Source organism: Priestia sp. USM5 (genome assembly GCF_058323215.1).
Genome location: NZ_JBSGKN010000001.1, coordinates 4,235,001 through 4,350,343 on the forward strand (window position 1 = coordinate 4,235,001; position 115,343 = coordinate 4,350,343).

Consider the following 115,343-nt stretch of genomic DNA (forward strand, 5'->3'; position numbering starts at 1 on the left):
GATGATGAACAAGTTCATTAAACGTCCATTCCTGCTTTTCACTTTTCATAATATGAACAAGATGCTTCGCACCCAATTCAGTTTTTTTATTGACTAGAAATTCACTTGCTAAGAAAAGCAGCTCCAAACGCTTGCTAACCTCTTCTTGGCTAATAATTAGCTCTTCGTAAAGACGATGAATTTCAGGTTCTATTTTTTTCACTTGGTTCCACACTGTCACTTCTGGGTGAAATCCATTTTCCAACACAGACAGTCGTGCTAAATGATGAAGAGCATGAATGACATGATTGAATGCATCTAAATAATGATTAGACGCATAAAAGTCTTTTCCTTCTTTAAATCGGCGAATCAACTTAGCAAACTCGACACCTATTCTCTTTGTCCGATCTTCTCTAGGGAAATCAATTAAGCGTTTCTTTAAGTTTTCCATATATTCGTTTCGATCAAATAGCACTTTACCATTTAAGATCCAATCAATAATACGGCGGTTCGTCCCATTCATAATCCATTCACTCATTTGCTGTTCAGAAGCCATATAAAGTGCAGCACGCTCATTTTCATATTCGTATTGTTTAATAAAAAGAGAAGTTTCTGTGGTTTTGGTCACAATAAATAAGATAGCATCCAAATTATCCGTCACTGGAGATTCTGATTTCTTTTTTTCAATCAGTAAAATACCGAGTGTGTCTTTATTGCTAGCTCTTTCTTGATATATTGGCCGTAAAACATCTTCCATTTTGAGCTCTCCTAACTGTAATAGACAAATATTTTTCAAAATTTTAAAGGCTATGGACTAAGATTTCTTTTTTTATTATATACGATGTATAACGGATATCCCACTCAGAATTATGGAAATCATTCAGAAAGCTCAAAAACTACGGATAATTTTCCGAAGATTCAATTTTTATTACTATTCACTGTCTCACTCTATGATATATTGGTAATAGGGGGGATACTGATGGGGATAAAGTATTCAAATAAAATTAACAAGATTCGCACGTTTGCACTCAGCCTGATCTTTGTTGGTTTCATTGTTATGTATGGGGGAATTTTCTTTCGGTCTTCAGTCTGGCTAATGACTATTTTTATGCTTTTAGGTTTACTGTGCATCGTAGCTAGTACCGGCGTTTATTTCTGGATTGGCATGCTTTCTACAAAAGCAGTTCAAGTAACCTGCCCTACATGTCAAAAGCAAACCAAAATGCTAGGGCGCGTAGATATGTGTATGTATTGCAACGAGCCGCTTACGCTTGACCGGTCTCTTGAAGGAAAACAATTCGATGAAAAGTATAATAGAAAAAAACAAAAAGAAAGCTGATAGTATCACTACTATCAGCTTATTAATGCGCTTTTTTAGCCGTACAATCAGGACACGTTCCGTAAATTTCCATTCGGTGGTGACTAATATCAAAGTCAGTAATATGAGCAGCCAGCTTTTCTACTTCGTCTAAACCAGGATAATGAAAATCCACAATTTTTCCGCAGCTTTCGCAAATCACATGGTAATGCTCTGTTGTAACATAATCAAACCGGCTTGATGCATCACCGTATGTTAGTTCCTTTACAATACCTACTTCGCGAAATACTCTTAAATTATTGTAAACGGTTGCTACACTCATATTTGGAAACTTACCTTCCAGCGCTTTATAAATATCATCTGCTGTTGGGTGTGTCATAGAATTGATTAAATACTCTAAAATAGCATGACGTTGTGGTGTAATACGAACGCCAGTACCTTTTAACGTTTCAAGGGCTTCTTGTAAATAATTTGACACGTCATGCACCCCTCTTCTATAAGTATTATTACTTTATAATTCTTATAATTAGTCTACATGTTTTACCCACGTTTTGTCAACTTGATGCCTATTCCTATTTTATGTAATAAGTAGAAATTATTCATATATGTTATGCAAAAAAAGAAGTGTGGAAATCAATCCACACTTTTAAATATATTAACATCTGAGGAGGTATGCCCTACACTGATATTGTATGTTCAAAGACTAAAACTGCTCTAGTTATCTGCCTGTTTTTATGCCATTTTTTCTTTAATAAATGATAAAGCTTCTTCCACATGCCCTTTTACTCGAACCTTGCGATACTCTTTTACGAGCGTTCCTTCTTTATCAATGATAAAAGTGGAGCGTTCAATGCCCATATATTCTTTTCCAAAGTTTTTTTTCAGTTTCCATACTCCATACTCTTCAGCTACGCTGTGACCTTCGTCAGCTAAAAGCAAGAATGGAAGACCGTGCTTATCAATAAACTTATGGTGTTTGTCGATTGGATCGGGGCTCACTCCTAGAATCACCGCATCTAGCTCTTCAAAATTTTCATGCTGATCTCTGAAATCACAAGCTTCCGTTGTACAGCCTGGCGTCATATCTTTCGGATAAAAATACAGCACAACGTTTTTTCCTTTCATCGAAGCGAGTGATACTTGCTCTCCATTTGTAGACATTAATACAAAATCGGGTGCTTTTTCTCCAACTACAGCTGTCATATTTATCTGCTCCTTTACGCTTTTCATTTTCTTTGAATAGCGTACCCAATATTAGATAAGATGACAAGTTTAAGTGCGGGTAACAGTTCGCATCACAAAGATTGCAGGCATAATGTAGCCGATAAACGCTTCAAAAGTTGCAAATAATTTCCCAATTCCAACCGGATACATATCTCCGTATCCTACTGAAAATAACGTCGCTGCGCTGAAATACATGCTGTTAAACAGCGTATAAAAGTAATGACCTTCATGTTCAAACCCTCCGCTTAACACTGGAATACTTCCCATCTCACACACTGTATAAATAAGGCTAAACCCCAATAAAACTGTGATATATGAATAAAACAAGACAAAGAAATGACCAATTGAGAAAAAATGAAATTCTCCAAGTTCTTTTTCAAAAAGAAACTTCATACTACCGATTACAAAAACAATGATAACGAGGATTAGAAAAATAACCATCATTCTACTCCTTTAATTTATACTCTACTACCACTATACGCGCATCCTTGTCCATTCATTACTACTCAGAAGCCACGAAAAAGAGCAGGCATTTAATTGCCTGCTCCTCTGTATTTTTTGACACCTGTATTCCATAAGAAAATAGAGATTACAAAAAAGACGATTCCCATCACCGGAGTTAAAAATGCATATCCGTACCATTCTGACCTTCCTAAGAAATAAGCAGCTGGATATACGCCTACAAATGCAAAAGGAAGAATCCACGTTAAAACATATCGGATGACATTGTTATAAATATCTACAGGATACCTTCCGTAGTTTCCAATATTATAAATAGTAGGCATAATAGAGGTTCTGGCATCCGACCAGAAGCCTATGCTTGCTAAGGCGATGAAAATTCCTGCGTATACAAGCGCTCCTCCTAAAATAAACAATAGAAAAATAAAAACATCATACCACTGGAAATGAAGGTGTAAAGAAGACGCAGCGTAAGCCATTACGGCAATCCCTGTGATACCACCAAACAATGATTCCAGTTCCATCCGCTCTAAAATAACTTGAAACAAACTGTGAATCGGCCGCGTTAAAATTCGGTCCATTTCACCTTTGACAATGTAGCGCTCGTTGAAATCCCAAATGTTAAAGAAAGACGAAAAAATAGCAAAAGGGACCAAAAAGAAACCATAAATAAAGATAATTTCCTCTCGTGACCATCCGTGCAGCGACTGAGTATGTCCAAATACAACTAAAATAAAAATCAAATTAACTGTTTGAAACAATAAGTCTGAAATGATTTCAACTACCATATCGGTGCGATACTGAAGCCTTGTTTTCATATATTGACTAATGTACTGAAAGAAAATCGAAAAATAAAACATTTTCATAGACTACCCTCCTTGAATAACCATTTTTTTCTTCGCTATGTTCCACAAACACGCAATAGGAATAAATAGAAGCCCTGACCAAACTGCTTGTGTAATAAGAGCATTTATTACTTCCTGCCCTTTAAATCCATTTGTGAAAATCATGCTCGGAATATAACTAATGGCCTGAAAAGGGAAATAGCTCATAATATGTTGCGCCCATAAAGGATAGAAACTGATGGGCAGAAGAAGTCCTGAAAACAAATCAATAACAACGCGCTTCGCTCGAATGAGTCCGTCATTGTTAAAGAGAAAGAAAGTAGTAATACCCGTTAATAAATTAATTTGTGTATTAATAATGAAACTAAAAATTAAAGACAGTCCAAAATAAAGCCATGTTGCGGCATTGGCTGAGAACTGTACTGGAAATAAAAACGCGACAATAATCATACCGGGCACTGAGAAAAACAGCAGCCGAAAAATCCCTTCTCCCAGTCCTTGCATTGTTTTCATACCAAGGTAGCTATAAGGCTTAATTAACTCTACTGCCACCTTGCCATCTTTAATTTCCATTGCCATTTCACGGTCAATGTTATTAAAATAAAAGGCTCTTGCCATCCATGAAACGGCTACATACGTTGTCATTTGGGTAATAGATAACCCTTGAATATTCTCTTTTCCTCCATAAATAGCGGACCATAAAAAGTAGTAAGCACCAATATTAATCGCATAAATCAATATTCCGCTGTAATAATTCGTCCGATACGCCAGCATCATTAAAAAGCGAATGCGTATCATCTCTATATATTTATCCATTCACAACACCTTCTTCATAAATGTTGCGGATGATTTCTTCCGTTGAAATTTCTTCAATGTTAATATCACTGATTTCGTGCTTTGCCACCACTTTAGCAATCAGCTGTGACAGTAAGTCTCCTTTATTTTGAAGCTGCGCTGTCCACAAATATTTTTGATCACCTTCAATCCAGTTAACAGGCATCCCTTGCGTCAATAGCTTCAACTGTTCTTGATTTGGAGCTGTTCCAAATTCAAACGTAACTTGTTTAAGGTCTCCCCAATTCGAACGCAGCTTTTGCAGTGATCCGTCATAAATAATACTGCCTTCATCCAGCATTACAACGCGTTCACATAAAGCTTCAATATCTGCTAAATCATGTGTCGTAAGCAAAATTGTCGTATTATACTTTTCATTAATTTCTTTTAAAAATTGGCGGATTTTTAATTTAACTAGTACATCTAAACCGATCGTCGGTTCATCTAGAAATAGAAGCGGCGGATTATGAATAAGAGCAGCAGCCAGCTCACAGCGCATTCTTTGACCTAGAGAAAGCTTTCGCACCGGCTTATCTAGAAGCGGTCCAATATCTAAAGTTTGAATAACGTGCTCCATATGAGCGTTATAATCTTCATCTGACACTTTGTATACTTTTTTTAACAAGCGGAAAGATTCTTGTACGGCAATATCCCACCACAGCTGAGAGCGTTGACCAAAAACAACTCCAATCGTTTGGGCAAACTTCTCCCTTTCTTTATGAGGGTTCATTCCATTTACGGTAATCTCGCCTGAAGTAGGAGTTAAGATTCCTGTCAGCATTTTGATTGTTGTCGATTTCCCCGCTCCGTTTTCTCCTATATAACCTACCATTTCCCCTTGTTTTACGGTAAACGAAATATCGTTCACAGCTTTCATGACTCTATAATTACGGGTAAATAAATCCCGGAATGCCCCTTTAAGGCCAGAGCGGCTAGAATAAGCTTTAAATTCTTTCCGAAGTTGATTCACCTCAATAGCATTTTTCATCGTATTCCCTCCGTTACGTCGACGTATTAGTGGTTTCTTTTATTGTTTCCGGCGCCCTTGCTAGCAACTCCTCCAAGAAACGAGGAACTATTTTCTAGCAGTTAGCTCACAAATTTCTATCATACACGTTCTCGAATGTTTTTCAAGAAACAAATAAGTTTGATAGAATAAAGAAGTTGAACTTTTCATTAGGAGGCATAACATGCAATTTACAAAATCAGAACAATTACACGCTGAAGCGCTCGAACATATTGTAGGCGGCGTTAACAGCCCTTCACGTTCATATAAAGCCGTAGGAGGCGGAGCACCTGTTGCAATGGAAAAGGCAAGCGGAGCTTATTTCTGGGACGTCGATGGAAATAAATATATTGACTATTTAGCAGCTTACGGCCCTATTATTACAGGACACGCTCATCCTCATATCACGAAAGCTATTACAAAAGCAGCTGAAACTGGTGTTCTTTACGGTACGCCGACTGCTCATGAAGTCACATTTGCTAAAATGCTCAAAGAAGCGATGCCCGCATTAGATAAAGTGCGCTTCGTCAACTCTGGAACAGAAGCAGTTATGACAACAATCCGTGTAGCACGCGCTTATACTGGACGCGATAAAATCATTAAATTTGCAGGTTGCTATCACGGCCATTCCGACCTTGTATTGGTAGCAGCTGGATCTGGCCCTTCTACGCTCGGAACTCCTGACTCTGCAGGTGTACCAAAAAGTATCGCTAATGAAGTCATCACAGTTCCTTTTAACGATATTGAGCCTTACAAGGAAGCATTAGAAAAATGGGGCGATCAAATTGCAGCTGTTTTAGTAGAACCAATCGTTGGAAACTTTGGAATTGTTGAGCCAGAACCTGGCTTTTTAGAACAAGTTAACGAATTAACTCACGAAGCTGGAGCACTTGTTATTTATGATGAAGTTATTACAGCATTTCGCTTTATGTACGGCGGAGCTCAAGATTTACTTGGTGTAAAACCTGATCTGACTGCATTTGGAAAAATCATCGGCGGAGGTCTTCCAATCGGAGCCTACGGCGGTAAAAAAGAAATCATGGAAAAAGTGGCGCCGCTTGGACCGGCTTATCAAGCAGGTACAATGGCAGGAAACCCAGCGTCTATTCTTTCTGGGATTGCTTGCCTGGAAGTACTAAAGCAAGAAGGTGTTTATGAACAGCTAGATAAGCTAGGGGCGATGCTCGAAGAAGGTATTTTAAAACATGCTCGTACATATAACATGCCTATTACGATCAATCGATTAAAAGGCGCTCTTACTCTCTACTTTACAACAGAAACGGTTAAAAACTATGAACAAGCAGAAAATACAGACGGCGAATTATTCGCACGCTTCTTTAAACTAATGCTCCACCAAGGCGTCAACTTAGCTCCTTCGAAATATGAAGCATGGTTCCTTACTACAGCTCATACAGAAAAAGATATTACCGACACTTTAGAAGCTGTAGAAAAAGCATTTAAACAGTTAAGTGAAGAACGCTAATTTTTACTCTAAAGCACTCGTTTGAAAATGAGTGCTTTTTTATCTTGCCTTTGGGTTTCCTTATAGAACATTCCCACCTTTCATAACCATTTCTTACGCGTCATCTCCTTTTTGTCATCCTGTCGAAAAATCCCGAGAAATACCCTTATTTTTCTGCTTGTTTTCTCTTGATATCCATTCTTAAACCTTGTATAGTATGTTATTGTTTATATTATTTCCAACAGGTTATGTAATAAAGAAGGATTGATTTTTGCAATTTATCATTTGTTTTGGGGAACATTCTTCATAACGAAAAAACTTTTTTACAGAAAGGAACTACGAACGCACATGAAACTTGGTGCCCGCATCTTAAAAACGGGAATTGCCATTACACTTTCATTGTTATTAGGTGAATTTCTAAGTTTACCATCTCCAATATTTGCGGCAATTGCGGCAGTTTTTGCAATTCAACCGTCTATTTACAGATCTTATTTAACGATATTGGAGCAAATACAGGCGAATGTGATTGGAGCTGCTTCTGCAGTTTGTTTTGGACTTATTTTTGGTACCCATCCCATCATTATTGGTTTTACCGCTGTTGTTGTCATTGCAGTCAACTTAAAATTACGTATTAATAATACAATTGGGCTTGCGCTTGTGACAGTAATTGCAATCATGGAAAATCCAGGAGATAATTTCGTTGAATATGCACTTATACGCTTTGGTACAGTGTTACTTGGGGTATTCTCAGCATTTATTGTCAATCTTATTTTTATTCCGCCAAAGTATGAAACAAGATTGTATTATAAAATTGTAAGCACAACGGAAGAAATTATTAAATGGATTCGCATGAATCTTTATCACGCATCTGAGCACACATTGTTAAAAGAAGACATTGAAAAAATGAAAGACAATGTGGCTAAAATGAATCAAATCTTTGATTTTTACAAAGAAGAACGCACTTATTCAACCAAAAAACGTTTTGTTAAGTCACGCAAGCTCGTTTTATTTCGTCAAATGATTACCGTAACAACACGAGCTCTTACAACCTTGAAACTACTTCACCGAGTGGAAAATGATCTTCAAGTCATGCCACAGCAATTTCAAGATTTAATCAAATCTGAAGTTGAGTGCCTGTTAATGTATCATGAGCAAGTATTATTAAAATTCATTGGGAAATTACGCGTACAGCCAACCACTACTGTACCAAACGAAGCCTGCGTTGGAAAACGAGCTTTAATCGATAAATTTATGCAGTACAAAATATACGATAATGATGAAGAGAATAAGGTTATTTATCATATCTTCCCTTTAATTTCTGTCATCATTGAGTATAGTGAAGAGTTAGAGCATCTTGATAAGCTGATTGATACGTTCCAAAACTATCACAAAGATGCTAACTCATTTGATATTAATCATCAGCGACAAGAAGATTAAAAACACCACCTATTGTTAGACAATAGGTGGTGTTTTTAAATTGTATCAAGCTGCTGAACGTTAAAGAGCTGATAGTAATGACCTTTTTTCTTAATTAACTCCTCATGAGAACCTCGTTCGACTACTCTTCCATTTTCTAAAAGTACAATTTCATCAACATGAGTAATTGTAGATAAACGATGGGCTACAATGAAAGTCGTACGGTCTTTTGCTAGTTCAGCTAATGCTTCTTGAATATAGTGCTCACTTTCCAAATCTAGAGCTGAAGTGGCTTCATCAAAAATAAGAATAGCTGGATTTTTTAAAAATACGCGCGAAATGGAAATACGCTGCTTTTGTCCCCCTGATAGCTTCATTCCCCGCTCTCCCACTTTTGTATCATATCCTTCGGGCAAATTCATAATAAAATCGTGGGCATTTGCGGCTTTTGCCGCAGCAATTACTTCTTCATCTGTCGCTCCTGGCTTTCCAAGCAGTATATTGTTTTTAACCGTGTCACTAAACAACACCGTATCCTGCAGGACGATTCCAATCTTATCTCGCAGGCTGCGTACTTTATAGGTTTTGATATCAATGTCATCAATGAGAATTTTCCCCTCTGTCACATCATAAAAGCGCGGAATTAAGCTGATAAGCGTGGATTTCCCTCCTCCGCTCATTCCAACAAACGCAACGGATTTTCCTTTTTCTACATCTAAATTAATATCATGAATCACAGGTTTTTCTTCTTCTTCATAAGCAAATGAAACGTGCTCAAACTGCACCTTTCCATGAAGCTCAGTACATTCTTTTGCATCTTTCTTGTCTGTAATATCGTATTCTTCATCAATGAACTCAAACACCCGGTCCATAGATGCAACAGACTGCGTGAGCGTAGTCGATGAATTGACCAAGCGGCGAAGCGGATTATACAAGCGGTCAATATAGGCCACAAATGCTACCATCTTTCCTACGCTAAGACTTTCTGTGATGACTTGATATCCAGCAAATGTAATCACGATTAAAGGTGCCAAATCGGTAATGGTGTTCACTACTGCAAATGTTTTGGCATTCCAATTCGTATGATTGATTGCTTTTTGTAGAAAATTTGAATTTTGCTTATCAAATTGTTTCTGCTCATGAGGCTCAATAGCAAAGCTGCGAATAACAGAGATTCCTTGAACCCTTTCATGCAAGTGACCCTGTACTTCCGCTAAAGCCTGCGAACGGACTCGCGTTAAATGGCGCAGACGACTGTAAAAATATTTTACAGAGAACGCATAAACGGGCAGCAAAATAATCGATACCAGTGTTAAAGGTACATTCATCGTAAACATAATCACAATGGCTATTACAATCGTCATCATATCAAGCCATACGTTCATTAAGCCTGTGATAACAAAGTTTTTTGTTTGCTCTACATCATTAATGACTCGTGAAATCACTTCACCCGCTCGCGTGTTTGCATAGTAACGCAAGCTAAGCTTTTGAATATGGCTAAACAGCTGATCCCGAATATCATATAATACTTTGCTCGATACCCACTGAGCATAATACTGCCTGTAATATTCAATGGGAGGTCTTAACACTAAAAATATAACAAACGAAATCCCCATAATCGTCACCATTTTATGAACTTTTTCAGAGGAAGACATGCCATGTCCATTTACGATATCGTCCAAAACATATTTCAAAAGCAGCGGAATTAATAAAGGAATAGCAAATTTAATAATACCAATTAAGACAGTGCCGACAATTTGCCATTTGTATGGCTGTACAAACTTCATGTAGCGTCTTATACTTCCCATAAAATCTCCCCTTTCTATCTATGAGGGCAAGCTTCCTTAGTATATGTACACGCGTCGATTTTTTAGTGCTTTTATCTCTTCTAAAAGATGGCGACCATAACGCCAAAAAGAACATTATATCAAACAGTCAGCTTTAGACGGCCTAACATAATGTTCTCTAGCTCATTCATCAAGAATGCCGATATGTTAAAAAACGTTCATACCAAATGTCAATGAAATCTGGAGCAAACGGGCCTTTTCGCTGTCGAATCCAACCTTTTAACTCCTCGACGTGATTATGTAAAATACGGTCAATCACTTCTGGATAATTCATTTCTTTTCGATGCTTCTCATATTCATCTTCATCAAGAAGGGTGTATGTCATATCTGGATAGACTTTAATATCTAAATCATAATCAATATATTTGAGCGCTTCATTGTCATCATAAATGAACGGCGAACTGATATTGCAGTAATAATAAATTCCATCTTCACGGATCATCCCAATGACGTTAAACCACTGCTGAGCATGAAAATAACAAATTGCCGGCTCTCTTGTGACCCATGTTCGTCCATCTGATTCTGTAACGACTGTACGATCATTTCCTCCAATCACTAAGTTATTGGTTGCTTTTAATACGGTTGTCCGATCCCACACGCGATGAATATGTCCATTATGCTTGTAGCTGTGTATTTGAATTGTTTCTCCTTCCACCGGAATTCCCATCTCCAATACCTACTTTCATTTTAGCACTTAAAAAAATTCATATAACGTCTCCATTTGTCTTATGTTTATTATAACGGTTTCTCTCTCATTTTAACACAAATGTGCTAACCTTCTTGAGTTCAAAAAAGTCACTCCCCCTACTTTTCCTTTGCTTAGCAGCCTTAAAAAAGAGAGGAAGTGACACATCAATGTTCATTAAGCAAGTGTAGAGCAAGCCCCTTCACTTTTATATGTACGAATAATGTCTTCGGTTTGTGCTTCAAACGTCAATTGAATCTCTTTTAATTTTAGCTTCATTTCACTAATTTCATCTTGCACAGAATGAAGTTTTGCTTCTTCATGAAGTTTTACTAGTTCACCTTCGATTTCCTGACAGCGCTCAATCTCAGACTGCAAAAACAGAAGTTGATCCATGGTCTCCAATTGTTGAGTCACTAGCTGATCAAATTTTTTCATACGATAGCTCCTCCCTATTTGCTTTAACCATACACGCGGCACTTCTGTTAACATTCTGTTTAGGTGAGACAGATTCCTTTGACGAGTTGTGTAAAGTTTCAAGAAGTTTTGTCATACTTTGTTGCTTTTTATATAAGAAAAAGCGAACTTAACATCGCCGTTTGAAAGACGTTAAGTTCGCTTTTGATATTAACCTTGGTATTTACCAGCGTTTTGGTTTTTCTTTGCTTCAGCTTGTGCGTTTTGTTGTCTCACTTCTTGAGCACTTGTTTCGCTAGCAAATTCAGTACCGAAGTTGTTTTTAGATGCTTGAGCATTTTGGCTTTTGTTTGCCGCTGCTTGTGCATTTTGTTGCTTCACTTCTTGTACATTTGTTTCGCTACCAAATTCAGTACCGAAGTTGTTTTTAGATGCTTGAGCATTTTGGTTTTTCACGTGTTGTGTGCTTGTACCAGATGCTGTTTTGTTAGTTTGTTTTGCCATTGTAATCACCTCCACGAAAATTAATATGCCCGGGAGGTAAATAGGGTATGCAAACTTTTTTCAGTATTTTAAAGCGCAAGCACAAAATACATTTACCTTACATTAAAAGTGAACGCCCTCCGTCAATAATAAGCGTTTGACCGCAAATCATATTTGCTTGATCGGAGACTAAGAACATCACTGCATCTACCATGTCTTTTGGCTCCACCATACGACCAGCTGGAGTATGTTTGCGCGCATCATCTAACAGTTCATCACGATTTGGGAAGTGCTTTAATGCTTCTGTATCCACAGCACCTCCAGATACAGCATTTACCACAATATTTTTTGGAGCAAGCTCCACTGCTAAATAGCGGGTCAATGCTTCTACAGCAGCTTTTGACACGCCTACTGTTGTATAATTTTCCAAATAGCGAATAGAACCGAGCGAACTGATGGTAACAATCTTTCCTCCGCCTACTTTTTCCATACGTTTAGCCGCTTCTTGTGCACAGAATAAATATCCTTTGCTATTGATGTCCATTGTCCAATTCCAGTGAGTTTCTTCTAATTCCATAATAGGACGTAAAACTCCTGAAGCTGCATTACTTACAAATACGTCTAAGCGACCGAATGCGTCATCAATTTGCTCAAACATTTCTTTAATTTTTTCTACTTTTCCTACGTTTGCTTTAACAACTAATGCTTCTCTGCCTAATGCTTTGATTTCTTCCGCTACTTCCTGCGCTGCACTTTTGCTTCGTGCATAGTTTAATACAATATCGTATCCTTCTTTAGCAAGACGTAAAGCAATCTCTTTACCAATACCTCTGCTGCTTCCCGTAACTAGTGCTACCTTTTGTGACATGATGTCATCTCCCTTATGTATCATATTATCTTTACATTGTACTGATTTTATCGCATAAGAAACAAGTAATATAGGGAAAATAGATAAAACTTGATAAAATGAACGAGGTGAATAGAATGTATGTAGGTAGAGACATGACGGCTCTTTCAATGATTTCTAAAAGCGAGTGGAAAGACAGCGAGCTTGCGTTTTTCCATCACTCTTTACAGCAAATGACGCCGTATTTAAATGCTGAAGGACAAAGTATTCATCAGCAAATTATTAAAGAAATTGAAGCACGAGGCGGGTTACAGCGCCACGAAGCAGATTATACACACGGCACGCACGTATCATATGATTAAATAAAAAGAAGCGCGGAGTTTATCCACGCTTCTTTTATTTAACAAGCAAATATTCTTTTAAGATTTTTTGATGGGAAACCGGAAATGCATATTGTTCTAAGTCTTTTTCAGAAACTACTTTCAAATTTTTTAATGCACTGATATCACTTGCAAGCTCTGCTTCATATACTGTGATGTTCCAGACGATATGAGAAAACACGTGCTGAATTGTGGTAAAAGGCGCATGGATTTTAATATCAGCTCCGTACTCATTTTGAATAAACGCCTGAAGCTGCTGATGATCTGGCGCTATACTAAGATCTACTTCTATATTTGGAAATTCCCATAGATTAGCTAAAAGTCCTTTGCTTGGACGCTTATGAATTAGATAATTTCCTTCACCGTCTTTAATCACCGCTGCAGCAAGCTGAAGAGCACGCGGCGCTTTTTTCTTTGATTTAACGGGAAGCTCATTCTGCACTCCTTCTTCAAAAGCGCGGCAGTGTTCGCGAACTGGACATAACAAACAGGAAGGAGAAGTTGGTGTACAGACAATGGCACCAAGTTCCATCATACCTTGATTGAAATAGGAAGGGTTATCTGTTGAAATAATTTCATGCACGATTTCTTCAAACAACTTTCTTGTTTTCGGTTTTGCAATATCATCCCAAACGGATAAAATGCGCGATAGCACACGCATGACATTTCCATCTACAGCAGGCTGCGGCACTCCGTATGCAATACTTAAAATGGCCCCTGTTGTATAAGGACCCACTCCTTTTAGTTTGGAGATTTCTGCTGGCGTATTTGGAACTTCTCCCCCGTATTGTTCGTGAACTTCTCGAACCGCAGTTTGCAAATTACGGGCACGGGAATAATAGCCTAATCCTTCCCACGCTTTTAACACATCATCTTCATTCGCATAAGCTAAGTCTTTGATAGTGGGAAATTTGCTAATAAAATTATTAAAATAAGGAATGACCGTATCTACTCTCGTTTGTTGAAGCATAATTTCAGATACCCACACCTTATAAGGGTCCTGATCTTGACGCCAAGGTAAAATGCGCTGTTCCTGCTCAAACCAAGAGATTAAGTCATTTTGAAATGCTTGAATATCAAAATTTTGTACAATATCTTTACTTTGTTTCACGTCATAGCCTCCGAGGTATTAACTATACATATACAATGTGTTGCTTTTTGAATCTTAGTAACTTTATGATAACCTTATAACAACTACAAATATGAATAGTAAAATGAATTGTTCAAATAATGAATAAAAACAGCCGATTTGCTGCGTTAATAATAAAATGAGATTTTTTGCTTTAAATCAAGCTTTCATGCTGAATTAGAATAATCTAAGATCGTCATCATCTTACAAAGGAGGAGTTCGCTCTGGATACTGGTACACACATTGCAATGGGAATCGCTCTGGGCGGCCTTGCAACATTAGACCCCACTGTATCTGCGAATACAGCCACAATGGATGCTGTGATGATTGGCGTAATGGCCGGGTCATTAGCACCTGATTTAGACACTGTTTTAAAGCTGCGAAACAATGCACAGTATATCCGCAATCACCGTGGAATTACACATTCTATCCCGGCTGTTATTTTATGGCCTTTGCTTATCGTGCTCATTCTTTCGCTTCTGCTGCCAGGAGCTAACTTGCTGCACCTATGGATGTGGACCTTTGCAGGCGTCATTATTCACGTTTTTGTTGATATCTTTAACGCTTATGGCACGCAGGCTTTACGGCCTTTCACAAATAAATGGATTGCGCTTGGCGTAATCAACACGTTTGATTACGTGATTTTCTCAGCCCACGTGCTCGCAATTTTAATCTGGTTTATTGGAGCAGAGCCAGGACCAACATTCATTACGCTATATGTGTTATTGGCGTTTTACTATGGACTGCGCTTTTATATGCGCCACCAAATCGCCAAGAAGCTTCGAAAACAGTTTCCTGATGTTATCAAGCTCAATATCTCTCCTACGCTGCGTTTCACTCACTGGCACTTAGCCGTGACGACCGAAAAGTACTTTCATGTAGGAAGAGCAATCGGAGAAGAAATTTTTATTTATGATACGTTTGATAAAGTTCCAATTCCTGAATCGGCCGTAATTGAAGTAGCGAAAAAAGATGAAAATTTATCTGCTTTTCTTTCCTTTTCACCTATTTATAGATGGGAACTGGACGAATATAACGACCACATTGAAGTGCGTTTTATTGATTTACGCTACCGCAGCAAAGACTACTATCCATTTGTAGCCGTGGTCCAGCTTGATTACGATTTAAATATTATTTGTTCGTACACTGGTTGGATTTTCAGTGAGAAAAAATTGCGTAAAAAGCTTGATTACCTCCCGCACTAATCATAACAAGAACAAATATGAAACCCAAAAACGAACCGTCTTGAGAAGACGGTTCGTTTTTATTTAATGTTTTAAATAGTCATCGTTATTTAATAAATGCTGATATTTAGGGTTTTTAACCGCGATTTCATGAAGTTTGTCACCGTAGCTGTTGATGTACATCGTAACAACCTTTTCCGTCGCTTCTTTCCCTTTATAATCATATCCTGCTTTTGCGTAAGATGACTCAAAATCTTCCCAGAAAAGTTCGACCCATGTACGGGCTTGAGCGTATGAAAGCGAACTATTTTTGCTTAATAGCTGATTCGTTAATCTTTCGAATATATCGTTCATAAGAACACCTCGATTACCAAAATTCTTTATGAGTATGTTTGCACTTTTAACTTACACTATAAATGCGGAGTTATTCACTCCCTCATGTACTATATCATAACCGCAACGCTTTCTGTTGTAAAAGGAGAGGTATCGATGCGCAATAAAGCAAAAGATTTTACAAACCAACATCATACTAAGTTTGAAGGCGAACCTCGAGCAAAAGCAGAATACGCTTCAAAACGTGCAAATGGAACGATCAATACGCATCCGCAAGAACGTATGCATGCTTCTAATGAGCGCGAAGAATAACCGCTTGCTTTGCTTATTTGTTTAAAAGTAAAGCGAATATAGATATCAAACAAGCAGCACACTTCGTGCTGCTTGTTCGTCCCTTTATTTTTTCAACATGGAAATAGGCAATGCCTCTTCGTTTTGCGGTGAGCCAAGTCTAAACCCCCATGCAAAAACTCCGTTCATATAATCAATTTTAAAATATGAACCCGGATCTCCTTGAATTTCATATACTTCCCCTGCTTGAAACGTTTCAGGATCCAATAAGTACGATCTAGCCATTGTTACTTTTCTTTCTAATACTGCATACTCATTGACCATGCCAAGCTGTTCAGCTTTTCGTGCTTTTTCTTGAAGAGACCCAATTTCTTGTTGAAGTTCATACGTCGTCATATCACTGTAACGTTTTTCAGACATGCTGCTTTCCCCCTTGTTTGCTTTCATTTTATTATAACAAAAGGTATAACTAAAGGGAGACTATGAAAAGGGAGTTTTGGGAATGAAAACAGTGCTAATCACAGGCGGTGCGACGGGTCTTGGAAAAGAACTCGCAAAACTTTACGCAAAAGACTGCAACGTCATTCTAGCTGGACGCAATCAACAGAAATTAACTGAGGCCCAGCATGAGCTAGGAGAAAACGTATATACGATGTCTGTAGATATTACACAGTATGAAGAAGTAGGAAAATCTGTAGAAAAACTGCTGATGCAGCATTCAGTAGATATCCTTATCAACAACGCAGGCATTGGACATTTTGGTCCTTTGACAGATTATACAAAACAAGCAATCGATGAAGTCATCGATACAAATGTAAAAGGAACTATTTTTTTAACACAAGCGCTTATGCCTCATCTCTTGACGAGACCTGAACCTAAAGTTATGAATATCATTTCAACTGCAGGACTTCGAGGGAAAGCCAATGAAAGCGTCTATGTGGCAAGTAAATTTGGCGTAAGGGGATTTACAGAAAGTTTAAAAGTGGAGTACCAAGATACCAACCTTCATGTGACGGCAGCTTATATGGGAGGCATGAATACTCCTTTTTGGGATCACAACAACCACATTAAAGATAAAAGCCGCTTGCGCTCAGCTTCAGAAATCGCTGAGATTATTTATAAACAGCAGAATGATTCAGAAGATATTTTGTTTTAAAAAGATTGAAGCATCACAATAAAAAAATCCGAACGAGTTGGATTCTCTATCAAGAATCTCGATTCATCGTTCGGATCTTCCTTCAACTAACATACTTTTTTCCCCGCTCTATTCCTCTTCAATAGAATCTAGAAATGATTGAATTTGTTCAATGGAGAATCCTTTTCTATAAAGAGCCTGCTTCATTTTTTGCTGATATTCCCAGCCTTCATACTTTGAAAAACGACGATGAGCTTTCATTCCTTGATATTGCAGAGCTTCCCAAACCTCATCGCTTTCTTTTTCTGTATCCGTTCGCTGAAATGCTTCTTGAATAACAGAAAACGAATAGCCCTTCACTGCCAATGCTTGTTCCATTTTTTGTTTCATCATTACTTGAGATAATTTTTTATATTTCCCTTTTAACTTTTCAATTAATTTTACAGCAGTTTGAATTTGCTGTTCTTCAGGGTATTCACATAAACTAAGGGTAATAATGGAATCAGAAATCCCCTTTTCTTTTAATTCTCTTTGAATCACATTTGGTCCTTTTGGTGTTGTGTTCATCTGAGTTAACACAAATGCTTTGGCAAACTCTTCATCATTTAAATAACGGTGGCTGACTAGTTTCTGAATAACTTGTTGAATAATAGTAGAGTTAATTTCTTTTTTCTTTAAATAATCGTGTACCTCTTTTTCAGAGCGCATTCGATAAGATAAGTAAATGATCGCTAAATTATAAGCTTTTTTCTCATCATCTGCGTACTGAATTTCCGTTAATTCAAATTCATCAAGCTCACGACCTTTTTTTAAGTCATATTTGATGAGGACATTTTCGTCAACACCAAAGCCAAACTCTTCACCTTTACCATAATCTAAATACACATTATAACGTTCACCGCTATTCTTTTGCGTTGTGATCTTTGTGACAACAGGCATTAACCTTCACCTCATATTTCTTATTAAATTGATGGCTGAAGAACCGCCAAACGTATCATACACATTTTTATTTATCTCAATAAAGGAGGAAGTTCGTATGAAAATTGTTATTGCTGGAGGAACTGGATTCGTAGGTAAAGCTTTAACAAAACATTTTTTAACACAAAAACATTATGTATATATTTTAACACGCAATGCAGATAAAGCTGCAAGAGATCCGAAACTTAAATATGTAGAGTGGATGCAAGAAAACAGCCAACCTGAAGAGCATGTAGAAGGAGCAGACGTTTTTATCAATTTAGCTGGCGTTTCACTTAACAGTGGCCGCTGGACGGACGAACGCAAAAAAGCCATCGTGGAAAGTCGCCTTTCTTCTACTCAAGAAATTCTTCGCATTATGGCTTCTTTACCCGAAAAACCGTCACTTTATGTAAATGCAAGCGCCGTTGGTTATTACGGGACATCAACGAAAGAAACGTTCACAGAAGCTTCTCCATCGATCGGGACAGACTTTTTGGCTGAAACGGTAAAAAAGTGGGAAAATGAAGCGCTAAAAGCCATGAAACTCAATATTCGTACTGTCTTAACAAGATTCGGCGTTATATTAGGGAAAGATGGCGGAGCACTTCCTTCTACGGCCCTTCCTTATAAATTATTTGCAGGAGGAACAGTCGGTTCCGGAGAACAGTGGATGTCTTGGGTGCATCTTCAAGACGTCGTGAAGATCATTGATTACTGTATTCATACCGAACAAATAGAGGGAGCTGTTAACGTCACTGCCCCAAATCCCGTTCAAATGAAAGAGTTTGGAAAGACGATTGGAAAAGTGTTGAATCGTCCTCATTGGATGCCCGTACCTAGCTTTGGCCTTCAACTGCTGATGGGAGAAATGAGTATGATTATTTTAAAGGGACAGCGCGTTTTACCTGAAAAATTGATTCAACAGAATTACATTTTTACATATACTGTATTAGAAGATGCATTGCGAGATTTACTCTAGTTATTTTCTGTTATTTCCCTAAAACAGGTGACTAAGCTGCCGATAGATAGGAGTAACTTTATGAAAACCATTCTCTTAAAAAATGCAACGCTCTATCCTATTACGTCAAAACCTATTTATAATAGTGATGTGCTCATTCAAGATGGAAAAATTGTTTTAATTGGGCCAAACTTGCAGCCACCTCTTCGAGTAGAAGTCATTGACTGCAAACAGCGTTATTTATTCCCTGGATTTATTGATGTTCATACACATCTAGGATTATATGATGAAGGAACCGGCTGGGCCGGGAATGATGCTAACGAAACCATTGAACCTATGACTCCACATATCCGAGCTTTTGACAGTGTACATCCTTTAGATCCTGGGTTTAAAGATGCCATTGAAGCGGGTATTACGTCTGTACACATTATGCCAGGAAGTGCAAATGTGATTGGAGGCACAACTTCCGTTATTAAAACAGCTGGAACAAGCATTTCTCAAATGTTAATTCAAGAGACAGCTGGACTTAAGATTGCGCTAGGAGAAAATCCAAAACGAATTCACAGCCACGGCAATAAAGAATCGATTACGCGAATGGGTATTATGGGGATGCTGCGAGAAGCCTTTTATCACGCAGCAAGCAGTGACAACAAAGATGATTTGCGCATCAAACCTCTCACTCAAGCACTGAATAGAGAAATTCCAGTTCGGATTCATGCTCATAGAGCCGATGATATTCTATCAGCTCTTCGCTTAGCAGATGAATTTCATTTAGACGTCCGTATTGAGCACTGTACAGAAGGCCATTTAATTGCTAAAGAGCTGGGTGGAAGAAATTTAAAAGTGAGCGTAGGTCCAACTTTAACACGCCGCTCAAAGGTTGAACTTAAGAATAAAACGTGGAAAACCTATCAAGCTCTTTGCAATGAAGGAGTAGAAGTTTCCATTACAACGGACCATCCTTATACGCCTATTCAGTATTTAAATATTTGCGCATCCATTGCCGTACGTGAAGGACTCGAAGAGCAAAAAGCATTAGAAGGCATCACGATTACTGCTGCTCGGAATCTCCGTATTGATCATCGAATCGGCAGTATCGAAGCAGGAAAAGACGCTGATTTAGTGCTATGGAGCCATCATCCCTTTCACTACTTAGCAAAGCCTATTTTCACCATGATAGATGGTAAAATATTATTTAAAAAAAATTAACATTTTACCTATTTTCTTTTTTTATTTTTTTTAGTATGATACGTTTAGAAGCATGTGAATTTCACAAAAGCATAAACATCACACGTTGACTTTTTATGTTTGTTGACTTGTAATGGGAAGGCAAATGGTGCGCCACCAGGTAACTGGTTCTAGTGGGTTCGATTCCCACCCCGAAATTTTTTTAATTATTAAAAAATTTCGAGGGTGGGGACTTGATTGGAGTCTGTATATACCCTCGATCAGGAGGGAAAAGTTATGTTAAAAAAACGTGACCTAAATGACTGTCAATCTCTATACGAACTCATGGTACATCCTGATGTCTTCCCTTTTGTTCGTCATAAAGCCCATTCCTATGAAGAATTTTTATTTGTGACTAAACAAACGATGGAAGCAGAAGATCATGGAGAAATTATTTCTCGCACGATTTTAGATGAATGGGGTAACCCTATCGGCACCATTAATTTATTTGATGTACAGGATCAAGCTGGTTTTTTAGGCACTTGGCTTGGCAAACCGTTTCACGGAAAAGGATATAATCAAATTGCAAAAGAAGCGTTCTTTAATGAACTGTTCTTTGAGTTAAATATAGAGCGAATTTTTATGCGAATCCGCAAAATCAACATCAGGTCTATTAAGGCTGCCGAAAAACTGCCTTATGCAGTACTTGCGAATGAAACACACAAAGCTTTATACGATGAAATTAATCAACATGAAGACGTATATGATTTATACGAAATTCCAAAAGACTTGTATACATTATACTACCTGCGTCACGAACAAGACGTTCAAGAAGATCACCAGCTTAAAGAAGCGTAAGAGTCTCTCCGTTACACGGAGAGCTTTTTTTATGATTAAAAACGAGAGATTCTGGAAAAAATAAGTAGCATGATCGAAAAACGTTAATTGGAGGTTTTTTTATGTCTGAAAAAAAACGAAAAGAAAACGCAAAAAATACGTTAAGTAGCGCTCAAGAAATCTATTACGGCCGCGAGTTTAAAAAAGCAGACCGTGCAGGCGGCTACACGAAAAAATAAGTGAGGCAAAACATCTCTATCCAACGCTTGATCATCCCAACGTCCTTTCTGTACACTGTGTATCGGAAGGACGTTTTATATTATGTAAAGATAATAACGCGAAGATTTCATGCGTATGATTTACGATTTTTTAATACTTTACTATATCCACAAAGTTTACCCACAATTATGTGGATAATGTGCATAACTTTATCAGATATGTATATTACCGCTTTCATAACTTGAAATGACAGTGGGTAATTTTTATGTAAATTTTCTGAAAAAATGTGAATAATGTGGATAAAGTTGTGAATATCCTATACAATTCAGCAGTTAACTTCTTGTTAACCTGTGGATATCTTCTTTAGCACTTTCGTTTGTTTTAGTAACATGAAAGCTTTTGATATATTATAAGTATAATAATAAAAAGTAGGGGAACTTCCCCTACTTTTTTATGATTGGAAACAATATATCCACACTTGTTCCTTGATTTAACTGACTAGAAAATGTCATCTGCGCATGATGAGCTTTAATAATCCGATAGCTGACCATCAGCCCTAAACCTGTACCTTTTTCTTTTGTACTATAAAAAGGCTCACCTATCTTCGCTAACCGTTCAGGAGGAATACCTTGCCCTTCATCAGCAAGCTGCAGCCAAAGGTGGTTTTCTTTTGCTTTAATCGTAATATGAATACCCCCTCCTTCAGGCATTGCTTCGATAGAGTTTTTAATAATATTAATAAATACTTGTTTTAACTGATTTTTATCTCCATATACCTGCGGTAATTGCTCATCCCTTTCAAATATGAAAGCTACCTTTTTTTCTACTGCTTCAGGTTCAAGAAGCGAGCACACTTCTTGAACAAGCGCTTGCATATTCAAGGGTTCAACATTCATAACCTGAGGTTTTCCTAACATCAAAAATTCTTCTACGATTCCATTCATTCGTTCTAATTCAGTTTCCATGATATCTATATACAAAGCATCTTTGGGATTTTGTTCTTTTAATAAGTGAACAAAACCTTTTAAAGAAGTCAAAGGATTTTTGATCTCGTGAGCAACTCCAGCTGCAAGTTCTCCTACAACGGCAAGCTTCTCAGAAGTTCTAAGCTTCTCTTCTGCTTTTTTACGCTCCGTAATATCTGTCGATACGCACAGCATTTGAATCACTTCCTGTTTTTCATTCATAATAGGAAGTTTTGCTGTTTCGACCCAGCGCCGGTTTCCTTTCGAATCTTTAAACTGTTCTTCTAATACCATCCCGTTTTGCGTACAGTTTGAAAACGTCCCTTTATATAAAAGATCTGATTGAAGGTTGAATTGATATTTATCAATTGGTTGTCCAATCAAGTCATCAGATTTTTCACCTAGCAGCATCGCAAAAGATTCATTAACAAGAATGAACTCCCTTTTTTGATTAATGGCATAAATATAGCTTGGATTAATGTCAATGACTTGTCTTAAAAACGTTTTTTGTTCCTGCAGCTGATTTTCTTTTTGCTGTAAATTTGCTTTAGAATGGCGTATATAGCTAATCATTTCATTAAACTGTTTAGATAAAGTACCGATTTCCCCCCGCTCAATTTCTCGTTCCGGAATTTTTTGATTAAAATTCCCGCGCGCTACTTGTCCCGCCAATTCATATAGTTTACGAATAGGATTCACAATTTGCCTTGCATATAACGCAGTAAAAAAAGAAAGCAGTAAAATTGTAATACCTGAAACGGTCCAAAGCGTTTTTTCAAACGTTTCATAAGGCCTGTAAATTTCTTCAACGGGTAATTCAGCGACAATTCCCCAATCCAAAACAGGAATATATTCAAATGACGCAAAGAAGTACTTACCTTCGGTGTTCACAACGCGCTGATATCCTGATTTATGATTCATCGTTTCCTGAACGATTTCATTTTCCCTGGCATTTTCACCGATTCTCTGTTTCTCAGGGTGTGAAATAATTCTACCATTGCGGTCTACAATAAACGTATAGCCGTTCTCTCCTATATCGAACGTTTGAAAAATGGATTGAAAGCTTTTATTTTCTTCAATGCGCAGCGCTAAATTTATAACTTTTTTTACATTTTGCTGCTCATCCAAAATAGGAATTGCCATCACCACAATGTAATGCTTTGTGTCTGCTGAAACGACATCGCTTAAATATATTTTTTTAGTTCGCAGCGCTTCTTGAAAATATTTTCTTTTACTTAAGTTCACGTGCTTCATACTCTTTAAATCATCTGGGTAATAATGCTCCACATACCCTTTTGTATTAAAAATGGTTCCGCTATCGATATACGGTGAAATATTAACTATTTTCTGCAGTTCTTTGTCTATCTCTTGTTCATCATCTGATAAAAAAATAGGATCTTGCTGTACCTCGTCGCCCAAGCTCCAAATATCTTTAATAACGATGTTAATTTGCTCTTTCATTCTCTTGACGGTTTTATCAGTTACCTGTCGATATTGATCTTGAGAAATATTAGGCAGCATCACTCTTGAAACTATAAACATTAGCGTCAGTACGGTACAAATAAGAAGCACATTAATCGTGAAGATTTTCCAAAACGTATGAGATTTAAACCATTTCATGTTTGTTCACCTTAATTCAATGAAGTCTACCTCCATTGTACTGCAAAATGAAAACTTTTCCATGTAAATGATAGAATTCCACCTTTAGACATAGAAGAAAAGCATTTGGTTCTACATTACTATCAGAAAACTATGAGCTTTTTCACTGTATTTTCTGCTAAAACTTTTTTAGGGTTCTTATATAAACTTTGCTTACTGCATTTTCTTCATACAGTAGAAATCAATTATTTATCTTCCAATAAAAAGACCCCATCACGAAATGATGAGGTCACCCATTTACTATTTCTTCTTCCTTCTAGCCCCGTAAAAACCAAATAAGAGAATAAACCAAACGGGTGTCAACAATAAGGCTGGGCGCGTCGCATCAGAAAACAGCATAATAATAAGAATCACTGCAAACAACGCTAGCACAACATAGTTTATAAATGGTGTTAACGGTGCTTTGAATGTTGATGCTGCATGCAGCTGTGGACGCGTTTTTTTATATCTTAGATGGCAAATCAAAATGATACTCCACACCCAAATGAAACAAATAGCGCTGATGGTTGTTACGATGCCAAAAGCTTGATCTGGTATCAGTTTGCTTAACAAAGCTCCCGCCGAGATAACCAGCGTAGATACAAACAATCCGTTGCTTGGTACGTGGTTTTTGTTCAGTTTTGCAAACGTAGATGGCCCTTGGTCATTTTTACTTAAGTTATATAAGATACGGCTTGTTGAAAACATTCCGCTATTACAAGCAGAAGCGGCTGAAGTTAATACAACAAAATTAATAATTCCAGCAGCAAGCGGAATTCCGACTAAACTAAAGGTTTTAACAAATGGGCTTTCTGCTGCATTCAATTCCATCCACGGGTTAATAAATAAAAGGACGATAAGCGCTCCAACATAGAAAAATAAGATTCGCAGCGGAATTTTATTAATGGCCGATGGAATATTTTTTTGGGGATTTGATGTTTCCGCTGCCGATACCCCTACCAATTCAACCCCGACGTATGCGAAAATAACCATTTGGAATGAAAGTAAGAAACCTGAAACACCGTTTGGAAACAGTCCTCCATGATTCCAAAGATTTTGAACCGTAACGGATCCTGCATCTGTTTTAAATCCGATTACCAGTAAAATAACGCCAATAACAATTAACGCAAGAATCGTAATAACCTTTATTAAAGCAAACCAAAACTCTAATTCTCCAAATAATTTTACGGTTAATAAGTTAAGTCCTAATAAAATGATTACACAAATAAGTGCAGGAATCCACTGAGGAATATTGAACCAATATTTCACATATACGCCAACGGCAATCACATCAGCCATAGCTGTCATGATCCAGCAAAACCAGTACGTCCACCCTGTGACAAATGAAGCCCATGGTCCAAGATACTCTTCAGCAATATCTGTTAACGATTGATAACCTGCTTTAGACAGCAGTAGTTCTCCTAGCGCTCTCATCACAAAGAAAAGCGCAATACCCACAATTAAATAAGCAAAGATGATAGAGGGACCTGCAAGCTGTATGGCTTTACCAGAACCTAAAAATAATCCCGTCCCAATGGTTCCTCCAATCGCGATTAGCTGAACATGACGATTGGATAAATCCCTCTTTAATTCTCGTTGTTCCAACTCTAACTCCTCCTAACAATAAAACCTTTGATGCGATCGTGCGGACTACAAAATAAAGTCCAATAAAAAAAGAGATTGGATGCGCTCCAATCTCATGGTCATAAGAATAACAAATATTATGGTACATGCTACCAATTAGTAACATACCAAATAAATATCCGGTACTCTTCTGTCCTTTTGCCTGAGATTGTGAACCCTTCGGCGTCGCGAAACTATCGCGATCTCTCCAGAAGCTGCTCCTGCTATAGTGTGATCCATAGCAATCATAGCTTTCTACGTATTAAATTTTTCGATTAAGATAATGACTGTCGAATAGTTGTTTATTCTAATACCAGTTGGATGCTTTGTCAACAAGAAAGATGACTTTCATTTATTTACCTTCTTCGAAAGAAGGTAATGAAACAGGTTCAATCGTCAACTTAGTATCCTTTTCTACATGCTACCTGAGTCCCTGCGGAAACCTAAATACGTTAAATGGATCGTACTTTTTATTTACTCTTTCTAATCTCTCTGCGTTGTCTCCAAAATACTCATACTCGTAGTTTCTAAGGTTGCTGATAGGGAAATTCACATAGGAGCCTTTCGTAATACGTTTAATATATTGAAATCGCTTATACAGCCACTCTCTGTTTGCTCGTGCAAACGCATCGTCTGTCCATACAGATTGAAAGCCCAGGATATATCTAGCGTTTCTGTAAAAGAAGGCCGTTTCTCTGTTACCAACACTGCGAATTTCTCCTCCTAGTGCATAAAAAGAAATCGCGGCGTAAACGGAACCTTCTGCTGGACGCTGTATGAGATCTGCAAGATTTTCAAGCTCGCCAACTGAATAACTTCTTTGCACAAATCTTCCCGTTGACTTAAATTTTTCAGACGGAGGATAGGTTGCTTCTATCTTTTGTACCGCTTCAAGAAAAGATAATGACTCTAGCTCGACTCGGAACCCCTCCACCTCTGCAAAAGGCTGCAAGATCTTTCGAGCTCTTTCTGGAGATCCGTAAAAGAAGCCGTTCGCAAATATGCCCAATCCTTCTCCTTCTGCATTATAAAAACTGGCAACTAGCGTCATACGTTTTTCCAATTCAGGCAGCCAGCTTTGCCATATATTCATCACTTGTACCTGTTTTTCTCTTGTAGTACCTACATAAAAGAAGCGAACAAGCGTCACAGAGCTGTTCGTCGGTTTTGGAAGCTGAAACGTCATGCTTGCCACAACGCCAAAATTACCGCCACCAGAACCTCGGCATGCCCAAAAAAGATCCGCGTTACACGATTGGTTTGCTTTAATAATCTTTCCTTCATAATTGACCAACTCTAGCTCTATCAAGCTGTCACAGCCTAATCCGTAAAGTCTGCTCGAAAGCCCCCAGCCTCCTCCGAGCGTAAAGCCAGACACCCCAACAGTCGGACACGTTCCTCCTGGAAACACATATCCGTTCGAACCGATAAAATCATACACTTCCGTATTCTTTGCTCCTCCCTCCATCTTTAAGATGTTCCGTTTCCTATCCAATTTCAACCCGTTTAACCGACTGATATCAATGACTAATACACAGTCACCCGTAGAATACCCTTCATAATGATGACCGCCAGATCGAATGCGAATGTCTACACGATGCTTGCGCGCCCATTGAATTGCATTTACAACATCCTGCTTTTTTTCACAGTACACAATCACAAGCGGAAATTTATCAATAGCACGATTCCACTCCTGACGAGCTTCCTCATAAATGGGGTCTTTCGGCGTTACCACTTTACCCGTAAGCCCTTTCAAAAACATTGAGTCCATTTGACCTCTGCCCCTCTGTATATACTTTTTATCAGTTTTATTACTATAGTATTCTTGGAGTGGTTGAGGGTGTGGGTTTTCAAGACTAGATTGGCGTTTATCATCTCTATAAAAAATGAAATTTCAGTTCATTTACTGAAATATAAGTACTAATAAAACTTCTTTTCGGTGCTCCAATGCTTTCTAAAACCTAACTTTCCAATAATTCAAATTAGATATATTAGAATATTTTTTCTTCCAACAAGAGTCCAATTCAAATAAAAAAAGAGCAGAACCAAATCTGCCCTTTACTCTTCATCTATTTATTTCTTTAACGTCAAACTCACCACATTCTCCACGTGCGCTGTATGAGGGAACATATCAACAGGCTGAATGTAATCAACGTTATAAGCCTTCGACAGCTGCTGCACATCTTTGGCTAATGTGGATGGATTACAAGATACGTAAACCACTTTCTTTGGCTTTACTTGTAAAATTGTTTTTAGAAGCTTGTCATCACAGCCTGTTCGCGGCGGGTCAACGACGATAACGTCTGGCTTCCAGCCTTCTTTTACCCACTGCGGCATCCATTTTTCAGCCGGACCTGTTACGTACGTGGCATGCTCAAATCCATGATCTTTGGCATTTTTTCGCGCGTCTACAATGGATTCTTCAATCGTGTCCATTCCGCGAATTTCTTTGGCATCTTTAGCAAGCCATAAGCCAATTGTCCCTACTCCGCAGTAAGCATCTACGATTTTTTCACTGCCTGTTAGCGCAGCTGCTTTTTTTACTTCTTCATATAGCTTCACCGTTTGGAGAGGATTCAGTTGGAAAAATGCACGCGCTGAAAGTTCGAATGAGATATCACCTAACGTTTCTTGAATCACCGACTTTCCAGCAAGTGTAAACGTTTCGTCTCCAAAAATAAGCGATGTTTTTTGACCGTTTACGTTTTGTACGAGTGATTTCACTTCCGGTAGGCGGCGCTGAATTTCTTTCATCAGCAGCTCTTTTTTCGGAATTTCTTTTTTAGCCGTAATCAAGACAATTTGAACTTCACCCGTTTCAAACCCTACTCGAGATACAATGGTACGCACAATTCCACGGCGTTTACGCTCATTGTAGATAGGAATTTGAAGGTCTTGTAAAATTCGTTTTATTTCTTTTGTCACGTGATTTGTAGCTTTATGCTGAATGGGACAGTTTTCAATATCAATCAAGCGGTGAGAATTCAGTCCATACAAACCAGCAATGACTTTTTGTTTGTCCACGCCGACTTGAAACTGAGATTTATTACGGTAGCGCCACGGATCTTCCATACCAATCGTTTGGCGAGTTTTTTCCTCTACTTTTTTTAATGAACTGTGACGTTCGAACGCTTGCAGAACAATATCCCGCTTGGATTCTAGCTGACCTTCATAAGATAAGTGCTGAAGCTGGCAGCCTCCGCACTGGTCGTAAATCGGACAGGGTGCTTCTACGCGATGAGGAGATTTTTTGCGAATTCGCTTGATTTTCCCTTCGGCAAACTTATGCTGAACATTTGTTGCTTCTACAACCACTTCTTCATTCGGTAATGCTCCCGGTACAAAGACGACTTGGCGCTTAAAATAGCCTACGCCTTCTCCATTAATACCGAGTCTTTTTATCGTCAACGGAAACGTTTGTCCTTTTTGAACTTTCATTTCAGTTTTGGGTTTATTCATGAGACCAACTCCGATTAGTTTAAATTCTTTATATAGTTATTAACGGTCTTTAGCTGCTTAAAACTTATTGGACCGTATCGCTTTAAAAAAGACATCAACGCATATTATAACACTTCAACAGCAAAAAACCGACAGAAGAAATATTCCCGTCGGTTTTTATCTTTATTTCGTTTTAGAAGGACTTTTCTTCATTTGTTTGCGTTCGTTCATTAAATCATCAATGCTTTTAAACGTATAGCCCTGCTTTTTTAAATCCACAATCGCTTGATCTAACGCATCTGCGTTATCCTTTGAAACGGTATGCAGAAGCATGATCGCACCTGGATGTATTTGAGTCATCATATTGTCGTATGAGTAGCGCCAGCCTTTTTGTTCATTCACTTTCCAGTCAACGAATGCTAGTGACCAAAATACGTTCGTATAGCCTTCTTGCTTTGAAAGAGCTAGCGTTCGTTCGCTAAATACACCTCTAGGTGAGCGGAGATACTTCATTTCATCACGACCGGTAATATTCTTGTATTCATCTTTTACTTTTTGCAGCTCTTCTTTAAAACGTGCATCATCCACTTGAGTTAAGTCAGGGTGATGCCATGAATGATTGCCGACAATATGCCCTTCTTTTACCATTCGCTTAATTAGCTTAGGCTCTTCTTTTAAATAGTGTCCTGTTACAAAAAACGTCGCAGGAACCTTTCTTTTTTTGAGCACGTCTAATACCTGCGGTGTATAGCCATTTTCATAACCGTTATCAAACGTTAAATAAATATTTTTTTTAGTTGTATCGCCGAGGTAAAACGCATCATACTTAGCAAGAATGTGTTCATAAGCTGTACCTGCGGATGCAGGCTTGTGATTTTTACTTTTTTGAAATCCCCAGCTGATCGGAGTGTTTCGATACATTTGTGCTTCAACAGATGCTATGCCTGTTGACATCACGAATAAAAAAACGAGAAAAAAGGTGAACCGGCGCATAAGAAGCTCCTTTCGGAAGTCATTTTACGCTTAGTATCCACTCAATTTTCTCGTTCATGAACGTTACTTTTTACCATACGTTCCCGACGTATGTTTATTTAAATACCGGTTCTTTAAATTGCTCAAGCTTTTCAAATGAAGACTTGTCTACATCTGCATGCAAGCTGTTTCCGTGTGAATCCATCGTCACTACAGCTGTAAAGCCTTCTACTTTTAGATGCCACATTGCTTCAGGAATACCGAACTGCATCAAATCAACGCCTTCTACGCTCTTGATACAATCAGCATAGTACTGCGCAGCTCCTCCGATAGCATTTAAGTATACGCCCCCGTGCTCTTGAAGAGCAGCAAGCGTTTTAGGACCCATACCGCCTTTACCGATAACCGCGCGGATACCAAATTTCTTCATAATATCTCCTTGGTAAGGTTCTTCACGGATACTTGTTGTTGGTCCTGCAGCGGTTACGTGCCATTTTCCATCTTCATCTTTTAACATAACCGGGCCACAGTGATAAATGATTTGTCCATTTAAATCAATTGGCGCATCGTGGTCTGTTAAATGTTTATGAATAGCGTCGCGTCCTGTGTAGATCATACCGTTGATGCGCACTACGTCACCAACTTTTAATTCACGAATTTGCTCTTCTGTAATAGGTGCTTGTAATACAACTTCTTTTGTTTCATCCGCATTTTGTTTCTCTTCTGCACCTGCATTTTTATTAAAATCTACTTCTTCGCCTTCTTGATACAGCCACTCTTGAACGCTTCCTGTATCAGCGTTGATTTTAATACCTAAGCGACGGTAAGCCCAGCAGTTATACGCAACTGACACATAGAAGCTAGCAGGAATACGATTGATTACGCCGACTTTACAGCCAAGTAATGTCGTTTCTCCGCCAAAGCCCATTGTACCGATTCCTAGCTTATTAGCATTTTCCATTACATACTCTTCTAATTCTTTCAGCTGAGCGTTTGGATTTTCGTCATCTAAGTTTCGGAACAGCTGCTCTTTTGCTAATTCATAGCCTGTTGTACGGTCGCCACCGATTCCAACACCAATGACGCCGGCGCTACAGCCTTGGCCTTGCGCTTGGTATACTGAGTGCATCACACATTTACGAATACCGTCTAAATCACGGCCAGCTCGGCCTAACCCTTCTACTTCACAAGGCAGGCTATACTGAATGTTTTTATTTTCACAGCCGCCGCCTTTTAAAATAAGACGCGCATCAATATAGTCATTTTCCCACTGTTCAAACTTAATAACCGGCGTGCCTCCGCCTAAATTATTACCGCTGTTTTCTCCCGTTAACGAATCTACAGAATTAGGGCGAAGCTTTCCGTGCTTTGTTGCTTCTTCAATTGCCCAATAAATCGCTTCTTTAATTTGAAGCTGATTCACTCCTACAGGGGTTTTAATTTTAAATGTTGGCATACCTGTATCTTGACAAATTGGCGATAAATTATCATCCGCCATCTTAATATTATTGGTAATGGTCGCTAAAGACATTGCTGCACGCGTTCCTGCATTTTCACGCGCTTTTGCCTTTGCGATAGCACGTCGAACGTCTTTTGGCAATTTTGTAGATGTTTCAACAATTAAATCGTACATGCTTTGTTTTAAAGCTTCAATCATCACTTAATTCCTCCCATATCCCGCTAATGTATGTATTTATCTATCTGTCGTACAACTTTCAAAATTTATTATACTCCTTCAAAAATTGTTTCGAAAGACCTTTATAGGAGGATTTCCACTTCAAGCAAAAAAGCGCTAGTTTTTCTAGCGCTTTTTTCTTCTTCATTCTTTATCTTTTTTAAACTGCTCACATTTTGCTTCTAAGTCATCAATCATTGTAATCAAACGGTCAATATCTTCTAGATCTGTGTTTTCAGGCTCCATAGAGTCTAATACGTGTACAAACATATTTAAACGATCTTTTAAATAACGTACTTGTGAATCTTTATCTCGAACGGCGTTTCCCATTTTAAACCCTCCTGATGTAGCTTTTCATTCTTATTTCCTTATATCCTAACGAATACTTTCATATTTGACAACTAAAAGCAATAAAATCCATAATAGTCACTGGTGTCCGTTTTGAATGGGACGTATAATTTAGTCTAGCAGGACGGACCGTGAGATGTTTTCATCATCATTTCACTTTACGGAAAAATAAAAGGAGTTTTTTTATGGCCACTTTACAACGAATTACCCCGGAGTTCGATCCGTGGGAAGCGTATTTAGATATGAAACAATATGGCAAACCGACGCTCACAAACGTTGAATTTACAACAACGACGCTTTGTAATATGCGATGTGAGCACTGCGCAGTTGGATATACGCTGCAGCCAAAAGACCCAAACGCACTGCCTCTTGATTTAATTTTAAAACGTCTCGATGAAATTCCAACACTTCGAGCGTTAAGCATCACGGGCGGAGAGCCTATGATGTCTCTATCTTCTGTGAAAAATTATGTGGTGCCTTTATTAAAGTATGCACACGAACGAGGTGTCCGTACACAGATTAATTCAAATTTAACATTAGATCTTGCTCGTTACGAACAAATCATTCCTTATTTAGATGTTTTACATATTTCTCACAACTGGGGAACGATGGACGATTTTGTGGAAGCTGGCTTTGCAATGATGGAGCGAAAGCCTACTTATGAGCAGCGCGCCAAATATTTCGATCGTATGATTGAAAACAGCCGCGCGCTTGTAAAAGCAGGTGTAACGGTATCAGCTGAAACGATGTTAAATAAACGTACGCTTCCTCATATGGAAAAAATTCATCGTCAAATTGTGGATGAAATGCTTTGTCAGCGTCACGAAGTACACCCTATGTATCCAAGTGACTTTGCCAGCACCTTAGAGACATTATCTCTTCCTGAAATGCGTCAAGCGATTCATCACCTTCTTGATATTCGAGATGAAAATGTGTGGATGCTATTCGGCACGCTGCCGTTTTATGCATGCAGTAATAACGAGGAAGACTTAACGCTTTTACAGCGCTTGTATAGCAGTAAAAATGTAACCGTTCGAAACGATCCTGACGGACGTTCTCGCCTAAATGTAAATATTTTCGACGGAGATATTATCGTAACTGATTTTGGTGATACGCCTCCTCTTGGCAACATTCAAGATACAAAGCTTACAGACGCTTTTGATACGTGGCAGCAAAGCACAATTTCTAAAGAACTTAGCTGCCATTGTTCAGCGGTCTCTTGTTTGGGACCTAATATTTTGGTAAAAAACAGCTATTATCAAGATACTGATTTTAGCAAACTCCAAGCGAACATTACAAAATAACAAAAAGAGATTCCACCACTGGAATCTCTTTTTTTGTTATCTCGGCTGATCGTAAGCCCCGAAACTTAAGGAGACATAATCTTGTACTGGAATCCATGCTCCAATTCCTTGAGACGTTACATTTCTCACCACAATTGAACGCTTGCTGCCTTTTACCGTTACATATACTTCCCCATACGTTACTTTTCCCTTTTCACTTACAGCAGGCGTGTACGCATAGAGATAACCTACTTTTTTAGGAGCTACGTTATACACCTGGTCTTTTTTCGTTCCGGCACCTACAAACGTTTGAAATGATAAAGTGAGCTTTGTTTTTTTAGCTGCTTCAATTAGCATCATTTGTTTAACATGATCAGGCTGAGGCACTTTTGCCGTTAATCCGCCTTTTACATGGCTTTGATTTTCCTGACTGTACATCATTTTGTACTGAGTTTTTCCTGCTCTGTTATCATAATGATTCGTATTGATTCGCTGGTGCTGCCAGTTAACGTTTGTTTCTGTTGATTCATAATTTAACGGCCACTGTCCTAAAAAAATGGTTGCTCTGAATCCAATTGCCCATGGAGTTTTAGAAATGTTTGATTCATTTAATATACGAATTAAATCAGGGTTTTCAATTTTTACATTTGACGTTTCAATGAGCTCTTTTGTGAACTCACTCGGCTGCAAATAAGGCGTGTCTTGACTAGCATTTGGATACGTATTTTCTTTTGAAATATTTAAAGCTGAAGAAGGCACGTTGATGGTAGGCTGAGCTGTTTTTGCAATGGCGATCTTCGTTGAACATGAAAACGAAATAATGATGGTAAACACAAATAAAAGCAATTTACGTAACATCTAGAAACTCCTTTCAACATCGTTAATGAATGCAACCATAGTTTTTTCAAACATCCCCTGTTTTATCCTGAATACCAAAAGGGAAATTCTTCTATTCACTCACAAAAAAGAAACGTCCACATAAAGTGAACGTTTCTTTTTTAAATGAGATAAAAACCAATTCCCATAATAATATAAGCACCTAAAAGAGTTGCGCCTTCAAACCAGTTTGTATCTCCGTCATTAGAAATCGCAATCGTTAAAAATACGGCTGTTACCATCGCAATCAACTCAGGCCAAGTAAAAACAAGAGACATTTGGCTTTCGAACATTAGCGAAACAAGTACTAATATTGGTGCTACAAACATCGCTACTTGTAAAGTTGATCCAACAGCAATTTCAACAGCTACACCCATGCGATTTTTAACGGCCATAATAATAGCGGAAGCATGCTCTGCCGCGTTCCCAACAATCGCTACAATGATGACCCCGATAAACAGCTCACTCCAGCCAAAGCTTTCCGAGACAATTTCGATTGTACTTACCAAGCTTTCGGATACATAAGCCACCGCTAACGTAGACAAAAAGAGAACCGCAATCGCTTTCCACATTGACCACTCTGGCTCCTCATGTTCTTCCACTTCTTCACTTTTATGCTGATACACGCCTCGATGCGTGACCAGCTTAAAGAATAACGCCGCTAAGTATAAGATGATGAGAATAATGGAAATTCCGACACTTAGAGACATGGTCTTCGCTTCGTCCATTTCGCTAGCAAACACTTCAGGAATAACAAACGCAACGATAACGGCAAAGATCAATAATCCAGAATTATGTCTTGCATCATAGACATTAAATTCTTGACGCTTAAATTTAAGTCCCCCGATAAAGAATGAAAGACCGCCTACAAGAAGGAGATTTCCTAATACAGAACCGGTTAACGATGCAAGCACCACGGCTGTAAGGCCTTCTTTTAAAGCAAAAATCGAAATGATTAATTCTACAGCGTTACCAAAGGTAGCATTCAATAGACCGCCTATTCGAGGACCAGCTACAACAGCTAAGCTCTCTGTAGCTCTTCCCATAAAAGCTGCGAGGGCAATGATTGTTAAACAGTAAATAATAAACATAAGAACATCTGACCAGTGCATCATGTGCCCAATAACAGATAGCGGCACCCCAAGAATAACCGCTATCAGAAAAATCCGATTGATCATCGATATGTACACCTACCTTATTCATTTTTTGACAACAAAATCAATCATATCAAATTAATGGAATTTGTATAGACTCACCGTCAATGTTAGTATTTTTAACCTATTTTTATAAATGATAAACCTCTAATTGATTTTTGATTAAGATATTTAAAAATCAGCCAAACTACCAAGGATAATGAGATAGAATGAGGAGTGAAAAAATGAGTAATGATGTAAAAAATCAAATTTTATCGGTACTGGATGACTATACAATCGGAACGTTAGCTACGATTCAAGATGGAAAACCTTATTCACGCTTTATGATGTTTTTTCATGAAGATCTTGTGCTTTACACCGCCACCAATAAAGATACCCACAAAGTCGAAGAACTAGAAAAAAACCCTTACGTTCATATTTTGTTAGGCTATGATGGGCAAGGTTGGAGTGATCCGTATGTAGAGGTAGAAGCCAAAGTAAATGTAGAAACAAACGAAGAGTTAAAAAAGAAATTTTGGAATGAAAAGTTAAAAGAGTGGATTAAAAGTCCAGATGACCCAAATTTTTTGCTTCTTCAGCTGACTCCTGAACGCATGCGCTATTTTGATAAAGCCGGAAGCAAACCAAAAGAAATATAAAAGTGGACGATGTCCACTTTTATTTTATTTCGAAGGTTTCTGTCACTTCTATACTGTCAATAACCGACTGTAGCATTGAACAATTTTTTCGGGCTAGCTCAATCGATTTTTCAATTTTGTCTAATGGCAGGTCTTTTCCCGTGATGATATAGTGCAAATGAATTTTTTCGATTCGCCCCGCTTTTTCATCATTGCGCGTTACATCAGCTTGGATGCGTAAATCGGAAAAAGCGATTCTTTTTTTCTCTAGAATCTTTCTTAACACGCCTCCGCTGCACACGGCAATGGATGATGTCATTAGCTGATACGGACGAAAGCCATGCTCTTCATCTCCGGCGATATGTAGCTCTCCATAAGGAAAATCTGTCGTAAACCCCGCCTCTTTTTTCATGTTAAATTCCATTTTCTTCACTCCTTTCCTTCATTATAAACCGTTTTTTATATAACCAACTACTCTCACTATAGATCACTTGTTACACCGCGGTTTATTTCCGGGCACCATCACAATAAAAAAATCCGAACGAAGTTGATTCTTGATCAAGAATCAACTTCGTTCGGATCTTCCTTCAACTAATATACTTTTGTCCTAGCCTTTTGTATGACTCCGTATTAAATTAATTTTCCAGCGCGAATATCATCCGTCATTCCTTCGTAAGGCGCTTGAGCGATAACTTCCTCATTGTTTACTCCGACATTTTTGATGAATGTAATGTCAGCAAATTCGGGAACCACGTATTTCGGATATGTTTCGTATTTTTCACGGGATTCATGCATTAAATCAAGATAATCATTTTGATAGCACACGGTAATTTCAGGATGTTCATGTACCCATTTTGGGAAGAAAATAATTCCGTGCATGCGTTTTTCATTAGGCATAAAGTTCAAAGATACATCTGTCCCCGTTGGTTCAGTCCAAGATACTTTATATACACCTTCTGTTAATTTCACAATATCTACTTTTTGGTCACGAACCCATCGTCCTGCCACCATTCCGCTATGAATACGATAATCGATTGTATTTTCGTTTTTAATATAGATTTCATATTCCCATCCGTTTTCGTATGTGTAAATCATATGATTTCCAATAAATTTTTCCATGTCTATACCTCTCCTTTGATTTGATTTATAAAACTTCGTATATGTCTAGCACAACGCTTTCTGGGTTTCTTACAGCAGCGCCTATAAACATGCGGTCCTGTAACCACTTATACTTTGCACTTCCAGTTTCAAAGACAGGAATCGTACGAAAGTAAACGTGCTCTGGAGGTATAATTTCACCTTCAGCAGCCTGTTCTCTAAACTCTTCACTAACCTGACGTATTCCATTGTTTTCAATATAAATAAGTTCATCATCTTCTGTTTGAATGACATATCGTGCAGATAAATCGACGCGGCCATCCCAACGAATAATTTGAGAATCCGCTCCACTTGGAAGAATTAAGCCTTTTATTTCCCCGTCTGCAGTACCTGACTTAATGGGAATAAACTGTTTTTTTCCTAATCCTGTATGACCAATAACGACGGGTGTACCAACATTAATTGTGAATGTTGCTATTTTCTTCAGCCCTGGTTCTATCATAGCAATCACCTCTTAATTGCAAATAAAAACATGTAAATATTTACACGTTTTATTCTACTCCCCTTACATAAAGATGTCAAATGGACAGCACGGCCTGTTTATATCCTTGTCAATAAAGCGTTTTCCTTGTACGATTAAACAGTTGGATTGACAAAATATAGATAAAAAGAGGTTAAATGCTATGGGTGCTACTCATCAACAACGTTTCTGGATTTTAGTTAGCCTTGTCGCCATTTCTGGATTCAGCCAAGGCATGCTGCTGCCTTTAATTGCTATTATTTTTGAGAAAGATGGTCTTTCCTCTACTATAAACGGATTAAACGCAACTGGATTGTACCTGGGCATCTTATTTATTTCTCCTTTCATGGAAGCGCCGCTTCGCAGATACGGATACAAGCCAATTATCGCAGCAGGAGGACTTTTAGTTATTGTATCTTTAGCTTTGTTTCCCCTGTGGAAATCTGTTGTATTTTGGTTTGTGCTCCGTTTATTTATTGGAATAGGAGATCACGCGCTGCACTTTGGAACTCAAACGTGGATTACATCGTCTTCCCCTGCTGATAAAAGAGGTAGAAACATTTCACTGTATGGGCTCTTTTTTGGTATTGGTTTTGCTGTTGGTCCTTTAATGACGCCGTTAATTGAAATTAATCAAGCGCTGCCTTTTATGATTTCTTCTGCTCTATGTCTTCTAACGTGGGTATTTTTATTTTTGATAAAAAATGAATTTCCCCTTCAGGGAGTTGAGGTTAATTCATTAAAAGAAACGGCTAAGCGATTTTCTAAAGCGGCTAAATATGCTTGGATTGCTTTTTTACCGCCTTTTGGATATGGTTTTTTAGAGTCATCACTGAACGGCAGCTTTCCTGTATACGGTTTACGAATTGGATTGCAAGTAGAGTTTATTTCACTGCTGCTGACTTCCTTTGCAGTTGGAGCTATTGTGTTTCAGCTTCCTCTTGGCATACTGAGCGATAAATTCGGACGGAAATTGGTATTAGGATGGATTTTATCAATTGGAGCCGTGACTTTTTTTACAGCAAGTCTCTTGGAAGACACCGCTATTCCATTAGTAGCGTGTTTATTTATAGCAGGCATGGTTGTAGGTTCTACGTTTAGTTTAGGAATCAGCTATATGACGGATTTGATTCCTACTCGTCTGCTTCCTACAGGTAATTTACTATGCGGCATTGCTTTTAGTATCGGAAGCCTTGCCGGTCCTTACATAGGCGGTACTTTTATTCAGTTCTTTCATCATGTCAGCTTTTTTAATATTATTAGCGGGATGCTTGGCTTTATTTTTATCCTTCTTTTTGTATTCGGACAAAAAATGCCTATGCAGCAAAAAACAAGCGAGAACTTATAAGTTCTCGCTTGTTTTTAAACTTTTAGCGTCCGGTGCTGAAGAGCTGATTTTTCAATTTGTATCGTCGTATGCTCAATACCACAGTGATCGTGTACTAAATCAATGGCTTTTTGCAAAATCTGCTGACAATCTTTTTCATCTTCTACGCGCATATGACAGCTCAATGAGTCCAGTCCTGAAGTAATCGTCCAGATGTGTAAATCATGCACATCTTTGACTCCTTCAATGTTTTCAAGAAGGTTTTTTATTTCACTGTGATCCACTCCTTCAGGAGAGCCTTCCATCAAAATATGAACGCTATGAGCAAGCACGCCCCAAGCGCTTTTTAAAATTAATACAGACACAACTACAGAAATAATCGGATCAGCAATATACCATCCAAACAGCATCATAAGAAGTCCCGCTACAATAGCTCCAATAGACCCTAAAGCATCTCCCAATACGTGTAAGTAAGCGCTGCGCAAATTTACATTTCCTTTTACATCGCCTTGTCTCATAAGTGACCATGCGCTGATTAAATTAGCGATTAAACCAACAGCAGCAATCAGCATCATGCTGCCGCTTGCTACAGACTGCGGCTCCAGTACGCGCTGATAGGCTTCATAAATGATAAACCCTGCTATTACAAACAGTGCCACTCCGTTAAAAAGAGCCGCTAATATTTCAAAACGATAATAACCGTACGTTTTTTTAGCCGACGCAGCTCGGTTAGCAAACCATATGGCTACGAGGCTAAGAGCAAGTGAGCTTGTATCAGACAGCATGTGTCCGCTATCGGATAATAGCGCTAAACTATTTGTAAAAAGCCCTCCGACAAACTCAAGAACCATAATACCCGCGGTGATAATTAGTGCAATTAACAGACCTTTTTTGTTGCCTTCACGCTGTGTATCAAAATGGTGATGATGACCATGATGATGATGGTGGTGATGATCATGACTCATGCAAAGCCCCTCCTTCTAATCGTTATGTGCGCATTCTACGTGCTGAATCACTTGATGCAGTATTCCAACCACGTGTTCATCATCGTACGTATAGAAATACGTATTCCCTTCACGGCGATATTTTACTAAACGTAAATGACGCAAGTGAGTTAACTGATGTGAAATAGCTGATTGTGAAACACCAAGCACTTCAACCATATGACCGACTGAACACTCTTCTTGAAATAGCAAATAGAGAATCTTCATTCTCGTAGGATCTGAAATAGCTTTTAGTATTCTTGATGCTTCTTCTACTGTTTGAGGTGATAAAAACGAATGTTCATCTTTTTTCATAACATCTCTCCGTTCATTATATGCAAGTATATGAGCATATGTTCATATATAAATTATAAAATACCTTTTTCTCTATAGTCAATTATTTACGTCTTTCAAAATTTTTTTGCCTATTTTAAAAAAAAATCCACACAAAATACTTTTTCTGTTATATAATACAATTAAATATAATAAACTGTATTAAAACAGATGGAGAGGAGAATAATAAATGAGCAGACAAGAACGTAAAAACATGATTACATTTATTGAAACAATGAAGGGGATTGACCGTGAAACCTTAATGTACATGACGGATGCCGATATCGAGCACATTTACACTTCCGCTTATAAATATTATGAAGAGCATTTAGATATGTAGTACGTTTTTTACAGAATGCAGACGTCCAGCTGCATTCTGTTTTTATTTTTTAAGCATTAGTTGTTACCTACTTGCTTGTTCCGTGCTATACTATACTAAATATCCCAATTCAAAAGATAATAAATGGAAAAAGTGTGCTGCTATCGCTGAGATGGCAGCTTTCGTGCTTTTTTAGGGGTAATGATTGTGATTATTTTTCTCAATTATCGTTCAAGGAGGATTTGTATGGAAAATGCGTTACCTAAAAAACAAGAACAAACGCCGCAAACATCTTCTGCTGTCAACGTATTAAAAACACATGGTGAACTCATTGCTGCACTGTTGAGCGGAGTGCTTATTTTAGCCGGCTGGCTGATTTCAAAACAGCAGGATACAGCTGTATCTATTACGCTCTTTGTATTAGCTTATGTGATAGGTGGATTTGCTAAAGCAAAAGAAGGCATTGAAGAAACGATTGAAAATAAAGAATTAAACGTCGAAATGCTAATGATTATTGCGGCCATTGGAGCGGCTGTAATTGGCTACTGGACAGAAGGTGCTATGCTTATTTTCATTTTTGCACTAAGCGGTGCATTAGAAACGTACACCATGAATAAAAGCAACCGAGAAATTAGCGCCTTAATGAATTTGCAGCCGCAAGAAGCAACGCGGCTGATTGGAGACCAAGAAGAAATTGTCTCCATTTCAGATTTACAAATCGGAGACTTGCTGTTAGTTAAGCCGGGTGAACGAGTGCCGTCCGATGGTATTGTTGTCTCAGGTCAAACAACGATTGATCAGGCGGCTATTACGGGTGAATCTGTCCCTGTACTAAAACAGCTCGAAGATGAAGTATTCGCGGGCACGGTGAATGTGAAAGGCGCCATTACCATTAAAATGACAAAGCCAAGTGCTGAGACGCTGTTTCAAAAGATCATTCAACTTGTTCAAACGGCTCAAAGTGAAAAGTCTCCTTCTCAATTGTTTATCGAACGATTTGAAGGCACATACGTAAAAATTGTTCTATCGGTTGTGGCAGTTATGCTGTTTCTCCCCCACTATGTGCTTGGATGGAGCTGGACTGAGACATTTTACCGAGCAATGATTCTCTTAGTTGTAGCGTCTCCTTGCGCCCTAGTTGCATCTATCACCCCTGCTTCGCTGTCTGCTATTTCAAACGGAGCAAAAAAAGGAATTTTGTTCAAAGGCGGCGTGCATTTGGAAAGGTTAAGCCATTTAAGCGCAATTGCTTTTGACAAAACAGGCACGTTAACAAAAGGAAAGCCAGAAGTGACAAATGTTATTGTACGTTCTGATATAAACGAACAGGAATTTCTTATTAAAATAGCATCAATTGAACGTCAGTCTAATCATCCGCTTGCTCAATCCATTGTTGACTTTGTGAAAAACAAGCAGGAATTGACGCTCGTTCAGCCAGATTCACTTGAAGACGTTCCCGGATACGGTGTGATTGGGTCTCTTCAAGGAGATACGTGGAAGATAGGAAAAGCAGATTTTGTAGGTAAAGAAGAAGCAGCTGAATTTGAAAATGGTATTTCATCTACGCTTGCCAGTGAAGGAAAAACGATTGTGTACGCAAAAGACCAGCATGGTATTGTGGGATTGCTTGCGCTAAAAGACGTTGTACGAACAGAAGCTGTAGAAGCTGTTAAATCTCTGAAAGAGCAGGGTATTCATACCGTCATGATTACAGGAGACAGCGAAAAAACAGCCGAGGCCATTTCAAAAGAATGTGCCGTCGATGAATACATTGCAGAATGCTTGCCTGAAGCGAAAGTAGATAAAATTAAAGCGTTAAAAGAAAAATTCCCTACCGTTTCAATGGTGGGAGATGGGATTAACGATGCACCTGCTCTGGCTACTGCTAACGTTGGAGTAGCTATGGGAGAAGGAACGGATGTGGCACTTGAAACGGCAGATATTGTTTTAATGAAAAATGATTTATCAAAAATTTCGGATGCAGTAGCTCTTTCCAGACGAATGAACTCAATTGTGAAGCAAAACGTTATTTTTTCTATTGCCGTCATCTTTTTATTAATTTGTTCGAATTTTTTCCAAGTGCTTGATATGCCATTTGGTGTTATTGGTCACGAAGGCAGCACCATTTTAGTTATCTTAAATGGCCTTCGCTTGCTAAAATCTTAACGAAAAAAAGCCTAACGTATTTGTTAGGCTTTTTATTATGGAAATCGATGCCTTAATGGTAACCGTTTTGTCCATTTTGGCTGTTGCTTGTTTTATGCTTTGGCTGGCTCTTTTTATTTTGCTTTGTATTGCTTCCGTCTTTTTTTGTATGCTTTGTCATGATGTAAAACCTCCCTTTCACTTTGTTAGTATGCTCATATCTTGCGAATGATTTCATCCCAATTTGTGACTATGAAGATTTGACTCGGCGGTCGTAGAAAATAGCGTTAATTTCTCCTCCAATAACGATAATCATCCCCGATAGGTACAGCCAAATAAGCAAGATAATAATTCCGCCCAAGCTTCCATATGTAGCCGTATAGTTATTGAAATGATTGACGTAGTACGCAAATAGCATCGATACCACTGTCCATCCGACCGTAGCAAAAGCCGCTCCTTTTACAACATTTCGAATCAGCAGCTTTTTATTAGGAGCAAAGTAATACAACCCCGTAAAAACAGTAAACAAAATGAGACCGCTGATAATCCAGCGGGAAGCAGACCATAAAGCGAGAAAAGTTTCTGAAAATCCAAACGTAGACGATAAATAAAGACCAATCATATGACCAAAAACAGGAAGTAAAAGCGCTACAATAATAACAAATATCATCGCAAAAGTAAGGAGAACTGCCATGCCTCTCGCCACTAAAAACGGCCGATTTTCTTGTACGTGATACGCTCGGTTAAATGCCCTTACGATCGCATTAATTCCATTTGAAGCAGACCACATCGTGGCAATGATACCAAAGGACAATAGTTTTTCATTATGAGAACCAATGATATGAGAAACGTTGCTTTCAATCATGTGCAGCGTTTGCTGTGGTGCTACATTTTCGACCAAGTCAAGCAGATCTGTTGATTCCAATGGCAAAAATCCAATCAGCGTAATTAAGAAAATTAAAAAAGGAAATAGCGAGAGCAGCAAATAATAAGCCAATTCAGCTGATAAGCTGGGCAGCTCATCTCGATGAATGCGGCCCATGAGTTCTTTGCCAAACTTTACGATGTTATTTATGTATATTCCAGCCATATGTGCCTCCTTATTTATTTTTGTTCATCACCATACTTCTCTACAAATGCTTCTTTTGTATCGTTTACAATTTCCATCACCTGAGGGGTTGTTTCTTTTAACTTTTCTACTTTTCCTGCTACAAATGATACATCTTCAGAAACTTGCTCAATGGTCGTACGGATCGTTTCATATTTCTCTTTCACAGTATCCGTTACAAGTTCAGGATGCTGAATAAGAGTCGTTGTTTTGTCTTTCAATTTTTTACTTCCTTGAATAACGGAACTTCTGGTTTCTTTATCAAATAAAGAAACAGCTCCTCCTATAATTGCTCCAATGACCATACCTTCTACTAGCTTATTTCGTTTACCCATTTGTCGTTTCTCCTCCGTTTTTTATTTTTTTAGTATCACTTATTCCGAGAAATGCTTCTCTATAATTTCGTCTAAAAGCGCCTTGCATCCTTCTTGAACTAAGTCATATACTTCGTCAAAATTTCCCGTGAAATAAGGATCAGGCACATCTTCAATATGTAAACCAGGCACAAAATCCAAAAGTCTTGCAATATAACCTGTTTTAGTATGTCCAGCCATTCTTCTCAGATTTCCTACATTTTCGACATCCATTCCAATAATATAATGAAATTTAGCTACATCCTCTTGAATCACTTGTCTTGCTGTTTGCCCTTTAAAATCAATGTTGTTTTTCGTTAAAATAGATTGCGTCCCTTCATGAGGAGGATTTCCTTTGTGCCAGCCTCCTGTGCCTGCAGAATCTACGTGAATTTGTCCTTGTAGCCCTTTTTTCTTCACCATATCTTTAAAGACCGCTTCTGCCATGGGTGAACGACAAATATTTCCCAAACAAACGAATAATACGTTAATCATAGTCTCGACTCCTTTCCCTTATTACAAACATTATATACAATCATTTTTAAACTAAAAAATAGTTTTCTTTTATTTATATCGTTTCCACTCTTCTGTGGATAAGAACCTGACATAAAAGTGTTCACACGATAAAAACATGTTACAATAAAAAAAACGCAACTGGAAGGATGAACAAAGTGGATTTATCAGTAAAATCTCCAGAGAATATTAAACATATGGTCGATAGCATCAGTGAAAAATTGCGCATGCTAAATATCGGAGCAATTAAAGCCGAAGCTTTTGACGAAGAAATGTATGAAGACTTAAAGTACTTATACGATATGGTAATGAGAAAAGATTCTTTTAGCCCAAGTGAAATGCAAGCGATCGCGGAAGAATTAGGTACACTGCGTAAACAAGCTTAATGACACCTCCGTCAATGACTAATAGCCATTGACGGTTTTTTCTACATTTTTTTCTATACATGAATGCTGCACCTTTTAGCGAGCAAATAAGAGTTAAATCGTTTACATACACATAGATGAAATATTCCCAAAAATCTTTCTTTTTTATTAGGAATTGACGTTTTTATTATTTGTCTATAGAATGTATCGAAATACCTAAAGCTCGTATAGTCTTGGAAATAGGGTCCAAGAGTTTCTACCGAACTACCGTAAATAGTTGGACTACGAGGGTTGAACATCATTCATACTGCATTTTTATTCTTCTTTATGTTCTCCCTTACATAGTCCTTCATTGTTATTCAGTTATACAATGAGAGGAGTCACATTCATGTCAAATACAAAAACAACATTAAAAAAACAGCTTGCTGTTGCCAATAAAAAAATACCTGCAGATCTTGTAGTGAAAAACGGGAAAATTATCGATGTCTTTACGCTTTCCATCATTGAAGCCGATATTGCGATTGCTGATGGAGTGATTGTTGGAATAGGTCAATACGATGGGAATAACGTCGTTGATGCAAAAGGAAAATACATTTCTCCTACGTTCATTGATGGACACGTTCACATTGAATCATCAATGGTTACACCTAAAGAGTTTTCAAAACTTCTTGTACCTAGAGGCGTCACAACTGTCGTAACGGATCCTCATGAAATTGCGAATGTTTCAGGGAAATCTGGTATTGAGTTTATGCTTCAAAACTCGGACTCCATTCCTTTAGACGTATTTGTGAACTTACCTTCAAGCGTGCCAGCAACTCCTTTTGAAAGCTCTGGAGCCGTCTTAAAAGCAGCTGACTTAGCGCCATTTTTCTCTCACTCTCGCGTGCTTGGATTAGCAGAAGTAATGGATTTCCCTGCTGTTCGAGATGGAGATGACGATATGCTCGATAAATTACAAGCAGCTAACGATGCAAACGGCGTAATTGATGGGCACGGCTCAGGGCTAGATGCCACGGGCGTTAACATTTATCGTACCGCTAATATTTCAACAGATCATGAATGCGTAACAGCAGAAGAAGCAATTGAACGTATTCAGCGCGGGATGTATGTTCTAATCCGCCAAGGTTCTGTTGCTAAAGATTTGAAACAATTGTTACCTGCTGTAAATGAACGCAACGCGCGCAGATTTTTATTCTGTACCGATGACAAACATCTAGATGATTTATTAACGGAAGGCTCTATTGATTACAATGTTCGTTTTGCTATTGAACTCGGGCTGGATCCGTTAATTGCGATTCAAATGGCTTCATTAAATGCCGCTGAATGCTACGGGTTAAAAGATAGAGGTGCGGTTGCTCCTGGTTACAAAGCTGATTTTATTCTGTTGGACGACTTAACCGATATATCTGCAGCACATGTTTATCAAAACGGAGAGCTCATTGCTGAAAATGGAGAGATGCTGTCTGTGCAAGAAGAACAAATTGATCTTCCGACAGAACTAATGAATTCTGTTCATTTGAAAGAGTTTTCTATTAACAAACTTACGATACCACTTCAGCACAATCGGGCTAATATTATTGAAATTAATCCAAACAGCCTGCTTACAAATCATATTGTAGAAGAAGTTCAAGTAAAGCAAAACGAATTTCAGCCTTCTGTAGAAAACGATCAGCTGAAAATGGCTGTTGTTGAGCGCCATCATCTAACAGGAAATATTGGTCTTGGGATCGTAAAAGGATTTCAGTTAAAAGACGGAGCGATCGCTACTACGATTGCTCACGATTCACATAATATCGTAGCCGTAGGAACAAATGATGAGGATTTAGCAAAAGCAATTGCGGCAATTGAAGAAATCGGCGGAGGTATTGTTATTGTAAAAGATAATGAAGTGATTGGTTCCCTCCCTCTTTCCATCGGAGGGTTAATGTCACCTCACCCTTACAATGAAGTAAATAGCTTACTTAAGCAGCTTCACGGGGCTCTTCATGAGCTTGATATTTCACAGAAATTCAACCCGCTGCTGACGTTATCTTTCTTAAGCTTGCCTGTTATCCCATGTCTAAAATTAACCGACAAAGGATTATTTAACGTAAAAGAATTCAAGCATATCCCCGTTCAAGCATAAAACAAAAAGGACTCTTTTGAGTCCTTTTTATTTATACCCTTTAGACGGCGTAGTTCGAGTTTTACGATTTTTATAATGACGATATCCTTCTTTTAAAAGGATGGGAAAAACAGCGACTAGAATTTTTTTTAATATACGTCCCAATGTAAGGCACTCCTTTACGTGTTCTTACTTTACTATACCCAAATTGGACAGCTAAAAACGCAAAAAAGAGCAGGTATATCCTGCTCTTTTTGTATTACTTACCGATAAATTGTTGAGTCCAGTACGTAGTATCACCTTTTACGTATCCAACACCAATTTCAGTGAAATCAGGGTTTAGAATATTTTTGCGGTGACCGTCACTATTCATCCAAGCATTCATTACATCTTCAGGAGATTGCTGACCTTTTGCAATGTTTTCACCTGCAGTTGTATATTCAATGCCGAATTGTTTCATCATATCAAATGGTGAACCATATGTTGGTGAATTGTGGTCAAAGTACCCTTTGTCCATCATATCTTTTGATTTAGTGCGTGCAACGTCACTTAATTTTTTGTTAAGTGTTAAAGGCTTTAAACCTTGTTTTTGACGTTCTTGGTTTACTAAATCTACTACTTTTTGTTCAAATTGACTAGCATCTTTTGTTTGCTCTGCTTTATCAGTATTTTCTGATTGTTGAGCTTTTGTGTTTTGCTGTGTTTGCTCCGGAGCTTTTGCTTCTTCACTTTGCTCTGGTGCTTGTGCTTGTTCCTGTGGAGCTTCTTCAGCTTGATCTGGTGCCTGTGTTTCTTGCTGTGGAGCTGCTTGAGCAGATTGTCCTTGAGCGTTAAATTTCTTTAATAGCTCGTCTACATTTATATTTTGTGCTGCTTGAGCATCTTTAATGGTAATTTGTTTTGGAGTGTTGCAATCAGGAGCTGCTGCATTTGCTTGTCCTGCTGTTAGTAATCCTAATGATACGGCACCTGCGACAGTGGCAATACGAAACCTTTTCTTCATGTTTGAAATCCTCCTATGTGATAATAAAGTTTTTTGTAAAACCGCAACGCATCTAAGCTTGTAGCAAGCCAACCTCGTGATGCATCCTCATTGTTGCACGAAAACTATGAAACTCGCAACGTCTTTTAAGCTACCAAAATTATACTCACACTTATGTAAAAAATATTTCGATTATATTACGCGACTTCCAGCTATTGATAGTAAAAGGTTTTCATATACTTTGAAAAACAGCTTCATCCAATGCGGTAATATAACTGTAAATTCCTCGTCAAAAACGTTACATACAAAAAAGGCGACAGCAGAGTGGTAAACCACCCTGTTATCGCCTTTTACAGAAAGTTTTACTAATATTATTTACTTATTTTAAGACGTTTACTGATTCACGTACGAATGCTTCCATATCATCTGGTGTACGGCTTGTAACTAGTTGATTACCGCATACCACAACTTCTTTATCATGGAAGTTTGCGCCTGCATTTTTCAAATCAATAGCAATTGATTTGAAACCAGTTACGTCACGTCCTTTTAATGTTTCAGCATTGATTAGCAGCTGTGGCCCGTGACAAATAGCCATAACCGGTTTGCCTTCATCCATAAATGATTTTGTAAAAGCTACGACTTGATCGTCCGCACGCAAGATATCTGGTGAGAAGCCTCCGGGTAAAAACAATGCGTCAAAATCTTCTGGTTTTACATCGACAATTGCTTTATCAATTGTTAATGTTGTTTCGCCTTGTTTACCTGTTACTTCGCCTGTTTTCACATCGATTTTTGTTAGCGTATGGCCTTCTTCTTCAAAGGCTTTGGCTGGATCTGTATATTCCACATCTTCAAATAAATCTGTTACTAATACTGCAATTTTCTTACTCATTCTAAGCAACTCCTTAATTGATTTGTGTACTAATGTTCTATAAATAAAATACCCGTACACTATTCTTTTAAACATGGTTTATGAGTAAAAAACTTTTCTACAATAATCTAAAAACACAGTGTAGGTTTTTATAAATCAGACATTCAAAACAAATTAAATGTCTGAAACGTCGTCTCTTCTGGAACTGGATACACATCTCTACCTGCAATTACGTTCAGAATACGCTGATTACGCTGAACGGATAAACCAAGATTTGTTGCGCCAGATCCGTGTGAATGTTCAATGTTAGTTAACGTAAAAAAGTGGTGGTTACGGGGGTGTTTAAAGACAAGCCGGTAATCTTTTGTGACGTTGAAACGCTTGTCATCTTCCCATTCGATATCATCTTTTATTCGTTCGATGAACGGCGAAATCTTTGGCTTATAGCCCGTGGATAATATCAAACGATCCGCTTCGTATTGAAAAGAGCGATCAGCCTTTAATTGTTTACACTCCAGCTCATATCCATTTGCTTTTTTATGAATGTCACTTACTTCAGTCGAAGCTTGAATCGTAACGGGTACTCTTCCTTTAAGTGAACGATGATAGAGTAAATCATAGATTTTCGTTAAAGTAGAAGATTCAATTCCGTGACGTAGGGGGTTTAAATCTTCTACCGTGCTTGTACGTTCCTCAAAAGCCAGCGAATGAAAGTAATCTACATAGTCTGGCGAAAATAACTCTTGAGCAAGCTTGGATTGATCAAGCTGAAAAAAATTAGAGGATCTTGTAAACCATGTAAGGTGGTAATGATGTTCAGTCTGTTCTTCTAGTAAATCCAGAAAAATCTCGGCAGCACTTTGCCCTGAACCAACGATCGTTATATGCTTTCCTTTTTGAATCTCTTCTTTTTTATGTAAATAGCCGCTGCTGTGTAAAATATGCTCATTTAGCTTTTCTTCAAAAGCCGGAGGCACAAGTGGAATGCTTCCTGTTCCCATTACAACGTGTTTAGCATTTACCGTTTGAATTCCCTCAGGTGTTTCTACCTTTACTTCATAATACTCTTCTTCATTTTTTGGTATCACGTCCACAACTTTTGAAGAAAAGTGGCAGGAAGATAGCTGCTCCGCTACCCATTTCGCGTACTCGTTGTATTCTTGACGCGGAATGTCAAAACGATTAAAGAAAAAGAACGGATACAAGCGCTTTTGCTTGTGAATATAATTTAGAAAAGAATAGGGGCTTGTTGGATCTGCAAATGTAACTAAGTCTGCTAGAAACGGAATCTGCAAGTCCGTGCCGTCAATTAACATGCCCGGATGCCATTCAAATTTCTCTTCTTTATCAAAGAAGACTGCATCAATTTCATCAAGAGGCTCAGCAAGGGCCGCTAAGCCTAAATTAAAAGGGCCTATTCCTATTCCCACCATGTCATACTGCTTATTTGTCATCTTTAAACTCCCTTTCATAAAAAAAAGCTAACAGTATTGTCTACTGTTAGCTTTTTACCCTTTTTCCATACATTTATGCGGAAGGAGTCATACTCATTTTCGGGCCAAACGATTCATACATGATATTTTCTTGGGAAATGCCCATTTCATCTAGGCCTTCTAACACCATTTGTGTAAATGAAGAAGATCCACAAACATAATAATATGCATGTTTATCGCCGGCATATTTAGCTAGCTCTTTTTTAGTTAAGCGACCATACGTTATGTTTTCATCATGCTGATCTGTTTGCGCTTGACTATAGAAAACGTGCTGTTCAAACGTATATGTCTCTGACAACGATTGAAGCTCTCGTTTCATTGCATGAAACTGCTCATTTTTAGCACTGTGAATAAATGTTACTTCTTGATTGTTTTCCAATGCTTGATGAAGCATTGACATCATTGGAGTAATTCCTACACCTCCGCTGATAAATACTGATTTATTATTTTCTTTTAAGACAAAATCTCCTGCTGGAACGCTGACTTCAAGCAAGTCTCCTTCTTTCAATTGATCATGTAAATACGTTGACACGACCCCGTCTTCCATTTGTTTTTCTTTTTTCACCGTAATTTTATAGTATGGTTGGTTTGGATAGCCAGATAAGCTGTACTGGCGAATGGATAAATATTCTTGACCAGGAATTCGTACACTCACGTACTGACCTGGCAGAAAAGCAGGCAGTGCTTTTTGATCAGGTGATACTAAATAAAACGAGTACACGCCTTCTGCTTCTTTTACTTTTTTATGAACCATTAGTTTTTTATAATCTTTCCATCCTTTTTCTTCAGCTTCTTCATATAACTCTTGCTCCACACTTATGAATACGTCTGCAATGGCACCGTAAGCTTCTTTCCAAGCTTCCATAATCTCATCGGTCGCAGCTTCTTTTAAAACATCTTTAATTGCCTTTAATAAGAACTCGCCGACAATTGGATAGTGCTCTGCTTTCACGCCGATACTGCGATGTTTATGGGCGATTTGCTTCACAACTGGAAGCAGCGTTTCAAGCCGATCGATGTACTGCGCAGCGGCATAAACTGTATTAGCTAACGCCATTTGCTGACGTCCTGTTTTTTGATTTGTTTGGTTGAATACATTTTTTAAAGAAGGATACTGTTCAAAAAGCATTTCATAAAAACGAGTTGTGATTGCTTGCCCATGCTTTTCTAAAACAGGAACTGTACTTTTTACAATAGAAATAGTTGTTTGTTTCATAACTTTCGCCTCCGAAAGATTCATTTTTAAAAGATATATTTTTAATACATCTTTATAATACTCATATCCTACTTAAAAAGATATATTTTATATACACATTTAAAGAAATGTTCACAAATTCACCCTGTCAAAAATGTGAGCATTCTTTCTGTATTTCTTAGATATAGACATGCTATTATAGATATATCAGCTGCTGATAAGAGAAGAGGTAAAAAGATGAGGCTCACACAATATACAGATTACTCACTGCGAGTTTTATTATATTTAGGCGTTCGCGATAATAATAAACTAAGCAATATAAAAGAAATTGCTGAAGCGTATAATATTTCAAAGAACCATCTTATGAAAATCATTCACGAACTTGGAAAACTTGGCTTAATTGAAACGATACGAGGACGAAACGGCGGTATTCGTTTAGCTCAGCTTCCAAAAGACATTAATATTGGCAAAGTGGTACGTCAAACTGAAGAAGATTTTCATATTGTTGAATGTTTTGACCGTGAAGGAAACTTCTGCATTATTAGCCCCGTCTGCAAGTTAAAAAGTGTTTTGCATGAAGCCATGCAAGCCTTCATTAAAGTGTTAGATCAGTATACATTAGAAGATCTAATCCAAAATAAAGACGAATTAAACCTCCTCCTCCTATCTCAAAAAAACGAGGAATGAACAAACTAAAATTCACCTGAAATCATTCTCGTTTTTTTGACCTTTTTCCCTTTCATCATAAAATAAAAGATGTTACAATGAGGCACGTATTGGAAAGACAAGATGTCTCCATTCGAGCAGACAATGAACCTCATTCTGTTCATCCTAAAAAAATGACGAAAGGGTGTTTGAGTATGCACGTAGGAAGCAAAGGTTGGTATGTTGAGGAACTTAAAAAACGAGGAGTTCGCAACCATGAAGGCCGCAAAGTGGAAAAGTACAAAACATATGTACTTGCTAACTTGCTTGATAAACACAAAAATTAATTAACGTGTAATAAGAGAGTACAAATTTGTACTCTCTTTTTTGTTCATTTAATAAGCTGCGTCTTGATAAAAATAATTTGGTGATAATACTTTATTTTTATAAGGCTTATGAAAAATATGTGTGGTAGCTGGTGAAACCGGTGGGATTAACCATGTCCAGTTCCCAGTCACTTCCCGGCCATTTTTTTGTTCTCTTTCTTCAAACAAGTGAAATTGCTGAGCAGCCGTATGATGATCTACAATGCTAACACCTTCTCGTTTGAAAGAAGAAAGCACCGCAACGTTTAATTCAATAAGAGCTTTGTCCTTCCAAAGCGTCGCGTTGTAATCCATGTTCAATCCCATCATAGAAGCTATTTTTGGAAGTTGATTATAGCGATACGTATCCGCCAAATTTCGGGCACCAATTTCAGTCCCCATGTACCATCCATTAAATGGTGCTGCGACGTAATCAATCCCTCCAATTTCTAGCTTCATATCTGAAATCATCGGGACAGCGTACCATTTTAACTGTAAGTCTTCAAATTCAGGAAGTTCCGGATGCGTAATAGCTACTTCTTTCACTAAATGTTTTGGAATCTCAAACCATCGAGGTGACGCTTCATTAACTTGCAGGACCAGAGGAAGAACATCAAAGTGAGTTTTCTCACCTTCCCACCCTAGCTTTTGGCAAACCTCCGTGAACGCAACAGAATCAGGATCTCCTATCACACCATATTCCGTCTCGTACCCAGCATAGCGGATTAGCTGATGATTCCAGATTCTAACCGGTTCTTTTGCTTGCATTTTCGGTTTAAACACCGTAATAGTAGGCCGGATTTTCCCGTCATTTGTTGCATATTCAATATGATGAAACAGAGCGTCTCTTACCTCTTCAACTGTGCTCACCTCTCGCTTATCAAATACATTGAGCGATTGCCAAAATAGTCGTCCGATACATTTATTGCTGTTTCTCCAAGCCATGCGAGCTCCGTGCTCTAACTCTTCAAATGTATGATCATAATGTCCGAGTGACATAATTTGCTGATGAATTTCTTTTAATCGCCTGTTTTTGTCCGCTTCGCTTTTTTCAAGTTCAGCGTAGCACGTCTCTATAAATACACGTGCTTGTTCAAATAATTCTTCTTGCTTCAACGTTTGTTCCCCCCTAGAAGAACAGATTTCATTCTTTTCGTCCAAGAAAAGCAAGTTTCAGTATACCATTCTCATAGCGGAAACGCGCATCATAATGCTTTAATAACCTCTTTCAATATTAACCAAGTTAGAAGGCAATTCGCCTTGCTCAACTTTTTGCAGCGTTTCAACAAAGCACTCTACTGCTTCTTCAGGCGTAGTCACCGCCGAAATATGAGGTGTTACGATGATATGTGAATGATTCCACCAAAAAGATTCTTTCGTTAACGGCTCACGTTCAAATACGTCTATGTATGCTTTTCGAATACGCTTTTGCTCAATAGCCTCTACTAACGCATTTTCATCTACAGTTGCACCTCGTCCAACATTTATAAAGTATGCATTTTCAACTACATTCATCCATTTTGAATCAAAGTAGCTTTTTGTTTCATTCGTTAGCGGCATTGTACTAATAATCCAATCAGCTTCTTTTAGCAAGTCTCTCTCATTTGAAATCGAGACTACTTGATCAAATGACGGCTTTTCATTTCCACTTTTAGATACTCCTATCACTCGTACACCAAAAGATTTTAAAACGGTTGCAAGACGTCCGCCGATTTCACCTGTTCCATAAATGATGACCGTTTGAGCAGAAAGCTGCTGAGGCTCTACCGCTTTCCACTGCTTTTGTTTTTGCTGATGCTGAAACTGTGCGTGGTGCTGAAGTTCAGCTAGCATATAGCTAAGACAATATTCACTGATCCGCTGACCAAATGAACAAACCGTACGTGTTAACATCACGCTCTTTTTCCAATCCCCACTTTCTAAGAACCGATCAACTCCTGCACCGAGAGAATGAATCCATTTGAAGCTATGGTCTTTAAAGTAATTCGTTGGACCGAAGGATAAAAGCGCGTCAGCCCAGTTTAAATCTTCCATTGTAACGTCTTGCTCTTCCATAAATCGAAACGTCTGAGACAGCTGCTTTTGTTTGATTATCTCCTCCAGCTCCTTATGCATTCTTCCTGCCACTAGTATCGTATAAATGTTCATTTCTTTTCCCCCTGCCTTTTTATTCTTCTATATACTCTATTTGAATGATTCGATATAACCGTCCCTTCGTCATGAAGGATTTTCTACATTGATATATATAGTATGAATCAAGTGAAAGGAAGACGCGAGTGAATTTTATATGACTTTCAAGGCTGGAAAACTCATATGGATTTATGTATATAAGTTCGCTATAATCGTTATGAATCAATTTGTTTATAACGAAACGTACGATAGATATTTTAAAAGAAAAGGTGTGTCAGCATGAGTGTATTAAACGTAAAAAATCTAAGCCATGGTTTTGGTGACCGTGCGATTTTTAACGATGTATCATTTCGATTGTTAAAAGGTGAACACGTCGGCTTGATTGGAGCAAACGGCGAAGGTAAATCAACATTTATGAACATCATTACAGGCAAGCTAGAACCGGATGCGGGAAAAGTAGAATGGTCTAAAAAAGTGCGCGTTGGCTATTTAGATCAGCACACGGCATTAGAGCGCGGCCTTTCTATTCGTGATGTACTAAAAAGTGCTTTTCAATATTTATTTGATTTAGAAGCTCAAATGAATGGCCTCTATGAGAAAATGGCGGATGTATCACCAGAAGAACTCGAAAAACTATTAGAAGAAGTCGGTACGCTTCAAGACCTCTTAACAAACAATGACTTTTACGTTATCGATGCAAAAGTCGAAGAAATTGCGCGCGGATTAGGATTAGAAGATATCGGCTTAGATCGTGACGTACAGGATTTAAGTGGCGGACAGCGTACAAAAGTATTGCTAGCCAAACTATTGCTTGAAAAACCAGAAATTCTTTTACTTGATGAGCCTACAAACTACTTGGATGAACAGCATATTGAGTGGCTACGACGCTACTTGCAAGAATATGAAAATGCCTTTATTTTAATTTCTCACGATCTTCCATTTTTAAATAGCGTGATCAATTTAATTTATCATATGGAAAACCAAGAGTTAAATCGCTATGTAGGAGACTACGACGATTTTATGAAAGTATATGAGATGAAAAAACAGCAGCTTGAAGCAGCTTATAAAAAACAACAGCAAGAAATGGCAGATTTAAAAGATTTCGTAGCGAGAAACAAAGCGCGCGTGTCGACACGAAATATGGCCATGTCCCGTCAAAAAAAGCTGGATAAAATGGAAGTAATTGAACTAGCTCAAGAGCGTCCAAAACCAGAGTTTAACTTTAAGAGTGCTCGTACTTCAAGCAAATTAATTTTTGAAACATCTGATTTAGTCATTGGATACGAAGAGCCGCTTTCTAAGCCACTGAATCTAAAAATGGAGCGAGGTCAAAAGATTGCCCTTGTAGGAGCAAATGGAATCGGGAAAACAACTCTTTTAAAAAGTATTCTAGGAGAAATCAAACCGATTTCAGGCTCTGTAGAAAAAGGCGATTACCAGCATATTGGCTATTTCGAACAAGAAGTTAAATCAGCTAACTACAATACGTGTATTGAAGAAGCATGGAACGAGTTTCCTCACTTTACCCAATATGAAATTCGTGCAGCGTTAGCTAAATGCGGCTTAACAACCAAACATATTGAAAGTAAAGTAGAAGTTCTAAGCGGTGGAGAAAAAGCAAAAGTCCGTCTATGTAAGCTGATTAACAATGAAACCAACATTCTTGTACTGGATGAGCCTACAAACCACTTGGATGTAGATGCGAAAGATGAATTAAAACGAGCTTTAAAAGAATACAAAGGAAGTATCTTAATTATTTGTCACGAACCTGAATTTTATCAAGATGTAGTCACAGACGTGTGGAACTGCGAATCTTGGACGACTAAATTATTTTAAAAAAACGGGTTAAAAGAGGCATATCTTTTAGAAAAAGTGGGAATGATAAGATTAAGTTCCCCCCCTTTGTGTGAGTAGCCATTTTTTAAATGGTTACTTTTTTTATGTATAGTCCTTTAATAAAATGGCTATATTGTATCTATACTCCCTAAACCCAAAAAGACCGCTGCAGTGATGCAGCGGTCTTTTCGTTGTCATGGTTTCATCTGTAGCCAGCTATCAAAATGATGAACAGCTATACTGCTTGGAGGGTTTTTAGCTTGACACTTCGTAAGCAACTTACCCAGCTCTTCCATCATCTTTTCTTCTCCTTTAGCAGAAAAAGAAATGTATTCCCCTTCATCTGAAGCCATCGTTTCTACCCCTATTTCAATCGGAGTGGATAGTACACGTCCCCACTTGCGTTCATTTTGCGTTATGTCAGCAATACCGTCTTCTTTATCTGCATGGTTTCGGTACGACATAATTGTGACTTCATCAGCGTACTGAATAATCCAATGCCCCAGCGAACCGGAACCGTTGCTATTTTTGAATGGAACTTCGTCAAACCAAAACGGTATATCTACAGCAAGCGGCAAGTGTAACTGACGAGACTGTACTGCAGCTTGAGAAATAACATATTGATACTGCAGAATACTTTTCGCTCGATTATTTTCCCAACTTTTATACAAATAAGGCTCTACATCCAAATGAATCCCTGAAAATTGCTGTTGATCGTCTGCTTCTGCTTGGTAAGCTGTTATCCAATTAAAAAATGCTGCCTGCTCTTCTATACCAGAAGGCCCTATCCAAGAAGGAGCGCCGTCAAGTGCGTAGACATCTATACCCTGGACTTGCGCTTGTTGGATAAAATGCCTATATACAGAAGGTGAAAGATGAGCATCAATTTGTAAATAAACCTTTGTCACCTTTTTTTCTTGAAGTTTTTCACGGATAGCTTCTTGGTTCAACATCCATTTCTTTGTATCCCACACCCACGTCGACAGCGGTATATTCATCTCTGCATTCACCTTTGATCCACATCCTATTCCTTTCCCCATATTAAACAGCCATACAACCACCAGAAAAATAAGAACGCACTTGCTTTTCACACTCTATTTCCTCCTTTATACGAGCCAGAACTCATATAAAGAGAGTCTGGCAGCTTGGCAACTTTATGGTGAATTTCTCCCTTAGATCTGTAGCTTTCAGCAAACTCTCCCTTATCAATTTTTTCAGCCTAATCTTTATTTGTTCTAGCGGTTGCTTGATTTACTTCCCTGTATCTTTCTTATGGAATAAATATGCCTGCTTTGGATGGTTTGGCTGATTTGGATATTTCAACTGTAATTGTCCTTTTCGTAATAGCTTTGTTAAATAATTATTACGTACTCCATCCGGCGTTCTTTCTAGTAAATAAGCAAACTCTTTAAGCATGAGCGGTTTTTCTTTGCATAATTCAAGAATAATATGCTCCATCTGATTAGGCGAAAGCCGTTTTTTTTCACGAGCCAGCGCTGCAATATCCCATAGCTTCGTATCAATATCCTCACCATTCACTGAATTAGAAGAACCATCTTCCGATTCTTTATTATAGGAGCTTTGATAACTATTATAGGAGTAATCATCTTTATTGTATGATTTAAGTTCACTATTATAGTAGTTTTCTTCTTTATTATAGGAGTTATTTTCGTTATTACATGAGTTTAACTCCTCTAATAAATCTTTATTATAAGAGTCTTTATTTTTATTATAGGAGTTATTTTCGACATTGTTTTCAGGTATGTTTTGATATTTTTCGACACTTTTAAAATTATTTCCCAAATCAGTTACAGACGTATGATAAGTGTCTTTTTCAGAAGAACTAATCTGTCTTTCTTGAGTGGACAGAGATAACGTGACTACCGTACGATGCATAGAAACATCTTGATCAACAGAAGGCTTTTTATAATGATGCAAGCTCCAGTTTTGCTTCACTTTTTTCAAGCCAGAGCCCGAACGTTCACATAGCCCTAGTAAACTGAATAGCTTAACGATATTCGGGTTTCGAAGCTGACTAACGGTTTTACTAAAAACTGAATCTGTAGGTACTAACAAAAGACCTGGATTAGAAAAAACGTAATGAGAAGGTTGCTTTTCTAAAATAACGCCGCCCTCGCCATTATAATCTGCATGAATAAGCATGTTGATTAAAACTTCTGTTAAAGAGGAAGCGATTGACGACTGGGGTTCGCTATTGCGAACAATTTCATGAATATGGAAATAAAAATCAAAAATATTTCCTGACCACGTCCCGTCTTGAGAGGTAAAACGCTCTGTCCATTCTTCATTCCCTTTACTTTCCCGGTATTCTAAAAAGTATTGTGGTAAAACTTCTGTGATAATCCGTTCTTCACTGAATAAAAGCAGGCCTGCGAGCGTAACTCCTTCTTTATGGGTATCTCTTACCTTTCCCCATGCTCCTACTTTGTATAAAAACTCTTTTGTTTCAAGCGCATTCCAAGGATGAGCTGGTTTTACTTCAGCAAATCGATCCCGGTAGCTTTTGATCGTATCAAAATTTAATTCATTTAATCCATAGTGCTCTAGGATGAGATTATCTTGTAACATATTCAACTCTCCTATTATCTTTGTATATTTATTTAACAGCGCGAATATGCTGCTTCTTACCTCTTGTTACTAACGTACTAACTTTATTTATCTAGATGCCGCATAGATCCTGCTTCTGCCGCCTAATCTCTTCTACATCGATATATACACCTCATCTATTCTATCATTTTTTCTTTCTTCTCTCCTGCATTTTTCAATCTTCAACATAGCCGAGTTTATTGTGTAAAAGCTGTGGATATTTATCTTTATCCACAGCTTTTACACAACCTACAAACCCTTTTCTAGCTGTTTCAATATAAATTTGTTATAATACCCTTCATAACAACGGATTAAGTGAGGGATTACGTATGGAAAAAGCTACATTTGCAGGTGGATGTTTCTGGTGTATGGTTACACCATTTGAAGAGCTAGAAGGTATTCACGGCATTGTATCAGGATATATGGGGGGAACTGTGGATAACCCTACCTATGAGCAAGTAAAATCTGGCACAAGCGGTTATTACGAAGTGGTTCAAATCACATTTGACCCTGAAGTGTTTCCGTATAAACGTTTGTTAGATCTTTATTGGCCGCAAATTGATCCAACAGATGATGGAGGTCAATTCCAAGATCGAGGCTCGCAGTATCGAACAGCAATTTTTTACCATAACGATAGCCAAAAGCAGGAAGCTGAAGAGACAAAGCTAGAGGTCGCAAAAAGCGGACGTTTTAAAAAACCAATCGTGACAAGCATCCTTCCTGCCTCTGCGTTTTATGAAGCGGAAGAGTATCACCAAGATTTCCACAAGAAAAATCCAAAGCATTATAAAGAAGACCGCGCTAAGTCTGGTCGAGATGAGTTTATTCAAGCGAACTGGAAATAATTCTTATGTTCGAAACAAAGCCGCATAGCGTTTGCTATGCGGCTTTGTTTACCAATTATCTGTATAAGTTGCTGTTGTTGACGGCACGCTCCAATATTGCTGCGAAGGCTGCCATGCTTTTAACGAGCCATCAGCTCTCTTCACAATTGCTTTAAATTGAACATTTTGACTCGCAGGAAAATAGACGGTGCCTCTCCAATCGGCTGTAGATGAATTATATGTTAATTTAATTGGATAAAGGGACGTATCCCACTGACCTAGCTCAGCTCTGTCTCCAACAATATAAACCGTTTCTCCTACCGCAGTTGGCGCATTTTTCACTACAACCGTTTGCGCAACTGGTGTAACGCCCAGCGTATTTTTAAATTGCCCCATCAGCGTATCATTGTTAATGACATCGTAGAAACGAAGCAAAGTAAATCCTGCAAAATTATAGTTAAAGGCCATTTCAGCTGCTTTTTTATATTGATCTTCACTGCCTATAGTTAGAGCATTTTCCCCGTTTAAAACAATTCCTTTTGCATTCGCAATACCTGCTACTTGGCGTACAAGCGTCTTTGGCATAGAATATTCGGGATAACTTCCGCTGTCCGTCATTTCTAAGCACGTAAACGTTATATCTAATTTAGCTGTTTTAAAAGCGTCTAAAAGCGCATTGTAATCATTATATCCAGCAGGTTTTTCTGCAGCATGAGGAATCGTCGGATTATTATACTGCCAATGAATTCCCGCCACTTTTGCACCGATTGGTACGTTAAAGGTGGCATCAAAAGCCTGATGAGCTAACTGTCCAATACGTTTTGTGTGATCTTCCAAAGCTCCTTGATACCATGCTAAGAAATCTTTTCCATAAGCTGTTGAATAACCATCTTTTAAGAACTGATAGCCATCTGATGGCGGTAAAATTTGCGATGCAGAGGTTAAATTGGTTCCCCATGCCTGATTGACGCCGGCGAGTGAACCGTATTTAGTCAAAGCATATGATTGAAACTTGCTTTTGGCGAAGTTCGTATACACTTGAAATTTTCCTCTAGACGGATAGCCGGTTCCGTCTGCTGCTGTATAGGACGGATAACGAATTTCACCTGCAGGGCCTCCGGATAAATAGATTTTAGCAATCACGTCTTTATAAGGTGCTAACGCTTGCGCAAATGCCGTATAGAGCTCTCCGTATTGCTTAGAAATAACGTCAGTTGCAAGCGGGCTTAGCGTTTCTTTATTTGTCGTACCTGTTTCAGATTTAAAGTAAAGGCTGTCATCACTTTTTAAGTTCCATACCCAAGACGGAAGCGGAACGTTACAATCATCTCCAACATTACCGCCGCACTGATGAGTAGAAATAATAGGAACGATCTTTATACCTGCATTACGAGCAGCTTGAGCAAAGCGCTGAGCATAGGAAAAATCAAACTGCTGATCGCCGTTCTTCTCCATATCTCCCCACCAGAAGTCTACTGTCACCGCATAAAATCCATTTTGTTTCGCTTTGCGTAAATCGTTCTCAAACGCTTCCCATGTTGTATAGTCTGTTACCTTTTTTAAAGGCGCCATTAAGTAGGTTTTGTAACCAGGATTCATTGATTTTCCATCTACGGCAGCCGCTCCATTAAGTGGATTCAAAATGAAAGCGTTAACAAAAATGAGCACCAAAATAAAAGCCAACCCTTTTTTACATAGCTGTTTCATAGCTTCCCTCCATTTTTTCAAAATCACCTATAGGTATTCGGCGGATTTTAGTTTTTTCCTTTTTCTTTTATAAAAAAAGACGCCCCGCCAGGACGCCTCCTACATTAGTTCCAAATCTCATTCACCCATTCAGGATGGTCAATAAACGGATTGCGGTTATGCTGATAGTCTGAATAAATAATATCATTTCTGCGTCGTTCTCGATCATCTACTGGATCTTCGGCGTTCCATTGAAGAAGCACAGATAATTTCCCATGATAAGGAGCAGTGCCATTATTCACTGTGTTATTAAGTTCTAAGTCAGGCTCATCACTTACATCGCCTTCATAGCGTATGGCCATATAAAACAACATACGAGCCACATCACCTTTTACTTCATCTCGAGGTTCCCATGAATCACTGTCAAAATAATTTCCGAGTGCCTCGCTATGTTCCGTCCCTCCGTTATCAAAATCTAAGTTTCCTCTCGTACCATTTACAGACACATCGGTTGGACGTAAATGATGAAGATCTGTTCCAGGACCCATAGCTGTTCCAAAGTCCCCGTGAGACTTTGCCCAGACGTGCTCACGATTCCAATCGTCCACTCCGCCTCCATTTGTACTCTTACTCTGTGAACGCCCCGTATAGAGCAAAATAACGTTATTTGCGTTAGCTGGATCTTCATCCGTTTTCTTTAAAGCTTCCCATACGGCTGAATACGAAAGTTCTGTGTGATGGTCAATAATGTTATGAAGCTCTGTTTTTAAGGTGTTTCCTGTTTTTCCAGCTGCGGTACGATAATAGTCTTCTACTGGAACAGTTGGCTCTGTGGGGTCTGGAGTCGGATCAGTTCCTCCTGTTTCTGTACTGATAGAAGTAACTGATTTTATTCCTGGGTGTGAAAAGTAAGGGGTGAGTGTGCCCGTAACAGTAAGACTTTTCCCTTTTAACTCCGAGCGACTTTGAAGTCCAAATGTACTTCGCAAATTTGAAGGAATTTGAACGTATACCATCTTGTCTGTGTTGGTTTCGTTTGCACTGTCAGCGAGAGCAAGTGCATAATCGTTTGGGTAATTGCTCGTAATAACTGTAGATGTGCCTGTAGGTTGACCTACTACATATCCTTTAACAGCTTGTACACTATTGTTTTGATTTTCAAGAGCTTGTGACACAGATAAAGATGCCGCTGCTTGACTAACAGGAGTTAAGCTCACTACAAGAGCAAAAACAAGCAGGGACATTACCCATGTTTTTTTACACAGAGCATGTAATCTCACTTTTTTATTCCTCCTTATGATAGGTTTAAAAACTCGTTTCCTTCCACCTCTTTATATTATTTTTTCACTGTGAATTCCCTGCCTGTTTTTTGTTAAGTTTTATAGTGAAAAAGATGTGTTCTTCTTTACAGTGGCGGCTGCTTTATGCGAAGGGTTATATTTTTAAAAGTCCACACTGGAAAAAGCATTATGTGTCTTTCTTTATATATGGTATAATCAACCGAATCGTAAAAGAGCTTATACCATTTCAGAAAATGAAATGATTTAAATAGAAATGAGGATTGTCTATGCTTAGTTTTGACGAAAAATTAGCTATTATTTCATCGTTTCCAGAGCTGCATCGAAAAGATGTATCTTTAGGACGCGTGAATTTTCATTATGAAGAAAGCGTGTACGATAAAACGGTTGTTGTGCATCATCTGCATCCTAACGGAAATGGATTTGTATATGCAGGTTTTTTAAAAGGATATGAAACAAATGACAAAGGTCTTGTGAATATCCGTGATTACACTGACGAAGATCTTCGATCAATTATTGAAGCTTCTATTGAATCTTTGTCTACCCTTCCTGATACAGCTAGAGAAGAAGCTATTGTAGGGAATGGAAATGAACAGCGCTGGAACGGCCCAAACAATGCAACGCTTTTACTTGTTCATGAAGATGACCTGTGGAATATTTATTCTGGCTTGAATTTAGAGGCAGCATTTTTATCTTACGAAGAAGCAGAAGATTATTTGTTTGAAGAAGGCTTCCGCCGCCTGTAAATTTACGTCTATACGCAAAAACCTCGCTGTTGATTAACAGCGAGGTTTTTTCATTTTTTCACAGAAGGCTGAGGGCTAATGCGCGGTATTAAAACCACAAATAATACAACAACCCCCACACCAATCAATAATAAATAAAACCATTGTAGATCTGATGACTTTTCAGAAGCCGTTTGTTCTGTCCGATCTTTCTTGTAGGAAGTGTTTTTAGAAGAAAACAAGTTATATTCTTTTGCTTTCGCAGAAATCGTATTATCTTCAGCTGATGCGTTCGCAAAAAGACTTTCTTTTAAACTCTCTTTCTCTACATCTTCCTCTTTTTCAAATGTAAGATCCTTTATTTCCTCCGGAATATTTCCTACTTCTTTTTTATTTTCTAGCAAAGATTCGGGGTCTAAGTTAATGGGATCATCTTTATATACATTTGGTTTAATCTCTTCAACGTTTCCATCATCAGCTTCAGCCGCTGCTGCTATAGGGAAACAAAGAAGTGAAAAAATAAGAACAACACTTCCAATCTTCTTACTAAGCACTATAGGTTTCATCATTTTCAACCTCTTTAGTCGTCTTTAAAGCACGAATAATAGATGGCAGAACACTTAAAACAGCAGTCATTCCCAGTAATACAATAAGCGCCTGTCCAAACAGAGACTGCGTATCATATTGAATGGACATGTACACTTTAGATACTGGATCTTCGTAATTAAAGTTTGGCATAGATAAGTTAAGAAGCGGGGTAATATAAAATAAAATCAACCCTACTGTCGTCACCCATCCAGCGAAGCTTCCTAATAAGAAAGCAATACGTACAAGTGTAGATGAAGCAAGCAATAAGACGATCGTAAAGATTGACCATTCCATTGCCCGGTCTCCCGATAACGAATAAATATTCAGGCTAAAGATACTTACCATTAACCCTACAATCAAATTCAATAATCCAAAGAGCGTACCTTTTACAAGCATAGGTGCATGTCGGTAGTATTGACTGAAATAGCCAATTAGTAGGCTGCTGATTAAGATAATAACCAAAATGACAACCGGTGGAACCTCTTTTACTTTTTCAGCCGGCACTTCACCGCTTACTTGAAGAGGATTTGCTAAATAATGATAAACGTAATCATTATTCTGTCCATCTACTAATGTATTATTTAACAAGCGGTATACCTGGCCTCGCACCAACTTCGTTGAATCCACGTTTTGGGCCCACTTGCTGTTAAGCGTGTCAGCCTTATCCTGAACTTCATTTACACGCTTCTGCAATTCATCTGTGTACGTGACAACATTAGCTTGTCTTTCACCTAAAGATGAAATGAGTTCGTTCATTCCCTTCAACTCTTGACCCATGCTTTGCTGCAGCGTCATTAAGCCTGTTACGTCCGGAGCTTCTTTCTTTTCTAATGCTTGATCTTCACCTGCGCTAGATTGAAGCTCTTGATTCATTGCATTTGCTTTTTCTTGAATAGCTGATAGCTCTTCCATAATCGATGCTTGTTCAGCATCAACTGTTTGTCCATATTGATCAGCAAAATCTTGCACTGAACTTTGGAACTGTGCTAACTCTTCTTTTGTTAGAGACAGGTTTTGTTGGATTTGCTTACGCGCGTCTTGAGAAGAAACGGTTCCAGCTAACGCCTGCTGCAAACTTCCTTTAATAGAGTCATTGTTAAGGACGCTGTTCTGTATGTCTGTATTTCCTACTTGAGCTAAAGTCAAATCATACTGCGATAAATCACCGTAGTACTTTAACAGATCTTCGGCACTGCTGCTTTTAATCTTACCTGAGAATGTATTGCTCAGCTTTTCCTTTCGAGAAGCTGAAAGGTTTGGAGAAGATAAGATTTTATCTTCTTTGTTTTTAATCATCGTAATGAGACCATCAACATCCGCACTGCCTTTAGAAGGTTTTTTGCCGTCTTCTTTCAACTTTTCATTCTCTTTTTTTAATCGTTCATTTTCTTCTTGAAGCTTAGCAATTTGACTGCTGGACGACTTGGTTGCTTCTTCTAAGTCTTTCTCTGCTTTGTTTTTCTGTGCTGTCAAAGACTCGACGTCTGCTTCCAAACTGGCAATTTTCTGCTTCAGCGCATCCGTATTTTCTCCTGAAGTTTCAGGCTGAACGGTTACATTTTGCAGCTCATCTTTGACCGCCTGTACCTGTGTTTTCAGATTAGCCACTTTTTCAAGCGCACTTTTCACAGCATTGGATGTGCCTGATGTATCAGGTGTATCCGGTGTTTCAGGCGTTCCAGGCGTTTCCGTGTCCTCAGGTGTCTCAGGTGCTTCAGGCGCTTCGGGTGTTTCACTCGTCATGCCTTGAAGCTGCTTTTCTAAATCATCAAGCCCTTTTGATATATCATCAAGCTTTGCTGTTTGCTGAGATAAATCCACTTGAATTGGTTCTGACGTTCCTTCGCCTTGACCGGAATCTGGCTGAGTTCCATCATCTTCTCCAGGATCCGTCGGCGTCTCTCCACCTTGATTAGGATCTGGCTGAGTTCCGTCACCTTCTCCAGGGTCCGTTGGCGTCTCTCCGTCTTGATTAGGATCTGGCTGAGTTCCATCACTTTCCCCTGGATCCGTTGAGCCTCCACCACTATCATTTGATGAAGCTGTCTCTAGCTGCGCACGAAGCGGCTTTAGCTTACTTTCAATTTGATTTAAGGTTATTTGCTCAGACTGCTGTTTGTATGAACTGATGATTTGGCCGTTCAAATCTTGCAGAGCTTTTTCTTGTTCACTGACGTTATCTGCTTGTTGATCTCCAAGTTCTCCAACGGCTTTTTGATTTTCATCCAGCTGCTGTTGAATGGAAGATAAGCCACTAAACACTTGATTGGCCTGCTCATTAAAATTTTGCTTAGAGCTTGGCTGATTAGATTCAAGGGAAGACAACCCTTGTTGAATCGCAGCGACACTTTGAGCCTGCGTTTTTTCAAGCATTTGTTTTTGTGTTTCTTGATATGTTTGATATTGATTTACATATTCAATGAAGCTGTTTAAATTCTTTTCAACCTGTTCTACGTCGCCTTGTCTGTCGCTAGAACCTTTTTCTGCTTTATTTACATTATCTTGGATTTGCTGAAGAATTTTCTTTTGATCATTTAATTCACCTGCTAAATCTTTTGAATTCGGTTTATAAAAAGCGACCATTGTTTTTTGAAAGGCGATTTCTTTATTTAGAATTTTATCGAACTGTCCGCGTACCTTATCCACTTCCTGTGATACATAACTCCAGTACAAAGAGGACATTTCATTATTAACCTTTGTAGTAGCATCTTCTAATTCCCCTACTACTTTTTCCTTATTAACTGCGTTAAGCTGACTTTGAACTTTGTATTCCAAAGTAGCTTTTTCTGGTTTTTTTTCCTGATACGATAAAATATTTTGTGAGAAAGTCGAGGGAATATAAATAACCGCATCATATTTCCCATTCTGTAAACCGCTTGTAGCTGCGCTTCGTCCAAGCACGGTCCATTGATAATCTGACCCCTCCTGTAAAAGAGGAGTCACTTTTTCTCCAAATTCTATCGCTTTTTCACTATTTTCTTTTACTCCATTATCTTCGTTAACAACCGCAATCGTTCTTGTTGAGTTTTCTGTGACTTGTAGCGGGTTGTCTCCAATATACTGGAAAAAGAAAGAAGGAAGAGCCAAAATTAAAACAACAGCTAATATGACTTTAAGTGTATACTTACGCTGTTCGGTCATGTTAAGATCTTCCTTTCACTTACACATAGCGGGATTTGAATTCTTGTTTCTTTTCCACTTTTAATATAATAACCGAAGCCAGGGTTAACGTCGGCTTCTTTTCGGTCATAAGGAAGTGTAAATAAGCTTTGCTCTGTTTTCTTCATCAACAACACAGCTTGGCCAATTTGCTTCACTTCTGTTGTTAACGCGTCAAATCCTTTTGAAAACTCATTGTTGTTCCCTGCAACAATCAAGTTAAAGCCCAGGTGGCTATAATTTTTCATCAATTTTGTAATACGATCCTGCAAGACACTGTCTAAGTTTTGCTGGAATCGTACAAATCCGTCTACCACAAGCATGATCGGGGCAAATGAAAGGCCGTGTACGGTTCCTTCCTGCACTGCTTCCAAATACTTATTTTCACGTCGCTGCAATCGTTCTTCGGTTAGGTCAAGCCAGTCGACGATCTGTTCTTTTGTTTCCATGTAAACAACTTGCTCTTCAGCTGCATAGCTTGATAAACCACGGTCAACCGAATCAAATAGTCCGATTTGCTTCACGCCTTGTTCAAGCGCTGTTTGCAGTATGACTTTCACTACATTTGTCTTTCCTTTTTGCGTCTGCCCCATGACGATACAATGCTTATTTTTCGTAAAGTTCATATGCACCGGTCGAACAAACTCTTCATCTAACCCAAGAGGAATAACTCCTTTTTCGCGAATAACTCTTCTGTCCGTCATAAATTCGGCAAGTACAAGTTTCGATGACAGCATTGGCACCGGCTCCGGAAGAATAGCATCAGCATATTGATTCTTTAATCGTTGAATGTGCAGCTTAACTGCATCAAAAATTTCAAAATCATCTTTTCCTTCCGCAGGTAAAAACAGCTGTGCAAAATAAGGTTGATCCGTTTTGATAATAGCCCGACCTGGAATAGACTCCAGCGCATACGGCGTACGTCCTAAAATAGAATACGCTTCTGAATGATCCATTAAGTAATGAACCACCTTCGTTTTCAAGTTATTCATAAGTGACTGACGAATAGAATTCACGCGCGTTGCGGTAAAGATCATATAAATTCCTAAAGACTGGCCGTCACGCACAAGCTGTGTGAACTGCATTTCTAGATCTTGCATTTCTTCTTTAACAAGATCAAAATTATCAATCGTGATAAAAATTAGAGGAAGCTCTTCTGAACTTAGAGCATTATACATTTTGATATTGCTAACTTCCTGCTGTTGAAATAACTGCTTTCGCCTTGCGATTTCTTGTTTGATAATCGTCATGAATTTTTCAATTTTACGCATTCGATCCATTAAGAAATAATCCGCCGTATGAGGCAGCTGACGAAGCGGCAGCAGCGTACCGTTCCCAAAGTCAAAAATGTAATAATGAAGCTGCTCTGGGCTCTGTCTTTCAGCTAGACTAAGAAGCAACATCATGACTGTAAACGATTTACCGTATCCTGACGAACCAAATATACCAATGTTTCCATCGTCCATCAGCTGATAGTTATATACCGTTTGACTTTGCTTTTCAGGTTCATCAATTAAGCCAATTGGGAATACGCTGTCTCGCTTCTCTTTGTACTCACTGCGAAGCAATCTCTCTTTAAGAGGCGGCAGCCATGGACTATTTAATTTTTTGATACCTAATTCCTGCTGCGTTTGTTCGATTTTTTGCACCACAACATCAATTTCTGCTTCCGCTTGTTTGGATGACGTCTGCTGAGTAGATACATCAGATAAAGGAATCAACCCGAGATCTGTGACAATGGCTACTTCATCTTCAGCCCCATACGTATCTTCCATGTACGGCGCGCCGCTCCAAGCTGACTGAAACAGTTCATACACTTCATTATTTCCAACCTGCAGATAGCCTCGACCCGTCACCGTAATAGAAGCAGCGTCTGCATTTTTTAAGATTTCTTTACTATCAGCGGCATCTTGGACTTTTAACGCTACTTTAAAGCGCGCATTACTCCAAATTTGATCGTCAATAACACCGCCTGGCTTTTGTGTTGCTAAAATTAAATGAACGCCTAGACTACGTCCAATTCGCGCCGCGCTGACTAATTCGCGAATGAACTCTGGTTCTTCACTTTTTAACTCAGCAAATTCATCCGAGATTAAGAATAAGTGAGGCAGAGGTTCTTCTGCCATACCTTGCTTATATAAATCTGTATAATCATTAATATGATTGACTTCATATCTATCAAACAAGCGTTGGCGTCGCTTTAATTCACTTTTAATAGAAGCTAAGGCTCTTGTACTAAAATTCTTACTTCCTTCAATATTTGTAATGGTTCCAAGCAGGTGAGGCATGTTTTTAAACGGCTGAGCCATTCCTCCGCCCTTATAGTCAATCAATAAAAATGCGACTTCATGGGGGTGGAAATTCACCGCTAGAGAAAGAATGTACGTTTGTAAAAATTCACTTTTCCCTGACCCCGTCGTACCTGCAAGTAATCCATGAGGGCCGTGAGCTTTTTCGTGAAGATTTAGTTCAACAATATCTTCTTTTCCTTTTAAACCAATTGGAACCGCTAGCGACTTAGCTGATTCATTGGTGTGCCACCTTTGCACGATATCCAGCTCACCAATTTCTCTTGCTTTAAATAATTCTAAGAATGAAACGCTATTTGGAATTGAGTTGGTCATGCCAACTTGGTGATCCAATGTCCGCAGCATCCTTGCAAATCTTTCATTATAATCAAGCGTGTGTTTATCAAGCTGAAATGGAATATTCACAGCTTTTTGCTTTTGAATTAATATATCCCCCTCGGATTCGTTAATATAACGAACGAGTGTGTGAACATGCTCCGTTAAGCTTTCTTTCGTCTCTGCCGCAAATATCGTAGAGAACCCAAGATGAGGGTGATACCCTTCTAAATACTCTAAGATAACGTGATCTGCAATTAGCTGCTGATTCGTAATAATAAAAACAAAGTGAGGCAAAAAAACCCCTTCTCCTTTTGCTTCATCTAAGTCGCGTTCTCTCAGCATTTCGTAAATAGAAGATAAAAGCTGATCTCTCGTTTGTTCATTATAAATGAAGCCTTTCGCAAAAGAATGAGGCAGCTGAAAATGAGGGAGCCATTTCATCCATTCCCACTCTTTATATTCTTCTTCATCAAAAATGAATACGAATCTCACATCATGATAACTGTGGGAGAATGCCAGCTGTCCTACAAGCTGATGCAGTTCATTCTTCACCGTCTTCATCTTTCCTACCAGACCGATAGAGCCTAAACCTAAGTGAGCGGTAACAGGTGCATTTTTGACTTCTCGATAGACTTTTTCCATGTGCTGAGACTGCTCAAGCAAATCATCAATTTCTCGATTAGCCATATCTCCGCTATTTAAAGAAATTTGGTAGCTTCCAGGAACTGTTCCTTTTCCAAGACGCACCTGTAAGAAATCACTGCTTTCCACAGTTCGTTCCCAAATTCGATCGGAAATCTGTTCTGTTAAATATTTCATTCGTTCAAACGTTGGAAAATGATAAGATAATACATCTCGTTGAACTGATGCTAGTTCTTGTAATTCCTCGCGCTTGTTCTCTAAGTACTTTGTATAAATTCGACGACGACGCTCTTGGCGCTTCTTGCGCTGTTTTTTATCTTTGAAATATTGAACGGTAGATACAATCAGCGTGGTCGTAAACATCATGACAGATATAATAATAAAAATTCCCCTGGGCTGAATAATCGATACCGTACCCATGACTAAAAGCATGACTAATGGGGGTAAAATGGTAAGCCATAAGCTTCGGTTATTTTCATCATTGTCTTGAGACGGAAAGGACAAGCTCACCTTATCATTAGGCAAATCATATATCATGCGCGGTGTCCGTCTATAAACCGGGTACTTCTTTTTCATTTCAGAAATAGGTTGCGCCGTAGCCGGAAGCTTAGATGCATAATCATAGTAGCTTTGAATCTTCAGCAAATCTTTTTCGATCAATTGAATCGTCATAGAAGACCATAAAATAAGATCTCCGGGCTGAAGGTTCCTATTCTCTTCTATTCGGTGTCCATTAAGATAAAGCCGTTCTTGGTTATAAAAGACCTTCCACTTCCCGTTTATCTTTGATAAGTAAAATCCTTCTTTTGGCTCTACTACATACTTTTCTTTCTGCTGATACACATCAGCTGCTTCATCACTTGTGGAAAACGAGACTTCTGATTCGTAATCAATATAATAGACAGCTTCTTTAACAGCCGTCTCTGTAAGGGCAAAGGTTAAAGCCTGTCCTTGTTCTCGCCATACAAACGACTCAGAAACAGATAGCTCTGCTATCCTTTCTTCTCCGTAGGAAACCAAGAGCCGGCCGTTCTTTTCAGATGACAGCGTCATTTGACCTTTCTCAAACGGATAGGAAAAAGTAAACGTTTGATGCTGAGTGTTTCCAACCGTTGCTTGGCGAAAGGTTTTAAAATCTATAGGCAGCTGCTGATACGTTTGCCCACTAACTATCCAAAGCATATTCATACAACTACCTCCCTACTTCGATTGATCTTCCTGCTGTTTTTTCTGCTCTTCTTGTTTCTTTTTCTCGGCTTCTGCAGCTTTCTGTTCTTCTTCCTGCTGCTTGGCCGCCTGTGCTTCCTCAGCCTGTTTCTCTTCTTGCTGCTTGGCTGCTTCCGCTTCTTGCTGATCATTTTCTTTCTTGAATTCTTCCAGTTCATTCGCTACTTTATCAAGCTCTTCTTGCTTTTTATCAGCCGCTAAATCGTTGTCTGTCTTTAGCTGACCTTCGTATTTCATTAATGCATAGATAATTAACGAACGTTCTTCTAACAACCTGCTCACTTCTAAAGCTTTTTTGTTGTCTCCTCGGCCAATGTAAAACCAATAGGCAAAGTACTGAGGATCTGACTGAAGCGTAATAGTCTTTAAAGCATTTGCCTTTTGCTCCTCTCCCAACTTTTCATTAACAAGATAGGAGGTTGCTATTTCGTATTGCACAATTTTAGGCATACTTTCAATATCGTAATCTTCAAGTGTGTCGACTACTTTGCTGTAGTTTTTTTCAAGAAAGTATTCGTTGCTTTCTACAAATGCTTCTTGTTTCGGCTGAGCAAAAAAATAAGAATAAAAAGTATAAATAAGAGCTGGAATTAATAAGACAAGTATACCGACAGATGAAAACTTAAAAATGGTCCAGCGTTTTTGAGGAAGTTGAACAAGTGTCTTTTGATGTTTTTCAATTTGGGTTAGCTTATGCTGAACAAATTGACTCAACTCTTCCTCATTGCTGATATGCATTATTTTTTTAGCGTCTTCTTTTAATTGCAAGGTCTCGTATAACTTAAAATACTGTTCAAATGTATGCGATGAGTCAACGGCCGCCGCTATCGTAGCCTTTAACTCCTGAAAGCTTTGTTCCTCGTTAGGCTCATAAGGAGGTAAACTTTCTTTCACTCCATAATGTAAAAAAGCAGGACTTAAACTTTTATCAAAAATGATATTTTCTGGACAAATCAACAAATGCAGCCTTGAAAAAGAATGCTGCTTTACCTTTTTGATAAGCTGATCTGCAAACAGCCACTTTTGCTGTTCTTCTTTTCCCCTTAATGCTGTAAAAGGTTGAAATTCAGAGGTAGGCTTAATTGTTATTTTAAGTTCATCATCGCTCATCATGATTTCTTTTTGAAAAGCCGTGTTTACATCCTTTAACATTTCAATTTCAACAGAACGATCAAGTCGAATTTTTTCTTTTTGAAAAACAAATGTATATTCATTATTATGACGTGTCATTACAGCTTCGAGCTGCTCTTCTAAGTAAGTCGGTTTCTTCTCTGACATTCTAATAGACTCCTTTAGAGAATTTCGATACAATCACCTGTGGTAATTCCGCAGTTAATCATCGTCTCATTTCCCGAGAAAATAAGATTTTTATTTGAAACACGTATCCACGCACCGTCCTTTGGTGATTGAGTAATCTTTTTAGCTTGCCAAACGATCTCGACTACTTTTTTGATTGAATGATAGTTTGATAGTCGCAAATCGAACCGATCACCTGTATAGTGCTTTAAGTCTACTGTTACTTCTATATACATAGGGTTTCATCACCTCAAAACATAGAAAAAGCGCCTTCATCTTTTGAGAATGGGGCGCTCCTTTTATTACTTCACTTAGATTATTAGATGAAGTTAACCGCGGATTTGGCTAGCGATTTGGTTATCTGTATCTTCAAGAACATTTGCAGAGTCGTCTAATTGCTTAGCAATTTTTGTAAGTAGGTTAGACATTTCAACGAAAGAAGGTTTTAATTCTTCGTATTGAGCAGCAAACGCTTCGCTTGAAGCACCTTCCCACATATCTTGAAGTTGATTTTTCATTGTATCAAGACGGCTTACTAGTTCTTGAACTTGACCGCTTTCGTTAGTATAGCGACCTGACATGTCGCGAAGCTCTGCTGGTGTTACGCGAATAATTCCTGACATACATATCTCTCCTTCGGTTTATATATTTACTATTATTGTAAGAAACTCTAGTGATAAGGTCAAAGGTTACTTGCAAAAGCCTCCAAAAATGAGAATATGTATCTACAAATACCCCTAAAAAATGCAAATAAAACCTAAAAAACCAAGATTTTGTTCTCATTTAAACCTTTTCCATCTAATCTATAGGTACCTATTTAAAGGAAAATAAAAACTATAAGACTATTAAATTACATTTCTATTTATTATCTATAGAACTATTTACTAGTAATAAAAAAGCAGCAGCCTGTTTAAGGCCCTGCCTATATATATCCTATTTATTTAAGATTCAGACATGCTTGAAAAAAGGACATGTGCTTGTTATCGCCTTGGCTACTGCTTAAAATAATTTTTATCTTCTTTTAACATTCTTATTTCTTCCGGGATGAATAATTTTGAGAGAGGCGTGTCAGGATTAAGTAATATGGCTATTTCTTCATTTAATACAGGCAGCATATCCTTAAATGATACACATACGGTCTTTTCATCTTTTAGCATCTGTTCAATCGGATATTTTGACGAAAAAACAGGTAAATATCGATACGCTGCACTTTTCATCGTCTGAACGTAGTGCTCTGCAATTAATATATCTGATGCTACATGTTCTGAGCTAACAACTAGCCATAAATTGCTATTCATTAAAGTTTTATAAAATTGAGCAATTTTTTTATTATCTTTCATTGCTTCAATTAACGATTTTTCTAATAAATTAAATGTATACTTCATTGCTGAGACAACCCTGTAAGGAACTGTACCATTTCACTTCCAGCGCCATCATATACTTCATTCATTCTCTCTTCACTTCCTCTGTGCTGTCACTAAACATAATGTTTGAAGGATTCATCTCCTGACTTAAAATGCCCAATCCCATTTGAATAACCCCATAAGTGAAAAATTCCGTTCGACTGCATGTAGAACCATTCACTACTTTTTCTTCCCAAGACATAGAAAGCGAATTCCACATAACATTAAGAGTACCTAGAGGTTTTTCAATCGTTCTATGCATATTGTCATACGTGTTCCATTCTTTTAAGTTCTTTATGTCATTCCACGTATCTTGCGAATGGGCGCTCCCATCGCTCCATACGCTCGACCAAAACTCCGTCCAGCCTGAAGAGCCTTCTAGCTCTCCATCTGCTTTTCTCATTTGCTCCGCAGTGTCTTTTACTAATAAATGTGCATTTTCCGTTAGCGAATCAAGTTTGCGAATCATATGCTGTAACTCTTCCTGCAAGTCCAGCACTTTATCAATATCTGCAACAGACAAGAAATGTAGATTTGTAGCTTCCCAGCTTAGTTTTTGAAGTGCATCAGCCGTCTGTGAATGAGACTGTTGAATTCGCTCTGCAAATGTCTGCAGCACCTCTGGATTTACTTTTATCTCCATGTATGTCCGTCCCCCTATCTCTTGTAAGCCTTCAGTCATCATCCAAACATTTTTTAAGCCTATACGGAAAGACTCACTTTCTAAAAGAGTGAGTCGATAATGTTATTTATTACGCCGATGCTAGCTCTCTTAATCGTGAAATTTCTAAGCGTAAAGTTTGAAACAATTCATCCCTTACGTCGTACAGATGAAAAGTGGATTGCGTAATATCATTATAAATATCCTCATATGAGCTCTTAGAACGCCCTGACCAATCTGACGCATATTGTTGGTGCGAATTTTGAAACAGATAGATACCTTCTTCAAGAAATTCCATGATACGTTGAACTTCATGTAAATATGATTCTAATTGATCTGCATCTCGACTATATTCTTTGCTTTTTCTTCTTCGCTCTATGTCGTCAAAGAGATCATCAATTGCATCCATAAAATGTCCCCACGTCCTTCTTCCTCTTTTATTAGAAGTCTCTTAAAGTAATGTTAAAATAAGGTTACAAAAAACAAAATCCATCATTCAAACTATTTTCATACCTAGGAAAAAATATCTACATTTCTCTTTTTTTACTTATTTATACAGGGGAAATAGAGAAAATAAACAACGCCAGGCTGCTGTAATAAAGCAGTAGACGTTGCTTTTTAGGTTGTGACACTGCTGTTATAAAAAGGAAGAATACCTAGTTTACATCCGACCTTTTTGTTTCTTTTTCTTGTTAAATGGCTTTTTTGAAGGTTTTTTAGCTGTACGGGACTGCTCTTTTGTACCTTCATCGACGATTTCGCCCATATAAAGCTCTTTTTTCGCTAATGAAAGTTGAAGTTCACGTGCGATTTGTTTTAAATTTCGCTCTTCTCGTTCAGTGACAAGAGAAATGACTGTACCTTCTGCTCCCGATCTGCCTGTTCTACCTGAGCGATGTACGTATTGATCTGCATCTTGAGGAACATCGATATGAATTACATGCGTCAATCCCTTAATGTCTAATCCTCTAGCTGCGACATCCGTTGCTAATAAGACAGGGAAATCTCCTTTTCGAAAACCTTTAATCGTCGTAGCACGATCTTCTTTTTTCGTTTCACTGTGTAAAGAGCCTGCTTCTACACGCTTAAATGTTAATTTTTCTTCAAACTCGATCAGAGTATCAATCCCTTTAAAAAAGGCTAAAGCTTTCATTTGTTCTTGACGAACTAGTTTTCTAAGCACGTCCACTTTATCTCTAGCTTCACTTTTGATGTATACATGCTCTACCTTCGAAGCTGGGAGTTCATCTCTTCCTACCTCTATTTCAAGAGGCTGGTTCATCATGTCTTTCGCTAGCGATTTGGTACGTTCTGATACAGTAGCTGAGAAGATTAGGATTTGACGATCACTTAACGCCATTTTTACAATCTGTTGAACCGTTTGAACATGCTCAGGTACAAACAATTGATCCGCTTCATCAATCACAATTGTTTTGACTTCGTGCATTTTTAATTTCTTCATTTTAATTAATTCGTTCAAACGTCCTGGGGTACCAACAATGATATTAGGGCGCTTTTTGAGTTTTTCTAATTGCCGTTTCATATTTGCTCCGCCAATAAACGCAGCGCTTGAAATACCGCTTCCCTGCGACCAAGTTTGAATTTCACCATGAATTTGCATAACTAATTCATGGGAAGATGCTAAAATAACCGCTTGAACATGAGATGGTCCCGGCTGAATGCGATGTAAGACAGGCAACAAATATGCCAGTGTCTTTCCTGTTCCCGTTGGGGATTCTCCTATTACATCTTTATTAGCTAAAATCTCTGAAATAGCTTTCGTTTGAATGGCAGTAGGCTCATTGAACCCTGCTTTTTTCCACGCCTCTTGTAAAAAAGGCTGTAAAGTCTCTATAAACTGACTCATATCTATCTCCTTTTCCATGCTTTTCTCGATATTATAAACGATTTTTTTATTTCAATTAAACGAATGTATCAGTGGCCATGTGCGTTAATACTGACCTTAATTTCTATTTATAAATAAACCTTCCTTATCCCAAGGGACCCTGTCAATCCGTCAGTAGAAAAGTCGATTGTTGCCTTAACTTTTCTACATCGATATACATAGCTTCAACTATGATACACTATTGCTTCTATAGAAAACAATATGATCCTCTTTATTATGGACGAAAACTTGTATAAGAAGGAGGTTTTATGTCCTATATGGATCCGGACGCAAAGGGCTCAGCTGCTTACTTCCTCTTTTTCAAGAAAACAACCGCCTCTCTGAACTACGAAAGGCGGCTGTTTCGTTCTGTAATTGGCATATCAATAGTAACCGTTGTCCCTTTTCCTTTACCGCTTTTAAAATGCATGGTACCTTGATGACGCTCCATGATTTTGTAACACACGGCCAGCCCTAAGCCCGTTCCAGCTTCTTTTGTAGAATAAAACGGCGTCCCTACTTGTTCAATCCTCTCTTGACTCATTCCGATTCCATTGTCTTCGAAGTGAATCAATGCTCGTGTATCTTTTTCTTCAACTGTTATTGTAATATGGCCTTTCTCAATAATAGCTTCTACACCGTTTTTGATCACATTGATGAACACTTGTTTCAACTGATTTGCATCAGCCGAAACATTAATAGGCCTTTTTGCTGTTTCTTTCAATAAAATAGAAACATTATTTAAATTGGCCTGCGCTTCCATTAGCGTAATAACTTGTTTTAAAATCTCGCATAAATTGGTCTTTTCAAAAGATACATGCTGCTTTTTTCCAAGAATGAGCATTTCACTGGAGATTAAGTTGATGCGGTCGATTTCAGACATCATGATATCTAAATATGTGTCATTTGTTTCCTTAGAGGCTTGCATAACCTGTACAAAACCTTTTAAAGAAGTAAGGGGGTTTCTAATTTCATGTGCTACGGCACCTGCCATTTGTCCAATAACCGACATTTTTTCCGAGGTTATCATAAGCTCTTCATCTTGGCGGTATGTAGTAATATCGCGTGCAATCATAAATACACCTACTACCTGCTTATGAACAATAATGGGAAGCAAAGAACACCTAAGCAACCGTCTTTCTCGCTTTCTATTGATCACATTCATTTCGAACTTAGCACCTTTTCCATTCAGCACTTCTTTAAAATACTCTTTACACATATCAAACTCTTCAGCTGCGATAAGAGCTGAAGGTTTCATCTTTTGCAGTTCTTCACTGGAGTATCCAACGATTGCTTCACCTTCCGGGTTAGCAAGAAGTACTTCACCCGTTTTACTTATTTCAAAAACACCATCAGGGTTATGTTTGAACAAAGATTGATAGTGCTGATTGCTCGTTTGAAGTTCGTGTTCTTTCACTACGAGCTCTTGCTGGGACTCCACTAGTTTATAAGCTCTCCTATATACCAACCCATACAAAATAATACCCGTAGCTAAAATAAAAAACCAACCTTTGTATTGTTGAAAAAAAATATATACTTCAAAACGACCTTGCGCTAATGTTCTAGATATATTATCAGATATCAAGATCCATACAGCGCCAATAATGATATATATAATTGAAATTCTTAAAGCTACTTTACGCGCGTGTTTCACCAAATTTTAATCACCTGTTTATCCGTATTGATCCCCTGTCTTATTGCCTTTATATGAAGTGTTCACTTTTTGTAGCCATTTCATGCCGTTGTAAAAAATTGATGAATGGCCTGACCTAGGTTACTAATAGATTTTACATTTGCTTGAAAATGATACTGGTGAAGCCATTGACTGTGATCGGGTGTCACACCTGTTAAATAAATCTGTACGCCCATTAGCTGAAATTCCCATATTAAATGTTCTAGGGCTGCAACACCTCGTTCATCAATTTGACCGATTCCATTAAAATCAATGATAACTCGATCAACCGTTTCCTCATCTATTTGTCTGAGCAGCCGATGTTCATTTTTCATGATGACTTCCTCAAATAAATCGCCAAACAGAGGTATAAGCACCATGTTGTTCGATAAATGAATAAACGGTCCCGACAGCTCTATAACTCGGTTCATGGCCTTTTCTAATCGTTCTTTTTGCAGCAGCAGTTCTAAGTCTGTTTCAGATAAACGCGCTGTATGCTGTTCGATTTTTTCTGAGAGAATTCTAATTTGAGAATCTTCCTCTACACATATTACATGCGCCTTATCTTGCTCCCATTTGCAATTCACGGTATAAAGAGACATCTTAGATTTACGCGAATGCATGACTAATTCTGTTTTTATTTTTTCCTTCTTTCCTAATCGTTTTCTAGCTTTGTTCTGACTATCTTCATCAACAATTTCTAAAAAATGTTGAACCTCTCCGAATAAAGCGGCTGCTTCATCAGATTGCGCTAGAATATTCATTTCCTCATCCATAATAAAAGCAGGAAGCGGAGCATATTTAATAGTCGACAACCTTAATCCCCCTAATTGATTGATAATGAAAAAGCTCTTTCAACTCCTCTAGCTGTGCAATAAATCGAACTTGATTTGTTTGAACAAGAGGAAACTTATAGTTTGAAACTACTCGGCCTCCAACTAAAATAAGCGGCTGATGTTTTGTCTTTTTTAATCCTTCTATATATTCGTTTGCTTTTTCTATATGATGAGTTAAACTGAACGAGATTCCTACTAAATCAGGTTTCCATTGTTCAACAGCGTGCGTTGCATGTAAAAGCGGAGAATCTGCTCCTAAAAGTTTCGTCTGCCATCCGTGCTCTTCAAAGAGAATGGAAATCATTTTTAAACCTAAAAAATGCTGTTCATTTTCTATACACAAAAACAGACCTTTTTTTTCACTTTTAATAACTTCTTGTCTTATACACAATTGATAACGTGACAAAACATAGTCACAGGTAGTAGTAGCTAAATGTTCATCAGCCACTGAAATTTCATCTTCTTCCCACATCATACCGATTTGAGCCATTGACACTGAAATGAATTGCTGAAAAATATAAAATGTATCGAAACCCTGCTGTCTTTTTTTCCACACAATATTCCAAGCTTCATCTTGATTCCCTGATAACAGTAATTCAGTCAAGCGTTCTATGCTTTCAATCAAGAAACCACCTCTTTTTCAGTCAAACGACTTGTTTTTTTCCTTTGTTATTATCAACCATACCACTTAACTCACCGGCACTCTACAGTAAAATATTCTCACACCGACAAAATAGCACCGGACGTCTCTGACAGGTAAATCTTTTTATTTTTCAAAGTCAACGAGATAGTGATGCAGCAAGTGACGGTTTTGTTCATTGTATAAGTACGCATACACAGGACGTCCTATTGTGCCGTAAGTCATTCTTTCTCCAAGAAGACCTATATCTGTTAGAAATTTTAAATATTTTCGAATAGACACTCTTGAAATTCCCGTTTTTTCAGCCACATCATCGGTCGAAAAAGGGTGATCTTTAAGATGCACAATGGCTTCTACGATGACTTCTAATGTTCCTGTCGTTAGACCCTTAGGCAACGGCTCTACCGGAGCTTCTTTTATTTTTTTATTAGACAGCAGCCCGTCTAATTCCTGTTGATTAAGCTGAGGTTGCTGTTTTAACGTACGAAATGTTTGTTTATAAGCCGAAAGTGCTTGATAAAAGCGTTCAAATGTAAAAGGCTTAATCAAATAATCAATCGCTCCATAGCGTAAAGCTTGCTGAATCGTTTGGGCATCCGAAGCAGCGGTGATAAAAATGACGTCTATTTCCTCTTGCTTTGTTCGAATCTCTTGTAAAACTCTCAAACCATTTTGCCCAGGCATAAAGATATCAAGCAGTACTAAATCAACTTGGTATTCATTTACCTTCACTAAGGCTTCATGACCCGAATGAGCAACAGCGACCACTGTAAACCCCTCTATCTCTTCAATGTACTTTTGATTAAACTGAGCAACCATTGGGTCATCTTCAACAATTAATACTTTAATCAACTTGATCTCTCCTTGTTTCGTACGGAATATCAATATAGAATGTGGTACCGCTATTTATAAATGAGTCAATAACGATTTGGCCACCTAGTTCATCAATCGTTTGCTTCACTAAATGCAGCCCAAACCCTCTGCTCGTTCCTTTTGTAGAAAAGCCTTTCTTGAAAATCTGATTCATTGTATCGGAAGGAATGCCGCAGCCTGTATCCGTAACTTGAATCGTAAGCTTATTGTTTTTATACACAAGCATAACGGACACTTTTTTAGAGGCATGATGACAAACTGAATCAATTGCATTATCAATTAAATTTCCAATAATGGTAATGAGATGATGAGTAACGTGTGGATCTGAAGGTTCTGGAATAACTTCATCAGCGGAAAACGTCAGTTCTACGCTTTCCTCTCTAGCATAACTCATTTTGCCCATGAGAAACCCTGCCAACGCATGATCTTTAATAGATTTAGTCACTGAACTAGATTCATCGACACGATGATTAACAAGCTGATGAATATACGTTTTTAGCTCATCATAATAATTCATCTGCACCATTCCTAAAATCACATGAAGTTTATTCATAAATTCATGCGATTGTGCTCGAAGCGCTTCCACATACATTTTAACACCTGTTAGCTGTTCTGCTAAGATATTAACTTCTGTTTTATCCCGAAACGTAGAAAGTGCTCCTACAATCTCTTCGTTTACCACTAGCGGAACCCTATTAACTACAATGGCTACTCCATTTATGACTTGCTCTTCATCATAATGAGATTCCCCCGTAGACAAAACGTCGTCCAATCTGGAGGTGGGCATATATTCTCGAATAGACAAACCGATTGGCTCTGGTGCTAACCCTGCTTTAACAAATAAACGGCGTGCAGAACGATTAGCAAGTGTAATATTACCTTCTTTATCAACAGCTATCACTCCTTCACGAACCGACTGCAGCATGGTGCTTCTCTCTTCTAGAATTTTAGCAATTTCAGAAGGTTCCAAGCCAAATAAAATTTTCTTTATGTAATTCGCTAATAAAATAGCACCAAGAACGCCTACAAGTAGGCCAATTAATGAACCTAAAACAATTCGACGATGCCCATCTCTAATCGCTTCATTTACATTATTCAAAGAAATCCCCACAGCCACTGCGCCAATTTGTTGATTTTTTTCATTATAAATGGGTGCAAAAGCGCGCAGAGATTTATCAAGCGTTCCTTTTGATACAGATACATAAGATTTCCCGTGCAATGATTTTTGCTCATCGCCTCCGGCAAACCTCTTTCCTATCTTTTTAGGATCTGGGTGAGATTGGCGAATTCCATTCATATCTATAACAACGATAAACAAGACGCTTGATTTTTTACGAATTCGTTCAGTAAATTCCTGAATTGACTGAGGTGTTTTTGTCTCTAGTCCTTTTTTCACGTTCGTTGATTCTGAAATAATTGTAGCAATAGTCCGAGCTTTTTCAGCCTGTTGATCTCGGATGTTTTTTCCAATTGAACTGCTAACTAATAAATCCGTTAACAATAGCGATAGAATTACCACCATGCATACAAGCAGCACCGTGATGCTTCGCAGCCCCATTCTTCCGTGTTTCACATTCTTCCCTCGCTTCCCTGCTTTCCTTGTTTATAGCACAAGAAAAAGATCTTATCTAGAGGCAGATAAGATCTTCGCTTATTTAATTTCATTTTTACTGAGTTGATGAACATTTATACAGGAAGGTTAACAATCTACTTTATAGTTTAGGTCCTTTTCGATATTTGAACCATCCCATTTTATAAAAGGCAAAGACCATTACGCCTACAAGCCCAATCATAATGCCCAGTACAATAAAATAATTATATTTTCCCGTCAGTTCCGGCATATATGAAAAGTTCATGCCATAGAGGCCAGCAATAAACGTCAACGGTAAGAAAATAGCTGACATCAGCGTTAGCGTAAACATGATTGAATTCATACGATCCGAGTTAATGGACATAAAGCTTTCTCGAATATCATTTGACAAATCCCTGCTTGCTTGCATAATTTCAATCATATTTAATAGGTGGTCATAAATATCATTAAAATAGCGAACCTGCTCTTTTGCTTTTAACGCATTGGTTGACATAATACGATACATTAAATCTCTCATGGGGTTCAAAATCCGGCGCATTCGTGACAAATCACTTCGGATGTCATAAAGCTGCCTCATTAGTTCATCCATAGGTTCATCTTTTGCATTGTCTTCAATGTCGTCTATGTGATCTTCAAATTTATAAAGCACAGGGAAGTATTCATCAACGGTATGATCTAAGAGTTCATACATGATATCCCATGTTCCATCTTCGGTAGCCTCAGGGTCTTTTTTGATAAGCTCCCATACTCTAGCCACGCTCGTTAGCTTGTCCAAGTGGTAAGTGACTAAAAAGTTATCTCCTACAAATGCAGATACTTCTAAGTGCTCAAGCTCTTCTTTATGAAGTGCATAATACACTAAAAAATAATGCTCATCATACAACTCAAATTTAGCCCGCTGACCTTGATTCAAACAGTCCTCAACTGCTAAAGGATGAAAGTTAAATTGTTCAAGCTGCTTTTTTTCTTCCTCGGTGGGATTGTAAAAATCAACCCAATACCATTGAAAGCCATGGCTTGAACGAATCTCATTCATTTCTATCTCTTTAATAGCTCCTTCTTTGGTTTTAGCTACAATTTTAATCATAAGATAACCTCTGTCTTTTTTGATACTATTCTCTGCACATACCCTTTTTACCATTTTGTTAAACTTTTTTCTTTTAATGTACGCCTTTTCTTGTCTATACATACGATGATGGTGACGACAAGAGAACAAAACGGTGAGGAGGTATATCCATATGTATGAATTTTACTCCCGGCATGAAGAATATTGGGAAGATGATACAAGACTAGACGAACAGCTTTTAAGAGATATAAACAAAGCTGTAAACGATGAGTTTTCCGCTATTCACTACTATACACGCCTAGCAGAGCTGGCTCCTAATGATCAGTTTCAACAAGCTATATTAGGTATTCGGCAGGATGAAATTAAACACTTTGACTGGTTTTCTAAAGCCTATTATGATTTATCAGGCAGCTACCCACAGATTTCATTAAACATAAAACTGCCAAATACTTTTCAAGAAGGGGTCTCTGAATCCATTAAAGATGAAGTAGAAACCGTTCCATTTTATCAATCAATCGCTAGAAGAATCACAAATGCTCGAATTCAAAGCCGCATTGTTCGAGCTGCGAGCGATGAACAGCGCCACGGTCAAATTTTTCGAACCATTCAGTCCCACTTCTCATACTAAATAATACGCTTGCCACTGCAAGCGTATTATTTAGTATGGTTTTATTATTATCTCTTACTTTGTAGCATTAAATTCTTCTTTAATTTTTTGGAGCAGCGTTTGATTGGTTAATACGTCATACCCTGTTAATGCCATTGTTTTTGCACCAAGTATCATTGCTTCTCTTCCTTGCTCACTTAAAGCTGCTTCTCTAAATTCGTGCGTATGACAAACAAAATAATCATCACAAATTTGAATATACGGATGAATAGCCGGAACAACCTGACTCACATTCCCCATATCTAAAGATCCATGATCGCCTTGGTCTTCCGTAATGCTTTGCTCGCTCACACCTAATGAGATGAGATTATTTGTATAGACGTCGGATAATGTTTGATTCGTTTGCATATCATCATAAGAAAACTCATAGTTTGAGATTTTTAATTTTGTTCCTGTCGCTAAAGCAGCACCATGTGCACATGCCTTCACCTTATCTGTTACTTCATCTACATATGCACGAGTTGAAGCGCGAACATAAAATTGTGCTACTGCATAATCCGGTACAACGTTGGCCGCCTTGCCACCCTCTGTAATCACTCCATGAATACGTACATCCGGCTTCACATGCTGGCGAAGCGCATTAATGCTATTGAACGTTTGTAATACACCGTCTAGTGCATTGATTCCTTCATGAGGGGCAGCGGCTGCATGTGCAGATTTTCCGAAGAACTCAAATTGAATCGCATCCATCGCAAGAGAACGCCCGCTTTTTTGATGACAGTAATAAGGGTGCACCATCATAGCTACGTCTAAATGATTAAAAATACCTTGTTCAGCCATCGTTACTTTGCCGCCTCGTGTTTCCTCTGCAGGCGTTCCGTATACGTATATTTTACCGCCCGTTTTTGCGACTGCTTTACTCAGACCAATACCAGCGGCAATTGACATGGTTCCAATTAAGTTATGTCCGCATGCGTGTCCGAGATCCGGCAAAGCATCGTACTCTGCCATAAACCCAATCGATGGACCTGGCTTTTGACTGTCATAAACAGCGGTAAAAGCCGTTGGCAAGTCACATGTACCAATTTCAACTGTGAACCCTTGTTCTTTTAAAACATCTGTTAATGCTTTGCAAGCCTTAAATTCTTCATGGCCAAGCTCAGGATTTTGTCCAATATATTTGCTTACATCATAAAATGTATCCTGTAATTTATTAATTGTTTCATTTATTAATTGTTTCATTAGTTGTACTCCTCTTTTAAATATTTAAACAAATTATAGTATATTTATTCGTTTTTTGAAAGCTAGTTTTTAAGACGTGTTTTCCTATCACCTTAATATGCCTTATAATTAAACTACTAACTGTTTTAAAGAAGGTATGCATAATGATTAACGTAAAAAAATTTAATTTTTTAGGCGGTCGTATTATTAAAACAGGCATTGCCGTTTTTTTGACTGCACTCATTTGTCAGTCCGTTGGCTGGCCGTATATGCTCGCTGTTATTACAGCCATTGTTACGATTGAACCAACCGCTGCGGATTCTATCAAAAAAGCGTTCATTCGCTTTCCTGCTTCAGCAATTGGAGCTGCTTTTGCCATGATTTACACATTTCTTTTAGGCGTAACGCCGCTTACCTATATGCTTGTTGCTGTTTCTACTATTATATCCTGTTATAAATTGCGTTTACATGCCGGAACACTCGTTGCAACGCTAACAGGAGTGGCTATGCTGACGATTGTGCACGACCATTATTTCATATCATTTTTAATTCGCCTAGCGACCACTAGTATTGGGCTGCTTACTTCTTCACTTGTAAATATCATTGTTCTTCCTCCTAATTATACACCGATTATTACGAGGAAAATTCAAAATCTCTCAAAACAAATGAGTAGCGTCTTACAGCAAAGAGGAAGCGAACTTTCTCAAGTACACGCTTGTCATAAACAAACAAAGCTTCAATTTCAGCAGCTTTCTGCTGAAATTGAAAAAATTGAGACGCTTTGTGAGTATCAGCGAAAAGAATGGAAATTTCATCATTTCACTCGTACAGCTATGAGAAAATTCCACTATGAATATAAGAAACTTTCTCTTATGAGGCAGCTTGTCTACCATATTGGTAATTTAATTTATTTGCCCGCTCATCAGCTGCAAAGTGCAAAACATCAAGTGATTTGGGACACTTTCACTTCCTTTCATAACGTCTTACAAAATGAACAATATAAAAGCTCTTTGCAGCATCAAACGCTTGTTTTGACTTTAAAACAAAGGTTTTGGGCACATAAGCAGGAAGAAAACAGAGTGGATCAGCCTTTTTCAACAGAAACAACCATGCTGTACGAACTTCTTGCGATTCATCACCTGCTTGAAGAACTACACCGTATTCATCGTTTGAAGGAACGCTATAACTTAAACAATTCGCCTGTCTCACTTTCTTCATAAAAAAATCCTCACAAATGTGAGGATTTTCTTGTTTACGAAACTTGTGACTCATCTTTCTTATATTCTTTCTCCCAGTAGTCCGCATTTTTAATTCCTAGCTTAACAGGATCAAATACGGGGTCTACCCCTTGTTTTTTCTGAGCTTCATAGTCTTTTAATGCAACTAACGCAGGCTTAGCTAAAATTAAGATAGCAATTAAATTTAGCCATACCATAATACCAAGTCCTGCATCACCTAACGCCCAAGCTAATGAGGCTTGTTTCACTGACCCGTAGAACGTAGCTCCCAGCAGGACAAGTTTTAATGCAAACATAGCCCACTTCCCGTTCTTTCCGCGAGTTAGATAAGCAATATTTGTTTCAGCAATGTAATAATAAGCCATGATCGTTGTAAACGCGAAAAAGAATAGGGCAACTGCCACGAAGCCAGCTCCAAACCCCGGCAACACTGTTTCAATAGCAGCTTGTGTAAATCCAGGTCCTGCTTCTACACCCGGTAAATTTGAAATAATAAATGAACCTCCCGGTCCTTCCGTGTTGTACATGCCTGTGAATAAAATCATAAACGCTGTTGCTGAACAAACGAACAGTGTATCAATATAAACCGAAAAAGCTTGTACAAGACCTTGTTTCGCCGGGTGTGAAACTTCTGCTGCAGCTGCTGCGTGCGGCCCCGTTCCTTGTCCTGCTTCGTTTGAATAAATGCCGCGCTTCACTCCCCAAGAAACAGCTAAACCAACGATTCCTCCAAAAGCAGAATCTAATGCAAAAGCACTTTTAAAAATAAGAGCGATAACTCCCGGCAACTCCGAAATGTTCATGGCAATAATAATAAGAGCTAAAATAATATACCCAAGTGCCATAAAAGGTACAACGAATTGGGCTACCCCTGCAATACGCTTAACGCCTCCAAAAATAATAAAAGCAAGAATAATAACTAATCCTACTGCTGTAACCGTTGGACTAACACCAAATGCATTGTCGATGCCAAGCGCGATGGAATTGGACTGAACGCCCGGCATTAAGATACTCATCGCAACAAGGGCTGCAATGGCAAATAAAATGCCATACCATTTCATACCTGTTCCTTTTTCAATGTAGTACGCTGGACCACCTCGATATTGGCCATCTTGCTTAACTTTATAAATTTGAGCCAGTGTTGATTCGATGAATGCACTAGAAGCACCAATAAAAGCAACTGCCCACATCCAAAATACAGCCCCTGGACCTCCAAAAGCGATAGCTGTCGCAACTCCAGCAATATTTCCTGTTCCAACTCGTCCCGACAGCGCTAAAGACAGTGCTTGGAAGGAAGAAACTCCTGCTTCTGAGCTTTTACCCTGAAACATCAGCATAACCATGTCTTTTAAGTGTCGTACCTGTAAAAACCTTGTTAAAATCGAGAAAAACAGGCCAATCGCAAGACACCCATAAATAACAGGCGTGCTCCATAGCACATTATTCAAACTCGTTACAAATTGCTCCAAACGATAACCCCCTTATTTTTTGATTCAGACTATTTTAAATTATAAGTTAAATTATAAGTTTTAACAATAAAACTCTAAATTAAAACTTTTTTTTAGTTAAAATACACAAAAAAAGTTATAAACCCCTCAAAAACATCCAATAAGAAATCGTTTACACTCCATAATTATTGCTCTCAAAAAAGAGATATCTGCACCTTTCTTCTCAAGAACACATAGGCTATAGGAGTTATTTTCTATTAGAAGGTGTGAAAAACAATGATGAGAATCGAGCCTTTATTTTATCGTTCTTTAGCTCTAGACCTTCTTTATGCGTGCGTCTTAGCTTATAAGCAATACGCACAGGGAGGCACATTTGATGTACCTGAAGGCTACCGGCTTATTAAATCGTTTAAAGCTTCTGCCGTAGGGGTGCAAGAATGGTTTGGTTTTATTTTAGAATCTGATGACTCTATCGTAATTGCCTTTCGAGGAACTCAATCTGAGGCAGATTGGATTGCTGATGCTCGCATTCGGCAGCGCCCTTATCCATACAATCAACAAGCGGGTCTCGTCCACGAAGGTTTTTTAGCTGTTTACGAATCATGCCGTGATGAAATTTTTGAAACATATAAATCGCTTCCCACCAAGCCCATTTATATAACGGGGCATAGCCTAGGTGGCGCACTCGCTGCTCTTCATGCCTTAGATGTCGCCACAAACGCATCTTTTCCGGAAATTACAATGTACAACTACGGAGCTCCTCGAGTAGGGGATCCTCAATTCGTTCAAACATACACAAATCTTGTTTCAAATAGCCGCTGTTTTGTTAACACGACGGATACGGTTCCTAAAATCCCTCCGAAGCGACTCTATTCCCCTTCCACCAAGCAAACAATTTATTACGATCAAGACCCTCTGCAACTCTCATTTACCATCCAAACAGGCTCTACCGTAGGGAACCATAATCCCCAAACATACAGTGTTGGGATATGGATGATGTCGGATTACCCTATTTTGGTCCAAAAATAAAAAAACAGGCGGAATGCCTGTTTTTTTATGCGCCAATTGCTGTTTTGATTTCTTCTATTTGTTCTTGGTGACGCTTTTCATGATAGCCAATAAAATCAATCCATTGCTTTAAATCCATTAACCCAAACACAGGATGTGGAAACGATTTTTGCTTTAGGTTTTCTTCACTGGCTGTTTCTTCTAACTCTACTAAAGCCGCTCTTGATTCCGCCAGCTTACTCTTCATTTCTTCTAATGTCTGATTTTCATTAGAAGGCGTAACTTGAGCCGGTGCATCTACTTTTCGAGAACGGTCTACCGCTAAATGAAACGGCTTATCTTCGGTTGGCTGATCTACACCGTTTTCTAACTGATCCTTTACACGTGAAACAATCATGCGCTCCATCAAATATAAATGTTCTAATACTTGCATAACGCTCCATGTATTAGATGCTGGCTGCTGATTTAATTGTTCATATGTTAATGATTCTACACTGTTCAATACATCATTTCGAAACTGTTCATTTTTGTTCATTGTTCATCCTCCTCTAGGATTCCTCTAGCTTATCGTATCAAAAAACTCTTCTATATAAAAAGGATATCCCTTTACTTAACCATGTTTTAGCTGCAATTGTTTCACGTGAAAAAAATATTTTTTCTATTTGACATAGATCAACTGAAGTGTTATATTTAGACTTCTGGCTTTTCTTTAAGAGCTAGACATAGTGAAAGTAACTTGAAAGGATGTATCGTACAATGCAAGGTAAAAATACTGGCATTCGACACATGTCTTTGAACAAAACTTATTCACACTGGATCGGCTTCGGAGCCGTAAGGATGCAAGAGAGGTAGGGCTTGCGTCGTTTAGGTTAATCGATCATGTGGAAAAACAAACCGCGGCAATGGATGAAATCCATGCAAGCACAATCAATGCTAATTGTGCCCTAACAACAACGAAACATACAAAAACCGTAATCATGGATTTTATAAAGAAAGTAATCATTTTGTTTTTACACTTGCAAAAAGCAAGTTACTGATAAGAAACACGAACAAAAGCGAGCAGATGCATCTGCTCGCTTTTTTAATGATGATTTTTTATTTACTTTATCATTTCTTTTTTTAGGGAATCTTATAAAAAAGCCAAAACCAATATGGTTTCGGCTTTTTTCTTATTGCTCTGCTAGTACATCAGCAAATGCTTTTGCATAAGGAGGAAGGTCTGGCGGACGGCGGCTTGAAATGATGTGGCCGTCGATTACGACTGCTTCATCATGCCAAATAGCTCCCGCATTTTCCATATCATCTTTGATTCCTGGCGTACTTGTTACGTTTCGGCCATCTAAGATTTTTGCAGAGATTAATACCCATCCTGCATGGCAGATTTGGCCGATTGGCTTTTGCTGTTCATCCATATGACGAACCATTTCAATTACTTCAGGGTAGCGGCGCAGTTTATCCGGCGCCCAGCCTCCAGGTACTAAAATAGCGTCATATTCAGCTGGATCAACATCTTTAAATGCATAGTCCGATACGGCTGGAACACCGTATTTCCCCATGTACGTTTCGTTTGCTTTTTCTCCAACTAAATGTACTTCTGCTCCTTCTTCGCGAAGACGCATCACTGGATACCATAGTTCTAGATCTTCAAAGTCTGCACTAACAAGCGCAATAACTCTTTTATTTTCTAAGCGCATCGTAACACCTCCGCCATCAGTATAGCATGTTGGAGAATAAGATTGAAAATAAGGAACTAAATTGTACATAATTAAAGGATTTTTCAAGTGCCCTTCAGAAATTTTTTGTATGCCAAATGATCTAATTTTATATTTTTACTTGACTGGGGACAAACATCACACTACAATGTGTAGTGTGATGTTCATAATGTTGTAAAATTATCCAAATAAGAAAGACTTTATTTAATTGCTACATTTCTTTTTACGGGCTTTTACACTACATAATGTAGTGTTTTTCAAATACACTTAAAGGAGGAAGTAAAGTGAATAAAAACGTCGAAATTGGGTCGCTTATTATTCGTTTAGTATTAGGTTTTACATTTTTAGTACACGGCTTTCAAAAATGGCAAGGGGGAATTGAAAATACAGTAGGCTTCTTCGATAGCTTAGGAATCCCTGGTTTCATGGCATATATTGTGGCAACAATTGAACTTGTAGGTGGGGTTCTGATTATTCTTGGTCTAGCAACAAGAGTCGTAGCTGCTTTATTTGTGGCAGTTATGCTTGGCGCTATTTTTACAGCCAAGCTTAAAAGCGGATTCGTTGGCGGGTTTGAGTTTGATATTGCCTTAATTGCCATGTCTGCTCACTTATTTGTTGCAGGAAGCCAGTTCCTTGCTCTTGATAAAGTGGTATTTAAAAAGAAAGAAACTGCTTTTTCTCTTCAAGAAGAAAGCAGTAAATAAAAAAGAAAGCTTATACTCTCCCAATATAAGCTTTCAGGTTAGTCCCGCCGTTTGAGGCGGGCTTTTTTTATATTTGAAGCAGCAAATTCGCAAATAAAGAAGAACGCTCGGACAACGTATCAATTTGAATATGTTCATATTCTGCATGTATTCCTTTTCCGCATGCTCCTAATCCATCCAACGTGGGAATGCCAATAGCCGCTGTAAAATTGCCATCACTTCCGCCTCCAACAGCTGCTTCTTCTAATTTCATACCCAGTTTGGCCGCAATCAACTGAGCGCATTCAAATAACTCTTCCGTTTGTTTAGACTTAACCATTGGAGGACGGTTCATGCCTCCTGTTACTTCAATCTTAATCCCTTTTAAAATGGGCGTTAAATTCAAAATAATATCCGTCATACGTTTTGCTTCTTCTTCTGTAGAAACACGTAAATCCACGTGCGCTTCTGCATATTCCGGCACTACATTCGTACCGCTGCCTCCGGTAAATGTCCCAACGTTCACCGTTGTACCTTTTTCATAATCGGTTAAGCTCTGCAGAAAAATCACTTGGCGCGCTAGCTCTTCAATAGCATTGATTCCTTCTTTGTGGTGATTACCAGCGTGGGCTGCTCGTCCCCACACCTTTACGGTGAAAATCCCCGCTCCTTTGCGCGACGTTTTTAACGCACCTGAACCCGCCACCGCAGGTTCTGCTACTAGCACTGCTTCACTTCTTTGTGCTTCTTCTTCTATATATTTTTTAGAGGAAATTGATCCAATCTCTTCATCTGAATTGCAGAAAAACACAATTTTTTTATCCATTTCTAAGCCGAGCTCTTGAATCGCTTTAATTGCCCATATTGATTGCACAATGCCGCCTTTCATATCTAAAATTCCCGGACCATAAAGCTTGTTTCCTTCTGTTCTTAGACTCAGCCTTCCCTTTTCCCATACCGTGTCAAAGTGACCGATAATTAAAAGCTGCTTCTCTCCTTCTCCAATCGTAAATTTCAAGTGGTTTCCTACTTCTTTTTCTTCTATGATTTCATACCCTACGCCTAAACGCTTCTGAAACAGCTGCGTTAAATACATTCCACACTGATCCACTAACTCTTTACTGTAGGACGGTGATTCTTTTTTCACAAATCCAACTAAATCTTCGAGCATCTCTTGTTCATGTTCTTTTAAATAACTAAATACGCTTTGTTCTACCATTACCTGACTCAAATCAATTCCTCCTCCAAACAACCCCTGCTGCTTGTGCATTCATTGCTTTTATTTATCGTACGTATGAGTATGTTCTACGTTTCACATAACGACCTTAAATTATCCTTAATTATAATGGTTTTCAGACAATTTTCCATCCTTAAAATACAGATAATACTTTAACTTATTCATAACCGACCGAAAATAGCCATAAACTTCAACAAATTTATACAAAAAAGCTTCAATCTTCAACAGATTAAAGCTTTCATTTTATTAATTGACATTTATTTTGATATTTTTCCCTTTTGACTTCACACTTACAAAAACAAACATAGACACTAAAAAAACAAACAAAATAACGCCAACCATTTCAAAGTTTACTTCGGCCCATGGATTAAAGACAGTGAATGCTAAGTAGAAGGACACCCCGTATGCGAGGATAACAATAACCCAGCCCATCAAGCGGGAAGCAGATTGCCCAAACTTACTCGATTCATTCACCATTTTATGTACAATCAGTGAATCGATTGTATCTGTCAGCATCATACCAAACATAAATACTAGTCCTAATAAAAGCGGCGTATATTTGCCTGCGTTCCCTACAGCTAGAGACCACACGGCCGTTTGACTGACCGTTTCAGCCGCTAGGGCAAACAGCGCTCCTACAAGAATAATTAAAAAAGGATTCGTTGTTCCTTTTGCGATTTTCGGAATAAACTTCCCTTTTAACCCGCTCACCTGAAACTCTTCTTCTTTGTTTTTAGTTCGAAGCAAATGATATGTGTTTAATGTCCCAATCAGAAAGAGAGAGATGATAGATACCCAAGATGCAAAATGATCGAAATATGCTGGAAACGTAAAATTCTTCATCACTACGCCCAGCACCCCGGCCGTGACGGCCACCATTCCTCCATGACCTAGTGAAAACAGCGTTCCGACCCACGGAGCAAAACGGCTGCCCATTCGCCAATTATATCGGGTCTGGCCATCAATAAAAGCTAAGTGATCTGCATCTAATCCGTGCCTGATTCCTAATAAAAAGACAAGTAAAAAAACTGATAAACCTTCCATTTCCTACACTCCTTTTTTTAAAATAAAACGTAAAAAAGCCTCAATTCTATAGAAATTGAGGATGTGTCGGCATATGAAAATAAACAGTAATTGCTCACTGCGTACCTTGATACACCGCCTCTTTCCTAGAAGAGTCAAGTGTACAGAATAGGTAGGTCTCCTGGCTTGAGATCATCATTTTCTACCGCCTTCCCCGTTTTGAGTGACGATAAGATAGAAAACTCCCTGCTTACAGTGGCTGGACCGCTCGAGATTTGCACTCGATTCCCTGTTACCTCTTACGCTATGTAAGAGCACCTAAACTGTGCGAATGATTCATTTTCTTCCTCATTATACTAGTACTCCTTACAAATGAATAGAGAAAATTCAAATAAAAAAGCCCTGCTGAGCTTTACATGCTTAGCAGGGCTTTTTAAAGCAATTAAACTACTTCTACCGTTACGTCTACGTTGCCGCTGATTGCTTTTGAATACGGGCAGTATGAGTGGGCTAGGTCTACATATTTTTTAGCTGTTTCTAAATCTAAACCTTCGATATGAGCTTCAAGCGCTACAGCAATTTTCACTCCTTGATCAGCTTTATCTGGAAGCAGCTGAACCGTAGCTTTTACTTCACTGCTTTTAATTTCTACGTTATGTTTTTTCAACATAAATTCTAACGCGCTGTTGAAACAAGCACTGTATCCAGCTGCAAATAGCTGCTCTGGGTTTGTTGCTGTTGTTGCTTCTCCACCAAGCGCTGGAGGTGTTGCAACGTCTAAATTAAAGATATTATCTAAAGAATGAACTTCTCCTGTTCTTCCACCTGTGTTAACGACTGTCGTTTCATATAAAGCTTTCATGTATAAATCTCTCCTCTTTTTTAGTAATTTTATTAAAATTTTTTATTTATCGTTTCTGTAATTTAATTGTACACAATTCAATTTTAAAAAACAAGTGTTAAATACATTAAAAATTTTCCAATAAAAAAAGCCGCGTATATGCGACTTTTTCTTAATAATATTGAGACTGTTCGTCATAAGGTGATTTTCGAAAAATAGACAAGTTGGTAATAGCCCTCATCAGTTTCGTATTAAAAATAACATAATGAATAAACAGCGCCAGCACGCAGCCTAAAGCGGCTCCTGTTAACACATCGAATGGATAGTGAACGCCAACCCATACGCGTGAAAATGCAATGAGTGCACCCATGACAACCCACATGCGCCCTGAACGTTTGAAATGCAGCCAGATGGTAAAAGTGATAACTAATGCAGATGTAGCATGATCGCTTGGAAATGAAGAATTCGCGGCGTGATCAATAAGCTGATTCACGTGGTGAGAGATAAACGGACGATCTCGATAAGCAAATAAACTAATCACTTTATTGATAATGACTCCTGTGGCACAAGCACATAAAGCTTGAAATGCTACAACACGGCTGCCGTTTTTATTAATAAGTAAAAACAAGACGAGTAAAACAATAAGTACATACTGGGCATAATCTGCAAAGAATACCATTAGCGAATCTACAAACTTCACATGCGAGGCGTACTGATTCACCGCATGGAAAATGGTATAGTCTACTGAATTAATAGCTGATAACATAATCGAAATCCTTTCTTATTTTTAAATGTCATTAGCTATCTTATCAGTTTCTTGGGAAAATGAACATGTTTTTGTCAGAGGCTTCCTAACTGGTATTTATAAATGACTTAGTCAGGCTGAGTGGTAAGCCAACAGATTTTTGCCCATTAACTTACCTGCGAATGATCCACGATGTTTTGTTGCAAAAAGATTTCTTCTAAAGAAGGCTCTTCTACGTGAATTTGATAAATATCGATGCCGCATTGAATCAATTCGCGAATAATCAGAGGGATATTTCTCTCTTTTTGAAGCATCACTTTTGTGTACGTGTGATGGTATTCCACGTCCGGACTCACCGTACGGAAAAACTGTTGAATATATGCTTTATGACTGCTTGGGTAAGGATCATGTTTAATCATCACCGTTTTTTTCGCTTGGTATTGAAAACGCAGTTCTTCCATTGTCCCTTCTACTAAAATAACACCATTTTTCATAATCGCTACACGTGTACAAATCTTCTCAACTTCATTTAAATTATGAGACGTCATAAAAATTGTCTTGCCTTGATTTTGAAGTTCTCTTATTAATTCATGAATGTGGAGAGCAGATTCAATATCTACTCCAGAAGTTGGTTCATCTAAAAAGACAAGATCTGGGTCTGTTACAATCGCTTGAGCAATTCCTAACTTCTTTTTCATTCCAAATGAAAACTTTCCAACTTTCTGATGGTCATGTCCTTCTAATCCTACTTTCTTCAGTACATTACTACAGTGTTCTTTAGAAAAACGATGTCCGTTTATCTTTAAAAAATAGCGCAAATGATTGAGTGCCGTCATCTCATCATAAAAGGTAGCATAGTCAGGAAGCACGCCTATTTTCTTCTGAAGCTCTAAATCAATATCACTCTGTCCCAGCAGCGTAAATTCTCCCGCTGAAGGAAATGAAACGCCAGTAAGCATATTAATAAATGTAGACTTCCCTGCTCCGTTTCTCCCTAAAAATCCGTAAATTTCTCCTTGTGGTACCTGTAAATTAATACTGTTAACAATTGTTTTTGATCCATACTTTTTAGTTAATTTACTTGTTTCTATAGCATACATATTATACTTCTCTCCTTTTAAAACTCCAAAGTGCCGTACATAGACAAAGTGCTGCAAAAATAAGAAGAACCGTTAAATACCCTTTCTCCAACTTTAAATAGTAGTAAGGTGTCACATACTTAAACCATGCAATGTACGCTTTTGATGAAAATATGCTCCATACGCTCAGTACCGGTAAAACAATTGATAAAATAATTGATAAAAACATAGTATGAATTGGATTTGATAGTAAAGCTGAAAGCATTAAAACAGATGAAATGATACAAGTAGTGAATAGCAGGCACTCTAAAAATATATAAAAAGAAAAATGATGCGAAATAAAACCAATCAGTAGAAATGAAATAGAGATACAAACAAGCCAGAAACAACAAATTCCTAAGAATTTTCCTAGTACAATACGCTCTCTTGATGTTTTGGTAACTAAAAACCTGGCTGTTCTTGTTTTAATTTCTTGATTAATAACATTGTGAGAAAGACTTGAAATAAACAAGGGTCCGAATCCGAGAAGCATCACCAAAATTCCCCCGTTGGCTCCATCTCGAATCTGTGCGCTCGTCAGTTGACCTCCAAGTTGACTAACTAGATGGGCTATTCCATAGGAAGCACCGCATACGATTAAAATAACGATAATTGATTTAACACTTTTAAATAAGCTTTGAAACTCTTTTACACTAATGGCCCACATTTTTAAAATCTCCTTTTTACATAAGTTTGACTGCTATCATCCAACAAAAGGATGATTTATTCCCTCAGGTAAAGCTTTTTTCTCTTTGGGCTTTCCGTTCCAAGAAAAATTTGTCCATATGCGCAGCAGCTTTTCCACCGGTCCAGTTTGAAATTTTTGCACGTACATATAACTTCCGATAAGCTGAATTCCGTAAATACCTATGCAGACAAAAACCCCTGCAATCATTCCGAGCTTTCCGAAATAACCTAATCCATAACCATAAAAAATCGTCGTGCATATAACCGTTTGCATTAAATAATTACTAAGCGATATCCTGCCTACGCTTTCAAAAGCCTTCATCAAAAATGACTTTTCGTATTTCGCATATAGCCAAGCAAAGCCTGCAATATAACCAAGAGATAAGAGACTCCCACCTAACATATGTGTAGAACCAGCCCAATTAGCATCTGGCCATACGTACATAGTTCCTTTTAACAGCAAGCTAAGCGGAATCAACACGGCCGCCCAACGGCCATACTGTTTTTGATTAGCTGAAGCGTCGTAAAACCAATTTTTCTTCCCCGCATACATACCAAACAAAAACAAAGCACCCATTATAAATGGTGTAAACAAGAAGGCAAAAGCAAATTTATATCCTGCTATATTCATCGGATCAACGTTGTTGCGGTGGTCTTTAATTTGTTCATAAGTTCCACTTCCATACACATGAATCGTATCTTTTACGTATGTGGTGAGCGTTTGCTTATCACTAAGAAGATACATATTATCGTTTAATGAACCGTAACCGGCTGCTCCCGTAAGAACTAGTAAAATTGATGCCCATACCAACAGCGTTTTAGCTTTACGGTTTAAAAAGAAAACTAATAAAAATATCCCCATCATTCCGTAAAACGTAAGAATATCTCCTTCCCATAAAAGTACTCCATGCAGTAGACCAAACCCTAGAAGCAGAAGAAAGCGGCGAAAGAAATGCCTTTTTACTCCTAACTCCCTTCTTTCTAAGCTTTCTTTCATCTTCACCATTGAATAGCCAAATAAAAAAGTAAAGATTGGCATAAAACTTTCTTCTACGGCAACTTTTAAAAAAATATAGGCTGCTGAATCGCTTGGTGATAGGGAAAAGAGATGAATCATATCCTTTCCATAAATACCGTATTGAAAAATTAGCATATTCGCTAGTAAAATACCCAGCAAGCTAAATCCTCTCATACTATCAATTACTTTAACCCGCCTAAAATCATTACTCATCCTTTTAACTCCTTTACTATGTGTCTATATATTTAGTATATGAAATGAAGGTTTCAAGAAAATAAACAGGAGATTATCTTTTCTTTAACATTTTCCAATTTTGTTAATCTTTTCGTAATGTTCTTATGCTAAAATCGAATACGTATGAAATGAAACAGAGGTGATTTATATTGGAAGATGCATCTATATTGCTAGTTGATGATGAAATTGCTATTGTCAAAATGTTGGAGACAGTATTAAAAAAAGAAGGCTTCAACCAAATCTATAAAGCTCACACCGCTCAAGAAGCGCTAGATGTTTTACATAATAAAACGATTGATATTATTTTGTTGGACGTCATGCTTCCCGATAAAAGCGGATTTGATATTTGTCCTAAAATTCGTGAGCTCTCAAACGCTTATATCCTGTTCATAACAGCCAAAGTATCTGACTTGGATGTGTTAACGGGCTTCGCCATGGGCGGAGATGACTACGTAACCAAGCCATTTAATCCTTTAGAGATTGCGGCACGAATTAAAGCACGATTGCGCAGAAAACAAACGCTGATCGAAAGAAGTCCTGTAAAAATGGAATTACAGCCTTCAAATCGCTATGAGTTTGATCGTTTTATCGTAGATGAATCCGCTGGAGAGCTCATTGTAGATGGTCAAACGGTTGCTTGCCCCGCACAAGTATTTTTGCTACTACTTCATTTTTGTAAAAACATGAACATGGTTCTTTCTAAATCACAGCTGCTTGAAGCCGTTTGGGGATATAACCAGTTCGTAGACGATAATACGGTAACCGTTCATATTAGAAGAATTAGAGAAAGAATCGAAGATAATCCTAGCAATCCAAAACATTTAGTTACAGTGCGCGGACTTGGATATAAATTAGTGAACGGAAAAGCACTATGAAATCAATTAAAAGAAGGTTGACCTTTCATTTTTCGTTTCAGTTTATTGCAATTATTGCATGTGTTTGCTGCGTTCTTTTTTGCGCTTTAATGTTTCTAGCTTATTACCTTTCAAAGCAAGATATCAAAAGAGACTTGCCCTCTGGATCACTTAGCGTATTAACCGGGGATACAACAGTTGAAGGTGGAAAAGCAAGCGTTTCAGATGATTTAGCAAAACAACTTAAACAAGAAGGACTATGGTACCAAGTACTGAACAAACAAGGAAAAGTAATTGGAGAAGTTAACTCCCCAAAAGACTTACCTAAGCACTACGGTCTTTCAGAGTTATTAGAAATGGATAAAACCCAAAAATTTAAAGGCTATAATGTCGTAACAGAACTTGATACCTTTTTGACTACACCTACTTATTATATTTTGGGCTATAAAAGTGATTTAAAAGACCAGCTATATGCTTTGTATGCTAAGTATAATAAACAAAGTGTGCCTCCCAAAAGCGATATCCCTCTTATCAAAAAGGCGTTAAAAGAAAAAGATGCTTCGCTTCAAATTTTAAATGAGAAAGGTGATATCTTAGCTTCAATTAGAATGCCTAAAGAAAAAACACGTTACGATCCTTTAGAAATTATTTCCCGAAAAATTGAACAAGATAAATATGATTCAACAGCTACTGTATTCCATGATCCAAAGAAGAAAATTTCTTGGGTTTTTTACACTCCTAATAATTACCACAGTATAACCGATGAATCTATTATTCGAAAAGCTTGGATGATCTCCATCATCGTGGCGGTTTCTGTTCTTATAGCCACTATCACTTTCTCCATCTGGAACGCTTTTCGCTACGGTGGCCCCTTACTTCTCTTCACCAGCTGGCTCGGACGTATGGGAAGCGGAAACTATTCAGAAGTGCTAACAGAAAAAGAGCGGAAGCGCGTCTTTCGGAAGAATGGAAAAGTACGTTTTCAATATCGCCTCTATTCAGAAGTAATTACAGCCTTTTATGAGATGGCAGAGCAGCTTAGCTTAGCTGAAAAAGAACGAAAGCAGCTAGAAATCACTCGTGAAGAATGGATGACTGGAATATCACATGATTTGCGAACACCCCTTTCGACGATTCAAGGATATGGCCATATGCTTGAAAGCGGCTATTACAATTGGAACGAAGAAGAGCTAAAAGAAATTGGCCAAACGCTGCGTGACAAAAGTGAATATATGGTGGGGCTTGTAGAAGATTTTTCACTGGCCTTTAAGCTTAAAAATAATGTGGTTGCCTTAGAAACGAAAAAAGTGGACGTTCATCAATTGCTTCAGCATATTGTTTTAAAATTCGTTAACGATCGAACCATTAAAAATGTGCAATTCTCTTATGTACCCGTTCACCTTCAGCCTTTTATTCAAGCTGACCCGCGCTGGTTTGAACGAATGGTTGATAACCTAATTTTTAATGCTATTAAACATAATCCGGAGAACACCACTATTACAATTTTGACCGTTCTAAAAAGTGACCACGTCTTGATTACAATTCAAGATGATGGAATTGGAATGGATGAAGAAACGCAGAAAAATTTATTTGACCGCTATTACCGCGGCACAAATACAACCGAAAAAACAGAAGGTGCTGGACTCGGCATGAGTATCGCAAAGGCCATTTGCGAACTTCATAAAGGGCATATTGAAGTGAAATCCACTCCTAACCAAGGCACTGCCATTACCTTGCATATTCCTCTTTCAACCAATCAGCTGCCGGGCTAACCTCCAGCTGCTTTTATACACCTCAATCCTCTCCATGCTATAATGTACGCAACTATACATAGACACAAGGGGGAATTTTTTTGAGTAAAGGCAGAATTTTAATTGTAGAAGATGAGCGCAAAATTGCTCGTTTAATTCAGCTCGAGCTTGAACATGAAGGCTATGAAACCGGCATGGCTTATACGGGCACAGAAGGATTGGCAGAGTTTCAAGAACACGATTGGGATTTGCTGCTTTTAGATGTGATGCTTCCTGAACTGAGCGGACTTGAAGTACTTCGTCGCATTCGAGCAAACAATGATCAGACGCCCGTTATCTTATTAACCGCTCGAGACGCCCTTCCTGATAAGGTAAGCGGACTAGATTTAGGAGCGAACGATTACATTACAAAGCCCTTTCAAATTGAGGAGCTTTTTGCACGTATCCGCGTATGGCTTCGCCATCCTGCATCAGCATCTCCTGCTGAAAAAGAAGCAGATACTCTGCAGCTAGGAACTTTAGTTGTTAATGAAAAAACGCGAGAAGTCACGCGTGAAAATGAAGCTATTGAGCTGACTCCTAAAGAATATGATTTACTTGTCTATATGCTTCAAAACAACAATCAAGTGCTAAGCTTTGAACAGCTTCTTACAAACGTGTGGGGATTTGATTACTACGGCGACACCAATATTGTATACGTATACATTCGTTATTTGCGCAAAAAGATTGATGCACCATTTTCAACACCTTATATTCAAACGGTGCGCGGCGTTGGCTATATGCTTAAGGAGTAGCTTATGAAACTGCAAACAAAGATTATCCTTACATCAACTGCCCTGCTTTTTATTCTCTTAGTAATTGCAAACAGTTCGATTTACTTCATTTTCAAGAAAACCATGGAAGACAATGCAATTGAACGTTTACAAGCAGAAACAAGCAACGTAACAAATGGGCTAAAACAAACAAGTTCGACGGTTAAACAAGCCAATTTGCTTCGTGCCTATTTGCCTCCTAACGGAATGATTCGTATTTTGCCTAAATCAGGGAGTCCTTTAGTTGTATCGGTTACTGATCAAACGAAAGAGCTTCAGGACTTATCCTATTCTTATTATTCAAATGAACAAACAACCATCAAAGAAGACGACGGCCACCTATACGCAATTTCGCATACTCCGGTCATTTGGACGAACGGTGAAGTCGTTTCTTTAGAAGTCACGGAACAACTCGAAGACGTGGAACAATCTTTACAGACGTTAAAATTCATCTTGCTTATTGCCTCTCTTGTTATATTAATTCCGACCATATTTGCCGGACGGCTTTTAAGTAAAATCATTTTGCGGCCTATCAAATCTCTTATTCATACTATGGAAGAAATTCAAGTGTCTCGCACATTCAAAAAAATCGCTCTCTCTTCCTCTTCTAAAGATGAGTTAGATCAAATGGCCAACACCTTCAATAATATGATGGATTTATTAGAGGAAAACTATAAAAAGCAAGAGCAGTTCGTATCCGATGCTTCTCATGAATTAAAAACACCCCTGACCGTGGTAGAAAGCTATGCCAATATGCTAAAACGATGGGGGATGAAGCGTCCAGATATTTTAGAAGAAGCCATCGAAGCCATTCACTCTGAGTCTTTACGCATGAAACAGCTTACGTCTCAAATGCTGGTGCTTGCGAAAGATGAGTCGCAGTGGGAGCTTCACATGGACCACGTAGATGCGGCGGCCGTCTGTAACCAAACAATCAAGCATCTAGAACAAGCTTTTGAACGAACCATTTATTTAAATATAAAAACGGATCATCCCGTCGTAACAGCGGATGAAAAACGCTTAAAGCAGCTGCTGTACATCCTCTTAGATAATGCCATTAAATATAGTGAAAAAGCGGTAGAGGTAACCATAACAAGAAGCGAAAGCTTTATGATTACGGTCACAGATCAAGGAATTGGTATCCCAAAAGAAGACTTATCAAACGTGTACGAACGCTTTTTTCGCGTAGATAAAGCAAGAAATCGAGAAACCGGTGGTTCAGGGCTTGGGTTATCCATTGCTCGAAAGATTGTAGAAGCCCATAGCGGACGTATTGAGATTAGCAGCGATGAAGGCAAAGGGACATCCGTAACGGTTTGCTTTCCTCTTTGATTTCTCACCGTTTCTTAGAGATTTTTAAGAATTGCCTGCTATACTATTTTTCATAATACTGGAGGTGAATGTATGAAGAAAACGGTGCTTTTTATACTTATCTTTCTTGCTGTTGGTTCAGCTTGCTTTTATGGAATAGCAAAAGCAATGAATCGATCTGATACCATTTTATCCGAGTCTGAAATCAGCCGTATGATTCAGCAGAAATATGGCGGCACGATTGAAAATGCAAGTTTTTCTCAAAAAGATGATGAACCGATTTATCTAATTACTTTGCTTAAAGGTGATATTCCATACCACATCACAGTAAATGGAGAAAATGGAGAAGTCCAGTCATTAATCAAACAAAAAGTAGAGAAACAAACGTCTACTCAAACTAAAAATGATACAGAAAAAGAACAAAAAAAGAGCGAGCAGCCACCCGTTTCTCCTACATCCGACGAGCCTCTCATTTCAATGGAACAAGCAAGAGATATTGCTTTACAAAAAGTAAAAGGAACGTTTTCCTCAGTTGAAATAGAAGAGGAAGAAGGCCAAACCTTCTACGAAGTCGAAATTGATCAGTCTAAAACAAGAGAAGCTAAAGTAATGATAAACGCTTACTCTGGGCATGTAGATTCCATCACCTATGAAAATGACGACGACTAAAAGTACAGCGGAAAGCTGTGCTTTTTTTATACACCTTTATTTATTTCTAAGAAAATTTTAAACTTCTTCTTCTTTTCCTTTAAAGTTCATCGGCTAATATAGTCTTAACAACAAATTAAGGAGGCCGTAACATATGAAAGTTATTACAACCGTTTTAGCCAGTGCAGTATTAGTCGGTGGATTAGGTGCAAGTGCATATGCCATGACGGATCAGTCTAAAAGCAATGACAAGAAGCAAACCACAACGATTGAAGAAGCAAAGGCAAAAGACATCGCTCTTCAAAAAACAGACGGCGGTGACATTACAAATATCCAATTAGCCGTAGATGACGGCGTTAAACAATATGAAGTAGACATCACAAAAGGTAATAAAGAATACGATGTAGATATTGACAGCAGCAGCGGTAAAATCATTGAATTTGATGAAGAACAAAAAGACGATGAAGATGAGAAAGAAGAGAATCTTCAAAACGTTTCCCCTGCTGTTTCATTAGATCAAGCCATAAAAACAGCTTTAAAAAGTGCTAAAGGAACCGTGAATGAAACGGATCTAGACCAAGAAAACAGCCGTTTAGTATATGAAATTGAAATTGACACAGCCGATAAACGTGAAGCAACTGTTTCAGTAGATGCCAAAAACGGTGACGTAATCAGTGTAGAAATAGATGATTAATAGAAAAAGCACGCTCCAAAAGGGGCGTGCTTTTTTTATACCGCTAATTTAATAACCGTTAACACAATACCAATCAAGAATCCACATAGAGCTCCGTTCACTCGAATCCACTGCAAATCTTTTCCGACATTGTTTTCCATCATATCCACAAGCGTTTCATCATCTAATTTATCTAAGTTTTCTTGAACAAGCTGCCCAATTTTTGAATGATTCTCGTCTACAAAACTCATGATTTGCTTTTGAATAGCCGTATCAATTGCTTCTTGACGCTGTGCATCCACTTCAAGAGCATTCAGCCAGCTCTCTACGTAAGGAACGGCGTAGCTTTTCATAAATTCAGGGCTTTCAATAAATGCCGTCACTTTCGCTTTCATTTTATCGACGATTTCTGTTAATTTATTCGTTACATTTAATTCATTAATCGTTTTTTGTTTCCATGCTTCTAATTTCTCAAGAAGCTCTTCATTGTGCTCCAAGCCTTGCAGCTCTTTTCTAATTCCATTTACCAAAGCAAGGCGATATTCATCATCTTCATTACGAAGACGACCTGTAATAGAAAGCAGTAGATTTTGCAAAATAGACCCTAGCTTCTCTTCGTTAATCATGCTTTGAAATGATTTGAGAGCAAATTGTAAAATACCGTCAAGCTCAATATTATCAAGCGCATTTTTAGCAATACTTCCGAGCTGATACTGGGTTTCTTCTTTTTTAATCCAGCCCTCTCCCTTATTTAAAAGAACATCAAGTGCTTTTTCATCATACTGATTTCTAACCACTTCTCCAACAACCGAATGCACAATAGGCTTTAACTCTATTGCTGAAAGCGATGACTTGAGCTCTTTTTCAATAATAGGAACTACTTTCTCTGTATCCACACGATTAATCGCATCAACAAGCAGTGCTGTTCCTTTTTGTTGAATCGTTTCCGAATGAACACCTTTTCGAACAATCGGAAGCAAACGCTTTGTAAACGCAATTCTTTTTACTTTTTCTTGAATACTTTCTTTTGACAGCCAGTCGTTTTCAAGCGTTGAGACTAACCCTCTTGTAATACGCTGCCTGTTTTTAGGAAGCAGCGCAGTGTGTGGAATAGGAATGCCTAAAGGGTGACGAAAAAGAGCCGTAACTGCAAACCAATCCGCTAAGCCGCCGACTAATCCAGCTTCGAACCCACCTTGAAGCAACCGACCCCAAATTGAATCACCAAAAGGCATGGTGGCAACGAAGCCCACTCCCATAATCGCCAAAGAAATCGTGGCCAAGTGCTTTGATTTCTTTTTTGGGTTTGTTGTAAATACATTATTTGATTCCATTGTAGTCCTCATCCTTTATTTATTTAACTAAACATTTCATCTAGAAATATGTAACGTGATACAGAAATTTTCGCAAAAAAAGAAAGACAAGCTTTTACCCTCGTCTTTCTAGTATATTGCCTTTTTGCTATACTTCAAACTTTTTTTCTTTTCGATTTTTATTAATAAATGAAAAAATGAGGAGTACGACCAGGATAACCGCACATACGCTTGATCCAATCACATTGTTTTTGTTAAACATAAACGATACAAAAATAACAAGCAGTGCTGCTGTTGCAAAGAGCGTTGTATAAGGAAACCACTTTAAGGCAAAAAACGGCTTTTCTTTATACCCTTTACGCAGCTTTAATTGAGCTAAACAAATGCTCACCCAAATGAGAATGATCGTGAAACCTGGAATAGTCATTAAATAACTAATTACATTATCCGGCGTCTTGTAGGCTAAAAACAAACCTATTAAAATACAAGCAGCCGTAATCATCAAACCGTTAATCGGAATGCCATTTTTTGAAACTTTCAAGAAGCGCTTTGATGCTTCTCCGCTTTGAGCCATAGCATAGAGCGTACGCGAAGTTGCATACATCCCTGAATTGGCTGCTGATAAAACGGCCGTCAATAAAACGAAGTTCATAATGTGAGCCGCACCTGGCAGACCGGTAATACTAAACACTTGCACAAAGGGACTGTCTTGCCCCGATACAGAATTCCAGGGCATAAGGCCGCAAATAATTAAAATAGGCAAAATATAAAAGCCAATCACTCGCCATACTGTGCCTTTAATTACTTTCGGTAACACGTTTTTTACATCTTTTGTTTCCGTTACGGCCACACCAATTAGTTCAGCTCCCCCGTAAGAGAACATCACAATTAAAAAGGCGCTCAGCACACCGCTCATGCCGTGAGGGAAAAAGCCTCCATGAGCCGTATAATTTGCCCAAGGATTTTGCACATCACTTGGAATTACACCGAATAAAATGAAAGCTCCCAAAATGATAAAAGCAGTAAGAGCAATTACTTTAATACCGGCAAACCAAAACTCAATTTCTCCGTAATACTTCACTTGAAATAAATTCATCCCTACAATCAGCACTGCACAGAGAAAGCTTAAGAGCCAAAGAGGTACAGAAGGGAACCAAAACTTCAAAAAGCTTCCTCCCGCAAGCAGTTCAACAACCGTCACAACAATCCAGTTCACCCAGTACAGCCACCCTACAATAAAAGAGGTTTGCGTACCGAATGCCTTATGCACTAAATTTTGTACGTTCATATTCGGATAGACAATTGCCATCTCCGCTAGTGCTGTCATTACAATAAATAAGATAAGGCCGCCAAATAAATACGCAAGTACAACACTTGGTCCTGCAATACCTAGCGTGTCAGCGCTACCTTTAAAAATGCCTGTCCCAATCATGCCGGCAAGTGCAATGAGCTGCACATGACGAGGCAACAGACCTTTTTTTAAATTTTGATCTTGTTTTCCCATAATGCCCGTCCCTTCTGTTCATTTTACGTGTTAGTTTAACCAAATCACTTCTTGCACAAAAACCCCTACCGGATATTCAGTAGGGGTTGGACCAACACTGTTTTTTTCTTCTATATAATGAATGAAAATAATCTCATTTAATCACTGTTACTTTAGTCATTTTATGCGTTGCAACAATGCATTGTCAATGTTATTTATTTTCCAAAAATAAAGTCAAAAGAGTATCTACACCCTTTTGACTTCTAGTCTTCGTGCAATGACTGATAAAGCATAGTTTACAATAAAATACATCATCGCAATGATCAAAAACATCGGCACCACGTAACTTTGTTTCTGTCCATAAATGATTTGAGCATTATGCAGCAAATCAGGAAGCGCGATGACCACTGCAAGCGACGTATCTTTTAATAATGAAATAAATTGACTAACTAAAGGAGGTACCATTCGTCGCAAAGCTTGTGGCAATACAATAAAACGAAGCGTTTGGTAATAGTTTAAACCTGATGAACGTGCCGCTTCAATTTGTCCTTTTTCAATTGATTTTAATCCGCTTCGGATAATTTCTGAAATCATAGCAGATTCAAATACAGTGAGGGCCACAATCGCTGCTGACGTAATTTCCATATCAATTCCGATTTCAGGTAAAGCAAAGTATGTAAAAAAGATGATTAAAAGAAGCGGCAAATTCCGGATAATTTCTACGACAAAAGCGAGTACATGAGACAGAACTGGAATGCGGGCATACCTTAAAATACCTACTATACTTCCAATAAGAAAACTTAACACAATCGAAATGAATGCCACTTTTAAAGTGACCCAAAATCCTTCCATTAAGAAGGAAAGGTGATCAGGAGAATAAGCACCCATAAAATCCATCACTTTCACTCCTTTCAGCTTGTTTTACCAAGACGTTTCTCAAGATAACCAACTCCTAAACTCAACGGAATGGTTAGAACTAAATAAAACAGAGCAACAAAAATATACACATCAAACACTACATAAGTTTGAGAGGAAACAAGATCTGCCTGATACATTAAATCAAAACCAGCAACAATCCCTAACACGGATGAGTTTTTCACTAAATTAATAAATTGATTCCCAAGAGGAGGAATGACAATTTTAATGGCTTGAGGCAATATAATGAATCGCATAGCCTGACCGTACGTAAGGCCGGATGAACGCGCCGCTTCAAGCTGCCCTTTTGGAACTGCCATAATTCCCGCTCGTATGGCTTCGGCTATAAAAGCTGCCGTATAAATAGTTAATCCCAGCACTCCGGCTGCTGTACCGCTGATTCCTGCCACAATAAAAATAAAAAAGACGATAACCACAAGTGGAATATTTCGAATAAACTCTACGTAGACAGTGCCAATTACATTTACTATTTTGAGAGGGGCTATTCGCATTACCGCAATGATTGTACCAAGTACAAAACTGGCCACTAAAGCAATCAGACTGGCGATAATGGTGTACTTAAAACCTTCTAAATAAAGATCCATATTGTTCGTCAGAATTGAAAAATCCAGCAATTTTCTTCCTCCTTTCAACTAAACAAGCAGGATGAGCATAATGCTGCTCATCCTGAGAAAAGAAAACTGTACGCTTATTGTTTGATCCACTTGTCGTGAATTTCATCATATTTTCCAGAGTCTTTCATTTTTTTAAGCGCATCGTTTAATGCATCTACAAGCTCTTTGTTTCCTTTTTTCACAGCAATGCCATAAGGCTCTTCTGTGAACGGCTTTCCTACTAATTCATAAGAAGGATCTTCATCAGCCATTCCATAAAGAATAGCATCATCAGTTGTTAAAGCATCTCCTTGCTTAGATTTTAAAGCGGTAAATGCTTCTGCATAGTTTTCAAACTCTAATACCGTTGTCTCCGGTGCTTTTTCGCGAATATTAATAGCTGAAGTTGATCCTTTAACAGCCAACACTTTAGTACCTTTCTTCAAATCATCAACGCTTTTAATTTTACTGCCTTTTTTCACAAGAAGAGACTGGCCAGCTTGAAAATACACGTCCGTAAAATCCACTTCTTTTTTACGCTCATCTGTGATGGTCATTGTTGCAACAACAGCGTCAATATCTCCTTTTTGAAGAAGAGGAACCCTTGTTTTGGACGTAACTTCTTTAAATTCTACCTTGTTTTCATCTCCTAAAATCTCTTTAGCCAGCTGCTTAGAAATATCAACATCAAAACCTTCTACTTCACCCGTCTTTGGATTCTTTAAGCCAAACAAACGCGTATCATTTTTAACTCCAATAACAATTTTCCCTCTGTCTTTGATTTCAGTGAGCGCATCTTTTTTAGCTGATGATCCACTCGTTTCTTCACTTTTCCCTCCACAAGCCGCTAACATCATAGCCGCTGCTAATGAAAGCACAGCTGCCTTTAAAAACGTTTTTGATTTCTTCATATTACTCCCCCTATTAAACAATTAATGATTTAAAATACGGCTAAGAAATAAACGTGCCCTTTCTTCTTGCGGGTTTTCATAAAACTCAGCCGGAGTTGCCTCTTCTAAGATTTTTCCTTGATCCATAAATACAATGCGGTCTGCTACTTCTTTAGCAAACCCCATTTCATGAGTTACAACTACCATCGTCATTCCTTCTTTAGCCAATGTTTTCATGACATCCAGCACTTCTCCAATCATTTCTGGATCAAGAGCAGAGGTAGGCTCATCAAAAAGCATAATCTCTGGTTTCATTGCAAGTCCCCTCGCAATGGCTACACGCTGCTGCTGGCCACCTGAAAGCTGGGATGGGTAGGCGTTGGCTTTTTCACCGATTCCTACTTTATCCAAATAGTATAGAGCTGTTTTCTTAGCTTCTTCTGACGACTGTCCCAGTACTTTCATAGGCGCTAAGGTGATATTTTCTAAAACCGTTTTGTGCGGATATAAATAAAAATGCTGAAAAACCATACCTATATTGCGGCGCAGTTTGTTAATATTTGTTTTTTTATCTGCAACCAATATATTATTTACCGTCAATTGTCCGTTAGATATTGTTTCTAAATAATTTATGCATCGCAGCATCGTGCTTTTACCCGAACCCGAAGGTCCAATTACGACGACAACTTCACCTTTTTTAATCGTTAAATTGATATCTTTTAATACGTGAAAATCACCGTAATATTTGTTCACTCCGTCAAAAACAATCATTTTCCTCCTCCTAATCTACGAACAATGATAAATATTTAAATTTTTAAAATATTTAAAATATGTTAAAAATTATATTCTTACCCTTAAAGCAAAGTCAACAGTTGACAAATTATCTCTTTTTTGTAATCAAAATGAACTATCTTCAAATAAAATATGCTAGAAAAATAAAAGGTTTTGTTGGCATTTGCCGATATGTAAGCATACGTTCGCTAGGCTGAAGGTACTTGTATAAGCTTAATCAATAGATTATATTAGTTAACGCATATCTTTATACGAATTGTCTTTCATTTTTCTAGGGCAGTTCTCTCTAATCAGCCCTTTTTCTAATTATCCGTCTATCACTTTATTATATTAATATATATAATTCTCTTAGCAGTAAATTAATAAAAAAAGTAAATACAAGCTTCCATTCATGTTAGAGGTTCTGACATAAATATAGTGAAATTATATTATTTCTCTAAAAAACACACGCTTTATTAGCGTGTGTGGCCTTTTATATTTTCCGGACTCATTTGAAAATGCGGATAGTCTTTAAAACCTTGCCAATCTCCTCCCCATTCAAACCCTAAACTTTTTGCGATATCTACAACCTCCATCCAATCAGACCGATTATTGTTATTACCGTCATATTTCATGTCCCAAATAACTTCTCCGTCTTTTAACCCAATAGCAAAATCAATAGCTAGTCCATAGTTATGATAAGACTGGCCGCCCTTTGAATAGGTAACAATGTTGCCTTCTTCCGTCCTGCCTTTTGCATAAAGCCTATCTTGTTCTTCTTTTGAACGGAAACCTTCCGTAATGACAATCGAGATTCCTTGGTCGTTTGCTTGTTGAACAAGTTTATTTTTCTTTTCTTCTACGACAGGATGCAACTCAGCTGCTCCTGAAAAATCTTTTAACGTTGGACCTGGCTTTAACTCATCGCGAAACAAAAATAACAGGCTTACCGCTATCACAACTATCAAAGCTATTGCCAATTTTTTAAGAACGTTCATCTATATAAAGTCTCCATTCTTTTTTGCTGTTACTTAGATAAAATCATATCGAATTTCATTTTGTTATCCAATAAAAGAGCTGTAGTGTTCAACAAACGTCTATATTTTTTCGTTTTTTATCTATTTTCACCATTTTTTCACTATTGGTGGTTACATTAACAATTGTGGACAGCTCTGTACCACACCCCTATAACTTTTAAGGAGTGACAACAGCATGAAAAAGAAACTATTCGGTTATATCATGGCAAGCGGTTTAACACTAGGAGTTATGGCCGCTGCAAACTCCACGGCATTTGCAGCAAGCAAAGATGAAACAAGCTCTTCAACGGTTGTAGAGCGAACAAATGGCAATACAACAACTACGAGTGATGCAACACAACAAAAAGTTGATGATATTATGAAAAAAGCACAGGAAAAATTACAGAAACTCGGCGTAAGCTTACCTCAGCATCATAAAGAAGGCCCCTTTAGCAATTTAGATGCTGGTACAAAGGCAAAAGCGAAAGCTATTATGGATCAGCTTCGCGACGGCACCCTGACTAAGGAACAAGCTGAAGCCAAATTAAAAGAACTTGGCGTAGACTTTCCTGAACATAAAGGCGGTCCTTTTAGCAATCTAGATGCAGCCATTAAGAAAAAAGCCAAAGCTATTATGGACCAGCTTCGCGACGGCACCCTGACTAAGGAACAAGCTGAAGCCAAATTAAAAGAACTTGGCGTAGACTTCCCTGAACATAAAGGTGGTCCTTTTAGCAATCTAGATGCAGCCACTAAGAAAAAAGCCAAAGCTATTATGGATCAGCTTCGCGATGGCACGCTGACTAAGGAACAAGCTGAAGCCAAATTAAAAGAACTTGGCGTAGATCTTCCTGCTAAAAAGAAAGATTTTCTAAATGGTTTAGATGCTGAAACAAAAGCTAAGGCCGAAACCATTTTAGAAAATGCAAAAAAAGAAATTCAAAAACTCGGTGTCACAATGCCGTTTGAAAAGAACGAGCACAAAGCTCAATAACTAAAAAAAGCTACTTGGCTGTTGAGAGCCAAGTAGCTTTTTTATGATGCAGTTTTCCGTTTCACTAATGCCATATATACACCTAATGCTAATAAATCACAGACCATAATCACAATGCCCATCGGCAGAGCATTTTGCCCTCCTCCAAGTCCCACAAGAGGAGCTACGGCTGCTCCGAGCAAGAACGGCAGCAATCCTAGAAGCGCTGAAGCACTCCCTGCATTAGAAGCTTGATTTTGCATAGCAAGTGAAAAAACGGTTGTGTTCACAATTCCTACGCTTGATACAACAAAGAAAAGCAAGATGCAGACCAAAATAACGGATGTGTGAGTAGCAATTACAGCCACTAAAAGCACGCTTCCAACGGCTGCTTGAAGCAATCCATACATGAGAAGAGTAGCTTCTTTTACTTTACCAGCTAAACGTCCTGTCACTTGAGTAGCTATAATGAGACCAAAACCGTTAATAGCAAAAACAAAACTGAACATCTGCGGAGACAGTCCATAAACGTCTTGAAGAACAAATGTAGAGCCTGAAATATAAGCAAACATAGCGCTCATAATAAAACCTTGCGCCAGCGCATATCCCACGAAGACACTATCTTTTAGCAATACGCTAAATGTACGCAGTACTTCTGTTAATCCACCTTCTTTACGGCGTTCAGCCGGCAGCGTTTCTTTCAAGCCAAATAAAACGGCAAAAAACATTAGTGCACCAATTACGGCTAACACACCAAATACTCCGCGCCACGACATAACCGTCAGCAGCTGTCCACCGGCAACCGGAGCCAAAATGGGAGCTAAACCATTTACGAGCATGAGCATGGAGAAAAACTTTGTTAAATCCGAACCTGAAAACAAGTCTCGCACGCTTGCTCTTGAAATAACCATTCCTGCTGCTCCCGCCATGCCTTGAATAAATCGTAAAACGATAAAAATCCAAATAGAAGGCGCAAACACGCATAAAACAGAGGCAACTGCATAGGTGATTAATGCTGCTACAAGTGGCTTTTTCCTTCCCCGGATATCACTGAATGGCCCCATTACCACTTGCCCAAATGCCAAGCCCAATAAGCAAGCTGTCAGACTGACCTGGGCTAAAGAAGCTGACGTATGCAGTTCTTTAGCAAGCGTCGGCAGCGCTGGCAAATACATGTCGATTGATAACGGTCCAAATGCGCTTAGTGAACCCAAAATTAAAATAAATAAAATGCGATTTCCTCGGCTTAAAGACATTCCTTGGGAAATACTTTGCTGATTCATCTATTGTTGTCTCTCCCTTCAGCAGTTTTACAATAGTCTCATCTTAAACCCTCCAGCAACTGGATAGTCAAGACGTAATTCGAATTTGAATTTCCGTCAGCCGCTCTTCTTCATGATGAGAAATAAATGAATCTACAATTCGCCGAATTAAAAAAGGCCCTTCTGCTTTGTATCCTTCGACTTTAATAAAGTTCAGTAACGTATCGTAATAGACTCCTGTGGTATCTCTCTTTTCTCTCATATAAATAGATGCGTAATCGCCTTCAGGTATTAACGTAACGAGTTCATGCTTAAAAGAAACATCGCTTTCGACCAATAAAAAAATGCCATCGTAATCTGTAAATTGTTGTTTTTTTGTGTTTTCTACAGATAGTATAAACCCTACTTTCCCAATCATAATCGGGGTAATATGACTGATTTTCTTTTTTAAATCACGCAGAACACTTTCAGTTCCGTCTAACGTACCTACCTCTGCTTTTACTTGCACAACTTCACGAGAAGGAAGGTGTTTGATGAACGGGGCTCCTATTTGGTTAATATGTCTCGTCTGTTCTAATTCCTTCATTCGAGTTGTTAACTGCGCATTCACTCTTTGAAGGTGACGAATTTTTTCTTTTGTTACCTTCTGATATTCCGCTAAGGTTTCAATAAATTCGTCCAAGCTGCTGTGCTCCATTTTTCTTTTAATTTCTTTTAACGGAACCCCCATCAGCTTTAAATAGACAATGATATCTAATTTCTTAAATTGTTCTAACGTATAATAACGATATCCAGTTTGCGGATCAACTTCATAAGGCTCAAACAGGCCAATTTCATCATAATAGCGAAGTGTTTTAATTGGAATATCGTGCAGTCTGGCCATTTGCCCAATCGTAAATTTGTTTTGCACTATAAGTTCACCTTCTTTATGTAAAGCTGCTTGCACTTAAAGCAAGCAACACCGTAATTCTCATCATTCATTTAGTTCTTGTACAAGCTCTTCCACAATAAGATGTGCAGGCAGTTCTTTTGCCAGCGTAAATCCAGTTCCTGCCCACAAAGAAGTGTACTCTGGATTATTCATTTGTGTAGCTTTTGTTCGAATAGGCTTTGTCATATAATGAATATGAGGGTAAGCGGATGGTGCTGATTTATCATAGGAAATAAAAAAAGCATTCACAAATCCTCTAGCACGTTTCCCTGTAAAAGCTCTTGTAACACCTGTTTCATTAAAACGCT

Annotated in this window: 115 protein-coding genes and 3 riboswitches (2 of these 118 cut by a window edge); of the genes, 35 read left to right on the top strand and 80 right to left on the bottom strand. The window is 38.3% G+C overall.

Going from position 1 to position 115,343, the window contains the following annotated elements:
- On the bottom strand, nt 1-736 hold the 5' portion of the coding sequence (locus ACWATA_RS22295) for a nucleotidyltransferase-like protein (protein WP_013055174.1). It extends 131 nt beyond the left edge of the window; only the first 736 of its 867 coding nucleotides appear in the window; the start codon lies at nt 734-736; its stop codon lies beyond the left edge, outside the window.
- Between the two features lie 222 nt (nt 737-958).
- On the opposite strand from ACWATA_RS22295, the gene ACWATA_RS22300 reads away from it, so the two are divergent.
- A complete protein-coding gene (locus ACWATA_RS22300; RefSeq protein ID WP_014461817.1) occupies nt 959-1,318 on the top strand; it encodes a YgzB family protein in 360 nt (119 codons plus the stop codon).
- 22 nt (nt 1,319-1,340) lie between these two features.
- Here the strand turns inward: ACWATA_RS22300 and perR are convergent, their stop codons facing one another.
- The 6 genes from perR to ACWATA_RS22330 all read right to left on the bottom strand — a co-directional run bounded on the left by perR (nt 1,341) and on the right by ACWATA_RS22330 (nt 5,647).
- Nucleotides 1,341-1,775, bottom strand: coding sequence for a peroxide-responsive transcriptional repressor PerR (perR, locus tag ACWATA_RS22305; protein ID WP_165635406.1), 435 nt, complete (start codon nt 1,773-1,775; stop codon nt 1,341-1,343).
- A 254-nt stretch (nt 1,776-2,029) separates the two neighbouring features.
- Complete coding sequence (bcp, locus tag ACWATA_RS22310) at nt 2,030-2,500, bottom strand: thioredoxin-dependent thiol peroxidase (RefSeq protein WP_165635407.1); 471 nt, start codon at nt 2,498-2,500, stop codon at nt 2,030-2,032.
- A 69-nt stretch (nt 2,501-2,569) separates the two neighbouring features.
- Entirely contained in the window at nt 2,570-2,962 is a 393-nt protein-coding gene (locus ACWATA_RS22315) for an ion channel (RefSeq protein WP_013081554.1), read from the bottom strand.
- Nucleotides 2,963-3,054: 92 nt separating this feature from the next.
- Entirely contained in the window at nt 3,055-3,840 is a 786-nt protein-coding gene (locus tag ACWATA_RS22320; protein ID WP_013055169.1) for an ABC transporter permease, read from the bottom strand.
- A 9-nt stretch (nt 3,841-3,849) separates the two neighbouring features.
- A complete protein-coding gene (locus ACWATA_RS22325; protein WP_013055168.1) occupies nt 3,850-4,641 on the bottom strand; it encodes an ABC transporter permease in 792 nt (263 codons plus the stop codon).
- Nucleotides 4,634-5,647, bottom strand: coding sequence for an ATP-binding cassette domain-containing protein (locus ACWATA_RS22330; protein WP_165635408.1), 1,014 nt, complete (start codon nt 5,645-5,647; stop codon nt 4,634-4,636). The genes ACWATA_RS22325 and ACWATA_RS22330 overlap by 8 nt, the downstream gene beginning before the upstream one ends.
- Before the next feature lie 202 nt (nt 5,648-5,849).
- Here ACWATA_RS22330 and ACWATA_RS22335 point away from each other — a divergent pair, with 202 nt between their 5' ends.
- Nucleotides 5,850-7,148 carry a glutamate-1-semialdehyde 2,1-aminomutase gene (locus ACWATA_RS22335; protein WP_028412426.1) on the top strand — a complete coding sequence of 433 codons (1,299 nt, stop codon included), beginning with the start codon at nt 5,850-5,852 and terminating at the stop codon, nt 7,146-7,148.
- A 327-nt stretch (nt 7,149-7,475) separates the two neighbouring features.
- Entirely contained in the window at nt 7,476-8,564 is a 1,089-nt protein-coding gene (locus ACWATA_RS22340; RefSeq protein ID WP_013081550.1) for an FUSC family protein, read from the top strand.
- 35 nt (nt 8,565-8,599) lie between these two features.
- Here the strand turns inward: ACWATA_RS22340 and ACWATA_RS22345 are convergent, their stop codons facing one another.
- The 5 genes from ACWATA_RS22345 to fabL form a co-directional block, all read right to left on the bottom strand.
- Entirely contained in the window at nt 8,600-10,351 is a 1,752-nt protein-coding gene (locus ACWATA_RS22345) for an ABC transporter ATP-binding protein (protein ID WP_473050182.1), read from the bottom strand.
- Between the two features lie 169 nt (nt 10,352-10,520).
- A complete protein-coding gene (ntdP, locus tag ACWATA_RS22350) occupies nt 10,521-11,057 on the bottom strand; it encodes a nucleoside tri-diphosphate phosphatase (protein WP_013055163.1) in 537 nt (178 codons plus the stop codon).
- A 195-nt stretch (nt 11,058-11,252) separates the two neighbouring features.
- Nucleotides 11,253-11,513: a YgaB family protein gene (locus tag ACWATA_RS22355; protein ID WP_014461824.1), complete on the bottom strand. Its 261-nt coding sequence runs from the start codon at nt 11,511-11,513 to the stop codon at nt 11,253-11,255.
- Nucleotides 11,514-11,702: 189 nt separating this feature from the next.
- Nucleotides 11,703-11,996 carry a gamma-type small acid-soluble spore protein gene (locus ACWATA_RS22360; protein ID WP_028412428.1) on the bottom strand — a complete coding sequence of 98 codons (294 nt, stop codon included), beginning with the start codon at nt 11,994-11,996 and terminating at the stop codon, nt 11,703-11,705.
- A gap of 97 nt (nt 11,997-12,093) precedes the next feature.
- A complete protein-coding gene (gene fabL / locus ACWATA_RS22365) occupies nt 12,094-12,843 on the bottom strand; it encodes an enoyl-[acyl-carrier-protein] reductase FabL (protein ID WP_028412429.1) in 750 nt (249 codons plus the stop codon).
- Between the two features lie 116 nt (nt 12,844-12,959).
- On the opposite strand from fabL, the gene yfhS reads away from it, so the two are divergent.
- The gene (yfhS, locus tag ACWATA_RS22370) at nt 12,960-13,184 is read left to right on the top strand and encodes a mother cell protein YfhS (RefSeq protein ID WP_014461827.1); all 225 of its coding nucleotides are present in this window, start codon (nt 12,960-12,962) and stop codon (nt 13,182-13,184) included.
- 34 nt (nt 13,185-13,218) lie between these two features.
- Here the strand turns inward: yfhS and mutY are convergent, their stop codons facing one another.
- Nucleotides 13,219-14,313 carry an A/G-specific adenine glycosylase gene (mutY, locus tag ACWATA_RS22375; protein ID WP_028412430.1) on the bottom strand — a complete coding sequence of 365 codons (1,095 nt, stop codon included), beginning with the start codon at nt 14,311-14,313 and terminating at the stop codon, nt 13,219-13,221.
- Nucleotides 14,314-14,555: 242 nt separating this feature from the next.
- Here mutY and ACWATA_RS22380 point away from each other — a divergent pair, with 242 nt between their 5' ends.
- Entirely contained in the window at nt 14,556-15,536 is a 981-nt protein-coding gene (locus ACWATA_RS22380) for a metal-dependent hydrolase (RefSeq protein ID WP_074682687.1), read from the top strand.
- 63 nt (nt 15,537-15,599) lie between these two features.
- On the opposite strand, the gene ACWATA_RS22385 is transcribed toward ACWATA_RS22380, so the two are convergent.
- A complete protein-coding gene (locus ACWATA_RS22385) occupies nt 15,600-15,869 on the bottom strand; it encodes a YfhJ family protein (RefSeq protein WP_028412432.1) in 270 nt (89 codons plus the stop codon).
- A gap of 135 nt (nt 15,870-16,004) precedes the next feature.
- Here ACWATA_RS22385 and ACWATA_RS22390 point away from each other — a divergent pair, with 135 nt between their 5' ends.
- On the top strand, nt 16,005-16,160 hold the full coding sequence (locus ACWATA_RS22390; protein WP_028412433.1) for a small, acid-soluble spore protein K: 156 nt from the start codon (nt 16,005-16,007) through the stop codon (nt 16,158-16,160).
- An 84-nt stretch (nt 16,161-16,244) separates the two neighbouring features.
- On the opposite strand, the gene ACWATA_RS22395 is transcribed toward ACWATA_RS22390, so the two are convergent.
- Entirely contained in the window at nt 16,245-16,559 is a 315-nt protein-coding gene (locus ACWATA_RS22395; RefSeq protein ID WP_028412434.1) for a YfhH family protein, read from the bottom strand.
- Nucleotides 16,560-16,641: 82 nt separating this feature from the next.
- Here ACWATA_RS22395 and ACWATA_RS22400 point away from each other — a divergent pair, with 82 nt between their 5' ends.
- Nucleotides 16,642-17,295: an SDR family NAD(P)-dependent oxidoreductase gene (locus ACWATA_RS22400; RefSeq protein WP_028412435.1), complete on the top strand. Its 654-nt coding sequence runs from the start codon at nt 16,642-16,644 to the stop codon at nt 17,293-17,295.
- 108 nt (nt 17,296-17,403) lie between these two features.
- Here the strand turns inward: ACWATA_RS22400 and recX are convergent, their stop codons facing one another.
- Complete coding sequence (gene recX / locus ACWATA_RS22405) at nt 17,404-18,213, bottom strand: recombination regulator RecX (RefSeq protein ID WP_098999469.1); 810 nt, start codon at nt 18,211-18,213, stop codon at nt 17,404-17,406.
- A 97-nt stretch (nt 18,214-18,310) separates the two neighbouring features.
- On the opposite strand from recX, the gene ACWATA_RS22410 reads away from it, so the two are divergent.
- From ACWATA_RS22410 to ACWATA_RS22425, 4 genes are all read left to right on the top strand, one after another.
- On the top strand, nt 18,311-19,213 hold the full coding sequence (locus ACWATA_RS22410) for a TIGR01777 family oxidoreductase (protein WP_165635409.1): 903 nt from the start codon (nt 18,311-18,313) through the stop codon (nt 19,211-19,213).
- A gap of 60 nt (nt 19,214-19,273) precedes the next feature.
- Nucleotides 19,274-20,401, top strand: a complete 1,128-nt coding sequence (locus ACWATA_RS22415; protein ID WP_033580772.1) for an amidohydrolase — start codon at nt 19,274-19,276, stop codon at nt 20,399-20,401.
- Between the two features lie 255 nt (nt 20,402-20,656).
- Entirely contained in the window at nt 20,657-21,217 is a 561-nt protein-coding gene (locus tag ACWATA_RS22420) for a GNAT family N-acetyltransferase (protein ID WP_013055149.1), read from the top strand.
- A gap of 101 nt (nt 21,218-21,318) precedes the next feature.
- A complete protein-coding gene (locus tag ACWATA_RS22425) occupies nt 21,319-21,435 on the top strand; it encodes a YfhE family protein (protein ID WP_013055148.1) in 117 nt (38 codons plus the stop codon).
- A 423-nt stretch (nt 21,436-21,858) separates the two neighbouring features.
- Here ACWATA_RS22425 and ACWATA_RS22430 read toward each other — a convergent pair whose 3' ends face one another.
- The 7 genes from ACWATA_RS22430 to ACWATA_RS22460 form a co-directional block, all read right to left on the bottom strand.
- Nucleotides 21,859-24,000 carry a PAS domain-containing sensor histidine kinase gene (locus tag ACWATA_RS22430; RefSeq protein WP_049162785.1) on the bottom strand — a complete coding sequence of 714 codons (2,142 nt, stop codon included), beginning with the start codon at nt 23,998-24,000 and terminating at the stop codon, nt 21,859-21,861.
- 279 nt (nt 24,001-24,279) lie between these two features.
- Nucleotides 24,280-25,623, bottom strand: a complete 1,344-nt coding sequence (locus ACWATA_RS22435; RefSeq protein ID WP_028412440.1) for an amino acid permease — start codon at nt 25,621-25,623, stop codon at nt 24,280-24,282.
- A 159-nt stretch (nt 25,624-25,782) separates the two neighbouring features.
- Nucleotides 25,783-25,863, bottom strand: a riboswitch (glycine riboswitch).
- 199 nt (nt 25,864-26,062) lie between these two features.
- Nucleotides 26,063-27,412 carry an FAD-binding oxidoreductase gene (locus ACWATA_RS22440; protein WP_473050183.1) on the bottom strand — a complete coding sequence of 450 codons (1,350 nt, stop codon included), beginning with the start codon at nt 27,410-27,412 and terminating at the stop codon, nt 26,063-26,065.
- Nucleotides 27,413-27,714: 302 nt separating this feature from the next.
- Nucleotides 27,715-29,100, bottom strand: a complete 1,386-nt coding sequence (gene rlmD, locus ACWATA_RS22445) for a 23S rRNA (uracil(1939)-C(5))-methyltransferase RlmD (RefSeq protein WP_154990665.1) — start codon at nt 29,098-29,100, stop codon at nt 27,715-27,717.
- Between the two features lie 162 nt (nt 29,101-29,262).
- Entirely contained in the window at nt 29,263-30,072 is an 810-nt protein-coding gene (gene pdaA / locus ACWATA_RS22450; protein ID WP_325078057.1) for a delta-lactam-biosynthetic de-N-acetylase, read from the bottom strand.
- Nucleotides 30,073-30,166: 94 nt separating this feature from the next.
- Nucleotides 30,167-31,708 carry a fumarate hydratase gene (locus ACWATA_RS22455; protein ID WP_325078056.1) on the bottom strand — a complete coding sequence of 514 codons (1,542 nt, stop codon included), beginning with the start codon at nt 31,706-31,708 and terminating at the stop codon, nt 30,167-30,169.
- A 162-nt stretch (nt 31,709-31,870) separates the two neighbouring features.
- On the bottom strand, nt 31,871-32,056 hold the full coding sequence (locus ACWATA_RS22460) for an SE1561 family protein (protein ID WP_013081532.1): 186 nt from the start codon (nt 32,054-32,056) through the stop codon (nt 31,871-31,873).
- 203 nt (nt 32,057-32,259) lie between these two features.
- Here ACWATA_RS22460 and yfkAB point away from each other — a divergent pair, with 203 nt between their 5' ends.
- Entirely contained in the window at nt 32,260-33,378 is a 1,119-nt protein-coding gene (gene yfkAB, locus ACWATA_RS22465; RefSeq protein ID WP_034263747.1) for a radical SAM/CxCxxxxC motif protein YfkAB, read from the top strand.
- Nucleotides 33,379-33,414: 36 nt separating this feature from the next.
- Here yfkAB and ACWATA_RS22470 read toward each other — a convergent pair whose 3' ends face one another.
- Both ACWATA_RS22470 and cax read right to left on the bottom strand, forming a co-directional pair.
- Nucleotides 33,415-34,215, bottom strand: a complete 801-nt coding sequence (locus ACWATA_RS22470; RefSeq protein ID WP_028412446.1) for a YfkD famly protein — start codon at nt 34,213-34,215, stop codon at nt 33,415-33,417.
- A 140-nt stretch (nt 34,216-34,355) separates the two neighbouring features.
- Complete coding sequence (gene cax, locus ACWATA_RS22475) at nt 34,356-35,411, bottom strand: calcium/proton exchanger (protein ID WP_034263745.1); 1,056 nt, start codon at nt 35,409-35,411, stop codon at nt 34,356-34,358.
- 200 nt (nt 35,412-35,611) lie between these two features.
- Here cax and ACWATA_RS22480 point away from each other — a divergent pair, with 200 nt between their 5' ends.
- Nucleotides 35,612-36,025: a pyridoxamine 5'-phosphate oxidase family protein gene (locus ACWATA_RS22480; RefSeq protein WP_034263743.1), complete on the top strand. Its 414-nt coding sequence runs from the start codon at nt 35,612-35,614 to the stop codon at nt 36,023-36,025.
- Nucleotides 36,026-36,044: 19 nt separating this feature from the next.
- Here ACWATA_RS22480 and ACWATA_RS22485 read toward each other — a convergent pair whose 3' ends face one another.
- The 3 genes from ACWATA_RS22485 to ACWATA_RS22495 form a co-directional block, all read right to left on the bottom strand.
- Entirely contained in the window at nt 36,045-36,428 is a 384-nt protein-coding gene (locus tag ACWATA_RS22485) for an OsmC family protein (protein ID WP_034263756.1), read from the bottom strand.
- Between the two features lie 206 nt (nt 36,429-36,634).
- Nucleotides 36,635-37,123, bottom strand: a complete 489-nt coding sequence (gene padC, locus ACWATA_RS22490; protein WP_168761408.1) for a phenolic acid decarboxylase — start codon at nt 37,121-37,123, stop codon at nt 36,635-36,637.
- Between the two features lie 25 nt (nt 37,124-37,148).
- On the bottom strand, nt 37,149-37,604 hold the full coding sequence (locus ACWATA_RS22495) for a DUF3237 domain-containing protein (RefSeq protein ID WP_028412450.1): 456 nt from the start codon (nt 37,602-37,604) through the stop codon (nt 37,149-37,151).
- Nucleotides 37,605-37,785: 181 nt separating this feature from the next.
- Here ACWATA_RS22495 and ACWATA_RS22500 point away from each other — a divergent pair, with 181 nt between their 5' ends.
- Entirely contained in the window at nt 37,786-38,970 is a 1,185-nt protein-coding gene (locus ACWATA_RS22500) for an MFS transporter (RefSeq protein ID WP_098999466.1), read from the top strand.
- Nucleotides 38,971-38,984: 14 nt separating this feature from the next.
- On the opposite strand, the gene ACWATA_RS22505 is transcribed toward ACWATA_RS22500, so the two are convergent.
- On the bottom strand, nt 38,985-39,914 hold the full coding sequence (locus ACWATA_RS22505) for a cation diffusion facilitator family transporter (protein WP_165635416.1): 930 nt from the start codon (nt 39,912-39,914) through the stop codon (nt 38,985-38,987).
- Between the two features lie 15 nt (nt 39,915-39,929).
- Entirely contained in the window at nt 39,930-40,247 is a 318-nt protein-coding gene (locus ACWATA_RS22510) for an ArsR/SmtB family transcription factor (RefSeq protein WP_034267028.1), read from the bottom strand.
- A 208-nt stretch (nt 40,248-40,455) separates the two neighbouring features.
- On the opposite strand from ACWATA_RS22510, the gene ACWATA_RS22515 reads away from it, so the two are divergent.
- The gene (locus ACWATA_RS22515) at nt 40,456-40,605 is read left to right on the top strand and encodes a BH0509 family protein (protein WP_013055132.1); all 150 of its coding nucleotides are present in this window, start codon (nt 40,456-40,458) and stop codon (nt 40,603-40,605) included.
- A 225-nt stretch (nt 40,606-40,830) separates the two neighbouring features.
- Nucleotides 40,831-42,750: a heavy metal translocating P-type ATPase gene (locus ACWATA_RS22520; protein ID WP_049162765.1), complete on the top strand. Its 1,920-nt coding sequence runs from the start codon at nt 40,831-40,833 to the stop codon at nt 42,748-42,750.
- Between the two features lie 229 nt (nt 42,751-42,979).
- On the opposite strand, the gene ACWATA_RS22525 is transcribed toward ACWATA_RS22520, so the two are convergent.
- From ACWATA_RS22525 to ACWATA_RS22535, 3 genes are read right to left on the bottom strand one after another with little or no spacing between them, the layout of a single operon-like run.
- Nucleotides 42,980-43,819, bottom strand: coding sequence for a YihY/virulence factor BrkB family protein (locus ACWATA_RS22525; protein WP_034267022.1), 840 nt, complete (start codon nt 43,817-43,819; stop codon nt 42,980-42,982).
- Between the two features lie 14 nt (nt 43,820-43,833).
- Entirely contained in the window at nt 43,834-44,172 is a 339-nt protein-coding gene (locus ACWATA_RS22530; RefSeq protein ID WP_098112305.1) for a YtxH domain-containing protein, read from the bottom strand.
- A gap of 39 nt (nt 44,173-44,211) precedes the next feature.
- On the bottom strand, nt 44,212-44,685 hold the full coding sequence (locus ACWATA_RS22535) for a low molecular weight protein-tyrosine-phosphatase (protein ID WP_098112304.1): 474 nt from the start codon (nt 44,683-44,685) through the stop codon (nt 44,212-44,214).
- A 176-nt stretch (nt 44,686-44,861) separates the two neighbouring features.
- On the opposite strand from ACWATA_RS22535, the gene ACWATA_RS22540 reads away from it, so the two are divergent.
- Both ACWATA_RS22540 and ade read left to right on the top strand, forming a co-directional pair.
- Nucleotides 44,862-45,089: a DUF1128 domain-containing protein gene (locus tag ACWATA_RS22540; RefSeq protein WP_013055127.1), complete on the top strand. Its 228-nt coding sequence runs from the start codon at nt 44,862-44,864 to the stop codon at nt 45,087-45,089.
- 182 nt (nt 45,090-45,271) lie between these two features.
- Nucleotides 45,272-45,373: riboswitch (purine riboswitch) on the top strand.
- An 83-nt stretch (nt 45,374-45,456) separates the two neighbouring features.
- The gene (gene ade, locus ACWATA_RS22545; RefSeq protein WP_047751737.1) at nt 45,457-47,193 is read left to right on the top strand and encodes an adenine deaminase; all 1,737 of its coding nucleotides are present in this window, start codon (nt 45,457-45,459) and stop codon (nt 47,191-47,193) included.
- A 238-nt stretch (nt 47,194-47,431) separates the two neighbouring features.
- Here the strand turns inward: ade and ACWATA_RS22550 are convergent, their stop codons facing one another.
- From ACWATA_RS22550 to hmpA, 4 genes are all read right to left on the bottom strand, one after another.
- Complete coding sequence (locus tag ACWATA_RS22550; protein WP_154974108.1) at nt 47,432-48,175, bottom strand: CAP domain-containing protein; 744 nt, start codon at nt 48,173-48,175, stop codon at nt 47,432-47,434.
- Between the two features lie 358 nt (nt 48,176-48,533).
- On the bottom strand, nt 48,534-49,046 hold the full coding sequence (locus tag ACWATA_RS22555) for a type 1 glutamine amidotransferase domain-containing protein (protein WP_165635417.1): 513 nt from the start codon (nt 49,044-49,046) through the stop codon (nt 48,534-48,536).
- Nucleotides 49,047-49,189: 143 nt separating this feature from the next.
- The gene (locus ACWATA_RS22560) at nt 49,190-50,479 is read right to left on the bottom strand and encodes a lysine N(6)-hydroxylase/L-ornithine N(5)-oxygenase family protein (RefSeq protein WP_165635418.1); all 1,290 of its coding nucleotides are present in this window, start codon (nt 50,477-50,479) and stop codon (nt 49,190-49,192) included.
- A gap of 73 nt (nt 50,480-50,552) precedes the next feature.
- On the bottom strand, nt 50,553-51,734 hold the full coding sequence (hmpA, locus tag ACWATA_RS22565; protein ID WP_047751739.1) for an NO-inducible flavohemoprotein: 1,182 nt from the start codon (nt 51,732-51,734) through the stop codon (nt 50,553-50,555).
- 216 nt (nt 51,735-51,950) lie between these two features.
- On the opposite strand from hmpA, the gene ACWATA_RS22570 reads away from it, so the two are divergent.
- Nucleotides 51,951-52,400 (top strand): Rrf2 family transcriptional regulator, encoded by a 450-nt coding sequence (locus tag ACWATA_RS22570; protein ID WP_028410145.1) that lies wholly within the window; start codon nt 51,951-51,953, stop codon nt 52,398-52,400.
- Between the two features lie 173 nt (nt 52,401-52,573).
- A complete protein-coding gene (locus ACWATA_RS22575) occupies nt 52,574-52,705 on the top strand; it encodes a YflJ family protein (protein WP_016762840.1) in 132 nt (43 codons plus the stop codon).
- A gap of 48 nt (nt 52,706-52,753) precedes the next feature.
- Here the strand turns inward: ACWATA_RS22575 and ACWATA_RS22580 are convergent, their stop codons facing one another.
- The gene (locus tag ACWATA_RS22580) at nt 52,754-53,839 is read right to left on the bottom strand and encodes a nitric oxide synthase oxygenase (protein WP_165635419.1); all 1,086 of its coding nucleotides are present in this window, start codon (nt 53,837-53,839) and stop codon (nt 52,754-52,756) included.
- Between the two features lie 99 nt (nt 53,840-53,938).
- Entirely contained in the window at nt 53,939-54,871 is a 933-nt protein-coding gene (locus ACWATA_RS22585) for a D-2-hydroxyacid dehydrogenase (RefSeq protein WP_205663754.1), read from the bottom strand.
- 261 nt (nt 54,872-55,132) lie between these two features.
- On the opposite strand from ACWATA_RS22585, the gene ACWATA_RS22590 reads away from it, so the two are divergent.
- Entirely contained in the window at nt 55,133-56,689 is a 1,557-nt protein-coding gene (locus tag ACWATA_RS22590) for an ABC-F family ATP-binding cassette domain-containing protein (protein WP_028412463.1), read from the top strand.
- Between the two features lie 194 nt (nt 56,690-56,883).
- Here ACWATA_RS22590 and ACWATA_RS22595 read toward each other — a convergent pair whose 3' ends face one another.
- Together ACWATA_RS22595 and ACWATA_RS22600 are read right to left on the bottom strand one after the other, a co-directional pair.
- Nucleotides 56,884-57,780, bottom strand: a complete 897-nt coding sequence (locus tag ACWATA_RS22595; protein ID WP_473050186.1) for an amidase — start codon at nt 57,778-57,780, stop codon at nt 56,884-56,886.
- Nucleotides 57,781-57,940: 160 nt separating this feature from the next.
- A complete protein-coding gene (locus ACWATA_RS22600) occupies nt 57,941-59,278 on the bottom strand; it encodes a DUF8451 domain-containing protein (RefSeq protein ID WP_473050187.1) in 1,338 nt (445 codons plus the stop codon).
- Between the two features lie 347 nt (nt 59,279-59,625).
- On the opposite strand from ACWATA_RS22600, the gene msrA reads away from it, so the two are divergent.
- A complete protein-coding gene (msrA, locus tag ACWATA_RS22605; protein ID WP_028412466.1) occupies nt 59,626-60,141 on the top strand; it encodes a peptide-methionine (S)-S-oxide reductase MsrA in 516 nt (171 codons plus the stop codon).
- Between the two features lie 48 nt (nt 60,142-60,189).
- Here msrA and ACWATA_RS22610 read toward each other — a convergent pair whose 3' ends face one another.
- Both ACWATA_RS22610 and ACWATA_RS22615 read right to left on the bottom strand, forming a co-directional pair.
- On the bottom strand, nt 60,190-61,827 hold the full coding sequence (locus tag ACWATA_RS22610; protein WP_033580731.1) for a family 14 glycosylhydrolase: 1,638 nt from the start codon (nt 61,825-61,827) through the stop codon (nt 60,190-60,192).
- A gap of 104 nt (nt 61,828-61,931) precedes the next feature.
- The gene (locus ACWATA_RS22615) at nt 61,932-63,086 is read right to left on the bottom strand and encodes an endonuclease (protein WP_165635422.1); all 1,155 of its coding nucleotides are present in this window, start codon (nt 63,084-63,086) and stop codon (nt 61,932-61,934) included.
- A gap of 287 nt (nt 63,087-63,373) precedes the next feature.
- Here ACWATA_RS22615 and ACWATA_RS22620 point away from each other — a divergent pair, with 287 nt between their 5' ends.
- Nucleotides 63,374-63,850, top strand: a complete 477-nt coding sequence (locus ACWATA_RS22620) for a hypothetical protein (protein ID WP_165635423.1) — start codon at nt 63,374-63,376, stop codon at nt 63,848-63,850.
- Nucleotides 63,851-63,900: 50 nt separating this feature from the next.
- On the opposite strand, the gene essA is transcribed toward ACWATA_RS22620, so the two are convergent.
- From essA to corA, 16 genes are all read right to left on the bottom strand, one after another.
- Entirely contained in the window at nt 63,901-64,398 is a 498-nt protein-coding gene (gene essA / locus ACWATA_RS22625) for a type VII secretion protein EssA (protein ID WP_165635424.1), read from the bottom strand.
- Nucleotides 64,376-67,558, bottom strand: a complete 3,183-nt coding sequence (gene esaA / locus ACWATA_RS22630) for a type VII secretion protein EsaA (RefSeq protein WP_165635425.1) — start codon at nt 67,556-67,558, stop codon at nt 64,376-64,378. Before esaA ends, essA begins: the two co-directional genes overlap by 23 nt.
- Nucleotides 67,555-72,033, bottom strand: a complete 4,479-nt coding sequence (essC, locus tag ACWATA_RS22635) for a type VII secretion protein EssC (RefSeq protein WP_473050189.1) — start codon at nt 72,031-72,033, stop codon at nt 67,555-67,557. Before essC ends, esaA begins: the two co-directional genes overlap by 4 nt.
- A gap of 12 nt (nt 72,034-72,045) precedes the next feature.
- Nucleotides 72,046-73,350, bottom strand: coding sequence for a type VII secretion protein EssB (gene essB, locus ACWATA_RS22640; RefSeq protein WP_048021601.1), 1,305 nt, complete (start codon nt 73,348-73,350; stop codon nt 72,046-72,048).
- Between the two features lie 14 nt (nt 73,351-73,364).
- Nucleotides 73,365-73,604, bottom strand: coding sequence for an ESX secretion system protein YukD (gene yukD / locus ACWATA_RS22645; protein WP_025752817.1), 240 nt, complete (start codon nt 73,602-73,604; stop codon nt 73,365-73,367).
- Nucleotides 73,605-73,697: 93 nt separating this feature from the next.
- Complete coding sequence (locus tag ACWATA_RS22650; RefSeq protein WP_028412473.1) at nt 73,698-73,991, bottom strand: WXG100 family type VII secretion target; 294 nt, start codon at nt 73,989-73,991, stop codon at nt 73,698-73,700.
- A gap of 369 nt (nt 73,992-74,360) precedes the next feature.
- A complete protein-coding gene (locus tag ACWATA_RS22655; RefSeq protein ID WP_028412474.1) occupies nt 74,361-74,753 on the bottom strand; it encodes an SseB family protein in 393 nt (130 codons plus the stop codon).
- A 61-nt stretch (nt 74,754-74,814) separates the two neighbouring features.
- Complete coding sequence (locus tag ACWATA_RS22660) at nt 74,815-75,414, bottom strand: WXG100 family type VII secretion target (RefSeq protein ID WP_028412475.1); 600 nt, start codon at nt 75,412-75,414, stop codon at nt 74,815-74,817.
- A 109-nt stretch (nt 75,415-75,523) separates the two neighbouring features.
- Nucleotides 75,524-75,841 (bottom strand): hypothetical protein, encoded by a 318-nt coding sequence (locus ACWATA_RS22665; protein ID WP_013055102.1) that lies wholly within the window; start codon nt 75,839-75,841, stop codon nt 75,524-75,526.
- Nucleotides 75,842-76,093: 252 nt separating this feature from the next.
- Nucleotides 76,094-77,299 (bottom strand): DEAD/DEAH box helicase, encoded by a 1,206-nt coding sequence (locus ACWATA_RS22670; RefSeq protein ID WP_098112296.1) that lies wholly within the window; start codon nt 77,297-77,299, stop codon nt 76,094-76,096.
- Nucleotides 77,300-77,663: 364 nt separating this feature from the next.
- Nucleotides 77,664-78,758 carry an ATP-binding protein gene (locus tag ACWATA_RS22675; RefSeq protein WP_321201887.1) on the bottom strand — a complete coding sequence of 365 codons (1,095 nt, stop codon included), beginning with the start codon at nt 78,756-78,758 and terminating at the stop codon, nt 77,664-77,666.
- Nucleotides 78,759-79,051: 293 nt separating this feature from the next.
- On the bottom strand, nt 79,052-79,804 hold the full coding sequence (locus ACWATA_RS22680; RefSeq protein ID WP_028412478.1) for an STAS domain-containing protein: 753 nt from the start codon (nt 79,802-79,804) through the stop codon (nt 79,052-79,054).
- A complete protein-coding gene (locus ACWATA_RS22685) occupies nt 79,791-80,450 on the bottom strand; it encodes a cobalamin B12-binding domain-containing protein (protein ID WP_028412479.1) in 660 nt (219 codons plus the stop codon). The genes ACWATA_RS22680 and ACWATA_RS22685 overlap by 14 nt, the downstream gene beginning before the upstream one ends.
- A 141-nt stretch (nt 80,451-80,591) precedes the next feature.
- Nucleotides 80,592-81,317: a response regulator gene (locus ACWATA_RS22690; RefSeq protein WP_028412480.1), complete on the bottom strand. Its 726-nt coding sequence runs from the start codon at nt 81,315-81,317 to the stop codon at nt 80,592-80,594.
- On the bottom strand, nt 81,310-82,896 hold the full coding sequence (gene dcuS / locus ACWATA_RS22695) for a DcuS/MalK family sensor histidine kinase (RefSeq protein WP_473050238.1): 1,587 nt from the start codon (nt 82,894-82,896) through the stop codon (nt 81,310-81,312). Before dcuS ends, ACWATA_RS22690 begins: the two co-directional genes overlap by 8 nt.
- Nucleotides 82,897-83,050: 154 nt before the next feature.
- Nucleotides 83,051-84,016 carry a magnesium/cobalt transporter CorA gene (gene corA / locus ACWATA_RS22700; protein WP_155008618.1) on the bottom strand — a complete coding sequence of 322 codons (966 nt, stop codon included), beginning with the start codon at nt 84,014-84,016 and terminating at the stop codon, nt 83,051-83,053.
- 151 nt (nt 84,017-84,167) lie between these two features.
- Here corA and ACWATA_RS22705 point away from each other — a divergent pair, with 151 nt between their 5' ends.
- Nucleotides 84,168-84,623 carry a ferritin-like domain-containing protein gene (locus ACWATA_RS22705; protein ID WP_028412483.1) on the top strand — a complete coding sequence of 152 codons (456 nt, stop codon included), beginning with the start codon at nt 84,168-84,170 and terminating at the stop codon, nt 84,621-84,623.
- A gap of 54 nt (nt 84,624-84,677) precedes the next feature.
- Here ACWATA_RS22705 and ACWATA_RS22710 read toward each other — a convergent pair whose 3' ends face one another.
- A complete protein-coding gene (locus ACWATA_RS22710) occupies nt 84,678-85,844 on the bottom strand; it encodes a M20 family metallopeptidase (protein WP_028412484.1) in 1,167 nt (388 codons plus the stop codon).
- A gap of 143 nt (nt 85,845-85,987) precedes the next feature.
- On the opposite strand from ACWATA_RS22710, the gene ACWATA_RS22715 reads away from it, so the two are divergent.
- Complete coding sequence (locus ACWATA_RS22715) at nt 85,988-87,043, top strand: aromatic acid exporter family protein (protein WP_033580721.1); 1,056 nt, start codon at nt 85,988-85,990, stop codon at nt 87,041-87,043.
- Between the two features lie 32 nt (nt 87,044-87,075).
- Here the strand turns inward: ACWATA_RS22715 and ACWATA_RS22720 are convergent, their stop codons facing one another.
- Nucleotides 87,076-88,530, bottom strand: coding sequence for an alanine/glycine:cation symporter family protein (locus tag ACWATA_RS22720; RefSeq protein ID WP_028412486.1), 1,455 nt, complete (start codon nt 88,528-88,530; stop codon nt 87,076-87,078).
- 255 nt (nt 88,531-88,785) lie between these two features.
- Between ACWATA_RS22720 and ACWATA_RS22725 the strand changes: the two genes are divergently transcribed.
- Complete coding sequence (locus ACWATA_RS22725) at nt 88,786-89,538, top strand: lipase family protein (RefSeq protein WP_328142044.1); 753 nt, start codon at nt 88,786-88,788, stop codon at nt 89,536-89,538.
- A 25-nt stretch (nt 89,539-89,563) separates the two neighbouring features.
- On the opposite strand, the gene ACWATA_RS22730 is transcribed toward ACWATA_RS22725, so the two are convergent.
- A complete protein-coding gene (locus tag ACWATA_RS22730; protein WP_028412487.1) occupies nt 89,564-90,052 on the bottom strand; it encodes a DinB family protein in 489 nt (162 codons plus the stop codon).
- A gap of 346 nt (nt 90,053-90,398) precedes the next feature.
- Here ACWATA_RS22730 and ACWATA_RS22735 point away from each other — a divergent pair, with 346 nt between their 5' ends.
- Nucleotides 90,399-90,554, top strand: a complete 156-nt coding sequence (locus ACWATA_RS22735) for a hypothetical protein (RefSeq protein WP_014461889.1) — start codon at nt 90,399-90,401, stop codon at nt 90,552-90,554.
- A gap of 132 nt (nt 90,555-90,686) precedes the next feature.
- Here ACWATA_RS22735 and ACWATA_RS22740 read toward each other — a convergent pair whose 3' ends face one another.
- The gene (locus ACWATA_RS22740; protein WP_013055087.1) at nt 90,687-91,211 is read right to left on the bottom strand and encodes a type 1 glutamine amidotransferase domain-containing protein; all 525 of its coding nucleotides are present in this window, start codon (nt 91,209-91,211) and stop codon (nt 90,687-90,689) included.
- Nucleotides 91,212-91,513: 302 nt separating this feature from the next.
- On the opposite strand from ACWATA_RS22740, the gene ACWATA_RS22745 reads away from it, so the two are divergent.
- Nucleotides 91,514-91,936 (top strand): DoxX family protein, encoded by a 423-nt coding sequence (locus ACWATA_RS22745; RefSeq protein ID WP_028412488.1) that lies wholly within the window; start codon nt 91,514-91,516, stop codon nt 91,934-91,936.
- A 67-nt stretch (nt 91,937-92,003) separates the two neighbouring features.
- On the opposite strand, the gene ACWATA_RS22750 is transcribed toward ACWATA_RS22745, so the two are convergent.
- From ACWATA_RS22750 to ACWATA_RS22780, 7 genes are all read right to left on the bottom strand, one after another.
- A complete protein-coding gene (locus ACWATA_RS22750) occupies nt 92,004-93,167 on the bottom strand; it encodes a M20 family metallopeptidase (RefSeq protein ID WP_328142047.1) in 1,164 nt (387 codons plus the stop codon).
- A gap of 231 nt (nt 93,168-93,398) precedes the next feature.
- Nucleotides 93,399-94,196: a HoxN/HupN/NixA family nickel/cobalt transporter gene (locus ACWATA_RS22755; protein WP_328142045.1), complete on the bottom strand. Its 798-nt coding sequence runs from the start codon at nt 94,194-94,196 to the stop codon at nt 93,399-93,401.
- A 133-nt stretch (nt 94,197-94,329) separates the two neighbouring features.
- Nucleotides 94,330-94,512: riboswitch (cobalamin riboswitch) on the bottom strand.
- A gap of 105 nt (nt 94,513-94,617) precedes the next feature.
- On the bottom strand, nt 94,618-95,037 hold the full coding sequence (locus ACWATA_RS22760; RefSeq protein ID WP_028412491.1) for an organic hydroperoxide resistance protein: 420 nt from the start codon (nt 95,035-95,037) through the stop codon (nt 94,618-94,620).
- Nucleotides 95,038-95,188: 151 nt separating this feature from the next.
- Nucleotides 95,189-95,782: an undecaprenyl-diphosphatase gene (locus ACWATA_RS22765; RefSeq protein ID WP_165635428.1), complete on the bottom strand. Its 594-nt coding sequence runs from the start codon at nt 95,780-95,782 to the stop codon at nt 95,189-95,191.
- 146 nt (nt 95,783-95,928) lie between these two features.
- The gene (locus tag ACWATA_RS22770; protein ID WP_028412493.1) at nt 95,929-96,861 is read right to left on the bottom strand and encodes an ABC transporter ATP-binding protein; all 933 of its coding nucleotides are present in this window, start codon (nt 96,859-96,861) and stop codon (nt 95,929-95,931) included.
- 1 nt (nt 96,862) lies between these two features.
- The gene (locus ACWATA_RS22775; protein WP_028412494.1) at nt 96,863-97,546 is read right to left on the bottom strand and encodes an ABC transporter permease; all 684 of its coding nucleotides are present in this window, start codon (nt 97,544-97,546) and stop codon (nt 96,863-96,865) included.
- Between the two features lie 36 nt (nt 97,547-97,582).
- Nucleotides 97,583-98,797, bottom strand: coding sequence for a DUF418 domain-containing protein (locus tag ACWATA_RS22780; RefSeq protein WP_165635429.1), 1,215 nt, complete (start codon nt 98,795-98,797; stop codon nt 97,583-97,585).
- A gap of 170 nt (nt 98,798-98,967) precedes the next feature.
- Here ACWATA_RS22780 and ACWATA_RS22785 point away from each other — a divergent pair, with 170 nt between their 5' ends.
- The 6 genes from ACWATA_RS22785 to ACWATA_RS22810 all read left to right on the top strand — a co-directional run bounded on the left by ACWATA_RS22785 (nt 98,968) and on the right by ACWATA_RS22810 (nt 104,888).
- Nucleotides 98,968-99,693 (top strand): response regulator transcription factor, encoded by a 726-nt coding sequence (locus tag ACWATA_RS22785; protein WP_098112292.1) that lies wholly within the window; start codon nt 98,968-98,970, stop codon nt 99,691-99,693.
- Nucleotides 99,690-101,444: a sensor histidine kinase gene (locus ACWATA_RS22790; protein ID WP_473050190.1), complete on the top strand. Its 1,755-nt coding sequence runs from the start codon at nt 99,690-99,692 to the stop codon at nt 101,442-101,444. Before ACWATA_RS22785 ends, ACWATA_RS22790 begins: the two co-directional genes overlap by 4 nt.
- Nucleotides 101,445-101,524: 80 nt before the next feature.
- Nucleotides 101,525-102,217, top strand: coding sequence for a response regulator transcription factor (locus ACWATA_RS22795; protein WP_033580709.1), 693 nt, complete (start codon nt 101,525-101,527; stop codon nt 102,215-102,217).
- Between the two features lie 3 nt (nt 102,218-102,220).
- Nucleotides 102,221-103,567 (top strand): HAMP domain-containing sensor histidine kinase, encoded by a 1,347-nt coding sequence (locus tag ACWATA_RS22800; RefSeq protein ID WP_335707347.1) that lies wholly within the window; start codon nt 102,221-102,223, stop codon nt 103,565-103,567.
- A 72-nt stretch (nt 103,568-103,639) separates the two neighbouring features.
- A complete protein-coding gene (locus ACWATA_RS22805) occupies nt 103,640-104,215 on the top strand; it encodes a PepSY domain-containing protein (RefSeq protein WP_028412500.1) in 576 nt (191 codons plus the stop codon).
- Nucleotides 104,216-104,348: 133 nt separating this feature from the next.
- Nucleotides 104,349-104,888: a PepSY domain-containing protein gene (locus ACWATA_RS22810; protein ID WP_165635432.1), complete on the top strand. Its 540-nt coding sequence runs from the start codon at nt 104,349-104,351 to the stop codon at nt 104,886-104,888.
- 35 nt (nt 104,889-104,923) lie between these two features.
- Here the strand turns inward: ACWATA_RS22810 and ACWATA_RS22815 are convergent, their stop codons facing one another.
- The 7 genes from ACWATA_RS22815 to ACWATA_RS22845 all read right to left on the bottom strand — a co-directional run bounded on the left by ACWATA_RS22815 (nt 104,924) and on the right by ACWATA_RS22845 (nt 111,851).
- Nucleotides 104,924-106,201, bottom strand: a complete 1,278-nt coding sequence (locus ACWATA_RS22815; RefSeq protein ID WP_033580705.1) for a DUF445 domain-containing protein — start codon at nt 106,199-106,201, stop codon at nt 104,924-104,926.
- A 127-nt stretch (nt 106,202-106,328) separates the two neighbouring features.
- A complete protein-coding gene (locus ACWATA_RS22820; RefSeq protein ID WP_098112285.1) occupies nt 106,329-107,684 on the bottom strand; it encodes an amino acid permease in 1,356 nt (451 codons plus the stop codon).
- Nucleotides 107,685-107,909: 225 nt separating this feature from the next.
- On the bottom strand, nt 107,910-108,560 hold the full coding sequence (locus ACWATA_RS22825; RefSeq protein ID WP_033580703.1) for an amino acid ABC transporter permease: 651 nt from the start codon (nt 108,558-108,560) through the stop codon (nt 107,910-107,912).
- Between the two features lie 14 nt (nt 108,561-108,574).
- Nucleotides 108,575-109,213 (bottom strand): amino acid ABC transporter permease, encoded by a 639-nt coding sequence (locus ACWATA_RS22830; protein ID WP_013055074.1) that lies wholly within the window; start codon nt 109,211-109,213, stop codon nt 108,575-108,577.
- A gap of 74 nt (nt 109,214-109,287) precedes the next feature.
- Nucleotides 109,288-110,103: a transporter substrate-binding domain-containing protein gene (locus ACWATA_RS22835; RefSeq protein WP_033580702.1), complete on the bottom strand. Its 816-nt coding sequence runs from the start codon at nt 110,101-110,103 to the stop codon at nt 109,288-109,290.
- Between the two features lie 21 nt (nt 110,104-110,124).
- Complete coding sequence (locus ACWATA_RS22840; RefSeq protein ID WP_028410185.1) at nt 110,125-110,853, bottom strand: amino acid ABC transporter ATP-binding protein; 729 nt, start codon at nt 110,851-110,853, stop codon at nt 110,125-110,127.
- A 476-nt stretch (nt 110,854-111,329) separates the two neighbouring features.
- A complete protein-coding gene (locus ACWATA_RS22845; RefSeq protein ID WP_165635433.1) occupies nt 111,330-111,851 on the bottom strand; it encodes a M15 family metallopeptidase in 522 nt (173 codons plus the stop codon).
- Nucleotides 111,852-112,065: 214 nt separating this feature from the next.
- Here ACWATA_RS22845 and ACWATA_RS22850 point away from each other — a divergent pair, with 214 nt between their 5' ends.
- On the top strand, nt 112,066-112,863 hold the full coding sequence (locus ACWATA_RS22850; RefSeq protein WP_165635434.1) for a hypothetical protein: 798 nt from the start codon (nt 112,066-112,068) through the stop codon (nt 112,861-112,863).
- A 41-nt stretch (nt 112,864-112,904) separates the two neighbouring features.
- On the opposite strand, the gene ACWATA_RS22855 is transcribed toward ACWATA_RS22850, so the two are convergent.
- From ACWATA_RS22855 to ACWATA_RS22865, 3 genes are all read right to left on the bottom strand, one after another.
- Nucleotides 112,905-114,125, bottom strand: a complete 1,221-nt coding sequence (locus ACWATA_RS22855) for a multidrug effflux MFS transporter (RefSeq protein ID WP_165635435.1) — start codon at nt 114,123-114,125, stop codon at nt 112,905-112,907.
- 67 nt (nt 114,126-114,192) lie between these two features.
- Nucleotides 114,193-115,014: a MerR family transcriptional regulator gene (locus ACWATA_RS22860; RefSeq protein ID WP_033580818.1), complete on the bottom strand. Its 822-nt coding sequence runs from the start codon at nt 115,012-115,014 to the stop codon at nt 114,193-114,195.
- Nucleotides 115,015-115,077: 63 nt separating this feature from the next.
- Nucleotides 115,078-115,343: the 3' end of a nitronate monooxygenase gene (locus ACWATA_RS22865; RefSeq protein WP_033580819.1), read on the bottom strand. 748 nt of this gene lie beyond the right edge of the window; 266 of the gene's 1,014 nt are visible here — the last part of the coding sequence; its start codon lies off the right edge, out of view; it ends in the stop codon at nt 115,078-115,080.

Bases quoted from the DNA above. Each gene is read 5' to 3' on its own strand.
- hmpA (WP_047751739.1), bottom strand. From the start codon at position 51,734: ATGAAACAAACAACTATTTCTATTGTAAAAAGTACAGTTCCTGTTTTA.
- ACWATA_RS22515 (WP_013055132.1), top strand. From the start codon at position 40,456: ATGAGCAGACAAGAACGTAAAAACATGATTACATTTATTGAAACAATG.
- ntdP (WP_013055163.1), bottom strand. From the start codon at position 11,057: ATGGGAATTCCGGTGGAAGGAGAAACAATTCAAATACACAGCTACAAG.
- ACWATA_RS22355 (WP_014461824.1), bottom strand. From the start codon at position 11,513: ATGAAAAAATTTGATCAGCTAGTGACTCAACAATTGGAGACCATGGAT.
- yukD (WP_025752817.1), bottom strand. From the start codon at position 73,604: ATGTATATAGAAGTAACAGTAGACTTAAAGCACTATACAGGTGATCGG.
- ACWATA_RS22530 (WP_098112305.1), bottom strand. From the start codon at position 44,172: ATGGGTAAACGAAATAAGCTAGTAGAAGGTATGGTCATTGGAGCAATT.
- essB (WP_048021601.1), bottom strand. From the start codon at position 73,350: ATGTCAGAGAAGAAACCGACTTACTTAGAAGAGCAGCTCGAAGCTGTA.
- ACWATA_RS22300 (WP_014461817.1), top strand. From the start codon at position 959: ATGGGGATAAAGTATTCAAATAAAATTAACAAGATTCGCACGTTTGCA.
- bcp (WP_165635407.1), bottom strand. From the start codon at position 2,500: ATGACAGCTGTAGTTGGAGAAAAAGCACCCGATTTTGTATTAATGTCT.
- ACWATA_RS22765 (WP_165635428.1), bottom strand. From the start codon at position 95,782: ATGTTATCAGCTATTAATTCAGTAGACTATACCATTTTCCATGCGGTG.
- msrA (WP_028412466.1), top strand. From the start codon at position 59,626: ATGGAAAAAGCTACATTTGCAGGTGGATGTTTCTGGTGTATGGTTACA.
- ACWATA_RS22670 (WP_098112296.1), bottom strand. From the start codon at position 77,299: ATGAGTCAGTTTATAGAGACTTTACAGCCTTTTTTACAAGAGGCGTGG.
- ACWATA_RS22340 (WP_013081550.1), top strand. From the start codon at position 7,476: ATGAAACTTGGTGCCCGCATCTTAAAAACGGGAATTGCCATTACACTT.
- ACWATA_RS22600 (WP_473050187.1), bottom strand. From the start codon at position 59,278: ATGTTACAAGATAATCTCATCCTAGAGCACTATGGATTAAATGAATTA.
- ACWATA_RS22775 (WP_028412494.1), bottom strand. From the start codon at position 97,546: ATGTGGGCCATTAGTGTAAAAGAGTTTCAAAGCTTATTTAAAAGTGTT.
- fabL (WP_028412429.1), bottom strand. From the start codon at position 12,843: ATGTCACAAAAGGTAGCACTAGTTACGGGAAGCAGCAGAGGTATTGGT.
- ACWATA_RS22425 (WP_013055148.1), top strand. From the start codon at position 21,319: ATGTCTGAAAAAAAACGAAAAGAAAACGCAAAAAATACGTTAAGTAGC.
- rlmD (WP_154990665.1), bottom strand. From the start codon at position 29,100: ATGAATAAACCCAAAACTGAAATGAAAGTTCAAAAAGGACAAACGTTT.
- ACWATA_RS22385 (WP_028412432.1), bottom strand. From the start codon at position 15,869: ATGAACGATATATTCGAAAGATTAACGAATCAGCTATTAAGCAAAAAT.
- ACWATA_RS22345 (WP_473050182.1), bottom strand. From the start codon at position 10,351: ATGGGAAGTATAAGACGCTACATGAAGTTTGTACAGCCATACAAATGG.
- ACWATA_RS22590 (WP_028412463.1), top strand. From the start codon at position 55,133: ATGAGTGTATTAAACGTAAAAAATCTAAGCCATGGTTTTGGTGACCGT.
- ACWATA_RS22730 (WP_028412487.1), bottom strand. From the start codon at position 90,052: ATGAACAAAAATGAACAGTTTCGAAATGATGTATTGAACAGTGTAGAA.
- ACWATA_RS22575 (WP_016762840.1), top strand. From the start codon at position 52,574: ATGCACGTAGGAAGCAAAGGTTGGTATGTTGAGGAACTTAAAAAACGA.
- ACWATA_RS22395 (WP_028412434.1), bottom strand. From the start codon at position 16,559: ATGTCTGAAAAACGTTACAGTGATATGACGACGTATGAACTTCAACAA.
- ACWATA_RS22510 (WP_034267028.1), bottom strand. From the start codon at position 40,247: ATGAAAAAAGATGAACATTCGTTTTTATCACCTCAAACAGTAGAAGAA.
- ACWATA_RS22725 (WP_328142044.1), top strand. From the start codon at position 88,786: ATGATGAGAATCGAGCCTTTATTTTATCGTTCTTTAGCTCTAGACCTT.
- ACWATA_RS22315 (WP_013081554.1), bottom strand. From the start codon at position 2,962: ATGGTTATTTTTCTAATCCTCGTTATCATTGTTTTTGTAATCGGTAGT.
- ACWATA_RS22500 (WP_098999466.1), top strand. From the start codon at position 37,786: ATGGGTGCTACTCATCAACAACGTTTCTGGATTTTAGTTAGCCTTGTC.
- ACWATA_RS22430 (WP_049162785.1), bottom strand. From the start codon at position 24,000: ATGAAATGGTTTAAATCTCATACGTTTTGGAAAATCTTCACGATTAAT.
- corA (WP_155008618.1), bottom strand. From the start codon at position 84,016: ATGATTAAAATTGTAGCTAAAACCAAAGAAGGAGCTATTAAAGAGATA.
- ACWATA_RS22455 (WP_325078056.1), bottom strand. From the start codon at position 31,708: ATGATTGAAGCTTTAAAACAAAGCATGTACGATTTAATTGTTGAAACA.
- cax (WP_034263745.1), bottom strand. From the start codon at position 35,411: ATGATCAATCGGATTTTTCTGATAGCGGTTATTCTTGGGGTGCCGCTA.
- ACWATA_RS22760 (WP_028412491.1), bottom strand. From the start codon at position 95,037: ATGAAAGCTTTATATGAAACGACAGTCGTTAACACAGGTGGAAGAACA.
- ACWATA_RS22755 (WP_328142045.1), bottom strand. From the start codon at position 94,196: ATGGAAGGTTTATCAGTTTTTTTACTTGTCTTTTTATTAGGAATCAGG.
- esaA (WP_165635425.1), bottom strand. From the start codon at position 67,558: ATGACCGAACAGCGTAAGTATACACTTAAAGTCATATTAGCTGTTGTT.
- ACWATA_RS22400 (WP_028412435.1), top strand. From the start codon at position 16,642: ATGAAAACAGTGCTAATCACAGGCGGTGCGACGGGTCTTGGAAAAGAA.
- ACWATA_RS22715 (WP_033580721.1), top strand. From the start codon at position 85,988: ATGATTAACGTAAAAAAATTTAATTTTTTAGGCGGTCGTATTATTAAA.
- pdaA (WP_325078057.1), bottom strand. From the start codon at position 30,072: ATGCGCCGGTTCACCTTTTTTCTCGTTTTTTTATTCGTGATGTCAACA.
- ACWATA_RS22805 (WP_028412500.1), top strand. From the start codon at position 103,640: ATGAAGAAAACGGTGCTTTTTATACTTATCTTTCTTGCTGTTGGTTCA.
- ACWATA_RS22780 (WP_165635429.1), bottom strand. From the start codon at position 98,797: ATGAGTAATGATTTTAGGCGGGTTAAAGTAATTGATAGTATGAGAGGA.
- ACWATA_RS22790 (WP_473050190.1), top strand. From the start codon at position 99,690: ATGAAATCAATTAAAAGAAGGTTGACCTTTCATTTTTCGTTTCAGTTT.
- ACWATA_RS22585 (WP_205663754.1), bottom strand. From the start codon at position 54,871: ATGAACATTTATACGATACTAGTGGCAGGAAGAATGCATAAGGAGCTG.
- ACWATA_RS22335 (WP_028412426.1), top strand. From the start codon at position 5,850: ATGCAATTTACAAAATCAGAACAATTACACGCTGAAGCGCTCGAACAT.
- ACWATA_RS22480 (WP_034263743.1), top strand. From the start codon at position 35,612: ATGAGTAATGATGTAAAAAATCAAATTTTATCGGTACTGGATGACTAT.
- ACWATA_RS22610 (WP_033580731.1), bottom strand. From the start codon at position 61,827: ATGAAACAGCTATGTAAAAAAGGGTTGGCTTTTATTTTGGTGCTCATT.
- essC (WP_473050189.1), bottom strand. From the start codon at position 72,033: ATGAATATGCTTTGGATAGTTAGTGGGCAAACGTATCAGCAGCTGCCT.
- ACWATA_RS22410 (WP_165635409.1), top strand. From the start codon at position 18,311: ATGAAAATTGTTATTGCTGGAGGAACTGGATTCGTAGGTAAAGCTTTA.
- ade (WP_047751737.1), top strand. From the start codon at position 45,457: ATGTCAAATACAAAAACAACATTAAAAAAACAGCTTGCTGTTGCCAAT.
- ACWATA_RS22485 (WP_034263756.1), bottom strand. From the start codon at position 36,428: ATGGAATTTAACATGAAAAAAGAGGCGGGGTTTACGACAGATTTTCCT.
- ACWATA_RS22845 (WP_165635433.1), bottom strand. From the start codon at position 111,851: ATGAACGTTCTTAAAAAATTGGCAATAGCTTTGATAGTTGTGATAGCG.
- ACWATA_RS22470 (WP_028412446.1), bottom strand. From the start codon at position 34,215: ATGTTACGTAAATTGCTTTTATTTGTGTTTACCATCATTATTTCGTTT.
- ACWATA_RS22525 (WP_034267022.1), bottom strand. From the start codon at position 43,819: ATGGCTGGAATATACATAAATAACATCGTAAAGTTTGGCAAAGAACTC.
- ACWATA_RS22835 (WP_033580702.1), bottom strand. From the start codon at position 110,103: ATGAAGAAATCAAAAACGTTTTTAAAGGCAGCTGTGCTTTCATTAGCA.
- ACWATA_RS22705 (WP_028412483.1), top strand. From the start codon at position 84,168: ATGTATGAATTTTACTCCCGGCATGAAGAATATTGGGAAGATGATACA.
- ACWATA_RS22520 (WP_049162765.1), top strand. From the start codon at position 40,831: ATGGAAAATGCGTTACCTAAAAAACAAGAACAAACGCCGCAAACATCT.
- ACWATA_RS22555 (WP_165635417.1), bottom strand. From the start codon at position 49,046: ATGAGTAAGAAAATTGCAGTATTAGTAACAGATTTATTTGAAGATGTG.
- ACWATA_RS22570 (WP_028410145.1), top strand. From the start codon at position 51,951: ATGAGGCTCACACAATATACAGATTACTCACTGCGAGTTTTATTATAT.
- yfhS (WP_014461827.1), top strand. From the start codon at position 12,960: ATGTATGTAGGTAGAGACATGACGGCTCTTTCAATGATTTCTAAAAGC.
- ACWATA_RS22420 (WP_013055149.1), top strand. From the start codon at position 20,657: ATGTTAAAAAAACGTGACCTAAATGACTGTCAATCTCTATACGAACTC.
- ACWATA_RS22415 (WP_033580772.1), top strand. From the start codon at position 19,274: ATGAAAACCATTCTCTTAAAAAATGCAACGCTCTATCCTATTACGTCA.
- essA (WP_165635424.1), bottom strand. From the start codon at position 64,398: ATGATGAAACCTATAGTGCTTAGTAAGAAGATTGGAAGTGTTGTTCTT.
- ACWATA_RS22665 (WP_013055102.1), bottom strand. From the start codon at position 75,841: ATGGATGCAATTGATGATCTCTTTGACGACATAGAGCGAAGAAGAAAA.
- ACWATA_RS22825 (WP_033580703.1), bottom strand. From the start codon at position 108,560: ATGGATTTTATGGGTGCTTATTCTCCTGATCACCTTTCCTTCTTAATG.
- ACWATA_RS22460 (WP_013081532.1), bottom strand. From the start codon at position 32,056: ATGGGAAACGCCGTTCGAGATAAAGATTCACAAGTACGTTATTTAAAA.
- ACWATA_RS22535 (WP_098112304.1), bottom strand. From the start codon at position 44,685: ATGATTAACGTATTATTCGTTTGTTTGGGAAATATTTGTCGTTCACCC.
- ACWATA_RS22440 (WP_473050183.1), bottom strand. From the start codon at position 27,412: ATGGACTCAATGTTTTTGAAAGGGCTTACGGGTAAAGTGGTAACGCCG.
- ACWATA_RS22710 (WP_028412484.1), bottom strand. From the start codon at position 85,844: ATGAAACAATTAATAAATGAAACAATTAATAAATTACAGGATACATTT.
- ACWATA_RS22660 (WP_028412475.1), bottom strand. From the start codon at position 75,414: ATGGAGATAAAAGTAAATCCAGAGGTGCTGCAGACATTTGCAGAGCGA.
- ACWATA_RS22330 (WP_165635408.1), bottom strand. From the start codon at position 5,647: ATGAAAAATGCTATTGAGGTGAATCAACTTCGGAAAGAATTTAAAGCT.
- ACWATA_RS22550 (WP_154974108.1), bottom strand. From the start codon at position 48,175: ATGAAGAAAAGGTTTCGTATTGCCACTGTCGCAGGTGCCGTATCATTA.
- ACWATA_RS22390 (WP_028412433.1), top strand. From the start codon at position 16,005: ATGCGCAATAAAGCAAAAGATTTTACAAACCAACATCATACTAAGTTT.
- ACWATA_RS22620 (WP_165635423.1), top strand. From the start codon at position 63,374: ATGCTTAGTTTTGACGAAAAATTAGCTATTATTTCATCGTTTCCAGAG.
- padC (WP_168761408.1), bottom strand. From the start codon at position 37,123: ATGGAAAAATTTATTGGAAATCATATGATTTACACATACGAAAACGGA.
- dcuS (WP_473050238.1), bottom strand. From the start codon at position 82,896: ATGGGGCTGCGAAGCATCACGGTGCTGCTTGTATGCATGGTGGTAATT.
- ACWATA_RS22360 (WP_028412428.1), bottom strand. From the start codon at position 11,996: ATGGCAAAACAAACTAACAAAACAGCATCTGGTACAAGCACACAACAC.
- ACWATA_RS22810 (WP_165635432.1), top strand. From the start codon at position 104,349: ATGAAAGTTATTACAACCGTTTTAGCCAGTGCAGTATTAGTCGGTGGA.
- ACWATA_RS22495 (WP_028412450.1), bottom strand. From the start codon at position 37,604: ATGATAGAACCAGGGCTGAAGAAAATAGCAACATTCACAATTAATGTT.
- ACWATA_RS22655 (WP_028412474.1), bottom strand. From the start codon at position 74,753: ATGAAGTATACATTTAATTTATTAGAAAAATCGTTAATTGAAGCAATG.
- ACWATA_RS22740 (WP_013055087.1), bottom strand. From the start codon at position 91,211: ATGCGCTTAGAAAATAAAAGAGTTATTGCGCTTGTTAGTGCAGACTTT.
- ACWATA_RS22820 (WP_098112285.1), bottom strand. From the start codon at position 107,684: ATGGGAAAACAAGATCAAAATTTAAAAAAAGGTCTGTTGCCTCGTCAT.
- ACWATA_RS22560 (WP_165635418.1), bottom strand. From the start codon at position 50,479: ATGACAAATAAGCAGTATGACATGGTGGGAATAGGAATAGGCCCTTTT.
- ACWATA_RS22815 (WP_033580705.1), bottom strand. From the start codon at position 106,201: ATGGAATCAAATAATGTATTTACAACAAACCCAAAAAAGAAATCAAAG.
- ACWATA_RS22650 (WP_028412473.1), bottom strand. From the start codon at position 73,991: ATGTCAGGAATTATTCGCGTAACACCAGCAGAGCTTCGCGACATGTCA.
- ACWATA_RS22855 (WP_165635435.1), bottom strand. From the start codon at position 114,125: ATGAATCAGCAAAGTATTTCCCAAGGAATGTCTTTAAGCCGAGGAAAT.
- yfkAB (WP_034263747.1), top strand. From the start codon at position 32,260: ATGGCCACTTTACAACGAATTACCCCGGAGTTCGATCCGTGGGAAGCG.
- ACWATA_RS22800 (WP_335707347.1), top strand. From the start codon at position 102,221: ATGAAACTGCAAACAAAGATTATCCTTACATCAACTGCCCTGCTTTTT.
- ACWATA_RS22770 (WP_028412493.1), bottom strand. From the start codon at position 96,861: ATGTATGCTATAGAAACAAGTAAATTAACTAAAAAGTATGGATCAAAA.
- ACWATA_RS22325 (WP_013055168.1), bottom strand. From the start codon at position 4,641: ATGGATAAATATATAGAGATGATACGCATTCGCTTTTTAATGATGCTG.
- ACWATA_RS22505 (WP_165635416.1), bottom strand. From the start codon at position 39,914: ATGAGTCATGATCATCACCACCATCATCATCATGGTCATCATCACCAT.
- ACWATA_RS22840 (WP_028410185.1), bottom strand. From the start codon at position 110,853: ATGATTGTTTTTGACGGAGTGAACAAATATTACGGTGATTTTCACGTA.
- ACWATA_RS22320 (WP_013055169.1), bottom strand. From the start codon at position 3,840: ATGTTTTATTTTTCGATTTTCTTTCAGTACATTAGTCAATATATGAAA.
- ACWATA_RS22850 (WP_165635434.1), top strand. From the start codon at position 112,066: ATGAAAAAGAAACTATTCGGTTATATCATGGCAAGCGGTTTAACACTA.
- recX (WP_098999469.1), bottom strand. From the start codon at position 18,213: ATGCCTGTTGTCACAAAGATCACAACGCAAAAGAATAGCGGTGAACGT.